Below are 93,568 nucleotides of genomic sequence, written 5' to 3' on the forward strand. Positions count from 1 at the left end.
CAGAAAAGATTACTCATGATGCCCCCACCTGTTTGGGAGCGTGAATCACGCCGACAGGACGGCATCAAGAAAATTAATGGGTCCTGACCCTAGGACCCTCGCCTTTTTTTGTTCCAGAGAAAGGATATTGAATGGATACACTTTGGATGCTGACCGGACGCTATCGGGGCCTTCCCCTGGTTCCGGTCGAACGTGTGGTGGAAGACTTCTTCCCCCACCTAAACCGAACTAATTTCTTGCGGAAGGTCACTGACGGTCACATCGCCCTGCCCTTGGTGAACGTCGAAGCTTCGCAGAAGTCAGCCAAGGCGATTCACCTCACCGATCTGGCGTCCTACTTGGACGCCAGACACGCAGAGGCGAAGCGCGACTTCGATCATTTTCACAACTAACGAAACCGACAGTATGACTAAATTGTATGATTTTAAAATTCATAATATACTAGATCTTTGTAAAAAATAGTATTTTCTACTTATCCGTCCAATCCATCATGGGTGCGACCGACAGGCGGGCATGATCCTGCAGCTTCATCTTCGAACACCTTCGCGAATGACCGCCCCGGGCGGCCCGGCGACACAGAGAAAGCAGGTCATATAATCGAACTTCGCCCCCGCGTGAACCGCAGGGGCGCAAAAGAAGACGGGGGCCGAAGCCCCCGTTTTCCGTATCAGCCGCCGAAATCGTCCAGCATGATATCCTCGCGGTCGACGCCAAGCTCGAGGAGCATGTTGATGACCGACTGGTTCATGATGGGGGGACCGCACATGTAGTATTCGCAATCCTCGGGGTTCGGGTGATCCTTGAGGTATTCCTCGTAGAGGACGTTGTGGATGAAGCCGGTGAAGCCCTTCCAGTCGTCCTCGGGCAGCGCGTCCGACAGCGCGACATGCCATTCGAAGTTCGGGAACTGGGCGGCCAGCTCGTCGAAATCCTCGACGAAGAACATCTCGCGCTTGGAACGTGCGCCGTACCAGAAGGTGATCTTGCGGTCGCGGTTCTCGAGGCGCTTGAGCTGGTCGAAGATGTGGCTGCGCATGGGCGCCATGCCCGCGCCGCCGCCGATGAAGACCATCTCCTTCTTGGTCTCGCGGGCGAAGAATTCGCCGAACGGACCCGAGATGGTGACCTTGTCGCCCGGCTTCAGGTTGAAGATGTAGGACGACATCTTGCCCGGCGGGATGCCCTGCGACCCCGGCGGGGGCGAGGCGACGCGGACGTTGAGCATGATGATGCCCTTCTCGTCCGGATAGTTCGCCATCGAATACGCGCGCTCGATCGGCTCGGCGACCTCGCTCTCGTATTGCCACAGGTTGAACTTGTCCCAGTCCTCGCGGTACTCGGCATCCACGTCGAAATCCTTGTAGGACAGCTTGTGGGCCGGGGCCTCGATCTGGATGTAGCCGCCCGCGCGGAACTTCACGTCCTCGCCCTCGGGCAGCTTCAGGACCAGCGCCTTGATGAAGGTCGCGACGTTGTCGTTGGAAATGACCTCGCATTCCCATTTCTTGACGCCGAACACCTCTTCGGGGACTTCGATCTGCATGTCCTGCTTGACCGCGACCTGGCAGGACAGGCGGTCGCCGCATGCGGCCTCGCGCTTGGTGATGTGGCTTTCCTCGGTCGGCAGGATCGACCCGCCGCCCTCGTGGACGCGCACGCGGCACTGCGCGCAGGTGCCGCCGCCGCCGCAGGCCGAGGGCACGAACAGCTTCTGTTCGGCCAGCGTCTGCAGCAGCTTGCCACCGGCGGGGACCGAGATGGTCTTCTCGCCGTTGATGGTGATGTTGACGTTGCCCGAGGACACCAGCCGCGACCGCGCGGCAAGGATGATCGTGACCAGCGCGATCACGATCAGGGTGAACAGGATGACGCCGAGGCTGAAGGTTTCCATGTCTTGCTGACCCCTTCCGCGTTCAGAGTTTCACGCCGCTGAAGGACATGAAGGCAAGCGCCATCAGACCCGCGGTGATGAAGGTGATGCCCAGGCCCTGCAGGCCGTCGGGGATGTCCGAATATTTCAGCTTCTCGCGCACGCCGGCCATCGCGGTGATCGCCAGTGCCCAGCCGAAGCCGGACGAGACGCCGTAGGTCACGCTTTCCGAGAAGTTGTAGCCGCGTTCGACCATGAACAGCGAACCGCCCAGGATGGCGCAGTTCACCGTGATCAGCGGCAGGAACACCCCGAGCGCGTTGTAGAGCGGCGGGAAGTACTTATCGAGAACCATCTCCAGGATCTGAACCAGCGCCGCGATGACGCCGATATAGGAGATCAGCCCGAGGAAGGTCAGGTCGATATCGGGGAAGCCCGCCCATGCCAGCGCGCCGGGCGCCAGCAGCTGGGTCAGGATCAGGTTGTTCGCCGGCACGGTGATCGCCTGCACGATCATAACCGACACGCCAAGACCGATCGCCGTCGAGATCTTCTTCGACACCGCGATGAAGGTGCACATGCCCAGGAAGAAGGACAGCGCGAGGTTCTCGACGAAGACCGCCTTGACGGCGAGAGAGATCAAACCCTCCATCAGTGGGCCTCCACGGTCTGGATCTTGTACTGGCGCTCTTCGACCTGGCCGGGTTTCCAGGCGCGGATGGCCCAGATCAGCAGGCCGATCACGAAGAAGGCCGAAGGCGGCAGCAGCAGCAGGCCGTTCGGGACGTACCAGCCGCCGTTGTTGACGGTTTCCATGATGGTGATGCCGAACAGCGACCCCGAGCCGAACAGCTCGCGGATGACGCCGACGGTCATCAGGATCAGGCCATAGCCCAGCCCGTTGCCGACGCCGTCGATGAAGCTGTCGATGGGCGGGTTCTTCATGGCGAAGGCCTCGGCGCGGCCCATCACGATGCAGTTCGTGATGATCAGGCCGACGAAGACCGACAGGGTCTTCGAGATCTCGAAGGCATAGGCCTTGAGGACCTGGTCGACCAGGATCACCAGCGACGCGATGATGACCATCTGCACGATGATCCGGATGGAACCCGGGATGTGGTTGCGCAGCATCGAGATGAACATCGACGAGAACGCCGTCACCAGCGTCACGGCGATGGCCATGACCAGCGCGACCTTCAGCGAGGAGGTGACCGCCAGCGCCGAACAGATGCCGAGGACCTGAAGCGTGATCGGGTTGTTGTCGATCAGCGGGTCCACGAGTTGCGATCTACGTGTCTGGGCCATCAGATCTCTCCTGCCTTGAGCCGTTCGAGGAAGGGACCGAAGGCTTCTTCGCCCATCCAGAAGCGTACCAGGTTGTCCACGCCGCGCGAGGTCAGGGTCGCCCCCGAAAGCGCGTCGATGTAATAGTCGCGGCCCGCCGCGGGCGGTGCCTTGTCCACGGTGATCTGCAGCGTGCCGTCCTCGTCACGCAGCTTCTTGCCGTTCCACAGCGCCTTCCAGCGGGGGTTGTCCACCTCGGCGCCCAGGCCCGGCGTCTCGCCGTGCTGATAGAACTGCAGGCCGAAGATGTCGTTGCCGTTCGCCTCGAGCGCGATGAAACCATAGAGCGTCGACCACAGGCCATAGCCCTCGATCGGCAGGATGACCTTGTCGATCCCGCCCGCATCGTCGCGCAGCAGATAGACCATCTGGTAGGCCAGCATCTGGCCGCCCAGGCCCGCCGGATCCTCGTCCAGCGCGCGGATCAGGGCCGGGTCCTCGGACGCGGCCAGATCGGTATAGGTCTCGATGTCGTAGCGGTCGGTGAACTCGCCCGTCTCCAGCTCGACCACATGCGGCTCGAACGCCTCGAAGGCCTGGGCCACGTCGGTGCCGGGCTCGTAGATGCCCGCCACCTCGAGGATGTTGATCTGCTTGTCGCGCTGGCTGTTGGCCTGCTGCACGGGGCGCAGGGTCACGGCCGCCGCCGACACGATCATCGAGGCGACGAGGCAGAGCGAGGTCGCGACCACCACGGTCTTGGTGATCGAATCCGCCGGAAGGTCGAGGAAGCGGCCGAGGGGGCCCTTCTTCTGGTTCTCGTCAGGCATTGCGCTTGGCCCTCCGTTTGATGTTGGCCTGCACGACGAAGTGGTCGATCAGCGGCGCGAAGACGTTCCCGAACAGGATCGCCAGCATCATGCCTTCCGGGAAGGCCGGGTTGATGACGCGGATCATCACGACCATGAAGCCGATCAGCGCGCCATAGATCCAGCGGCCCGCATTCGTGTGGCTGGCCGAGACCGGTTCGGTGACCATGAAGGCCAGACCGAAGGCATAGCCGCCGACGACCAGGTGCCAGTGCCAGGGCATGGCGAACATCGGGTTCGTGTCCGAACCGATGAAGTTCAGAAGCGTCGAGAATCCGATCATCCCCAGCAGGCAGCCCGCGATCAGGCGCCAGTTGGCGATGCGGGTGGCCAGCAGGAACGCCAGGCCGATCAGCGCCGCCAGCGTCGAGGTTTCCCCGATGCAGCCCTGGATCGTGCCGATGAAGGCGTCCATCCAGGTGATGCCGCGTTCGGGCAGCGCCTGGTAGCCGTCGGTCGCGCCGATGGCCAGCGCCGTCGCCCCCGAGAAGCCGTCGACCGGCGTCCAGATCGTGTCGCCCGACATCTGCGCGGGATAGGCGAAATACAGGAACGCCCGCCCGACCAGCGCCGGGTTGAGGAAGTTCTTGCCCGTGCCGCCGAAGACTTCCTTGCCGATCACGACGCCGAAGATGATGCCCAGTGCGACCTGCCACAGCGGCGCCGAGGCCGGAAGGATCAGCGCGTACAGCATCGAGGACACGAGGAAGCCCTCGTTGACCTCGTGGCCGCGCACGACCGCGAAGATCACCTCGAAGATGCCGCCCGCGATCAGCGTCACGATGTAGATGGGCAGGAAATACAGCAGCCCGTGCAGCATGTTGGCCAGCGGATTGGCCGGGTTGAACCCGATGCCCAGGGATTCGATGATCCAGGCGCGCCAGCCCGATGCGCCGTATTCGGCGATCGCCATGTTGGTCTGTAGGCCCGTATTGTACAGGCCGAACAGGATGCACGGGATCGTCGCGATGACCACGTAGGTCATGATCCGCTTCATGTCGATATACGAGCGGGCATGCGGCGCGACGGTCGTGACCGTCTTGGGCGTATAGATGAAGCTTTCGACCATCTCGTAGATGGGGAAGTACTTCTCGTACTTGCCGCCGCGGGTGAACTGCGGCTCGATCCGGTCGAAGAATGTGCGGAGACCCACGACCTAGCCCTCCTTCTCGATCTTGGTAAGGCTGTCGCGCAGGGCGATGCCATATTCGTATTTGGCCGGGCAGGCAAAGCCGCAGAGCCCGAGGTCTTCCTCGTCCAGCTCCAGCGCGCCGAGCGCCTGCGCCTGGTCGGTATCCATCACCAGCAGCGCGCGCAGAAGCTGCGTCGGCAGGAAGTCCTGCGGCATCAGCTTCTCGAACGTGCCGATCGGCACCATCGCGCGACGACCGCCATTCAGGTTCGACGTCAGCGGGAACAGCTTGTTCTTCAGCGCCGAACCCAGCACCGGCTGGAAGGCGTACTTGCTGAACATCGGGCGGATCCAGCCCATGGGGATCTGCTCGTGATCCTCCTTGATCAGCGTGATCTGGCGGGCATAGCGGCCCAGATAGGCCGTCGGCCCGTCACCCATGCGACCCGACAGGATCGACCCCGAGATGACGCGGACCGGCTGGTCCGTGGCCAGATCCTCGGCGCAGAGATCGGTCATCGAGGCCCCGGCCAGCGTGCGCACAAGGCGCGGACGCGCCGAGAGCGGGCCGCCGATGGCAACGACGCGGGTGCTGTCGATGCGCCCGGTTTCCAGCAGGCGGCCGATGGCGATCACGTCGTGATAGCCGATGGTCCAGACCGTGCGGCTGTTCGACGGCGCATCGAGGAAATGCATGTGCGTGCCTGCAAGGCCCGCCGGGTGGGGCCCGTCGAATCCCGCGACGACGACGCCGGGGATCTCGCCCTCGACGATTCGGTCCGAGGGACGCTGGCACAGATAGGTGTTCCCCTCGGTCAGCAGGGTGATCGCCTGCAGGCCGCGCCGAAATGCCGCAGCCCCGTCGGCGATGATCGTGGCCGCGTCGCCCGACAGCGGCTCGGTATCCATCGCGGTGACGAAGATCGCGGCGGGACGCGATTCGGGTTCGGGAACCTTGGAATAGGGACGCGTACGGAACGAGGTCCACAGCCCCGAGGCGCAGAGACGCTCGGCCAGACCCTCGGCGGTGTCGGCATTGCCGATACCCGAGAAGTCGACCGGCTCGGCCGCGCTGTCGTCGACCTCGATCTCGACACTGATCAGAACACGGCGCGCGCCGCGATTTATGGCCTTGATTCTGCCCGATACCGGCGCGGTGACCTGAACCTGGGGCGTGTCCTTGTGCGCCAGGATCGGCGCACCGGCGGCGACGATGTCGCCCTCCTGAACCGCGAGTCGAGGCTTCAGCCCGAGGTAGTCCTGCCCCAAGACGGCAACGGTGCGAACCGCTTGCGCGTTTTCGATTCCGCCCTCCGGAGCCCCCAGCACCGGGACATCGAGACCTTTTCTCAACGTATATTGCTGCACGTGGTTTCGTCCTGTCCTTTTCCCGGCAGCCTTATGCGCTTCATGGCCGCGTTATGGAAGTTCTTTACGGGGATTTTTCGACTTTAATGTTGTATCCGGGGCCAAAGATCGTCAGAACGCCCCCTGTCTCATGTCGAACATACGCCATCTTTCTGCGGAGATACCCCGTGACGACCGCCTTCAATCTTACTCGTCGTAGCTTCTTTGTCATGCCGATTGCCCTGGCAGCGTGCAAGAAGGGCTGGTCGGTTCTGGAAATGTCCGGCCTGACGATGGGCACCAGCTACAACATCGTGGCCGTGGATCACAGCCGCAACGTCGATCAGGCCGAACTCCAGGCCGCCATCGACAACAGCCTCGCGCTGGTCAATCGCCAGATGTCGAACTGGGATTCCGGTTCCGAGATCTCGATCTTCAACGCGGCCTCGACGCCGGGCAGCATGAAGGTCTCGGCCGATCTGGCCCATGTCATGCAGGCCGCGGCCGAGGTGAACGCCGCGACCGGCGGCAGCTTCGACGTCACCGTCGGCCCGCTGATCGACCTGTGGGGCTTCGGCGCGGGCCGGACCCGCAACGACATGCCCACCGATGCCGAGATCGCGCGCGCCATGGCATGCTGCGGCCAGTCCGACGCCCTGCGCGTCGAAGGCCAGCGCCTGCACAAGATGCGCCCCGAGGCCGAGGTCTACCTGTCGGCCATCGGCAAGGGTTACGGCGTCGACCGCGTCGCCAGCGTGATGTCCGATTTCGGCATCAAGGACTACATGGTCGAGATCGGCGGCGATCTCTATACCGCCGGGACCAATCCGGACGGCCAGGCATGGCGCGTGGGGATCGAGACACCCCAGAGCCATAACCGCGGCGTCCAGCAGGTCGTCGGCGTGTCCGGCATGGGCATGGCCACCTCGGGCGATTACCGCAACTTCTTCGACTACGAAGGCAAGCGCTACTCGCACATCATCGACGCGACCACCGGTCGCCCGGTCACCCACTCGACCGCGTCCGTCACCGTGATGACCGAGAACGCGATGCTGGCCGATGCCTGGGCGACCGCCCTGCTGGTGCTGGGCACCGAGCGTGGCCTGCAGATCGCAAATGATCGTGACATGGCGGCGCTGTTCATTGATCGCTCCGGCCAGTCGGGCGACAATGGCTTTGCAACCACGGCAAGCGACCGCTTCAAGGCGCTGGCCGTCTAAGAACAACGCCAGCCAGGGAAAGGAGGATCGCGATGTCGACCTTCATCCTCGCCTTCGGTCTTCTGCTGTTCGTCATGCTGGGGATGGCGCTTGGCGTCATCTTCAGCGGGCGGACCATCAAGGGCAGCTGCGGTGGCCTGAACGCCATCGCCGATGCCGATCACTGCCTTGTCTGCAAGCAGGAGATCGACCCCGACAGCCCGCTGCGCGAGCGGCTGAACTGCCCCCGCGCACGCAAGATGCTGGAAGACATGGGTCAGGAAGCTTCCTGACCCGCCTGCCTCACGCCGTCAGCGGCGTGAAACCCAGCACCAGCAGCGCGACCGCTGCGACCGTTCCGAACAACCACAACTTCCACGCCGGGCCTTCGGCTTTCCAGGTCCGGCGATAGGCGTATCCGGCAAGGCAGGCGATCACGAAGATGATCGTGGCGGTCACCGGTGTCAGCGTCATGTCGGGCAAGGCTTGGAACCTCCGAAACTTAATGCGTGTTTTGATAGGCTGATTGCATTAAGCTGAAGATGTATCAAGGGAGGGCCCAGCCGATGGTTGCGTCATACAAGCCTTACACCCGCGACGACGAAGGCCACGAGCCGACCCGAAGCCAGAGTGTCGATACCAACCTGTCGGCAGCCCAGGCGACCGTCCAGCACGTTCTGGACCAGAAGGGCACCGAGATCTTCTGGATCCAGCCCGACGACACCATCGCCACTGCCGTCACCGTGCTTCGCGACCGCAAGATCGGCGCCCTGCCCGTCCAGTCGCCTCAGGGCGAACTTGTGGGCATCCTGTCCGAACGCGACATCGTGCGCCGCCTGGCTGACACGCCCGGCCAGACCCTGCCCCAGAGCGTGGCCGACCTGATGACCGCCTCGCCCGAGACCTGCACCGCCGACGAGTCGCTGGTGAAGGTGCTTCGCCGCATGACCGACGGGCGGTTCCGCCACCTGCCGGTGGTCGATCATGGCAACATGATCGGGATGATCTCGATCGGGGATGTCGTGAACTATCGCCTTCAGGCGCTGGAATACGAGGCGCTTCAGATCAAGCAGCTGATCGTCGGCTGAATTCGGCACGAAGGGGGAATGGTGGGTGATGAGGGATTTGAACCCCCGACATCTTCGATGTGAACGAAGCGCTCTACCACTGAGCTAATCACCCGTGACGCGGCTTCTAGCGTCACCCGCCAGCCGTTGCAAGAGGCAGAAACGCCCGATCAGTTCTTTTCCTGTGCGGGCCTTCTCAGACGCAGGGTGATCACCTCGGCCCCGCGGGAATCGCGTTCCAGCGCGACCCGCCCCCGCCCGAGCGGCGGCACCGCCAGCGTGGACCCTGACGACAGGACATCCCCCAGTTGCGCCAGCGTGGCCTCGATGATGGGGCGGGCATCCCCGCGCTTGGCCCCCGTGGCGGCCAGCACCCTGTCGACGAAATCGCGCTTCTGCACCACCAGCGCAACATGGGGATCGGCAGCCCCCTTGCGCATCGGGTCCAGCATGTCTTCCCTTTCGGCCATTCCCGCCTCCTCGGAACAAGCATGGTTCCAGAGTAGCGAGAGAAGCCCTTGCGTCAATCTTTACGACGCAAGGGCTTGATTTTCGTCGGTCAGACCGCGCTTGTCTGGTTCACGCGCCGCGACAGCGCCTCGTGGCTCTCGACCCGCTCGGAATAGCGGTCGACAAGGTGGTCCTTGATGTCCCGCGTCAGGAGGGTGAAGCGGACCAGTTCTTCTATGACATCGACGATCCGGTCGTAATAGGGCGAGGGCTTCATGCGCCCCGCATCGTCGAACTCGTTCCACGCCTTGGCGACCGAGGACTGGTTCGGGATCGTCAGCAGCCGCATCCACCGCCCGAGGATCCGCATCTGGTTCACGGTGTTGAAGCTCTGGCTGCCGCCGCAGACCTGCATGACGGCCAGCGTCTTGCCCTGCGTCGGGCGCACGCCGCCAAGCGACAGCGGGATCCAGTCGATCTGGTTCTTCATGACGCCCGTCATCGCCCCGTGCCGTTCGGGCGAGGACCAGACCATGGCCTCGGACCAGGTCACCAGCTCGCGCAGCTCGGCCACCTTGGGGTGATCGTCGGCGGTCGCGTCGGCCATCGGCAGGTCGCGCGGATCGAAGAACCGCGTCTCGGCGCCAAGGGCGTTCAGGATGCGCGCGGCCTCCTCGGCCGACAGCCGGGAAAAGCTGCGTTCGCGCAACGAGCCATAGAGCAGCAGGACACGCGGCGCGTGGGTGCTGCGGGTCGCGGGAAACAGCGCCTCGGGATCGGGCGTGCGAAAGCTTGCGGGCGACAGGTTCGGCAGGTCAGTCAACGACTTCCCCCTTCTCGTTCAGGATCATCTGGCCGTCCTCCTTGAACAGCGGCCCCTCGGGGCGGCGGTCCAGCAGGGGCAGCACGGTTTCGGACGGACGGCACAGCCGCACCCCCGTGGCCGAGGCGACGATGGGCCGGTTCACAAGCACCGGATGCTCCAGCATCGCAGACAGGATCGTTTCGTCATCGACAGCTTCGTCCAGCAGGCCCAGCTCGGCTGCGGGCGATCTGGTGGTGCGCAGCGCCTCGCGCGGGGTCAGGCCGGCCGCGGCGAACAACGCCAGAAGCTGCGGGCGGGTCCAGCCCGTATCCAGATAGGGGATGACGACCGGATCCGCACCCGACGCCCGGATGATGGCCAGGACGTTGCGCGAGGTGCCGCAACCGGGATTGTGGTGAATGACTATCATTTCCGATCCCCCGTGAAGTTGTTGCGCGTCCGGTTTGCGAAGGCGACCAGCGTCAGCATGACCGGCACCTCGACCAGCACGCCGACGACCGTCGCCAGCGCCGCCCCCGAATTCAGCCCGAACAGGCTGATCGCGACAGCGACCGCCAGTTCGAAGAAGTTCGACGTCCCGATCATGGCGCAGGGGGCCGCGATCCGGTGCGGCACCCGCATCAGCCAGGCCGCCCCGTATCCAAGCGCGAAGATCAGATAGCTCTGGACCACGATCGGCACGGCGATCAGCAGGATCACCGTCGGGCGCGCCAGGATGACGCCACCCTGCAGCGCAAAGAGGATTGCCACCGTCACGACCAGCCCGATGATCGACCAGGGCTTGATGCGTTGGGAAAACGCCTCGATCGCCTGCTGGCTGCCCAACATCCGGCGCGTCAGCAGCCCGGCGGCCAGCGGCAGCACGACATAGAGGATCGTCGCCAGCACCAGCGTCTGCCAGGGCACCGAGATCTCGGTCGCGCCCAGCAGCAGCGCGACGATGGGCGCGAAGGCCACGACCATGATCAGGTCGTTCACCGAGACCTGCACCAGCGTATAGGTCGCATCGCCCCGCGTCAGCTGCGACCATACGAAGACCATCGCGGTGCAGGGTGCGGCGCCCAGCAGGATCAGGCCCGCGATATATTGCTGCGCATCCTCGGGGGCGATCCAGGGGGCAAAGACGTGATCGAAGAACAGCACGGCCAGCAGCGCCATGGTGAAGGGCTTGATCAGCCAGTTCACCGCCAGCGTGATCAGCAGCCCGCGCGGCTGTCGCGCGACCCCGGCGACCGCGCCGAAATCGACATTCACCATCATGGGATAGACCATCGCCCAGATCAGCACGGCGACGACCAGGTTGATCGATGCGATCTCGGCGCCCGCGATGGCGCCGACGACGCCCGGCGCCACGGCACCCAGGGCGATGCCCCCTGTCATCGCCAGCGCGACCCACAGGGTCAGCCAGCGTTCGAACGGTCCGAGGGCCCCGCCCTCGTGTGCAGTCATGTCGGTCATCGGCAGCATGGCCCTTCGGTCAAGGATGTCGTTCGGTCAGCACTCGCACGCGATCTGGTCCAGGATCGGCTGGCACAACTCTGCCCGTCCGCCGCAACAGTCGCGCAACAGGAAGCCCAGCAGCGCGGTCATCGTCGCCATCTCGGCGAAATAGCGGATCGAGCGGCCCTCGCGCGTCGAACGCACCAGCCCTGCATGGGACAGCAGCGTCAGGTTGTTCGACAGCGTGTTCGGGCGGATCTGCAGCGCCTGCGCGATCTCGCCCGCAGCCATCCCTTCGGGGCCCGCCTGCACGAGGCAGCGGAACACGTCCAGCCGGATGTCATGTGCCAGGGCCGAAAGGGTATCGAGGGCGCGATTCTTTTCCATATTTCATGTTTAATGGAAATAAAATGTAGCAACAACCTACGAAAAACGCCCGCCGGTGTTCCGGCGGGCGCTTCGATGGTCATTCGGCAGGCGATCAGTGGGCGACGGCGCCGCCCGATCCCTTGCCCTCGTTCTGGCGCGCAAGGCGGGCAGCCTCGGCGGCTTCCTCGGCGGCCTCGTCCCATTCGACGGCGACCGGCATGCGGACCAGCGCGTGGCGCAGGACGTCGCGGACATGGCTGACCGGGATGATGGTCAAGCCTTCCTTCACGTTCTCGGGGATTTCCACCAGGTCCTTGGCGTTATCCTCGGGGATCAGCACGGTCTTGATGCCGCCGCGCAATGCGGCCAGCAGCTTCTCCTTCAGGCCGCCGATCGCCAGCACGTTGCCGCGCAGCGTGACCTCGCCGGTCATGGCGACGTCCTTGCGGACTGGGATGCCCGTCATCACCGACACGACCGAGGTCACCATCGCGATGCCTGCCGACGGCCCGTCCTTGGGCGTCGCGCCTTCGGGAACGTGGACGTGAATGTCCCGCTTGTCGAATTCCGGCGGCTTGACCCCGATCTCGGGCGAGATCGAGCGCACGAAGCTGGAGGCCGCGTCGATCGATTCCTTCATCACGTCGCCAAGCTTGCCCGTGGTCTTCATCCGACCCTTGCCCGGCAGCTTCAGCGCCTCGATCTGCAGCAGGTCCCCCCCGACCGAGGTCCAGGCAAGGCCCGTCACCACGCCGACCTGATCCTCCTTCTCGGCCAGGCCATAGCGGAAGCGGCGGACGCCCAGATATTCCTCGGCCTTCTCGGGCGTGACCTCGACGGACTTGACCTGACCCTTCATGATCTCGGTCACGGCCTTGCGGGCCAGCTTCGCGATCTCGCGTTCAAGGGACCGGACGCCTGCCTCGCGGGTATAGTACCGGATGACATGGGTCAGCGCCTCGTCGGTGACGCTGAATTCGCCCTTGCGCAGGCCGTTGGCCTTGATCTGCTTGTCCAGCAGGTGACCGCGCGCGATCTCGCGCTTCTCGTCCTCGGTGTAACCCGACAGGCCGATCACCTCCATCCGGTCCAGAAGCGGCCCCGGCATGTTGTAGCTGTTGGCCGTGGTCACGAACATCACGTTCGACAGGTCGTATTCCACTTCCAGATAGTGGTCCACGAAGGTCGAGTTCTGTTCGGGGTCCAGCACCTCCAGCATCGCCGAAGCCGGATCGCCGCGGAAGTCCTGACCCATCTTGTCGATCTCGTCCAGCAGGATCAGCGGGTTCGTCGTCTTGGCCTTCTTCAGCGCCTGGATGATCTTGCCCGGCATCGAGCCGATATAGGTCCGGCGGTGGCCGCGGATCTCGGATTCGTCACGCACGCCGCCAAGGCTGATGCGGATGAATTCGCGCCCCGTCGCCTTGGCGATCGAGCGACCAAGCGAGGTCTTGCCCACGCCCGGAGGACCGACCAGCGTCAGGATCGGGCCCTTCAGCTTCTGGCTGCGCGCCTGCACGGCCAGGTATTCGACGATGCGCTCCTTGACCTTGTCCAGACCATAGTGATCGGCGTCCAGAATGGCCTCGGCCTTGCCCAGGTCCTTCTTGGTGCGCGACTTCACGCCCCAGGGCAGCGCCAGCAGCCAATCCAGATAGTTCCGGCTGACGGTCGCTTCCGCCGACATGGGCGACATGGATTTCAGCTTCTTCAGCTCGGCCTCGGCCTTTTCGCGGGCTTCCTTGCTGAACTTGGTCTTCTCGATCTTCTCTTCCAGCTCGTCCAGCTCGTTCTGGCCGTCCTCGCCGTCGCCAAGCTCCTTCTGAATGGCCTTCATCTGCTCATTCAGGTAGTACTCGCGCTGCGTCTTCTCCATCTGGGTCTTGACGCGGGACTTGATCTTCTTCTCGACCTGCAGGACCGACATCTCGCCCTGCATCTGGCCGAAGATCTTCTCCAGCCGCTCGGCGATGCTGAGCGTGTCCAGCAATTCCTGCTTGCGATCCAGATCGACGCCCAGATGGCCCGCGACCAGGTCGGCCAGCTTGCCCGGCTCGGTCGTCTCGGACACGGTGGACACGACCTCGTCGGGGATGTTCTTGCGCACCTTCACGTAACGCTCGAATTCCTCCGAGACGGTGCGGACCAGCGCGACCACGGTGGATTCGTCGCCAAGGCTCTCTTCCAGGGTCTCGGCGGTCGCCTCGAAATGTTCGGGATTCGGGACATAGCCGGTGATGGACACGCGCTCGCGCCCCTCGACCAGCACCTTCACGGTCCCGTCGGGCAGCTTCAGCAGCTGCAGAACGTTGGCCAGCACGCCCGTGCGATAGATGCCGTCCTCGGTCGGCTCATCGACCGAGGCGTCCTTCTGGGCCGCCAGCAGGATCGGGCTGTCCGATTCCATGACCGCTTCCAATGCGCGCACCGATTTGTCGCGCCCCACGAACAGCGGCACGATCATATGCGGGAACACGACGATGTCCCGAAGGGGCAGCACCGGGTAGGTCTGGGTGGTGAATTCCGTCATGTCAGTTCCTTTCTGCCCGAAGCCGTGGCCCCGTCATGGCAACGCACGGCCCCTGCTGGCAGTCAATCTAGGCCGCGCGGGGGGCGCGTTCAATGGGATGCCAAGAATCCGAGCTATCGTCCGATCAGCGCGGGATCACGATCTCGGCACGCAGGCCGCCCAGCCGCGGGCCGCGCCCAAGGCGCAGCTGGCCGCCATGCGCGCGCGCCACGTCGCCCGCGATGGCCAGCCCCAGCCCCGCCCCCTGCGCGCTGTTGCGGTTGCGCGCGGGGTCCAGTCGCGTGAAGGGGCGCATCGCGGTCTCGATGCTGTCCTCGGGGATGCCGGGGCCGTCATCCTCGACCCCGATGCGCAGGCTGCGCGGACCAAGCGCCACGTCCAGCTCGGCCCGCCTGCCATAGCGGACCGCGTTGCCGATGAGGTTCTCGATCGACCGGCGCAGCATGTCGGCGCGGAAGGTCGCAAGCCCCTCAGGGTCGCCCTCGAAGCTGCGCAGCTCGACCGCCTGCCCCGCCCTCTGGGCATCCGCGACGATGGCGTCGATGAACTCGGCCACCTGCGCGGGCCGGGGCGGGCTTTCCTGCGCGTCGTCGCGGGCATAGTCGAGGAACCCGTCCACCATGCGGTTCATCTCGGCGATGTCGGCCTCCATCGCGGCGATCTCGTCGGGTTCGGGCGGCAGGTCCGGCGACAGCACCGACAGGCCCAGCCGCAGCCGCGTCAGGGGCGTGCGCAGGTCGTGGCTGATGCCCGACATCATCAGCTTGCGCTGCTCGTTCTGCCGTTCCAGCCGGTTGCGCATGTCAAGGAAAGCCGTGCCCGCGCTGCGGATCTCGACCGCGCCCTGGGGGCGATAGGCGACCATGCGGCCCTTGCCGTATTCCTCGGCGGCATGGGCCAGCCTGCGGATCGGGCGCAGCTGGTTGCGCAGGAAGATCGTCGCGATCCCCGTCATCAGAAGCGAGGTGAAGATCATCAGCACCAGCAGCTGGTGCGGGTTGGACGCGCTGACCCGCCGGCGATCGAAGCCCAGCTGATAGGTCCCGAAGGTCCCCTCCAGCGCCACCTCGACCCGCTTGTCGTTGCTGGCCAGATCGACCGAGACGATGTTGGGCAGCCGCTCTCGCAGGACCTCGATCACGACCCGCCCCGAGAAGTCGTAGAAGAGGCGGCTGTCGCGGGGGGCGGGATCGACCGGCAGGCGCAGCGTCACGCCCAGGGGGTCCGCGACCGACCGCCCCGCCACGCGCGCGGCCTGCGGCTCGGTCATGTACTGCATGCGCGACGACACGAAGGCCACCTCTCGGGCCATGCTGTCGGTCATCTGCCGCGTCACGCCGTCGAAATGGCGCTGCAGGAACATCACGCTGACCACCAGCGTGACGACCACGACCGGCAGGAACAGGATCAGCGCGGCCCGCGCATAGAGCCCGCGCGGCAAAAAGGTCTTGAGCGGCTTGTCGGCTGCAATCGCCATTGGCACCCCCGGTTCGGCGCGGCTAGGCTAGCGCGATGGACCAGCCCGTGAAAGAGCCGCTGCGCATCCTTGCGCCAAACCCCTCGCCCCTGACCGGGCCGGGAACCACGACCTTCCTGATCGGGCGGGATCACGTCGCGGTCATCGACCCCGGCCCCGACGATCCCGACCATATCGAGGCGGTGGCCCGCGCGGGCCGCGACCGGATCGGGCACATCCTGGTGACGCATGCCCATCGCGACCACAGCGCGGGCGCGGCCCGGCTGGCGCGACTGACCGGGGCCGAGGTCCTGGCCTTCGGCACCGCGACCGAGGGACGCTCTCCCGTGATGCAGCGCCTTGCGGCGACCGGGCTTCTCAGCGGCGGCGAGGGGCTGGACGAGGACTTCGTTCCCGACCGTCGCCTGCGCGACGGAGAACAGGTCAGCACCCCCGACTGGACGCTGACCGCGCTGCACATGCCGGGCCACGCGGCGGGGCATCTGTGCTTCGCCTGGGGCGATACGGTCTTCTGCGGCGATCTGGTGATGGGCTGGTCGTCGACGCTGATCTCTCCGCCGGACGGCGATCTGGGCGATTATTTCCGCTCGCTCGACCGGCTGGGTCAGATGGGCGCGCGGCGCTTGCTGCCGACCCATGGCGACGCGATCGAGGCCCCTGCCCCGCGCCTGGCCGAGCTGGCCCGCCACCGCCGCCAACGCAGCCGCCAGATCATCGCGGCCCTGCGCGAGGGCGGCGATTCCGCCGAGGGCCTCGCGCGGCGCATCTACGACATTCCCGACCACCTTCTTCCCGCGGCCGAGCGCAACGTGCTGGCCCATCTGATCGCGCTGCACCATGTCGGAGCCGTTGAAACGCAAGGGGAAATCGCCCGCGACAGTTTTTTTGCGATGTCGTGAAAAAACTGTCGCGCCCCCTCTGGACAGCCCCGGCCACTATGGCTATACCCCGCCTCGTGTTCCGGCGTAGCTCAGCGGTAGAGCAGTTGACTGTTAATCAATTGGTCGTAGGTTCGATCCCTACCGCCGGAGCCAAAAAATCTAAATAAAATCAGAGGCATAGGCAGTAGGTCGCTTCAGGCGGACTCTCGCCTTTTGGTCTGAATCGCCACGGAGTCGCCACGGCGCCAAAATTCGCCGCTATCTGCGCAGATCACGCCTAAGCCAGAGTCAGGCGTGGTCCTTATGCCGCTAACGAGGCCATGACGTCGGTCAACAGCATCAAACCGGGATGCAGCGCGCCGATTGCGACGAAAAACTTGACGATTGCGTGGCACAAACACCATCTATAAAGAAACTATGCTAGGATGTGGGTAAGCTGTGGACAACTTCCCCACGAATTGGAGGACAACATGACTGCTAGTTCTGCCCCGACATCGGCGGCGGCTGTGGCCAACGCCTTCCTAGACCTTCAAGCCGCAGACGCTGGAAACTTCCCGCGCATCGACCAGATGAAGCTATACAAGCTTGTGTACTACGCGCAGGCTTGGTGGCTCGCCCAGAATGATTCTCCTCTTTTCGAGGAGGATCTATTCGCGTGGCCGTGGGGTCCCGTTGTCAAAGAGCTTTACGGTGACTTCAAGTCTGCCGGACGCGGCCCGATCACAGGCCAACGCGCGACAAGGCTTGTGAAGAACGGCCCAAATTTCTTCGATTTCCGAATGGCGGAACCCGCCAGGCCGGAGGGCGATGTAGCGAATTTCCTCAAAGAAATTTGGGAAGTTCACAAGCCCTATACCGGGATTGCACTGTCCAACGCGACCCACGCACCCAGGGAGCCTTGGACCATCATCAAAGACCTTCGCGGCGGCGACCTCTCGGACAAGCCGCTTATTCCCATCGAAGTTATTCGAGACGTTTTCAAGGCTAAGATTGACGGTGCAAGAACCAACTAAACACAAGCCGCCGGTTGTTTTACCACCGGCGGCAGTCAACTCTGAAGACCCTGACAAATATACCCAGACGGGGCCGCTATTCATTCCGAACGGCGCGCCGCATCAGGTTTTCCGGTTCTGCCGCTGGGGTATCGAGTATGGGACCGACGACAAAGGTCACGCCGCCTCCATCATCCTTTCCGTCTCTCTATTGCTTCTTCTACTATTCCTGTTTGGTGTTGGCGCATTCGCTGATCGCCCTTGGATTTCGGATGCTCTGAAGATTATTGGCACCGCATTTACATTCACTGCGGGTGTAGCCATCGGCAAAGGGTCCGAGGCGAGTAAGAAAAAGGATGAGTGATCCGCCGGAAATCAGGCGGGGTGATCAGGCCGGGACGATCAAGCGCAAGTCGCCCATGAAGCTCTCAAGTGTCTGAATATCCGCGCGGATGCTCGCAGGGAATTTTCCGATTAGCGGTTCGGGCACCACAAGCTGCACATTCGCCTGCGTCATTTCTCTGAACTGCGCCTCGGAAACGCCCTCCTGCAAGGTCAGGAGGTGCTTCACAGGAATCCGGTCTGCCTCGTTCATAACCTGCCGCCAGCGGTCGCGGCAGGTGGTCTTGGTGGCGAGCATCCGCAATCGGGCCGCCGGAAAGCTCGGGTCACGATAGGCCGCCTGCGATGGGAACAGGAAGTCCGGCCGCTTGCCCGGCTCCGATTGCGGCCCGTGCTCGAAATCTGCGCCCTCCCGGAACCGTTCTTCCAGCAGGATTTCCCGGGTGTGCAGTTCAAGCGAGCGCCCCGAGCGCGCCTTGCGCCGTTGAAGGACGGTCTGCGCGCGGGAAATAAAATCGTCCAGGGTGGTGAAGCCCACCTTGATCGCGGGAAGCTCTATCGCCTCCTCCACGCTGCGGAATATTTCAAACTCGCATTCGCGGCGGCGAAGAAGCCGCTTGTCGGGCGGGGTGCCGTGCTCCGGCCGAAGCTCCACCGTCTTGCGCACGATCTCGGCCCCGGTCGGAAACTGCGCCAGCCATGCAGGCGGAATCTCGGCCGGTTCAAGCCAGCAACTCGCGCGCCCGGCGGCATAGGGTGGAAACAGCCCGGGTTGTTCGGGGGACCACATGACGAAGCGCCCGGGCTCAATCGGCCCGAACCGCTCCTCGGCAATATCCTCCTCGGTCTCGTGGCGGCACACCCAGACATGGCAGCTTGTCGCGGCGCCGTTCTCGTCCAGCGGGAAGGCGAAGACCGCAAGCGCGCCCGTGCTTTCCGGGTCCAGAAGCGCCGAGGCACCGCCCCCGAAATTGGTCAACCGGGTTTCGTCGCGGCCGTTCGGTTTCCCCTCGTGGCGCTTCGAGTTGTAATAGATCACCCGCGCTTCCCGGGCGTCCATGTGGGAATCGACGGCAAGTTCAAAGCGGTGATCGGGGTTCTTCTCGTCCGTCCGGTTGATCATCGGGAAGATACGGAACAGGAAGTCTTTCGGGATATAGGGGCCTGCTTGATGCGCGCCGTTGGCGAGTGTGTCATTGCCCGAAAGGCGTTTCACGAAAAGGGCCACACCGGGCGCGCAGAAAACCCCGAGCCAATCCGTGAAATCAGAAACCGCCATTCGCCCCTCCCGCAATCGTTTCTTCTATCGGGCCATTGGCCAGCCAATCCGCCGCCCGGTCAAGCACCTCGTCCACAGGCAGCCGCTCCCGCCCCTTGAGGGCGCATTCCCAGATCGTCAGCACCCGCCACCCATCGGCCAGAAGGGCGGCCTCGGCGGCCTCGTCCCGGGCGCGGTTGCCCTCTATCTTCGCCTCCCAGAACTCGCGCCGCGTGGCGGGCAGCCGAAAGAGGTGGCAGCCGTGCCCGTGCCAGAAGCAACCGTGAATGAAGATCACCGCGCGGCGCCCGGGAAACACCAGATCGGGGGAACCGGGCAAGCGCCGGTCATGCAGCCTGTAGCGGAAGCCCCGAGCATGGAGCCCGCGCCGCAGGATCATTTCGGGCCGCGTGTCCTTGCCCCGGATTCCCGCCATCATCCGGGAGCGGGTCGCGGCGTCCACCACGTCAGCCAACGAGGGGCAACCTCCTTTGCAGGTGCTCTTGATCCTGCGCCGCCTCGGCCGCGATATAAGGCAGCATGTGCCGCGCCACCGCTTCGATTACCGGCACGGCCACCGAGTTGCCGAACTGCTTGTAAGCCTGCGTGTCGGAAACCGGGATGATAAACTTGGACTCGCCGGGCTTGTCGAACCCCATCAAGCGGGCGCACTCCCGGGGGGTCAGGCGGCGCGGGTTCTGCCCCTCACCCCGGTCAATCAGGATTTCCGAGCCGTCCTTGTAATAGCGAGCCGAGAGGGTGCGCGCCGCGTCTCCCCGGCCCACGAGCCCGAAGCCGAACCCGTTCCCGGCCGCCCGGTGCTTGGCCGCATAGTCTTGCAGATACCGCCAAAGGTGATCGGTCAGGGTGTATTTGTCGCTCACCCGGCCCTTGGCATCCGTATAGTGCTTGTCCGGCCCCTTCTCGGTGCCGTCTTCGGGGTGCAGAATCGTCCCGAGCTTCGGCCCTTTGAGCGGCGAAGGCACGTCCAGATCGTCAAAGGAGAAATCGCATTCCTCCCGGAACCCGGCAATCAGGATGCGTTCCCGGTGCTGGGGTACATAGCCCTTGGCATTGACCACGCGCGGCGTCGGGACGTGATAGCCGAGGTCGCGTAGGGTGCGCATGATCACCTCGAACGTGCGCCCCTTGTCGTGGTTCACAAGGTTCTTCACGTTCTCAAGCAGGAACGCCTTCGGCCGGTGCTCGGAAATGATCCGGGCCACATCGAAGAAAAGCGTCCCCTGCGTCTCGTCCGCGAAGCCGTGGGCACGGCCCAGCGCGTTCTTCTTGCTCACGCCCGCGATACTGAACGGCTGGCACGGGAAGCCCGCAAGCAGAAGGTCATGCTCGGGAATGTCCTTCGCCTCAGTCTTGGTAATGTCCCCTGAAATCTCGTGATCGTCATGGGGAAAGTTCGCCGCATAGGTCGTCTTGGCGAAGCGGTCCCATTCAGAGGTGAAGACGCACTTGCCGCCCAAGGGCTCGAACCCACGGCGAATCCCGCCAATGCCTGCGAACAGGTCAATGAACCGGAAGGCGGGCTTCTCGGGCTCGGTCGCGCCGCGCTTGTTCACGAGGTCTTCCAGCACCACGAGAGCCGCTTGCCGGGGCATGGCCTCGCCCCGCTCCCAACGGTAGAGGGTTGCAGGCGAATAGCCCATCAGGGGCGCCAGCGCCTCCACAGACAGGCCCGCGCGCTCGCGCAGCCTCGAAAAGTCGGAACGGGGTTCATCAAGCATTTGGGCGGTCCATCTGGGTCGATTTTTTTCATTCTTGCAACATTCGACACGCATAAACAAGAACAAAAGCGGAATTTCCGGTCGAAGACTGCGCGACCCAAGTAAACAATTGATTGTCGGTGCTTCGTGCGCTGGGCACGGGCGAGGCGGCAGCCCGATCGCGCTGCAAGTGGGGCAGTCCCAACCGGGCAAGCGTGTCACCTCGTCCCACTCGTTTACCTCGTCGCCCCAATCGTTGCCCGGCAAGGCGTCTATTGCAGAGTCGAGCGAGCGCACATCTCGGAGGACTCGCCCGTAAACACGGATCGGCCCGGGCATCAACCTGTCCGCAATCATGCGGCCGAACGTATTCACCGATACACCGACATAGGCGGCGGCCTCGGCGCGGTTGAGCATCCGGTGTGTCGGGAGTGGGAGAACTTTGGTGCGTTCGGTCATTCGGTCTGTTCTCCTCCCCAGGGTGACGATCAAGAGCCGGGCAATTCCACATGCCCGGGTTAGTGGAACATTACGGCGGCAGGGTGCCCAAGGTCGCTCGGGTCCTTCCGAGGGGGTGGGGATCGTCAGGGGGTTCGCGGAGCCCCGGTTCGCGAAGTTTTTTCGAAAGACATGAGTTTTAGCCAAGATTTTTTAGAATCGAGGGGAACCGGGTTTCTGATTCAAAATTTTCTGTGCAGCGGGAAAGACCGGGGCTCCGCGTTACCCGCATTCCCACCCGCCGGTAAGGACCCGTCACGGTAAAGCCGGGAATGCTGGGAAAGTCGGCAAGCCCTTGAGCAGCACCCGGACAGCCAGCCACGGTAGAGCGGCGGCCCAGCGCCTTGGGGTTAGTCCGGGTGATCCGGGTCAGCCCGGATCGGGACGCTTCACCCGGATCACACAAAAACCCTACATTTCAATGCCTTACATGCCCCCGATCCAAGTGATCCAAGTGATCCAAGTAAAAAGGCAAATCGTCTGAGGAATTCGTTTGCACAGAACACCCCCCCGGAGAACAGGGGCGTAGAGAAGCATAAATAAAAGATATCCAGAAAACGGCGGATCGCCCGGATCACCTGGATCACCCGAACAAAAACAATGGGTTACAGACATATTCACCCGGATCACTGCCCGGAGCACCCGGATCACCCCGAAGTAATAGCCGGAAGTTCGGGAACGGCAGTAAAGCCGGGAACGCTGGGAAAGCCGGTAAACCCCGCCTTGGACAATCCACCACGACAAACGGGGAACACCGCAGCCCGGGTTGCGCATCATATCAGTGCATCGGCTTCCGGGTCATCGTCCACCCCGGCGTCAGTATCACCCCACTGCACCCGAGCCCCAAGCCACCGCTCGAACTTCGCACGACAATCAGCCAGCGAAGGGAAGACAAACACACGCGCACCGGGCTTCCCATCAACGCGGGGCCGCCTTTCGGCCAGTTCGTCACCCAAGAGCCGCTTCAAATCTTTGGTGAAGACCGACTCGACAACGGGATCACCGCCAAACCGCCTTTCACGCAATGCAGCCTTATAGCTCGCCCTCACCGCCTCCTTTTTCACAGTGATCGGATCAGACCAATCCCCGAAATCCTCGAACTCGGCCGCATCCCCTTTTTCCAACACCTCGAACCACCAGAGTTCCACGCCCCGAAGCGAGGCGATTTTCTGATCCCGCAGGGCTTCGGTTTGCGGAACGTCGCGCACGTCGAACCCGGCAAGGTCAACCGAAAGGAGATATGCAAGAAACGCGGCGGGTCCGGCCCCTTCGATCTCATCATAAAGCGGGCCGAACCATCCGGCCTCGCGCTGATGAACGTCCGAAACGTCAAAGGCCGCATAGCGGCGCTCATCCTCCGAGGCCGGAACTGCCCATTCATCGTTGGTCGTCATCAACACGCGCAGAAAGGAGTCGACTTCGATCCGATCAACCCCCTTCCGTTCGATGGGCTGGGTGCGTGCGGTGATGAGCGCCTGAAGGGTGCCCTTCTTGCTCACGTCGCCCGACCAAAACGCCTCCTCGACGTGGACGAGGAGCGCAGTGGCGAAGGGAGCGTTGAACCGCCCGGTCAGGTCATCGGCCCGGATGATGTGGGCAACGTGCTTGCGGCCAATCATCCGCCCCATGATCTCGGCCAGCGTGTCCTTGCCCACTCCCTTGCCGCCACGCAGCACGAGGGCAACTCCGGGCTTCCGACCGGGGTTCTGCACGAGGTCCGCAAGCCACCCGATGACATACCGGAAATGCGCTTCGTTCCCCGCCGCGATCACATCCCGAACGTGCGCGACAATCCTCTCGCACGAGCCTTTCAGGTCAGGCTGCACGGCAAGGCCGGAGTAGAGATTGAGCGCACTCTTGGGGGCGCTGCCGCTCGGATCAAAGACAATACTGTGATAGGTGCGCCGCCCGGGGGAGGTGATCCAGTGCTTGGAAACCGGAACCATCGCCCCCTTGGCCCCGGCGGGCACCAGATCATTCGCGTAAAGGGCGTGCAGCCCTTCCACCGGCCCAAGTTCGATCTGGTCCCCCGTGAAATCCGCAATCCAAGTCTTGGCACCGTGGCGCACCACCGCGTGACGCTCGTTCATCCGCGCCGTCGCGCGGTCAACCTCGGGCTTCCTGACCTTGGACGCCGGAGCGGCCGTCGTCGCCCCAACAAGGTCTTCTATGCCTGCGAGTTCATTCGCCGGAATGCTGGTTTCAATATCGTCAAAGTCCGCCAGAGGATCACACCACGGCAGCGGCCGAGCCATGCCCGAATTGAGGCCATTGCTGATGTGGCGCTCAAGATCGCGGGAGGAATAGTCGGCCATATAGCCCACCTCATCTGCCGCTGCCGTCAACGCCTCCCGCGCCTGTTCTTCAGAAAGGACACTGCACGCAACATACCCTCCGAGGTGAACGGCTTGCCGATGAATTTCTCCGGTGCGAGAAAGGCCCTTCTCTGCGGCCTCGACAATCCGGGCCTTGGCCCAATCAAGCATCGTCAGGGCGTGGGCTACCGCGTCGGAAACCCCCGACTGGTCAACAGCTTCCTGCGGCGCCTCGGAAAGCATGGCGCTGGGCGGACGGCTCGGACCAATTGCCAGCGCATCCAAGTCGTCGGCCTCGTCTATGTACCGGGGTCCGTCAACGAGCAAAGTCCTCACCGTCGCTTCGCCTTCGACGGACCCGAAATAGAACCCCTGCGAGAGCCGAAAGGACTCGTCCGCCAAAACGCCTTGAAGAACACCATTCATCCGCGCTGCCATGTTAAACCGTATATCGGGCGGCAAGGGGCGGCTGAAAGGGAGCACAAGACGGAAGCGGTTGCCTTTGCCGGGCTTCAAGTGGCTCGGCGTAGTGTAGACCAAGGCCAGAACGCCAGCTTTGTGGAAAGCGTCCCGGGCGGTCTCCGGCGTGATCTCGCCTGCGTCATAGTCGCCCTCAATCCCGGACACTTCGAGCACGTTTGCGTCACAGCGATACGAATGCCCCGAAGGCGAAAGCGCGGTCGTATCACCGAAACGCGCCAGCTTCAGAAACGGCAGGAATCCTTTCGCCTCGGCCGAGGTTCCGGGGATGCGCGCGGCGAGTTCTTTCAGCGTTTCGACTTTCTCGACCTTTCGACCCCCCGTTTCGTCGGGAAAAATCGTGTAGCGGAGAGGCGCGTCCGCAGGCCGGAGACTCGACTCTTGATCGGGCGCGGCCCGAGAAGTATTCTTCATATGCATTCTGATTTTCCACACTTTTGCGCTCGGGCGGTCCCAACGCCCGGGCGTTTCACTTTTCTTTTTCGAGCGACAGGGAATAGCCACACAGGTGGCGGCCGGTGTGCTGATCGCGCCGGTGACGAAGCATCGAAGCCCGGCAATGTGCCGCGCGGTAGCTCGGTTTCCCCACAAGCAGTCCTTCGTCCGCGCCGTGGGTGTGGCGGATTCCACAGACTGGGCACGGCTCAACGAAAACGACAACATCGCCTTGCTGTTCGTGGTGCAACCGGACGGCGTAGGTGGGGAGTTCGGCGCGGGGTATCATTCACCATCCCCAGACTTTGCCGTGCAGAACGGCGATAGCCTCGGCTGCGCCATCGGAAACCGTCTCCGGTTCAAGCTGGTCGCTCAAGATCAAGTGCGATCTCGCCCGCACTCCTTCCTCAAGTTTCTGGACGAGGGTAAAATGCGCTTTGCCACGCGGTGCGACCGGAAAATTCGCTCTTGCATTGGCGGCAAGAGCGGCCGAACGCATGATCGCAACGGCAAGCGTTTCTCCCTTTTTCGGCACCGGCTGGTCGCGCGGATCAGGAAAGAACTCTCCCGGGATCATCCGGCGAATGCGGAAACTGCGGCCCGGGTGGGCATCAAACCAGTCGCGGTCCACTGCAAGGAGTTCTTCGGTCATCACGCGGCCCCGTGGCGAACGGTGCGGCCTTCCGCCCACTCCAAGACCGAGGGGACATGATACCGGACCGCACCACGGCCGAAGACGACATAAGGAGGGCCTTCAAGGTCCCGATAGTGCCGGTATTTTTCCAGCGAAGAGCGCGAGAGACCGAGAATCTTCGCGGCGTCATCGGTGCTGACATAAAGGGGAAGGGATTCGTTTTGCATTTCAGGCTCCGGGCAGGGATTTACCTGGACACCACAGCATGAACTTTCCGAATTACCTAACCAGTGCAAGCACTTGTATTATTGCTGCAAGCACTGAGAATTTTCAGCCCTCGAAATCCCGACTCATTTCGCTCCCGTCCTTGATCTCTTTGATCCACCTATAAACCGTGGCTTCGGAAGGGCGTTTCTGATCCTCCCTGTCACCGAACTCGTCAATCAAATAGCCAATAACTTCTTGCGGTCTTTTCCCTTTGGCAACCAGCCGCCGGACAATGGGGAAAAACTCTGCCCTCTTGGGGTCCTTGTCGCGCTTTGCCTTGCCACCGAGCGAGGCGACTTCTCTTGCGATCAGCGGGACGTGCGGCGTGTCAGCCGAGGCGTCCAGTGCCTCGGGGGGCAGGTATTTCCGGCATTCAGGATCACCCCGGGCTATCTTAAGCCACGGAATGGGCACCCCGCCCGCAACCGTCTTCGCAATCGCCTCCTTGGGGGGCATGGTAGTCAGGCGCAGCCCGCCAATATAACCGTGTTGCTCCTCGAGTCCGGCATTCAGTTGCCGCAGGTCATCGGGTTTGCGCGCACCGAACGGGACTCCGTAGAAATCATCTGCGCCGGGGAGGAAAGACATATCGGCGCCCCCGGTGTTGCGCCCCACCTCTGGATCATAGCCACACAGCACCGCCATCGCCTGCGAAGGCTTCCACGAACGCGCGGCCAGCCAATCCCGCAGCCGCCGCATCTTAGCCCGCTCCTTGGGCGGCAGGTGCGCAAGATCATCGTGGCCGCAGACCGCGCCCAGCGGGTGTTCCTGGGTCATGCCTGTTTCCCCCGTTTCCTGCCGTCAATCGGCACCACCTTCGCCCCCAAGCCGAGCGCGGCGGCTACCTCGTTTCCAATCAAATCAGCCGCACGGCGCTGCGGATCGGCGGCAAGGTGGGCGTAACGTTTCGTCGTGGCCGCCTGCGAATGTCCGAGCAAAGCGCCGATCTGGTGCAGACTTAGGCCCGCCCCGGCGCCCACGGCCGCGTTGGAGTGGCGCAGATCATGCAACCGCGTTCCTTCGATTCCGGCTTCACGGCAAACCGCGCGCCAAAGGCGATTCACGTCTGCACGGGGCTTCTCGTTCTCGGTCCCCGCCGAGGTGCTGGCGATCACATAACGCCCGATGCGCGGCAGCCCGTCCAGCAAGGCTAGCGCAGCCCCTCCCAGAACGATCACCTTGGCGCCCGTCTTCGAGTCGGGCAATCGGAGCATCCCCCGCCCGAAATCGACATGCGCCCATTGCAGGTCCAAGATTTCCCGAACCCGGGCGCCGGTCAGCAAAAGGAGCCGAATTGCCGCCACCGAATGCACGTCGAAATGGGCACGGCGGTTCTCGGGCGCAGTCAGGTGCTTCGCGCCCGGTGCTGCCTCGTTCACTTGCCACGGTAGCCCCTCGGTTTTCGCTAGGGTCAGAGCAGCGCCGAGGGCCTGCATTTCTTCCGAGGAAAGGAACCGTTCACGGCCCTTCTCCTTGAACGCCTCCACACCGGACGCCGGATTCTGCGATCCCTCGGGGAGAAGGCCGAGGTCAATGGCCCACGAGAACATTGCCTTGAGAACCGCCAGCGCCCGATTGGCGATGATCGGGCCGCCGCGAGTCTTCTGCGCGGCCGTCCGTTTCGCACCTGCCTTCTTGGCGCCCGTCGCTTTCCGGGCAATCGACCCGTGCAATTTCGCCACGTCGCTCCGGGTCAACGTAACAGCCTTCCGGGAGCCTATTGCGGGCAGAATGTGGGTATCGAGAACAGCGCGATACAGCTTCGCGGTCGCCTCCTTGCGCTTGGGCTCAACGTGCCGGGAAAGCCACTCGGCCGCGATCTCGGAAATGGTGTCAGCCGCCCGGGCCTCGGCGCGTTCGGCCGCAGGATCGGCACCGAGGCGCACCTTGGCGAGGAGGTCTTTCGCCATGTCGCGGGCCTGTTCCGGCGTGACGGTCTCAGGGTTGCCCAGCACAACGCGCTTCTTGGCCGTGCCGCGCCCCCCGGCGCCCGGGCGATATTCCAAAATCCACGAGCGCGAGCCCGAGGGGCGCACGAGGAGCCCGAAGCCTTTCAAGGCGTCATCGTAATAGGTGACGGGCTTCTTGGGCGTCTCGATTGCCGCGATGGTGCGGCGGGCGATCTTGATGACGGGCATTCCGGCCTCCGGGCTTCGGGTGGCGACTTGAGAGCGGAATCGCCACCGAGTCGCCACCGATCATTGAAACCACAAGATAGGCATTCCGGCCAAAAATACAATTATGAAAGCAAAACCAGTGTTTTATTGAAAGATTGTGAAACGGCATGAAAGCCTGTGAAACCGGATTTCTATAACTGTTAATTAATTGGTCGTAGGTTCGATCCCTACCGCCGGAGCCATAAACTAAAAAGTTAGGCAAATTCAGGGGCCTGACTGAAATATCCGGTCAGATCCCGTGGGTGCGACACTCTCTGCGACACAAGAGTCGCGAAAAGGTCGCACACATGGCCGCACCCGGCACCTACATCATTCGCAGAGGCGCGACTCTTGTCTTCCGCCGCCGCGTGCCCTCCTGCGTCACGATTCTCTATCGCAAATCGTTTTTCGCATTCTCACTTCGGACGCATCTGATCGCCGAGGGACGTCGGCGAGCCGCGATCGCAAGACGGTTCACCGACGACCTCATCGGACTGATAGAGGTGTGCGGAGCGGAAATGCGCGAAGAGCGGGACATGGAGGGCGTCATCGACGACCTCATGCGCTTCGAGGTGGAAGCGGTCGAGGCGCTGCGGGAGACCTGCGGCCCCCGGTCGGCAGAAGCCGTCGCCGCCGCCATCCAGGTTCATGAAGCTACACGCGACACGCTGCGCGCGGCCCTGATCTACAATGACTATGGTGCGGTGCATGCCCCCCTCGACCGGACACTGACTCGGCTCGGCCTCGCGATCGATCCACAGACGGACAGCTACCGGAGGCTCGCACGGCGATGCGCCAGGGCACTCGTCGAGGTCGCCGAAGAGAACATCCGGCGCGAAAACGGGGTCTATCGGAGCGACTTTAGAACCATCGGGCTCACCGCCGCCAACGCGCATTGTCATCTCTTCAATCCGCCACGTCAGGTCCCGCTACCACCACCCCCAGGTGCCCCAACTGTCACCACGAATAAAGTTGCGTCCTCGAACCCGGAACGCCCCCATGAGCCGCATCTCGCAAGCGCACCTGCGGCGCCGCGGGACGTCACCCCGGCATCGGGCAGGTCCCTCGACAGGGCTGTGCCGAAATCAAGTGTCGGCACAGGTCCCGCGGATGGCGTAACGGCTTCACGGCCGATTGTCCGACGTGCCGGCATCCCGGGCGATCCGTTTCATGTCGATATTTCTCAGCTGGACGAAAGCAGTCCTTTCTCCGACTGGTTCGCCGCCGCCATCACCGAGAAACGGGAGGAGAATCCCGGGTGGGTCACGAACAGCCTTGGAAATTGGAAATCGACTCGGAAGCTTCTCGTCGAGGCACTCGGCGACCTTCCGGTGTCCGAATACACCAACCGGATGATGCTCGAGTTTCGCTCGATCCTTCAAGCCACATCGCGCTGGCGGAAAACGAGATTGAGTTCTGCGGCCTAAACCGCGGGGAAGCCGAGCAAGCACTGGCGCGAGCACGCCTGGTCCGAATGAAGGTCGCCACCGTTTACCGGCATCTGCAAGCCATCCAGTTCGTCTTCCGTCTCGCTGCCGACTACAAGGCGGTGCCGCATGACCTGATGAGAAAAGTCCTGTGGACAACAAAGCAGCTCAAGAAGCTGAAAGCTGAGGAGAAGGACATGTCACGCCTTGCCTGGGGGGACAAACTCCCTGACCTGCTCGCGACGACCGCCTTCGTATCGCCCCAGGGAGGCGCGCCCCATGCCGTGTTCTGGCCAACGCTCATTTCAGCGCATGCGGGACTTCGGATGGAAGAGGTTTTGCAACTTAAAACTGCTGACTTCGACAAGATCGACGGGATACCGGTGATCCGCGTTCAGAACGGCGAGGGCCAGCATTTGAAATCGGAGGCGGCGGAGCGCATCATCCCGATCCATCGCAACTTGATCGAACTGGGCCTTTTGCAAATGGTGGAAGAGCGCCGAGCCAGTGGTCAGGAGTGGCTGTTTCCCAATATCGAGCGTTGCGCGGCCAAGGCGCGTTTGTCCGGCACGTTCACGAAGGTGTTCACGAACTACCGGATTACCGAAGGCGTCTACGACCCGCGCCGGGACTTTCATTCCCTGCGGACTAATTTCAACGTGATCCTGAAGCGCAAGAAATGCCCTCTCGAGATCCGAAAGCGGCTGTTGGGGCACGAACTCAACGACGTCACCGAGGATCATTACGATCCGGAAGGTTCGCCGATCGCGGAGTTCGATGAATGGGTCCAATCGATCGATATCGACATTTCTGGCATAACGTCACCCTACCGCAAGGAGCGTGCCGTCGTCGGCAACGTTGTCAGCTTTGCAACCAGCGGCGCCGCTTAGGGCCTCGAGGTCAATCGGCACGTTGGATTGGGTAGCATCAGGATGCGGTCGACACGCCGGCGGCGGTGATCCGACCGCAGGCTTGAGCCAGGCGGCCCTCAAGACGCGGCGCCATCGACTGGCGCCGCGCAGGGTCATTGCTCGATCAAAGCCGTGGTTTCTCGGAGCGCCCGCGACGCGCTGAGACAGGCGAGAACAGTATCGTGCAGGAGATCCAGTTCACTCACTGCCGCTTTCAACGGTGCCGTACCGGGTTCCGTGAATGTGCACTCGTATCCGCCCCGCACGTGATTCTCGTCACCATTCCAGTAGACATGGGTGCAGTCCTTTATCTGCCCGTCCAGCATTGTGATGAGCGTTTCGAGATCTCGTGCGAACGAGTCGTCGAAGATTTCGCCCCGGCTGATCGAGCGCGCAATCGCGTTCGGGAAAGCCCGTTTCGATGGCGCCACGTCCGGGATGACGGTCTCATAGAGCGCGGTCTTCACGACATCGCCTTGCATAAGCGCCGCGGTGACGAGGCCGGTGATCAGGTCCGGTGTCATTTCGATACCGTCGACGAGTGCAGCGAAGCGGGGAAGCGTGAGCGACCGGCTCATGCCGCTTCCCCTGCATGCGCGGAATCGCCCAGTTCCGCGCGATAGGCGTCGCGCGCGCCCGCGAGGCCGTCAGCGAGGAGACAAATCTCTTCAACGACGGGTTCGGCAGGATCGAGCGCCGCAAAGCAGATGGATTCGATCCGGCCCGGGTCCTGCACGTGCTCGAGCATGAGCAGGTCGACGAGGTCGTCGAGTGCACGCATCGTGCGCGCGCCAGAATGGCCGGGCTCGCACAGGCCGTCCAGCGCCGCCAGGGCGATGCGGACGCCCGGAGCCGCGCCGAGTAACGCAGCGGCGCAACCGAGCCCGTCAGCGTGCTCGGCGGCGAAAGCCCGCAGGTCGCGGAGGGCGGGGGTCCGCGCAAATTGCGGCGCATCCCAAACCCACGATCTTGCGATGGGCGGTTGACCTGCAACGACGGACAGGAACAAAACTGCCCCGAAGAAAAGGAATGCCCGCCAGCAGGACCCGGACCTATCGCGAACTTGCCCACGATCGCAACCTTGTGAATTCGGGATCGCCTATCCTGGCTCGAACAGCTCAGCCTCAAATCCTTCGTGGATGCCGGGCATGACACGCTTGTCTACTGTTATGACCTAATCCCGAACGCCCCGGTCGGGGTGACACTGCGCGATGCGCGCGAGATCTTTCCTGACGACGAGATCATCCGCCACCGTCGCACAGGAAGCCCCGCCATCCACGCGGACCTGTGGCGACTGCACCTGATGCAGCAGACGGATTTCATCTGGGTCGATGCGGACGTCCTTTGCGTCAAGCCCTTCGACTTTGCGAACCCCTACGTGTTCGGTTTGGAGAAGCCGAAACTGGTCTGCAACGCGATCATGCGGTTGCCGCAGGATTCGAAAACGCTCGAGGGGCTTCTGGATTTCGTCAAGGACCCCTATGCGATCGGTCCATGGCTGAAACAGGAGCAGCAGGACGAACTGCAGGCGGCCAAGGCGAGAGGCAAACCGGTCCATTTCGCCGACCAGGAATGGGGTCTTACCGGTCCGGGCGCACTGTCGCATTTCCTGCGCGAAACTGGCGAATGGTCGCATGCTCTCCCGCGCGAGGCGTTCTATCCGATCTCGTTCAAGGATCGGAACAAGATGATCATGTCCCGCTTCGACATCGAGAAGGACTTCCTGACACCCGATACCTATGCCGTCCACATGTGGGCACGGCGCATGAAGCCTCGCTTGGAAGAGGCCGAGCACAATCGTCCGCGGCGCGGCAGCTTCATGGAAAAGGCGCTAAGCCGCCACGGGATCGACCCGAAGGCAGCTCCCATCCCGCCGAAGAGGAAACCCGCAGCCACGTGATCGCGGCTGCGGGCTGGGGCGTCACAGGTCCTCGCGGCCCTTGCGGCCTGCGGTCTCGGCGGGGGTCAGGCGGTCGAAGCGGCCCTGACCCAGATGCACCCAGCTGCGGCCCGCGGTGGTGGCAAGGAACTCGTCACCCGCACCGGCGGCGCATTCTGCCTGGACAAAGCGGGCCATGACCCAGCCGCGCATCAGGACCAGGTACAGCGCGAAGCCCATCGGGAAGCCGATGACGAAGCTGTAATCCGACACCAGCGCCGCGATCGTGCCCGCCACGATCCAGGCAATCAGCCCTGCCGGGTTGAAGCCCGCGACATAGCGGAACTGCCCGTCGGCGCGATAGAGGTCCGGCACGTTCAGGCGACGGCGGCGCAGGACATAGTAATCCGCGATCATGATGCCGCCGATCCCCGACAGGAACGCCCCGCAATAGCTGAGGAACACGAACAGGTTGTCCAGCAGCGCCCAGGGGAAGCACAGCGTCCCCGCGATCCCGGCCAGCGCGACGGCCATCTTGTAGTTGATGACACGCGGCGCAAGGTTCACGAAGGTCAGCGCCGAGGGGATCAGGTTGGCCGAGTTGTTGGTCGACCACTGCGCCAGCACCACCAGCACCAGCAGGACGATCAGCGACAGACCCTGCCCCTCGCCCTGGATCACCTCGACCGGGTTCCAGTTGCCGGTCGCGATGAAGGACACGGCGCCCAGGCCCGCGATCAGCGCCTGCGTCACGGGCAGCGCGACCAGCTGGCCCAGCATGATCCCGCGATTGCGGCGGAAGAAGCTGCGGGCGCCCGGCTCGGTCCGCACGAAGCGGGTCAGGTTCGGGATGTCGATGGCCAGGGTGGACCAGAAGCCCAGGTTGGCGATGAACAGCACGACCAGCGTCATCTCGCCCGTGGCGTCGAAGTTCCAGATGTTGATCCCCTCGGTCTGGGCGATGCCTTCCAGCTTGAAATACATCCAGATCGAGATCGCGATGATCGCGGGCGCGGCAAGGGCGGCCAGACGCTCGACCGACTTGATGCCGGTGGCGGTGTTGATCACCTGCAGCAGCGCGAAGGCGACATACCAGACGGCCCAGTTGTCGAAGCCCAGAAAATACTGCCCGATCCCGTTCAGCGCCAGCGCCCCCAGATAGGTCTGGACCCCGAACCACGCGGCGGCCACGATGCCGCGCGTCATCGCGGGCAGATGCGTGCCGTGCAGGCCGAAGGGCGCGCGCAGATAGACGGCGAAGGACAGCCCGTGCTCGGTCCCGATATCGGCGCTGAGCACCATGATCGCGCCGATCAGCAGGTTGGCGGCGAAGATGGTCAGCATGACGGTGCCCAGGGGCACGCCCCCGCCGACGCCCGCCGCCCCGAGCGAATAGCCCGCGATGATCACCGCGATCCCCACGAACATCCAGGCATAGCCCAGCATCGAGATGGGCCTCTGGTTCAACTGGGTGGGCAGAATGGATTCCTCGATCAGCCCGTCGCGAACGGGCCCGGAACGCGCGATCGTTTCCGTGACAGCCATGAATTTCTCCTGTTGGTGCGGGGTGCAATGCCCCGTTCCCGCCCGCTGCGGCAAGCAGGAATTTTCAGTCCGTCACGCGGTGACGGACTGAAGCTGGCGCGCGGCCATCGCGGCCTCGCGGCCCTTGCGGACGAAATGTTCGCGGAAGAAACCCACATGTTCGGGGGTTTCCTGGAAGTGGTGCGGGGTCAGCGACACCGAAAGAACCGGCACGCCCGTCTCCAGCCCCGCCTGCATCAGCCCGTTGACGACGGCCTGCGCGACGAAGTCGTGGCGATAGATCCCGCCATCGACGACCAGCGCCGCGCAGATCACCGCGTCGTAGCGCCCCGTCGCGGCAAGGCGCTTGGCCGTCAGCGGCGTCTCGAACGCGCCGGGGACGTCGATCACGTCGATCTCGGCCCCCTCTCCGATCGCCTCGCGGAAGCCCGTCAGCGATTGTGACACGATGTCGGCATGCCAGTTCGCCTTGACGAAGGCATAGCGGGCGGGTGCTGCATTGGCGTCAAGCATTCTCGGGCTCCGTTGCGGTGGTGGTGAAGACGCGGTCGGCATAGATCAGCGGGCGGCCGCCATCCGCGACGCGGCAGCCGACGACATCCGCGATGAAGATCGTGTGGCTGCCGCTTTCGCAGGTCTCGGCGATCACGCAGTCGAAGCTGGCAATGGCGCCGTCCAGCGCCCATTGCCCGTTCTCGGTCCGCGACCAGGACCCGCGATCGAAGCGTTCCTCGCGCGGCAGCGCGCCGCCGAAGCCGGTCGCCACGTCCTCGGTGCGCTCGGGCAGGACGTTGACGCAGAAGCGACCGTTCCCCGTGACGAAGGGGTGCGACGACGACCCGCCGTTCAGGCAGACCAGCAGGCGCGGCGGCGTATCGGTGACCGAGCAGACGGCCGTGGCGGTGAACCCGGTGCGACCCGCGGACCCGTCCGAGGTGACGACCTTCACGGCTGCCGCCATGCGGGCCATCGCGTTGCGGAAATCTGCCTGCTCCATCACAGGACCTCGCAGCCTTCCGAGAAGGCCAGCCGCGGCAGGCGGTCCCAGACCTTCGACGGATCGCCATAGCCCAGGTTGATGACGAAGTTCACCTTCCACGTCCCGTCCGCGAAGAATTCGCCGTTCACGCCATCCGCATCGAAGCCCGACAGCGGACCCCCATCCAGCCCCAGGGCACGCGCCGCCAGCAGCAGGTATGCCGCCTGCAGCGTGCCGTTGCGGAACGCGGTCTCATGCGCAAGATCCGGGCTGGAGGTGAACCAGCTGCGCGCATCGCCATGCGGGAACAGCTGCGGCAGCTTCTCGTAGAACTCGGCATCGAAGGCGGCCAGCACGACCACGGGCGCGGTCATCGTCTTGTCGGTATTGCCGCGCGACAGGTGCGGGCGCAGCCGTTCCTTAGCCTCGGGGGTGGTCAGGAACACGAAGCGGCCCGGCTCGCAATTGGCCGAGGTCGGCCCGAGCGAGGCCATCTCCCACAGCTTCTCGAGGACCTCGGGGGCCACGGGGCGGTCCAGCCAGCCGTTCTGGCTGCGCGCGTCGTAGAAAAGCTGGTCCAGCGCCGCCTGGGTCAGCGGAGCCTTCAGTGTCGCGTTATCGGTCATCGGTGAGGAAACCTTTCAGATCTTGCTCGAAACGGTCTTGGACCGTGATGTTGAGGGCGTGCCCGCCCTGCGGATATTCGACGACCTGCGCCCCCGGGATCGACGCCGCCAGCCGGTGCGTCTGGGCCACGTCCACCAGCGCATCGTCGACCGAGGCCATCAGCAGCACGCGCGGCCCGTTCCGGGGCCAGTCCGGCAGCTCGAAGCCCCGCAACGCGTCGATGCGGGCGATCAGGTTGTCGCGCCCGGCGAAATGGGCGACGGCATGGGCGACATCATGTTCGATACGATCGGCATTCGCACTGATCCAGAACGGCGGATAGAGGAAATTCTGCTGGAGTGCCGCAAATGCAGGCAGACCCTGCCCGTCCAGCGCGGCGATGCGGATGTCGAAGCAGCGCGCGGTGTGGTGGTCGATCCGGCCCCAGGCGTTGATCGCGACCAGCCGGTCCAGCCTGCTGTCCGCGCGACAGGCAAGGTCGAAGCCCACCAGCCCGCCCAGCGCATGGCCCAGCAGGTCGAAGCGGTCCACCCCCGCCGCGTCGCAGACCTCCAGCACGTCGTCGGCCATGTCCGCGATGGTCGTGGGGCCCAGCGCCTCGGTATTCGCGCCGGTCCCCCGCTGATCGTACAGCAGCAGGTCGAAGCCCATCGCCTTCAGGGCATCCAGATGCGGCGTCCAATAGGCCGCAGCCCCCCCCAGCCCCGAACACAGGACCAGCGTGCGGGCGCCCTCGCGCCCGCATGCCTCCAGCCGGTACTTCATTCCGGCAGCACCGCGATGGTCGCGATCTCGACCAGGGCGTCGGGCTTGACCAGGCCGCACTGCACGCAGTACCGCGCGGGCTTGTCGCCGGGGAAATACTCGGCATAGACCTCGTTGACGGCGCCGTAATTCGCCCAGTCCGTGACGAAGATGTTGTTCATCACCACGTCGTCCATCGTGCCGCCGGCCTTCTCGACCACCGACTTGATGATCTCCAGCACGTGGCGGGTCTGGGCTGCCGCATCGCCCACATGGACGACGTTGTTCTCCTTGTCGAAGGGCAGCGTGCCGGACACGAAGACGGTGTTGCCGGCAAGGACGCCCGGCAGGAACGGGGCCAGCGGCTTGCCGCTTCCTTCGGGGATGATCGGGGTCTTAGGCATCGGTGCTCTCCTGTTGGGTTGCGGTGATCGCGCTGCAGTAATCGCCGGTCATGCCCACCCATCCGAAGAAGGTCGCGACATTGTAGACCGAGGCGTCGCGCACGTATTGCGGGCCAAGGTGATGCGTGGCGTCGTCCAGCATCAGACAGTGATATTCCAGGTGGAAGCCGTCGCGCAGCGTGCTCTCGACGCAGACATTCGTGGCGATGCCGCAGAAGACCAGGTTGCGGATGCCGCGCGAGCGCAGCGCGCTGTCCAGCCAGGTGTTGAAGAAGGCCGAGTAGCGCGGCTTGGGCACCAGAAGGTCGCCTTCCTGCGGCTGCAATTCGTCGATGATGTCGTAATCCCAGCCGCCCTTGGCCAGCAGCTGCCCCCACAATTCGGGGCGGCGGCGCATGGTCTTCATGGCGTTCGACTTGGCCAGGTTCGGGGATGCCGGACCCCCGGCCTCGGAATAGCCCTGGTCCCAGCCGTTCTGCAGGAAGACGACCTGCACGCCGGCCTCGCGGCTGGCCTTCACGGCCTTGCCGATATTGTCGATGCAGGACCGCGCGCCGGTCAGGTCGAAGCCCGCCAGGTCGACATAGCCGCCCTTGGTGGCATAGCCGTTCTGCATGTCGACGACGATCAGCGCGGTTTCGGACGGATTGAAGCTGACATTCTCGGGGGTTGCGGTGATCTCCATGCCGGTCCTCATGCGGTTTCCGCCAGCTTGACGGGGTTGCGGGATTTCATCAGCGGCTGGATGCGGGTGCCGAAATCGTCGACGCCCTTGACGAAATCGTCGAAGGTCAGCAGCACGCCGCCGGTGCCCGGCACCTCGGCCACCTCGTCCAGCATCCGGGCCACGGTCTCGTAGGATCCGACCAGCGTGCCCATGTTGATGTTCACGGCGGAAACCGGGTCCGACATCTGGCGGACATTGGTGTCCTTGCCCGATTTCGTGTCGCTTGCGGCCTGCAGGCCCAGCCATTCCAGCGCCTCCTGGTCGGCGCCTGCCTTGTAGTGTTCCCACTTGGCGCGGGCGGCCTCGTCGGTCTCGTCGGCGATGATCATGAACAGCGCATAGGTCTTGACGTCGCGGCCGGTCTTGGCGGTCGCCTCCATCAGGCGTTCGGGGTTCGCCTTGAAGGCCTGCGGCGTGTTCACGCCCTTGCCGAAGCAGAAGTTGTAATCCGCGTGCTTGGCCGAGAATTCCATCCCCGCATCGGACGACCCCGCGCAGATGATCTTCATGTCCGCCTGCGGCTGCGGCGACAGCTTGCAGTCGTTCATGGTGAAATGCTCGCCCTTCATGTCGCAGGACCCGGTTTCCCACAGGTCGCGCAGAACCTGGGCGTATTCCTCGAGATAGCCGTAGCGCGTGCCGAAGAACTCGTCGCCGGGCCACATGCCCATCTGTTCGTATTCGGGCTTCTGCCAGCCCGTGACCAGGTTCACCCCGAAGCGCCCGCCCGAGATGCTGTCGATGGTCGATGCCATGCGGGCCACGATGGCGGGGGGCATGACCAGCGTGGCGGCGGTCGCGAACAGCTTGATCTTCGACGTGGCCGCGGCCAGGCCCGCCATAAGCGTGAAGCTCTCGAGGTTGTGGTCCCAGAACTCGGTCTTGCCGCCGAAGCCGCGCAGCTTGATCATGGTCAGCACGAAATCCAGTCCGTGCTGTTCGGCCTTCTGGGTGATCTCCTTGTTCAACTCGAAGGTGGGCTTGTACTGCGGGGCATTCTCGGAAATGAGCCAGCCGTTGTTGCCGATGGGAAGGAAGATGCCGATTTCCATGTCACGTCTCCTGCTGTCCGTTTTTTTGACTGTTTGATAAAAAATTGCCTCGGCGCAAAAACCGCGTGCCGGAAATGACGCAGGATTCGTCGGCTGGCTGATATTTGTGCGCGCTGCCTGCGCATCGGTGCCGCATCTGGGGAATATCCGTGCAGACCCACGATCCCGTGATGGACCCGACGGCCCACCCGATCGGTTCGCTGCCCTGAAACCCGATCACCAAACGAAGGGGAATCGACATGAGCATCGAGAACAAGGTCGTCCTGATCACCGGCGCCAGCAGCGGCCTGGGCGAGGCTACCGCCCGTCACCTGGCCGAACGCGGCGCGAAGCTGGCGCTTGCCGCCCGTCGTCAGGACAAGCTGGAAACGATCGCCGAGGATCTGCGCGCCAAGGGCACCGAGGTCGAGGTCATCCAGACCGACGTGACCGATCGCGCCCAGGTCCAGACGATGGTGGACCGCACCGTCGAACGTTTCGGCCGCATGGATGTCATCGTCAACAATGCCGGCCTGATGGCCATCGCCCCCATGGACGAGGCGAAGGTCGATGAATGGGACAAGATGATCGACATCAACATCAAGGGTGTCCTCTATGGCATCGCGTCCGCGCTGCCCGTGTTCCGCAAGCAGCAGTCGGGGCATTTCATCAACCTGTCCTCGGTCGCGGGGATCAAGGTCTTCGCGCCTGGCGGCACCGTCTATTCCGGGACCAAATACGCGGTCCGCGCGATCACCGACGGCCTGCGCGCCGAGGTGGGCGGGAACATCCGCACGACCAGCATCGAACCCGGCGCCGTGGATTCGGAACTGAAATACGGCTCCAGCCACGAGGAAAGCTCGGAGGCGGTGCAGCAGTTCTACCAGCAGGCGATCCCGTCTGACAGCGTGGCCCGCGCCATCGCCTATGCGATCGAGCAGCCCGACGAGGTGGACATCAACGAGATCGTCCTGCGTCCGACCTCGCAGGAATTCTGATCGGCGGAAGGGCGCGGGGACAGGTTTCCCCCGCGCCACCCTAAGTTGACTATTCTGGTCGGAAACCTTACCAGACCCTCAGCCAGCGTCATGCAAGCCCTCTTTCCTATCCGGTTCATCCGCGAACCAACCCGAGGCTTACATGAGCATCCCGACCTTGGCCGAACGCACGGCCGCCCGCGTCAGTCTTGGCGCGCTGCTGGCCTGCCTTTACCGTGAAACCGATCTTGTGACCGCCGAGGGCACGACCGCTGTGCTTGGCGCATTGCGCGTGACCGATGGCATCGCACGCTGCGGTCCGGGGCCCGTGGGGCACTGCACGCTTGGCGGGCGCGGGATCGATACGGCCGAGGCGCTTGCCCTGTGCGTGCAGGCGATGCGCGAGCGTTGGCCCGGTCAGGCGGATCTGCTGGCCGACCGCACCCTTCGCAGCGCGGAACGCATGGCCCGCATCGTGGCGGGCCGGATGCATGCCACGCTTGCCGCCGATTTCCAAGGTGCCGAACAGGCGACATGGTTCGGCCACTGGATGCACCCCTGCCCCAAGGCCCTGACCGGGATGAGCCCCGCCGAAGAGGTCGCGATGACCCCCGACTGGCAGGGGCAACTGCGCCTGCACGCGCTGTCGGTCGAGGCGGACCGTCTCGAGGCCACGGACAGCGCCGTGATCCGCAAGCTTCCGGGCTTCGACCTTGACCCTGGCGCGGGGCGTGCGCTGCTGCCCGTGCATCCCTTGACATGGGACCGCCTGCGCGACACGCCTGCCGCGCAGGGCATCCGCGACCTGGGACCGGTGGGGCCGGAATGGATCGCGACATCCTCGGTCAGGACGCTGTGGCACCCGGACAGCCCGTGGCAGGTCAAGGTCTCGCTTCCGGTCACGATCACCAATTCGCAGCGGATCAACAAGCGGCACGAATTGCTGACGGGTCCGGTGATGGCACGCGCGATGGCGGGGCTGCCATCCTTCGGGCCGATGCGCATCGTCACCGACCCGCATTGGGCGACCCTGCGCGGCGACACCCCCGAAACCGGCTTCGAGCTGGTCCTCCGCCAGAACCCCTGGCGCGGCGATGCGGTGATGCAGGTCGCGGGTCTGTGCTCCGCGCCACTGCCGGGGCAGTCCTCGCTGCTGGCGCGGATGGTCGCGGGGCACGATCCGCGCGACTGGTTCGCGGCCTACCTGGATTGCGCGGTCGCACCGCTGCTGCGGATGTACGACCGGACCGGCATCGCGTTCGAGGCGCATCAGCAGAACGCCCTGCTGGACCTGACGCGCGGCCTGCCCATGCGCTGCGACTATCGCGACAACCAGGGCTTCTATGTCGTCCGCGACATGGCCACCCCCGAGATGCGCGCCATCCCGCAGCTGACCTATTCCCGCGCCGAGGCCGAGGACGCGCTGTCCTATACCCTGATCGTCAACCAGGTCTTCGGCGTGATCCACCGCATGGCCGCCGACGCCCTCATGCCCGAAAACGAAGCCCTGCGGATGCTGGCGCGGCACCTGACCCAACTGGCCGCCACCCTGCCCGGTCACGGCGCGCGCCTGATCGGACGCTGGCTGCGCGACGAGCACCTGCCCGCCAAGGGCAACCTGCTGACGCAGCTGGGCGGCGTGGACGAATTGCTGATCCCCGGCGAACGCGCACCGCAGGTCTGCGTCGTGAACCCCCTGCCCGCATTCGCCCCCCGAAAGGCCCTTGTCGATGTCGCCTGAAACCCGCGCCCTGCGCCAGACCGTCGAGGCCCTGGCCTTCGAGGGCATCCTGACACCCCTGCGCGGCGGCTGGCTGATCGGCGGCGTCGCGATCCGCGCGCCCCATCGCATCCAGGCCACGGGCCGGGTGCGGCTGACGGGCGATCCGCTGACAGATGGCGGCGCACCCCTGACGTTTGGGATCCTCGGGCGGGCATTGCGGGCGGCGGGTCATGACGCGACCGCGCTTCTGGACGGCGTGCGCCGCAGCGCGGCCTTCCTGCGGCAGGCGGGTGCCACGCCCCCGAACCGCCACCTGCTGCGCGGCCCCGCGCTGGAATCCGCGCTGATCGAGGGTCACCCCTATCACCCCTGCTTCAAGTCGCGCACGGGGTTCTCGGATGCCGACAACCTGGCCTTCGGCCCCGAGGGCGGCCGCACGATCCGGCCCCTGTGGCTGCAGGCGCGGGGCGCGATCCGGCACGGGACCGACGTGGCGCGCGGCTTTGCCCCGGCGGGCGCGATCCCGGTCCATCCCTGGCAATGGCAGCGCCTTCAGGCCGAGGTGGCGCCGATGATCGCGGATGGCAGCCTGTGCCTGCTGCCCCATGACGGCCCCGACATGCAGGCCACCGCATCGCTGCGCACGCTGGCGCCGCTGGACGGGGGCGACCATCTCAAGATGTCGCTGGCCGTCGGCGTCACCTCGTCGCTGCGCAACCTGCTGCCCTGGTCCGTGGCGGTCGCGCCCGCGATCTCGGACTGGCTGGCGGCGGTGGTGGCGTCGGATCCGGCGCTGGCGGACCTGTCGATCCTGCGCGAACACGGCGCGGTCATCATGCGCCCCGATGCGCTTGGCGGCAGGCTGGCCGCGATCCGGCGCGAGGCTCCGCCCGCGAATGCCGTGCCCGTCAGCGCGCTGTCGCTTGGCGACGGTGCGGGCGGGCTGCTGATCGACCCGTGGCTGCGCCAGCACGGCACGACGCCCTGGATCGCGCAGTTCCTGCGCCTGCTGCGCCCCGTCTGGCACCTGATGGGCCATCACGGCATCGGCCTCGAGGCGCATGGCCAGAACCTTGCCGTTGCGATCCATGACGGCTGGCCCGTCCGCCTGATCGCCCGCGACTTCAGCGAAAGCCTCGAATACGTCCCCGAGCTGCTGGCCCGCCCGGACCTTGCCCCCGACCTGGGCGCGATCGATCCGGCCTTCGACCTGGCCCCGCCCGGCGAATATCACCGCATGGGCCAGGCCACCGACCTGCGCGACCTGGTGATGGACTGCCTTGTCGTCCATGTCCTGTCCGAAATCGCAGACGCGCTGCACCGCACGGGCCGCCTGCCCGAGGACCGCTTCTGGTCCCTGACCCGCGCCGCGCTGCCCGCCCTTCCCGATCTTGCAAGCGATGCCGATCACATCCCCGCCGAATCCCTCGCCTCGCGGCTGCTGGGTCGGACGGCGGTGCATCCGGCCCCGAACCCTCTTGGAAAGAACCGCCCCATGACCGAAACGCGCTTTCGCCTGAACGACCGCCTGATCGACCCGTCCGAGGTCGAACTGCCCGACATGCTGGCGGGCCAGGACCCCGACCGCACGCGCATCGGCGTGCACCTGTCCGACAAGGCCCATGCCCTGACGGCGATCCTGCAACTGCGCCGCGCGGGCGCGTCCTGCCACCCGATCGCCGCCGACACCCCGCCCGCCGCCGCGCTGGTGCTGGCGCGGCAGTCGGGCTGCAACCGCATGGTGACCGACCAGGGCATCATCGTGCTGGACCAGGACGCGCCCCATGCGCCGGGCGGAGTGTTGATCCAGACCAGTTCGGGCACGACCGGCACGCCCAAGATCATCGCCCGCAGCTGGGCCCAGATCGCGACCGAGATCGACGCCTATATCCGCGCCTTCCCCGAGGCCGCCGGGATGACCCCCGTGATCGCGGCATCGGTGACCCACAGCTACGGGCTGATCGCGGGCGTGATGGTCGGACAGGCCCGCGGCCATGTGCCGGTGGTGATCGAGGGCGCGAACCCGCGCCGCATCCTGCGGGTGCTGACGGCGACGGACCGGCCCGTGCTCTATGCCGCGCCGCCGTTGCTGAACGTGCTGGCGCGCTTCGCGGGCGAGGGCGGGATCCACGCGGCCATGTCCTCGGGGACGGTGCTGCCGCGCCCGTGGTTCGATGCGCTGCGCCGCGCATGCCGGCACCTGTTCCAGCAATACGGCTGTTCCGAGGCCGGCTGCTGCGCCATCGCCGCCGACCCCCGCACCCCCGAGGACATGGGCGCCCCCCTGCCCCATCTGCGCATCGCGGCGGGGACCGACACCCCCGCGCCGGTCATCGTCACCGCGGATGGCCACGATATCGCGACGGGCGATCTGGGCGTGATCGACAGCCGCGGCCACCTGGTCTTCGCGGGCCGAGAGGCCGAGGTGATCGACGTCGCGGGCTTCAACATCCACCCCGCCGACATCGAGACCGCTGCCATGTCCTGCCCCGGCATCGACGACGCCGTGGCCTTTCCCATTCCCGATCCCGACACGAACCAGCGTCCCGCGCTGGCCTTCGCGGGCACCGCATCCGAGGACGCGCTGCGCGCCCATCTGGACCGCGCCCTGTCGCCCCGCCAGCGCCCCGTGCGCATCGTCCACCTGCCCGCCCTGCCGCGCGGCGCGAATGGCAAGATCGCCCGCCGCGACCTTGCGACCCGCCTGTCCGAGGAGGCCTGAATGACCGACCCCCGCCCCATCCCCACTCCCGAAACCGTCACGGAAACCCTGCGCGGCATCCTTGCCGGGCCGATGGCCTGTTCCCGCATGGACCGCTTCGCCCCCGAGGCGCGGCTGGGCCACGACCTGGGACTGGACAGCGTGCAGCTGATGACCCTGATGCTGCACCTGGAAGAGGCCGGCATCGAGATGGCCGAGGACACGTTCGACCGCGCCCCCGGCCTGACCATCCGCGCCCTGGCCGAGGCCCTGTCCGGCGCCACCCCCGCCGAGGAGGAGCCGATCGACATCAAGGTCCATTGCGTCGTCAGCTGCTTCTGCCAGGCGCTGAAGGATCGCGGCGGGATCGACCACCGCCCGCTGTATATCGGGTTGTGGGACGGGCAGGTCGTCACCGACGACCGGATGCGCCTGTCCTATCACGCCGATGATATCGACCACGACTTCTACTGTCGCTGGATGAAGCAACTGTTCGGGGTGACGGTCGAACGCTGGCACGACGATGCCGCGCCGAAACAGGCGAACCTGGAACGGCTGGACCGGCTGATCGCCGACTGGCGGCCCGGTCGCTATGTCATGCCGATGATCGACATGTTCCTGCTGCCGCAGCGGGACAACAAGTTCGCGCAGGATCCCTTTCCGCATTACGCCCTGATCGAGCCTTCTGACGACCCCTCGATCTGGCTGATGCGCGACCCCGATTTCCGGTGGGAGGGGCTGATCCCCGCCGCAGACCTGCGCCGCGCCTTCCTGCGCGACAGCGTGGCGGGCGGCTTCGCCTTCGACAACGCGGACGCCCATCCCGCATCGCGCGACGACATCGCGGCCATCTTCGACGCGACCTTCCGCGCGGACGACCTGCCCCTGCTGGACACCTTGGCCGCGATCATCGACGCCCATGCGACCCGCCTGCCCCGCGCCGACCTGGAGCCCGCGCTGCGCGAGCTGCCGGTCATCGCGATCCGCAAATACGCCTATGAGCACGCGCTGGCGATCTTCGGCGACATCGAGGGCGCGGGCCATGCCGCCTTCGAGGAATGCTGCGACCGGATCGCGGCGCTGCATGGCGGACTGAACACGCTGCACCGCCGCGCCGTGGCCTTCGCGCGCGGGGGCGAGGATCTGGACGCCCTGCACGGGATGCTGGGGGAACTGTCTGACCTGGAACGCGGCATCAAGGCGACCGTCGCCGAATGGCACGCCCGCTGGCTGGAGGGCGACGCATGAGAATCCACGCCTGTTCGGTGGCCTTCCGCCACCTCGACGTCACCGCATCCGAGCTGGCCCGATACGTCGCCCGCGAAGGGTTCGACGGGCTGGAGATATGGGCCCCCCACGCCCGCGCGCTGGCGCAGGAATGGGCCGCGCTGGACCGCCGCCCCCGCGTGCCGATGCTGGCGGGATACCTGCCCGTGGGCGATGCGGGCTTCGACGTGCTGGACGCGCGCGCGCTGGTCTCGCTGACCCGCGACTGGGGTGCGGACCGCCTGCGCCTGTTCGCGGGCGGCACCGACAGCGCGCTGGTCCGTCCCGATCACCGCGCCCGCATCATCCGCGACCTGCGCGCCTGCGCGGATATCGCCGCCGATCACGGCATCGACCTTGCGCTGGAAACGCATCCGCAGACGCTGGCCGACGGGCTTGGCCCCGTCACCGACCTTCTGGACGCGCTGGATCATCCGGCGGTGCGGATCAATTTCGACGTGCTGCATGTCTGGGAATCGGGTGCCGACCCGCTGGCGGCGCTGTGCACGCTTGGGGATGTGGTGGCGCATGCACATCTGAAGAACGTGACCTCGGCCAGGGAACTGACCGTGTTCCGCCCGGGCAACATCCACGATGCGAATGGCGACCGGCAGGGCATCTGCCCGCTGACGGAGGGCGCGGTCGATTACGCGGCGCTGCTGCCGCATCTGCGCGGCCTGGACGCCTCGCTCGAATGGTTCGGGCCGAAGCCCGCCGCGCGGATGGCGGCCGATCTGCGCCATGCGCGCCAGGCGCTGACAGTCCCCGCGTGACGAAAAAGGCCCGGCGTTTCGCCGGGCCTTCGCATTCTCAGAACTTCACGCTGGCCGAGAGCGAGATCGTGCGACCCGGCTCGGACTGGCCGAACACGTCGGAATAATCGCCGCCATAGCTCGCACGGTCGATATAGTCCTGGTCGAACAGGTTGCCGATCTCGGCGCGGAAGCTGACGTTCTCGTATTGCGCGGGGGCATATTCCGCGAAGACGTCCACGACGGTATACCCCTCGAGGTCGCTGGTCGCATCGAAGGCGCCGTCCTCGTCGAAGGCATGTTCGACGATGCCGCCGACCTGGATTTCAGGGGTGACGTCCTGCTTGACCTGCAGCGCCAGCATCCGGCCCGGGATCATGCCCAGATCGCGCAGATAGTAGGTCGTGGTGCCCGAACCGTCGATCTCGACCTCGGTGTCGGTATAGCGGATCGAGGCCGAACCGCCCTGCCATTCCTGCGAGACGAACAGGCGATAGCCCTCGGTCTTGGCATCGACGACCCCAAGGCCCTTGCGCGCGTTGTTCAGCTTGGTGCTGAACAGGTCGCCGCCGACGATGGTGCCGCCCTGTTCCCATGCGACGCCCAGCACGGCGTTCTGCGCACGACCCGGCTCCAGGTCGTCATAGGCGCCCGCAGCGGTGTTGTCGGTCCAGTATTCGTAGGCGGACCCGATCTGCGTGCCCCCGAAGACCGAGCTGTAGGCCCCCGAGAAGGACAGCGCATCGGTCGCGTGCCAGGTGACGCTTGCGTTGACGCTGGCGCCGTCGCTGTCGATCTGCTGGCCGTTCGCGCCGGTGAACTCGTTCCAGTCATAGCGCAGGCCCGCACCGAAATCGAAGCGGTCGATGCTGCCGCGCGCCTGGGTGAAGACGCCCGTGTTGCGGTTGTCCTCGCGGAAGCTGTTCATCTCGCCGCGGAACTGGCCTTCGTAATGGCCGGTGCGGTTCTGGATATCGACGCCGGTGGTGAATTCGATGCCGTTCCATTCGTTGACGTTCTGCGCCACCGCCGACACGGTCGAGGCCGTCCCGAGGTTGAAGTCCGGATCGCTCGTGTCATCGGTCGCCAGATCGAAGGTGTTCACCTCGTTTTCCGACTTGGACAGGCGGAACTCGGGGTTCCACGGACCGCCGTCATCGGCCTTCTTCAGGCTCAGCGTGCGGCTGGTCTGGATCAGCTCGTAGCGGCGGGGATCGTTGGTGCGACCCAGAATGCCGTCGATATTCGCGCGATAGGGGCGCAGCGCGTCGTCCTCGATCCGGGTCATGCCGAATTCCGCACGCCAGTCGCCCAGGTCCGCGCCCAGCTTGATCATGCCGCTGTCGAGATCCGCGCCCGTGTTGGCGACCTCGTTGCCGGCACCGTCCTCGTAGTCGTCACCGCTGTCGCGGCGCAGGTACAGAAGTGCGTCCACCGGCCCCTGCTTGCCATAGAGCGTCAGCGCGCCCGTGGCCGTGTTGCCGTTGTCCGAATAGCCCGTCGTGACCTTGCCGCCGAAGGTCTGGCCCGGCTCCAGCAGGTCGATGGCCGATTTCGTGGTATAGGCGAGGCTGCCCGCCAGCGCATAGGGGCCCGCATCCGCGCCCGCAACGCCCGGATCGACGCGGACGGCCTTCAGCAGGCCCGGATCGATCACGTTCGTGCCCGTGTGGTGGAACAGGCTGTTGTTCTGGGAAGCCCCGTCCACGGTGACGGCCAGCTGCTGCTGGTCGATGCCGTTGACGAAGACCTGCTCGGTCAGGGCGATGCCGCCACCCACCGACACGGCGGGCTCCTCGGCGAAGACGTCGTCCAGGCTGCCGGTCGCGACATCCTCGAGGCGTTCGGCCCCGATCTCGACGCGGCCAAGTGCGGCCTGTTCCTCGGCGGTCAAGACGATACCTTCCAGCATGACCGGTTCCTGGGCCAGGACGGTCAACGGGAAGCAGGCGCCACAGAGAAGCCCTGCGGCAAGGCGGCGCGATGCGGCCATGCAATCCTCCAACGGTTCAATTCGCAATGGCTGGCTGCGGAACGGACCGTCGGCTGGCTTCCGGGCTGGCGTTAGAGGAAAACCGCCCGTCCGCCAAGACGACAGGCGGAACGGGCGGCGATGCGTTGCGGAATTGGCGCAGTAGGTCGGCTCAGACGGCGATCATGTCGCGCCCGCGCAGCGCGGCCTGGGTACGGTTCGCGACCCCCAGCTTGCGGCACAGCGTCTTGACATACAGCTTGATCGTGACCTCCTTCAGGCCCAGATCCTCGGCGATGGCGCGGTTCGTCAGGCCGTGGCACAGATGCTCCAGCACCTCGATCTCGCGCGTGCTGAGGCCCAGATCGGTCGCGCGGCGTCGCGTCTCGTCGGCGGCATAGGGCATGAAGACCTGACCCGCGACGATGAACTGGATCGCGGCCTCCAGCGACTTGGCGGTCAGCGTCTTGGGCAGGAAGCCCCGCGCACCGGCCTCGATCACCTGCTGGGCGATCAGGGGCGTGGCCGATCCGGTGATGACCCCGACGGGGATGGGCGCCACGCGTTCGACCATGCGCCGCACGCTGTCCACGCCCTCCATCCCGGGCATGTTCAGGTCCAGCAGCACGATGTCGAAGGCATTGCCCGCGTCCAGCAGGCTCTCGGCCTCGGTCAGGCTGGCGCAGCCGGTCACGCGGTTCATGCGTTGCCCCAGCCAGGCCGAGATGGTGTCGCGGATCAGGGCGTGATCATCCGCCAGAAGGATCTTCATGGGGTTGCTCCCTCTTGGTTCTTCTACCTCGTCACCATCATAGCGGGCGGGACGCGGCAGACAGATCGCGCAAAGGGTGCAGCGGCATCTCGAAAGTATAGGGCCGCGATACCTTCGCATCGCGGCCCCGGTCATCGATCTCGGCGGTCGGCCTCAGGCCGTTCCGCGGATGGGATAGCCCTTCTTCAGGATGAACCCCAGGCCCTTCAGCAGGTCGTCCAGCGTCGGGCGCGCAAAGGGCACGTTCTGGAAATACAGCGAATAGATGCGGCCGTCGGGATAGGTGACCGCGATCCCCGGTTCCGCGAAGCGCGCGGGTTCGCTGTCCTGCGCCTTGTCGGAAATGAACAGCCCCCATTCGCGGGCCGAGGCCTCGGTCATGGCATGGGCCACGGGCAGGTCGCCCAGGTTCCATTCCGCCTGCTGGCGGGCAAAGCGGTCGTCGTCATCCATCGAGACGGCGGAGACATCGACGCCAAGCTCGCGGAACTCGGACTGGCGGGCGGCCAGGTCCTCGATCTGGGTCTTGCAGATCGGGCAATGGACGCCGCGATAGAAGAAGGTCACCGCCATCCTGGCATCGGCGCTTGCGGGGGCGTGGAAGGGCTGGCCCGTGGCGTCCTTGGCCTCGATCGCGGGGGCCTTGCTGCCGGGCATGGGGGTCTGATGGGTCATGTCGCCTCCTCTGGCTTGTGATCGGCGGACGGCTGGTAATGCCGCACCGCCGGGTGCAGGCTGCCCCCGATCGAAACACCGGAGGTCATGCCATGTCCGAACGCCCCGTCCTCGTCTTCGACGTGAACGAAACGCTGTTGGATCTTGAAACGCTGTCGCCCGTCTTCGACCGGATCTTCGGCGATCCGGCGATCATGCGGGACTGGTTCGCGCAGCTGGTGCTGTATTCCCAATCGCTGACGCTGGCCGGGATCGAGGGCGATTTCGCCCAGCTTGCGGGCGGCGTGCTGCGCATGATGGGCCGCATCCGCGGCACGGCCATCGTCGATGACGACGTGACCGCGCTGCGCCACGCCATCGCGAACATGCCCGCCCATCCCGACGCGACCGAGGCCCTGTCGCTGCTGCGCGACCGGGGGTTCCGGATGGTGACGCTGACGAACTCGCCGCCCTCGGACGGGCCGGATGCGCTGACCCGCGCGGGGCTGGCCGATTTCTTCGAGCACCGCTTCAGCGTCCAGCCCACGGGCCGCTTCAAGCCCGCGCCCGAAACCTATCGCATGGTGGCCGACCGCCTTGGCACGGATTGCAGCAGGCTGTGCCTTGTCGCCTGCCATGTCTGGGACACGTTGGGCATGCAGGCGCTTGGGGGATACGGCGCGCTGGTCACGCATGGCGCGAATGCCCCCCTGCCGGTCGAGGGCGTGCCCCAGCCCGACCCCGTGCGCCCTACGCTGACGCAACTGGCACAGGCCATCGCGGATCGCTGGCCGGGCTGATCGCAGGGTCCGGGGGTGGGTCATCATGGCCTTCGGGCGAAGCTGCTGCATTGATTTGAGAACGAGCGTTCTGCTAGGCTGGTTCCATGCAGACAACCTCCCCGAATGCCGGACGCCCGCGCCGGACCGATCCGGATGACGCGCTGGAATCCGCGATGCGGATCTTCTGGGCGCATGGCTATGAGGGGGCCTCGGTCGGGCGGCTGTCGCGGGGGATGGGCGTGCCGCGTGCGGGGATCTACCGCGATCACGGCTGCAAGCGCGGGCTGTTCCTCGCCTCGCTGGACCGATACGGCGCGACCCGCGTGCCGCCGCTGATGGCGGCCTTCGACGGCGACGCGCCACCGGCAAGGGCGCTGCGCGATTTCCTTGGCCGCGTGATCGAACTGGGCACGACCGATCCCGACACGCCCGGCTGCCTGATATCCTGCGTGCTGGCCGATGCCGCAGGCAGCGACGAGGCCTTCCGGACCGAATTCCGCAGGCGCCTGGACGCGATGGACCGCGCAATCGCTGACCGCCTGCGCGCGATGCCGCGCGATGCGCTGGCAGCCGCGCCGGATGCGCTGGCCCCGCTGGTCGGGGCGACGGCGCGCGGGCTGATGCTGCGCGCCCGTGCGGGCGATCCGGCGGCGGAACTTCTGCCCTTGGCGGCGACCGCATCGCGGATATGGTGTAACGATCCGGCTGTCCGGCACGAATAGCAGGCGATACCTGCAACAAGAGGAACGATCGCGCCCATGTCACGCCCCCTGATCTTCGCCGCCCTTGCCGTGGGCGTCATCGCCGCAGCCTTCCTCGTGCCGGGCGACCTGCTGACGCTGGACGGCATCCGCAGCCAGCTGGATCGCGTGCAGACGCTGCGCGAGACCAGCCCCGTCGCCGTCGTCGCGGGCTTCTTCCTGGCCTATGTCGCGGTCACCGCGCTGTCGCTGCCGCTGGCCGTGTGGCTGACGCTGGCCGCGGGCGCGCTGTTCGGCTTCTGGCAGGGGCTGGTGATCGTGTCCTTCGCCTCGACCATCGGGGCGTCCATCGCCTTTCTCGTGGCGCGGCACCTGCTGCGCGACTGGGTCCGCGCGCGCTTCGGCGACCGCCTGCGCCGGATCGAGGACGGGCTGGAGCGTGACGGCGCCTTCTACCTGTTTTCCCTGCGGCTGATTCCGGTCCTGCCCTTCGTGGCGGTCAACCTGCTGATGGCGCTGACGCCGATGCGCCTGCGCACCTTCGCGGGCGTCAGCCAGCTGGGCATGCTGGCGGGCACCGCCGTCTACGTCAACGCGGGCACGCAGCTTGCCAGCCTGGACAGCCTGTCGGGCATCGTCTCGCCGCGGATCCTCGCGTCCTTCGCGGCGCTGGCGGTCTTTCCCTGGATCGCCAAGGCCATCGTGGGCATCGTGCGCCGCCGCAAGCAGAACGGCCAGTGGACGAAACCGAAATCCTTCGACCGCAACCTGATCGTCATCGGCGGCGGCAGCGCGGGCCTCGTGACGGCCTATATCGCCGCCGCGACCAAGGCCAAGGTCACCCTGATCGAGGCGAACGAGATGGGCGGCGACTGCCTGAACACCGGCTGCGTGCCCTCGAAATCGCTGATCCGCAGCGCCGCCGTCGCGCGCACGATGCGCCGCGCCGATGGCTATGGTATCGCGCCCGTGGAACCGCAGGTCGATTTCCGCGCCGTGATGGAGCGCGTCCACGGTGCCATCGCCACCATCGCGCCCCATGACAGCGTCGAACGCTATGAAGGGCTGGGCGTCGAGGTCCTGCAGGGCCGCGGTCGCCTGACCGACCCCTGGACGGTCGAGATCGCGATGAACGACGGCTCGACCCGCAAGCTGACCTCGCGCGCGATCGTCATCGCGACGGGGGCCAGCCCGATCGTCCCGCCCGTTCCGGGCCTTCGCGAAGCGGGGGTGCTGACCTCGGACACGATGTGGGGCGCGCTGCGCGACCGCGACCGGGTGCCCGCGCGCATGGCCATCCTGGGCGGCGGACCCATCGGGACGGAACTGGCGCAGGCCTTCGGCCGCCTTGGCGCGCAGGTCTTCCAGGTCGAGATGTCCGACCGCATCCTGGGCCGAGAGGACCCCGAGGTGTCCGAGCTGGTGACCGCCGCGCTGCAGGATGACGGGATCGAGGTGCTGACCGGCCACAAGGCCGTCGGCGCGGGCCGTGACGATGACGGCCCCTGGCTGGAGGTCGAGGGCCCCGACGGCACCCGCACCCTGCGCGTGGACGAGATCGTCGCCGCCACGGGCCGCGCCGCCAACCTTAAGGGCATCGGCCTCGAGGAGCTGGGCATCGGCACGGATCGCACGGTGGACACGAACGAATACCTGCAGACGATCCATCCCAACATCCTGGCCGCGGGCGACGTGGCGGGCCCCTGGCAGTTCACCCATACCGCCAGCCACCAGGCGTACTATGCTGCGGTGAACGGGCTGTTCGGCGACATCCGCGCCTCGCGCGTGGACGACCGGGTGATCCCCTGGGCCACCTTCACCGACCCCGAGATCGCGCGCCTTGGCCTGTCGGAAACCGAGGCCCGCGACCAGGGAGTCCCCTACGAGGTCACGCGCTTCGACCTGTCGGGGTCCGACCGCGCCATCGCGGACGGCGCGACCAAGGGCTTCGTCAAGGTGCTGACCCGCAAGGGCAGCGACAAGATCATCGGTGCGACCATCGCGGGCGTCCATGCGGGCGACCTGATGGCGGAATTCGTGCTGGCGATGAAGCACGGGCTGGGCCTGTCCAAGATCCTGGGCACGATCCACATCTATCCCACCTTGGCCGAGGCGAACAAATCCGTCGCCGGTCAATGGCGCCGCGCCCATGTGAACCCGCGCCTGACCGACATCGCCCGCCGTTTCCACGACTGGAGGCGCGGATGATCGACGCCCTGATCCTGCCCGCGCAACGCAGCGCCTTGGCTCCGGCCGCGCGATACCTGTCCGCGCGGGGGATCGGGGCCGACCAGCTGACGGTGGCGGGCTTCGCCATCGGCTTTCTGGGCTTCGTGGCGCTGGCCTTCGGGTTCTGCCTGATCGGGCTGGCGCTGATCGTGGCGAACCGGCTGATGGACGGGCTGGACGGCGCGGTCGCGCGCATCCAGGGGCCGACCGACCGAGGCGCCTTCCTGGATATCGCGATGGACTTCCTGTTCTACGCGCTGGTCCCCTTGGGCTTCGCGATCCACGACCCGGCGGCGAACGCCCTGCCCGCCGCCCTGCTGATCGCGGCCTTCGTGGGGACGGGGTCGTCCTTCCTGGCCTTTGCCGCCATCGCCGCCAAGCGCGGGCAGGCCGCCGCCGCCTTTCCGTCCAAGGGCATCTACTATCTGGGCGGCCTGACCGAGGGGTTCGAGACGATCGCGCTGTTCGTGCTGATCTGCATCTTCCCGCAGGCCTTCCCCTTCCTTGCCGTGCTGTTCGCCGCCGCATGTGCCGTCACGACGGCCCTTCGCTGGCACCAAGGCTGGACCGCCTTCGCCCCCGACAACAGGAGCCGCTGATGCACCGTCGATCCCTTCTTGCCCTGGCCCTTGCGGCCCTTGCCACGCCCGCGATGGCGGATTGGACCGACACGCTGCAAGCCGCGCGCGGGCAGACCGTCTACTGGAACGCATGGGGCGGCGATCAGCGCACCAACGATTTCATCCGGTGGGTCGGCCAGCAGACCGAGGAACGCTTCGGGGTCGAGGTCGTGCACGTGAAGCTGACCGACACCGCCGAGGCCGTGACCCGCGTCCTGTCCGAGAAGTCGGCCGGCCGCACCGAGGGCGGCTCGGTCGATCTGATCTGGATCAACGGGCCGAACTTCCTGTCGATGAAGGAACAGGACCTGCTGCACGGTCCCTTCGCGGGCGACCTGCCGAACGCGCGCTTCCTGGACCTGTCCGAGGGCGCGCCCGCCGCGCTGGACTTCACCACCCCCGTCGACGGGATGGAGAGCGCGTGGCGCCTGGCCCGCTTCGTCTTCATCCGCGATGCCGACCGCGTGCCCGAACCGCCTGTCGACATGGCGGGCTTCGTCGATTGGGCCGCCGCCAATCCGGGCCGGATGACGCATCCCGACCCCGCGAACTTCATGGGCGCGACCTTCCTCAAGCAGGCGCTGCTGGAACTGGCCCCCGACCCGCGGGCGCTGAAGGCGCCGGTAACCGACGCGGCCTATGCCGCGCAGACCGCGCCGCTGTGGGACTGGTACGACGCGCTGCGCCCCAACCTGTGGCGCGGCGGCGAGGCGTTCCCCGAAAACGAATCCGTTCAGCAGCAGCTTCTGGCCGACGGAGAGATCGACATTGCCATGTCCTTCGACCCCGCCGCAGCCGCAGCCCAGGTCGAACAGGGCCTGCTGCCCGAAACCGCGCGGGTCTTCGTGCCGGATGCCGGGTCCATCGGCAATGTCAGCTTCGTCGCGATCCCCTTCAACGCCGCCAACCGCGAAGGGGCCGAGGTCGTGGCCGACTTCCTGCTGGCCCCCGAAACGCAGGCGAGGATGCAGAACATCGAGGTGCTCGGCTCGTTCTCGGTCCTCGATCCCGAACGGCTGGACGCCGAGGCGCAGGCCCGGTTCGAGGCCCTGCCCACCGCCCCTGCCCTGCCCACGCTGGCCGAGCTGGGCCCGACGCTGCCCGAACCGCATGCCAGCTGGATGACGCGCCTGACCGAAGACTGGGCGGATCGCCACACCAGATGAGCCTGGCCGCCCGGTTCCTTCCGGCGCTGATCCTGACCGCGATCCTGCTGCCCATCGGCGCGGGGTTGTGGCAGACGGCGCTTGCAGCCGCAGGCCACCTGCCCGCCATCGGCGCGCAGGGGCCGGACCTTGCCGCATGGGCGGCGCTGTGGGACCGGCCGGGTCTGGGCCGCGCGGTCTGGCTGTCGCTGTTCACCGGGATCGGCGCGACGCTGCTGTCCTTCCTGCTGGCGCTGGCATCCGCGATGGCGATCACCCGCAAGGGTCGGGGCGGCAGGCTGCTTGCGCCCCTTCTGGCCATGCCCCACGCGGCGCTGGCGATCGGGCTGGCCTTCGTCATGGCACCCTCGGGCTGGATCGCGCGGGCAGTCGCGCCCGTGCTTGGCTGGGACCGACCGCCGGACATCGCCAGCATCGGCGATCCGTTCGGCCTGTCGCTGATCGCGGGGCTGACGGTCAAGGAGTTCCCGTTCCTGCTGCTGATGATGCTGACCGCCTGCGCGCAGATCCCCCTGCGGCGCCACCTGCGCGCGGGTCGCGCGCTTGGCGCGTCCGAGGCACGGCTGTGGCTGGCGATCATCCTGCCGCAGATCTGGCCGCTGATGCGGCTGCCGGTTCTGGTGGTCCTGGCCTATTCGATGTCGGTCGTGGATGTCGCGCTGATCCTCGGGCCGTCGAACCCGCCCACGCTGGCCGTCCTGCTGGCGCGCGACTATGCCGATCCGGACCTGACGCGGCTCATGTCGGGATCGGCGGGCAGCCTGCTGCAACTGGCGCTGGTCGGCGCGGCGGCGGGGGCGGGCCTGCTGATCCGAAGGCCCGTCGCGCGACTGGGCGGGGCCTGGGTCCATGCCGGTGCGCCCGCGCCGGGGGCGGGCATCGCGCTGCGTGCCCTGCGCGGGGCCGCCTGCGTCGCGATGACGCTTGGCTTCGGCGCGATGGTGGCGCTTGTCATCTGGTCGCTTGCGTGGCGATGGGCATTCCCCGACCTGGTCCCGCAGGAATTGTCGCTGCGGATCTGGGCACGCTCGGTTCAGGGATGGGCCGCGCCGCTGGCGAACACGCTGATCATGGCGGGGGCCAGCACCGCGCTGGCCCTGCTGGCGGCCATCGCGTGGCTGGAATCCGAGACCCGCAGCAATCGCCGCCTGCCTTGGGCCGAGGCCGCGATATTCGTGCCGCTGCTGCTGCCGCAGATCGGCTTCCTGTTCGGGGTGAACACCGCCGCATTGCGGGCGGGCCTGTCGCCGGGGATGTGGCTGGTGATCTGGGGGCACGCGATCTTCGTCTTTCCCTATACGATGATCGCCCTCGCCGATCCGTGGCGGGCGGTCGATCCGCGCCATTTCCGCGCGGGCGCGGCGCTCGGGGCCGGTCCGTGGCGGCGGCTGTTCGCGCTGCGCCTGCCGATCCTGCTGCGCCCGATCCTGACCGCAGCCGCCATCGGCATCGCCGTATCCGTCGCGCAATACCTGCCGACGCTGTTCCTTGGCGCAGGTCGCACCCCCAGCCTGACGACCGAGGCCGTGACCCTTGCCGCTTCGTCCGACAGGCGGGTCACGGCGGTCGTGGCGACCATCCAGGCCGCGCTGCCGCTGATGGGCTTTGCGGCGGCATTCGTGATACCCGCGATCCTGCATCGCAACCGCCGCGACCTGAGAGGGGCCTGAGGGAATGTTAGAGCTGATCGACCTTGCCATCCGCCTGCCCGGTGGCCGCCCGCTGCTGGGGCCCATGTCGCTGCGGGTAGAGGCGGGACAGGTCCTGTCGGTGATGGGGCCGTCGGGCGTGGGCAAGTCCAGCCTGCTGGACGCCATCGGCGGTCACCTGGGCGCGGGCTTCGCCTTGCAGGGCCGCGTCCTGCTGGACGGGCGCGACCTGACGGGCCTTCCGGCCGAGCGGCGCAATATCGGAATGATTTTCCAGAACTCGGACCTTTTCCCGCATCTGAGCGTTGGGCAGAACCTCGGCTTCGGGATGCCGCGCCGCCATCGCGACCGACGCGCCCGGATCGAGTCCGCGCTGGTCGATGCGGGTCTGGGCGGAATGCATGACCGCGATCCGGCCACCCTGTCGGGCGGACAACGGGCGCGGGCCGCGCTGATGCGGGGGCTGCTGGCCGAACCCGCGGCGATCCTTCTGGACGAGCCGTTCTCGGCCCTCGATGCGCAGCTGCGCGACGAGATCCGCAGCTTCACCTTCGATCACCTGCGTGCTGCGGGCATCCCCGCGCTGATGGTCACCCATGATGCGCAGGATGCGACAAGCGCGGGCGGCCCCGTAATCGCACTGGGCTGAGGGCCGCCCGCAGGTTCACTTGCCCGGCTTACCGGGAGCACCCGATTCCGTGCCCGGCGTGTCGTTCACATTCGACATGGGCTGTTCGGTGGGCGTCTCGGATCCGGTTCCGGGGCGCATGATGCCGCCCTTCTCCTCGGCGGCCAGCTCGGCCTCGGCCTGTTCCCAATGTGCATGTTCATGGCCTTCGGGGCGACCGGCATCTTCCCAGATGCGATGGGCGCGGGCCTTGATCAGTTCTTCACGTTCCATTTCCATCCTTGCCTCCGTCGTCAGATGGCGATTTCGCCGGACCCGTCCTCGGTCAGGGCCAGCACGCTTTGCCAGGGCAGCGGGATGCGGCCCGTGACATTCCTTTCGCAGGCGACAGGCGCAGCCGCGCTGTCGATGCGAAGTGTCCATTCACCGGGGGGCAGCACGAATTCGGCGTCCTCTCCGGCATTCAGCACGATCAACACCCGGGCGCCGTCGGGGTTTCGACGCATCATGCCCAATGTCTGCAACCCCTCGTCGGCCCAGTCCGCATCGCCAAGCGGGCGACCCTCGGGGTGCAGCCATTCGACGACGGGCCTGCGGTCCTGCAGGTCCTGCCCCGCCATGGCAAAGCGGGGACGCGACAGGCCCGCATCGCGGCGGAAGGCAGTCAGCGCCGCCACGGCATCGGTCAGGTCGTCCCGCGCGGATGCCCAGTCCAGCCACGAGATGTCGTTGTCCTGGCAATAGGCGTTGTTGTTGCCGCCCTGCGAATTGCCGATCTCGTCGCCCGCAAGCAGCATGGGCACGCCCTGTGACAGCAGCACCGTCGCCAGGATCGCGCGGGCGCGACGGCTGCGGGCCTCGTCGATGGACGCGTCCCCGGTCGGGCCTTCGGCGCCCATGTTGTCGGACAGGTTGTGATCGTGCCCGTCGCGGCCATCCTCGCCATTGGCGTCGTTGTGCTTGTCGTTGAAGGACAGCGTGTCCCACAGGGTGAAGCCGTCATGGGCGGCGACGAAATTCACGCTGCTGGTGGCGGGGCGGTGGCTATGGTCGAACTGGACGGGCGATCCCGACAGGCGCTCGGCCATGGCGGGGACCAGCGCGGGGTCCCTGCGCCAGAAGGCGCGCGTGTCGTCGCGGAACTTGTCGTTCCATTCGCGGAAGGGCCAGGGATATCCCCCGACCTGGTATCCCCCCTCGCCGATATCCCACGGCTCGGCGATCAGCTTGATGCCCGACAGCACAGGATCCTGCCGCAGCGCGTTGAAGAACGAGCCGTGCCTCTCGAAGCCCTCGGCCTCGCGGCCCAGGGTGGATGCCAGGTCGAAGCGGAAGCCGTTTACATGCATCGCCTCGACCCAGTATCGCAGGCTGTCCATGACCATGCGCAGCACCATCGGATGCGCCACGTTCAGCGTGTTGCCCGTGCCGGTCGTGTCGAAGCTGTGGCGCGGATCGTCGGACAGCAGGTAATAGGACGCGTTGTCGATCCCGCGGAAGGACAGCGTCTGGCCCAGCTCGTTCCCCTCGCAGCTGTGGTTGTAGACCACGTCCAGGATCACCTCGATGCCGGCCTTGTGGAACCGGCGGATCGCCTCCTTCATCTCTCGGATCTGGCCGCTGCGAAGATAGGGGGCGTGCGGCGCGAAGAAGGACAGCGTGTTGTAGCCCCAGTAGTTCGACAGCCCCTTGTCAGCCAGGTGGCGGTCATTGGCGAAGGCATGGACGGGCAGCAGCTCGATCGCGGTGACGCCGATGCGCAGCAGGTGGTCGATCACCGCATCCGAGGCCAGCCCCGCGAAGGTGCCGCGCAGCGTCTCGGGCACGCCCGGATGCAGCTGCGTCAGGCCCTTCACATGCGCCTCGTAGATGACGGTATCGGTCCAATGCGTGCGCAGCGCGGCCTCGCTTTCCCAGTCGAAGTCGGTATCGGCCACCACGCCCTTGACCATGTAGGGCGCGCTGTCGCGTTCGTCGAAGGACAGGTCGTCCTGCCCGATGACATAGCCGTGCAGCGCGTCGTGCCATTCGATCCGGCCACGCAGCTCCTGCGCATAGGGGTCCAGCAGCAGCTTGTTCGGATTGAAGCGGTGCCCCTGTTCGGGCGCATAGGGCCCGTGCACGCGGTAACCATAGACCTGCCCCGGCCCCACACCGGGAAGGAAGCCGTGCCAGATCCCGCCCTCCATCTCGGGCAGCATCAGGCGGTGCAGCTCCTGGGTGCCGGTCCGGTCGAACAGGCACAGCTCGACCGCATCGGCATGTTCCGAGAACAGCGCGAAATTGGTGCCGTCGCCCAGATGCTGCGCCCCCAGCAGGTCGGGGCGCAGGACGCTTCGGTCAAAGGACGGGGTGTCGGTCGCGTCACGCATGGCGGCGCATCCCCCGCAGGACATGGGCCGGGCGCGGGCGCAGCGCATCGCGACGGCGCAGCATCGCGGGCGTGATCAGCAGCGTGTCGCCGGATTGACGGAACCAGCGGGCATCCTCGGACGGATCCTCGCCCGCGACCAGGTCGGCGGGAACATGGCAGCCGGGCGCCACGATGCAGCGGGTCAGGCGTGCATGGGGGTGAACGGTCGCGCCGGGCATCGCCACGCTGTCATTGCCCAGATACCAGTCCCCCACGGCCGAGGGGAACGGCAGGCGCGCGGGCGGATCGCGCAGGAAATCCAGCTGCGCAAGGCGCAGGGCCTGCAGCGTGCCCACGTCGCGCCAATAGCTGCGCCCGCCCCTGCCCGCGGGCAAGCGATAGGACATCGCCTCGGCCCGGTCCACCGCCAGCGGCACGAGGTCGTGCCCGAAATCGGTCGCGGTTCCGTCGCGCATTGCATCGGCCAGCCACGCCTTGTCGAAGACATAGATGCCCATCGACACCAGCGCCCGTCCCGGCTCGTCCGGGATCGAGGGCGGGAATTCGGGCTTCTCCAGGAAGGACAGGATGCGGCCCTGACGGTCGGCATGCATCACGCCGAAGCCCGATGCCTGCGCCTGGTCCACCACGTCGGCGGCCAGCGTCACCGCCGCCCCCGACGCGACATGCGCCTCGATCATGGGGCGATAGTCCATCTCGTAGACATGGTCGGCGGCAAGGACCAGGACATGGCTTGCGCCCGACGCCTCGATCGCGTCCCAGTTGCGCCGGACGGCATCGGCGGTCCCGGCATAGGCGCCGCGCCCGTCGGCGATGCTCAGCCCGTTCGGGGCGAAATGCGCCCCCCATCTTGCGGGCAGGTGGTCATGTAGCGTCGCGGGGGCGAACTGCGTCGCCACGATCATGCGCCCGATCCCCGAGCGCACGCAATTGGCCATCGTGAAATCGACGATCCGGTTGCGTCCCGCGAAGTGGATGGCGGGCTTCGCCTCGGTCGCGGTCAGGTCGGCAAGGCGCGTCCCCTTGCCGCCGGCCAGCAGGATGGTGGCCACGGAATATCCGGTCGCAGCCGGCATACGGTGCGTGATCGACACGGCGATGATCCTTGTCTGGATGGGACTTTGTCAAAAGCATGTCCGGCATCGGATTTGCCGGACATGCAAGAAACACGCCCGCGCCAAGGCCGTTCCGCGTGTTGCTGTTTATCAATCAGGGATTGCCGTCGCTGCCTTCCAGAAGGGCGACCACATCGCCCGATTGCCCCTGCCAGGACAGGAGCGCACGCCCCGGCGGCAGTTCGCGCCCGAAGAAGGCGGTCAGGCTGTCGCCCCCCGACCGGCGGATCATGCGCATGCCGCCCTCGTCGCGTTCCAGAAGCACATCCGCCTCGCGCAGGAAGCCCGCCCGGTCGCGGCGCAGATGCAGCAGCTCGCGCGTCCAGCGCGCCTTGACCGAACTGCTGCGGGCCAGCGCGTCCCAGTCGACCGAGTGCCGGTTGTCGGGATCGGTCAGGGCCAGCAGCTGCTCTTCGGTACCGCGATAGATGTCGGGAAAGCCCGGCGTCAGGACCTTCATCGCCAGCTGCATCAGGATCAGCGCCTCGGCGCGTTCGATCAGGCGGGTCAGCGCGGGCGGCGGGACGCGCCAGCTGTCCAGCACGGCCGAGGTCAGGGCCTTGGCGCGGCTCTCGGCATCCTCGTCGGGATTGGTCCAGAAGCTGCGCAGCTTCGCCTCTCTCATGGCCTTTTCCAGGTGGGCGCACAGTCGTGCATCCGCATCGGGTGCGCCGTGGATCGCCAGCGCCGACTGCACGCCATACCAGATCCGCCGCCCCGGAACCCCCCGCGCCTGCGGCAGCGCGGCGGCGGCATCGTGCAGCGCGGCGAAATCGTCGGGCAGATGGCTGATCGCGACCAGCCGGATGCGCGAATCCTCGGACCGCTTGGTGTCATGGGTCGAGGTCAGGTTCATCTCGGTCGCGGCACGGGCCTTCAGGAAGGCCGTCGCCTCGGCATCGGTGATCGTGGCCTCGTCCGGCTCGGCGCCGACCTCGTTCGCGGCAAGATAGCGGGTCCAGCGGAAGCCCGCGGTATCCTCCTGCGCCTTCGCCAGAAGCGCGCCCGACACCTGCTGGAAGCGCCGCGTGAAGGGGCCGTCCTGCCGCAGCAGGTCCGCCAGCGCATCGACCACCGCACGCGACCGCAGCCCCTGCCCCGCCCGTTCGGCGATGTCCGTCAGCAGTTCGGCATCGCCCGGCGCCATGCCCCCCGCCGCGACATAGGTGCGGTAGCGCGGCACGGCGACCAGAAGCGCGGTCACCGCCTCTCGCAGCCATTCAGGGCCGGGGGCGCCTTCGGGGCGCGCGCCCAGTGCATTGCGGGCCAGCGCGATCAGCTGGCGCCTTTCGGCGGCCAGCTCGTTGTCCAGGATCTCGTGCTTGGCGGCCATCAGCGAGGATGCGAAATCCTCGGTGATGAGGGTCGCACGGCGCCAATGCGCATCCAGCCGCGCAAGGCCCTTCGCATCGGTCAGCGCCCGCGCGAACAGGCGCGCGGATTCGTAGCCGGTCGTCCCCGCCACCGGCCACGAGGCGGGCAGCGTCTCGTGATCCACGAGGATCTTCTCGACCCAGATCGGCGTGTCGGGCAGCGCGCCGTGCAGCCGGTCCAGGTATCCTGCCGGATCGACCAGCCCGTCGATGTGATCGACGCGCAAGCCCTGCACCAGCCCCTTCCGCACCAGGTCGAGGATCAGCGAATGGGTCGCGTCGAACACCTCGGGACGTTCGACCCGCATCCCGATCAGGCCGGTGACGTTGAAGAAGCGGCGATGGGTGATGCTGTCGCGTTCGCGTTCGTAATGCACCAGCCGCCAGTGCTGGACGCGGTGCAGGTCGCGCAGGGATTGCGGGCGCGGTCCGGGGGCCAGCGGCAGGCGCAGCCCGCCCATGACCCATTCGTCGCCCTCGACCGTGAAATCGCCGCGTTCCAGCACGATCTCGAAGGGGTCGGGCAGGAACGGCAGGACAAGCGGCCCCGCATCCCAGTCGATGTCGAAGGCCGGCGCATGCATGCTGGACCGCCCGTGGCGCAGCACGTCGGCCAGCCAGGGATTCGCGGGCGAGAAGGCCGTATGGTTCGGCACGATGTCGATGATGATGCCCATGCCCGCATCGCGTGCGGCTGCGGCCAGCGCCTCGAATGCCGGGCGGCCGCCCAGCTCGGGCTCGATCGCGGTGGGGTCGGTCACGTCATAGCCGTGGGTGGACCCGGGCACCGCCGCGAAGATGGGCGAGAGATAGAGGTCCGACACCCCGAGGTCGCGCAGATAGGGCAGCAGCCCCTGCACGCGGGCGAAATCGACGCCGTTCCTCAGCTGGATGCGATAGGTCGCGTCGGGAATGTTCATGCGGGGTCCACCTTGACGGAAATGGCAAAGGGATCGCGGCCCATCAGGCCGATCCCGAACTGTGCGCCGGAAATGCCCTCGCCGCCCGGACGGCCCAGCGACAGCGCGATGCGCAGGCGACCCGCATCGAAGCGCCAGTCGGCCAGCAGGCTGGCATCGTCGCGCGCGACATCGACGGATCGCCGCGCGCTGCGGATCAGCGGCAGCAGATGGGTCGCGCGGAAATCCAGCGCGCGCCGGGTCAGGTCCTGCCATTCGCGCACCCGCGCATCGTCCGTCCAGTCGAGGCGCGAGGCGGCGAAGGTCTGCATCGACAGCGGGTCGGGCACGGTGTCGCCGTGGCGGGCGACCTCGGGGAACTCGGACGCGCGGCCCGTGCGGACGGCCTGCGCCAGATCGCCGGTGAAATCCGCGAAGAACAGGAAGGGCGTCGTCGCGCCGCGTTCCTCGCCCATGAAGACCATGGGGACATAAGGCGCACACAGCAGCAGCGCATAGGCGACCGCGACCCCCGCCGGGTCCGCGATTGACAGCAGGCGATCCCCGAAGGCGCGGTTCCCGACCTGGTCGTGCGTCTGGACCGAATTGACGAATGCGGTGACCGGCAGATGCCCGCAGGACGCGCCGCGCAGGCTGTCGCGCGGCGGGCGGGGCTGGCCTTCCTCGACATGGCCGCGACGCAGGGCCAGCGCCAGATCGCCCACGGGATCGACCGCGAAGGGCGCGTAATAGGCGTGATCCTCGGAGGTCAGGGCGACATGGACGGCGTGGTGGAAATCGTCGTTCCAGCTGGCGTCATAGCCGCCCTCCTCGCGCAGGGCGGGCTCGTTCCTTTCGTCCTCGGTGATCAGATGGACGGGGGCGATGCCGCGCAGGGTGGCGGCAAGGTCATGCAGGAAGTCGCGCGACCCCGGCCCCGCGATCTGGTGCACCGCATCCAGCCGCAGCCCGTCGATGGCGTATTCCGACACCCAGTGGCAGGCGCATTCCGTCCAGAAGCGGCGGACGGCCTCCTGCCCGAAATCGATCGCGGCGCCCCATGGCGTCATGCGGTCCGCGTCGAAGAACTCGGGCGTGATCGCGTGCAGATAGGCGCCATCCGGGCCGAAATGGTTCATCACCAAGTCCAGGATGACCGACAGCCCCGCCCGATGCGCGGCAGCGACCAGCGCGCGCAGATCGTCGGGGGTGCCATAGGCGGGATGGGGCGCGAAGGGCAGCACCCCGTCATAGCCCCAGCCCCGGTTCCCCGCCCATTGCCCCAGGGGCATCAGCTCGATCGCGGTGAAGCCCAGCCCGGCCAGCAGCTCCATCCTGGCGGCGGCGGCTGCAAGGCTGCCCTCGGGGGTGAACGTGCCGACATGCATCTCGTAGATGACCATCGAGGCCCAGTCCCGCGCGGGGCCGCGGGGCGCGGGGCGCGGGGCGATCAGCCGCGAGGGGGCATGGACATCGCCCGCCTGAAGGCGGCTGGCCGGGTCGGGAACGCATTGCCCGTCGACGCGGAACAGGTACTCCGCGCCCTCGGGGGCGGGATGCAGCAGGTCCCACCAGCCCTTGGCCTCGCGGCGCATCGGCAGGGCCTGCCCCTCCAGCATCAGATCGACCTGCGCCGCCCCGGGCGACCACAGGCCGAAGCGCCATTCGCCGCCTTCCGGGCGGGCGCCCCAACGCGGGGTCATGCGGGGCATCCCCGGCCTGCAAATTCCTGAAAACGCGGCAGATGCATGGAAATCCCCCTTCCAGTCGCTGCGACCTGCAAGGCAACATCGGCGCATCGCGGCGGTTCCCTTGACATAAGTGAACTCTGCAACCCCGAAGGGCCGTCGCACAATGGCGAAGTCCTGCGGGGTGGACAGCCGCACGCCGCCTGTCGCATTCAGGGCATGACATTGCCCGAAAGGACGCCCATGGCCCGCATCCTGCACATCTTCGCCCATCCCGGGCTGGCCTCGTCGCAGATCAACGCCGCCATGTGGCACGCGGCCGGCCGGGTCGAGGGGATCACCAGCGTCGATCTCTATGCCGAGAACCCGCGATACGAGATCGACGTGGCCGCGCAGCAGAACCGGCTGGAGGCGCATGACGTGCTGCTGCTGCAGTTCCCGATGTTCTGGTATTCCGCGCCGGCGCTGCTGAAGGAATGGATCGACCTGGTGCTGTCGCGCGGCTTCGCCTATGGCGCGGGCGGCGACAGGCTGGCCGGCCGGACGATGCAGCTTGCGGTGTCCACCTCGGCCCCGGCCGAGGCGTTCGGCCCGGACGGATACCAGAACTTTCCGCTGCGGACCTTCCTAACCCCGTTCGAGCAGACCGCCCGCTTGTGCGGCATGCGGTTCCTTGCGCCCTATGTCCGCCACGATGCGCTGCATGGCGACGGATCGGCCCATGCGCAGGGCTTTGCGCGGCTTCTGGCGGGGCTGCGCGACGGGCGGCTGGACATGGACCGCGCCCAGGCGGCGGATGCGCTGTTCCATGATACACTTCCCCTGAGAGAGGGCTGAGACCATGACGGAATTCCTGCTGCCCGCCTTCCTGTTCCTGATCGCCGGGGTGATCTCGGTTCCCATCGCGTCGCGGCTGGGGCTGGGATCGGTGCTTGGCTACCTAGTGGCGGGGATCGCGCTTGGACCCGTGCTGTCCGTGCTGGGCGTCGACGTGATCCAGGTCCAGCATTTCGCGGAGTTCGGCGTCGTCATGATGCTGTTCCTCGTGGGGCTGGAGCTGGAGCCGAAGCTGCTCTGGGCGATGCGGACGCGGCTTCTGGGACTGGGCGGGCTGCAGGTCGGGCTGACGGCTGCGCTGATCGCGGCTGCGGCATACGCGCTTGGATCCGCATGGCAGGTCGCGGTCGCGATCGGGCTGATCTTCGCGCTGTCCTCGACCGCGATCGTGCTGCAGACCCTGAACGAGAAGGGCCTGATGAAAAGCGATGGCGGGCAGGCCAGCTTCTCGGTGCTGCTGTTCCAGGACATCGCGGTCATCCCCATGCTGGCGCTGCTGCCGCTGCTGGCCACGCAGCATGTCACCCACGAGGGCGACGCCCATGGCGGCATGTCCCTGGTCGAGGGGCTGAACGGCTGGCAGACCGGGCTTGCGACGCTGGCGGCCATCGGGCTGGTCGTCGCGGGCGGCATGTACCTGACGCGCCCCGCCTTCCGCTTCATCGCGCATGCCAACCTGCGAGAGGTGTTCATCGCCGCCGCCCTGACCTTTGTCATCGGCATCGCGCTGCTGATGTCGCTGGTCGGCCTGTCGCCCGCGCTCGGGACCTTCCTGGCGGGTGTGGTGCTGGCCAACAGCGAATACCGCCACGAGCTGGAGAGCGATATCGACCCCTTCCGCGGCCTGCTGCTGGGGCTGTTCTTCATGACCGTCGGCGCGGGCATCGATTTCGGCCTTCTGGCGGCCGAGCCGCTGACCATCCTGGGGCTGACCCTGGGCGTGATCGCGCTGAAGGCGGGTGTGCTGCTGGCGCTTGGCTGGGCGTTCGGGGTGCGCGACGAACAGGGCTGGCTGTTCGGCATGTCGCTGGCGCAGGCCGGGGAATTCGGCTTCGTGCTGATCAGCTTCGCGACCGCGGGGGCGATCCTGCCCGACGACATCGCGCCGCGGCTGACGCTGATCGTCACGCTGTCGATGATGCTGACGCCGGGGCTGTTCATCCTGTATGACCGGGTCGTGCTGCCGCGATACCATGCGGCGGAACCCCGCGCGGCGGACGACATCGACAGGCAGGGGCGGATCATCATCGCGGGCCACGGCCGCTTCGGCGGGGTGGTCAACCGCATGCTTCTCAGCGCGGGCCACGAGACGACGGTGCTGGACCATTCCTCGAACCAGCTGGAGGTGCTGCGCGCCTTCGGCGTCCGCGCCTTCTATGGCGACGCGACGCGCCCCGACCTGCTGCATGCCGCCGGGATCGAGGATGCGCGCCTGCTGGTCGTGGCCATCGACGACCGGCACCGCGCGACGGAAATGGTGCGCCACGTGGTCAAGCACCACCCCCATATCCACGTCGTCGCGCGTGCGCTGGACCGGGGCCATGTCTACGAATTGTGGGGCGCGGGCTGCCGCGACATCATCCGCGACACCTTCGACAGCGCGGTCCGGGCGGGCCGCTCGACCCTCGAGGCGCTTGGGATGCACCCGTTCGAGGCCGAGCGCACGGCCCGCACCTTCGTCAACCAGAACCGCCGGTCGATGAGGGAACTGGCGGACCTGTACGATCCCGAGGTGCCCAACCACGAGAACGCGCCCTATCGCGACAGGGCGCGGGAACTGATGGACGAACAGGCCGAGGAGATGCGGAACCGCGGGCGCGGCGCCCATCACGAGGGGGCGGACGGCGCATGGGCCCGCCCCACCCTGCGCGACCAGGAGGCCGCGCGCCGCACGCGCGACTAGGACGCGGGCGGCTGGGCCTCAGGCGAAGCCGGCCTCCTTGGCGATGACGGCGGCCTGGGTGCGGTTCTTCGCGCCGATCTTGCGGCAGAGCGTGCGGACATGCAGCTTGACCGTGACCTCCTGCAACTCCAGCTCGCGCGCGATCTCCTTGTTGGCCTTGCCAAGGCACAGGCCCAGCAGCACCTCGCGCTCTCGCTGGCTCAGCTGGCGGACGAACTCGGTCTCGTTCTCCTCCTCGCCCTCGCCCAGGACGGATGCGGGCACGAAGGTCTCGCCCATGATCATGAAGCGGGCGGCGTTCACCAGCGACTTGGCCCCAAGCGATTTCGGGATGAAGCCCGCCGCGCCCAAGTCCACGGCCTCTTGCGCGATGCGGGCGGGGGCCGTCCCGCTGAGAAGCGCGACCGGCGCATCGCGCGAGATCTGGATCGCGCGCTTCAGCCCCTCGAGGCCGTTCATGCCGGGCATGGTGAAATCCAGAAGGATCAGGTCGAAGGGGCGCTCGGCCTCGATCGTCTTGGCGGCGGCCACGAAATCGGGGACGCAGACGACCTCGGCATTGCCTTCGGAGCGAAGATAGGCCGCGATGGTGTCGCGGACCATTTCATGGTCGTCGGCCAGAAGAATGCGCATCACGCCACCTTGCCGCAGGCTGCGACTGCTGGATGACCCGACCGGCGGGCTGCGAAAATACGTCGCGATTTCAAGTCGATCCCCCGATCATGGCCGATCCGTCGCAATCGCGCGGATCCTTGGCGTCAAAGCTTCGGCATATGCGATGCCGCTGTCAATAGAAAGCCCGGCAGGCATACAACCCAAAGGTTAATGATAACCCTTGGTATATCCGCGTAATCCGATGCACAGTTGATCGCGCGGGGCGTTTCGACAGAATTGGAGACGGTTCGCCGGATGTGACCGAATTCCCCCTTCGCCGACATCCGGCGGGCCGCGAAGCCCCTGCACACCGAACTGGCAGAGGACGCATGACCAAGCAGACCCCCCCCGGATTCGCCCGCCGCTACTGGACCCGCGCCCTGTGGATCGCGGCGCTGGTCGCCTGCCTTGCCCAGACCGCCATGCTGTCGCGCGAGGTGCAGCGCGGGCTGGACCGCCTGTCCACCGCCCCCATCGACGACGTGCGCTGGACCCTGTCCCAGACCGAGGTCGAGCTGCTGCGCATGCTGCTGGCGGTCAAGGAGGTCAGCACGCCGGGCGCGCGGGCATCGGTGGATGGCCTGCGCGAGGCCCGCCGCCGGTTCGACATCTTCTACAGCCGGGTGAACACGCTGGCGACCAGCGACCGCTTCGGGCGCTTCCGCCAATCCGAGACCGTGCAGGAGGCGCTCGGGCATGTGCGGGGCTTCCTCGACCGGACGGTTCCGGCGATGGACGGCACCGACGAGGTGCTGCGCGACAGCCTGCCCCGCATCGCGGACGAGGCCGAGGCCCTGATCCCCGACGTGCGTCAGCTGACGCTGGCGGGCATCCCGGTCTTCGCGCAATCGGCCGACCAGCGGCGCATGGACATCATGTCCACGCTGCAGCAGCTGGCGCTGACCGCGCTGGCGCTGGTCGTGCTGCTGGTCGCGTTCCTCGTGATCCTGTGGCGCCTGCAGCGCAAGGCCACCGCCCTTGCGTCCGAGCACGAGACGATGCGCAACCGCTTCGAGGCCGCCATCGCGTCATCGCTGGACGCGGTCTTCGTGACCGACACGCGCGGGCGCATCCTGGAATTCAACGGCGGCGCGGAACGCATCTTCGGCTTTGCCCGCGACGAGGTCCTGGGCCGAGAGATCGTGGACCTGACCATCCCCCCCGAGCGCCGCGAGGAACATCTTCGCCGCCTTGCCCATTACCGCGAGACTGGCCAGACCGAGGTCGTAGGCAAGGGCCGCCACCGCCTGGACCTGATGCGCAAGTCGGGCGAGGTCTTCCCCGCCGAGATCGCCGTCGCGGCCGCATTCTCGGACCGGCAGGAGGTCTTCGTGGCCTTTGCCCGCGACATCACCATCGAACAGGCCGCCGAACAGGAACTGCGCGACGCCCGCGACAGCGCCCGCGCCGGCGAAGAGGCCAAGACCAAGCTTCTGACCGTCATGAGCCACGAGATGCGCACGCCCCTGAACGGCATCCTGGGCTCGCTGGACCTGATGGACCGCGCGAACCTGACGGATCGCCAGAACCGCCTGCTGGGGGCGATCCGCGTCTCGGGGGAACTGCTGCTGTCGCATGTGAACAAGGTGCTGGAGCTGTCGCGGCTGGACAGCGAACACTCGCAGTCCCGCACCGAGGATTTCGACCTGTCCGCCCTGGTCGAAAGCGTCGCCGACAGCCTGCGCCCCGCCGCGCAGGATCGCGGCAACGAGGTGACGACCGCCTTCCTGCAGAACGCCGCGGGCCCCGTCTGCGGCGACAAGCGCGCCCTGCAGCAATGCCTGGTGAACCTGATCGGCAACGCGATCAAGTTCACCCGCGACGGCGAGATCTCGGTCGAGGTCGAGCGGATGGGCGATGCGGTCGAATTCCGCGTGGCCGATACGGGCCTCGGGATCCCCGACGACCAGCTGGAACGGATCTTCGACGAATTCGTCACCATCGACACCGATTATGCCCGCGAGAACCCGGGGACGGGCCTGGGCCTTCCGATCACGCGCAAGCTGGTCACGACCATGGGCGGCACGATCGAGGTCGACAGCCTCGAGGACGAGGGCAGCCTGTTCACCATCCGCCTGCCCCTGCCCGTCGCGGCCTCGGCCCCCACGGACGCGGATCCGCAGGCGCGGACCGCCTGCAAGGTGACCCCGAGGCATGTCCTCATCGTCGAGGACAATGCCGTGAACCGCATGATCCTGGAGCATATGCTGGACGAACTGGGCTGCACCCATGAAAGCGCCGATAACGGCGATGCGGGGATCGCGCTGGCAGCCAAGGGCGAATTCGACCTGCTGCTGCTGGATATCAGCATGCCCGGGAAGGACGGGCTGCAGACCCTTGCGGGGATCCGCGCGCTGGACAGCCAGCCTGCGTCCGCGCGCGCCATCGCCATCACCGCCCATGCCGGTCGCGAGGATCGCGAGCGCATCCTTGCGGTCTTCGACGACATCCTGATCAAGCCCATCAACCTTGCCCGCCTGACCGAGAAGCTGTCGCCCACCGCCGCGCCCGAACCCGAGGGCGACGTGGCGCAGGACTTCATCGCGCGCTTCGGCAGGGATGCCTTCGACGGCCACGTGGCCGACCTGCGATCCGAGATGGACGGCATGCTGGACCGCCTTGCCGATGCGCCCGCCCTGACCGAGGAGGACCGGCAGCAGGCGCACAAGATGGCGGGCACGGCGGCCGTGCTGGGTCAGGCACCCTTGCGCCAGGCCCTTCAGCGGCTGGAGACGCTGCCCGATGCGCGATGGCAGGGCGACGGCCCCGCGCTTCTGGCCGAACTGGGCCGAGAGATCCGCAGGATCAGCGCAGCGCAAGCCGCATGAGGCGCTCCTTGATGCGCGAATAGGGCGCATAGCGGGCCGCGACATCCATGCGCGACCCGCGCCGCAGGACCGGTTTCATATGGGTGAAGCACAGGAACCCCCTGTGCCCGCCATAGGCCCCCATGCCGCTGCCGCCCACGCCCCCGAAAGGCAGTTCCGGCACCGCCGCGAACATCATCAGGTCGTTGATCGCCACCATCCCCGCCGAGAAGCGGTCCAGCATCCGGTCCTGGAATTCGCGACCTTCGGAAAAGACATAGAGCGCGAGCGGCTTCTCGTGGCGGTTCAGCAGGCGGGCAAGGTCGTCCTCGTCCCGCCACTCGACGATGGGCAGCAGGGGGCCGAAGATCTCGTCGCGCATCAGGGCGCCGTCCTCGGGCGGGTCAAGCACGATGGTCGGTTCCAGGTACAGATCCTCGCGGTCGTGACGGCCGCCATGGACGATGCGCCCCTCGGACAGAAGGGCGTGCAGGCGGTCGAAATGCCGATGGTTCACGATGCGCCCGTAATCCTTGGACTTCTGCGGATCAGCGCCGTAGCCGCGCGTGAACTCGGCCTTCAACGCATCGACCAGCGCATCGCGGCAGCCCGCGCGGACCAGGACGTAATCGGCGTTGATGCAGATCTGGCCGGCATTCTGCGCCTTGGCCCAGACGATGCGGCGCGCGGCCAGCGCGATATCGGCATCGTCGTTCACGATGACCGGGCATTTCCCGCCCAGTTCCAGCGTCACGGGCGTCAGGTGCCGCGCGGCGGCCTGCATGACGATCCGCCCCACCGTCCCCCCGCCGGTATAGAGGATGTGATCGAAGCGGCATTCCAGCAGCGCACCCGTTTCCTCGGGGCCGCCCTGCACCACCGCGACGGCATCGGGGTCCAGGTATTCCGGCAGCAGCCGGGCAATGGCCGCGGCGCAGTTCGAGGACAGCTCGGACGGCTTGACCATCACGCAGTTCCCCGCCGCAAGCGCGCCCACCATCGGCTGCAGCGATTGCTGCCAGGGAAAGTTCCAGGACGCGATGCACAGCACCACCCCAAGCGGCTCGGGCTGCAACCAGGACCGCCCCGGCTGAACCGAGATGGGCGTCGGGACGCGCTGGCGGGCGGTCCAGCGGCGCAGGTTGCGCAGGGCGTGCTGCGTCTCCTTTCGCAGCAGCGCGATCTCGGCCATCCAGGATTCCAGCCGCCCCTTGCGCAGGTCGGCATGGATCGCGGCGATGATGTCGCCCTCGCGTTCCTTCAGCAGGCGCAGGATCGCCCGAAGCTGCGCGCGGCGCCAGTCCAGAGGCCGGGTGCGCCCGCCATCGAAGGTGGCCCGAAGCCGGGCCAGGTCGGCCTGCATCTGCGGGATCGGGGTGTACTGGCTGTCGGTCATGGCGGCCCTTCGTCCAAGCGTCGCGGCCACTCTAGCCCGCCTTGTCCCGAAGGCCATGCATGACGCTGCGCCCATGCACGCAGTCGAAAGGTGCTATTCGCTTCTGTGCGTTGTCCGGCAGGGCGGCCTGCATATATCACCCTGCGAAAGACGTTAGCGATAAACCTTCCCGCTGACCCGAGGATATGACCATGGCAATGTACCAGACCACCGCACCGGCAATCGCCCTTCCCCTGCCCCGCCGCCTGTTCGAACGTTTCGCCACCTGGCGCCGCCAGAGCGCAGTCTATCGCGCGACCATGGACGAGCTGAACAGCCTTGGCGATCGCGAACTGCTGGACCTGAACATGAGCCGCGCCGATTTCGACAAGATCGCACGCGACGCGGCCCTGAAGGCCTGATTCCGGTCCCGACGACCGGCGAAAAGCCCGGCCGCGCATCCGCGCGCCGGGCTTTCCCATGTCCGCAGGGTCGTTGACCCAGGGTCAGTTTCCGCGCGGACGCTGCGCCAGTTCCTGCGGCGTCAGAAAACCGTCCTTGTCCGCGTCCATGCGGCCAAAGCGTTCCTCGGGCGAGGGGCGGTCGCCGCGCCCGTCGCGCTGGCCGCGCTCGGCATGTTCGCCACGTTCACCACGTTCGGCGCGCTGCTTGCCGCCCTGTTCGAATTCGCGCTTGCTGATGCGATGATCGCCATTGGCGTCCAGCTGCTGCATGACCTGCGCGGGATCGGGCGCGCGGTCGCCGCGCTTCGAACCCTCGGCCTGGGCTGCCCCTGCGGCACCCAGAAGCATGATCGCGAACACGGCAAAGCTCTTTTTCGACATCGTATTGACCTTCTTGTTGTCGAACCCGATTCGTCGGGCACATCCCCTGTCTAGCCAGGCCGCCGGAAACACCCGCCCAACCGTGCGTTTCGGTTCGGTTGGGGTGAAATTCGCGCATCCGGTATTGATAATGAAAATTCATTATCATACATGAGCCGCACCGAAGGAAAGGATGCGCCATGCCCAGGACCACCCGTGACGAGACCCGCACAAGGCTGAACCATGCCGTCATCGCCGAGGCGGTGGAAAAGGGCCTGTCGCAGGTGAACGTGGCGGGCGTGGTCGCGCGTGCCGGCGTGTCCGCCGGGACCATCTATGTCCATTTCCGGAACAAGGACGACATGCTGCGGCAGGTCTACATGCAGACCAAGACCGAGTTCCACGACCGCATCATGCAGGCGCGCGACATCCCCGACAGCGCGGCCATGATCCGCCGCATGTGGGACGAGATGTTCGCCTTCGTCCGCGCAAGGCCGCAGGACATCCTGTTCCTGGAACAGGGGGCCACGGCACGCATCCTGACGCCCGAACAGCAGCGCGTCACCGAAGGCTTCGGCGCCGATATCGCGGCGCTGCTGCAGCGGGGCGTGCAGGACGGCACGCTGGCCGATCTGGACAGCGCGACCCTGTCGCTGCTGCTGACCGCGCCCGCCATGCAGCTTGCGCGCGGCGCTGTGCTGTCGGGGCGCGACATCGATCCCGAAACCGTCGGGCGCGTCTTCGACCGCGTCTGGCTGTCCATCGCACGCTGAGATTCCCGCCCGAACCAGGGGCCGGACCCGAACAGAAGGGAAGACGACATGAAGAAGACCATCCTGATCACCGGCACCTCGACCGGGCTTGGCATCTCGATCGCGGTCGAGGCCGCGAAGGCGGGCCACCACGTCTATGCCACCATGCGCAACACGGATCGCCGCGCCGCGCTGGATCAGGCCGCGGCCCAGGCCGGGGTCGAGCTGACCGTGCTGCCGCTGGACGTGCAGGACAGCGCCACGATCACCCCCGTCACCGACCGCATCATGCGCGATCACGGGCGCATCGACGTGCTGATCAACAATGCCGGGATGGGATACGCGCGCAGCCTGGAACAGGCGGACGAGGCCGACATCCAGCGCATCCTCGACATCAACTACACGGGCACCGCGCGCTGCATCAAGGCGGTCATGCCGCATATGCGCAAGGCCCGCGCGGGCCATGTCATCAACATCACCTCGGTCGGGGGGCTGGTGGGCCAGCCCTTCAACGAGGTCTATTGCGGTGCGAAATTCGCGGTCGAGGGGCTGACCGAAGCGATGGCCAGCTATGTCACGCCATCCTTCGGCATCAACTTCACCGCGGTCGAGCCGGGCGGCATCCGCAGCGAATTCGCCAACACCGTCCTGCGCCAGATCGAGGAAACCGGCGGCATGCTGGATGACGAGTACCTGCCCATCCTGCAGAAATATGTCAGCGGATCGCAGACGCGGATGGGCGAAGGGATCTACCAGACCCCGGACGAGGTGGCGGCCGTGGTCATGCGCGTGATGACCGACCCCGAACCGCCGATCCGCGTGCGCAGCTCGGACTGGGCCGAGGAGTTCACGCGGATCAAGACCGGCCTGGACCCCGACGGGACCAGGCAGCAGCAGATGGTCGTGAAGACCTTCCTGCTCTGACGCTCAGGCGCCGGCGGTCCATGCGTCGATGCCCGCCTGCGCGACCTCCTGGTCCTGCGCGGGCGTGCCCGACGACACGCCGATGCCGCCCACGACCTGCCCGTCATGCATGACGGGCAGACCGCCGCCGACCACCATCAGGCGCCCGCCGATCGACGAGTTGATGCCATAGGCGGGCGCGCCGGGCTGGCTGGCGCTGCCGTAATCATGGGTGGCCTTCTTGGCCGCCGCCGCGGTGAACGCCTTGTCGATCGCGATGGTGGTCGAGGTGACCTTGCCGCCCTCCATCCGCTCGAACGCGATCAGCTGGCCGGATTCGTCGGTGATGGCGATGCACATGGGCACGCCGATGCTGTCGGCATGGGCCGCGGCACCTGCGATCAGGGCGCGCGCGTCGGTCAGGTCCAGGCGGGTGATGGTCTTCATGCGGTTCTCCTTGGGGTGTTCGTATCGCTCAGCGCGGCGGGTCGCGGTCCGCCCGTCGCCCAGTCCAGCAGCTCGACCGTGTGGACGACGGGAATGCCCGTGCCCGATGCGATCTGCATCATGCAGCCGATATTGCCCGCGCTGATAACTTCGGGGGCGGTCTGCTGCAATGTCGCGACCTTGCGCGATTTCAGCTGGGCCGAGATCTCGGGCTGCATCAGGTTGTAGGTGCCCGCCGATCCGCAGCAGATATGGGCGTTGCGCGGTTCGACCACCTCGAAGCCCGCGGCGCGCAGAAGGTCCTTGGGTGCCGACCTGACCTGCTGGCCGTGCTGCAGCGAACAGGCCGCGTGATAGGCGACGCGCATGCCCGCGGCATGGCCCGCATCCTGCAACCCGATATCGGCCATCACCTCGGAGATGTCGCGCGCGATGGCGGCGACGCGGGCCGCATCCTCGGCCAGAGGATCGTTGCGGAACATGTGGCCGTAATCCTTGACCGTCGTCCCGCAGCCCGAGGTGTTGATGACGACGGCGTCCAGCCCCCCGGCGTCCATCTCGGCGGCGATGGCGCGGATATTGGCGGCGGCCATCGCGTGGCTCTGGTCGGTCTTGCCCATGTGATGGGTCAGCGCGCCGCAGCAGCCGATGCCCTTGGGGATCACCACCTCGCAGCCGTGGCGCTGCAGCAGGCGGATCGTCGCGTCGTTGATGTCGGTGTTCAGCGCCCTCTGCGCGCATCCCGTCAGCAGGGCCACCCGCCGCGTCCGCGCGGGGGTGGCCGCGAAGCTTTGGGGGCGGTCGTTCGGGCTGGGCGCGGGAATGCGGGCCGGGGCCATGTCCAGCATGGCCCGCAGCCGCGCGTCGGGCATCAGGCGCGCGAAGGGCCGCGCCAACCGGGCGCCCATCAGCGCCAGCCGGAAGCGCCCCGGATAGGGCAGGATCTTCGACAGCAGCCAGCGCAGCGCACGGTCGCCCAAGGGGCGGCGATAGTTCTGCTCGATATATTCGCGGGCGTGATCGACCAGGTGCATGTAATGGACCCCCGACGGGCAGGTCGTCATGCAGCTGAGACAGCTGAGACAGCGGTCCACGTGCTTGACCGTCTTGTCGTCCGGGACGCGCCCGTTCTCCAGCATGTCCTTGATCAGGTAGATCCGGCCGCGCGGGCTGTCCAACTCGTCGCCCAGCACCTTGTAGGTCGGGCAGGTCGCCGTGCAGAAACCGCAATGGACGCAGGACCGCAGGATCTCGTTCGAGCGGGCGGTGGCGGGGTCGGCCAGCTGGTCGGGCGTGAAGTTCGTCTGCATGTCAGTCCCCCATCAGGCCGGGGTTGAGGATGTTCGCCGGATCGAAGGTGCGCCGCAGCCGTTGGGAAAGCTCGGCCACGACGGGCGGTTCGGGGGGAAAGACCCTGCCCTGCCCGCGGACCAGCGTGGCAAGCCCGCCCGCCGCACGCACGGTCGAGGCATCCTTCGGTCCCGAATACCAGACCGCCGCCCCGCCCCAGTCGAGCGCGCACTGCCCGCCCAGCCGTTCGGCAATGGCAGGCCCCTCCGAGGGCTTGCACAGGATGCGCCAGACCGGATCGTCGCCCGTCAGGTGGGCCGCGTCGCGCAGGTCGCGCCACAGGGCGCGGCTGTCCGCATCCTCGATCGTGTCGATCCGGTCGCGGCCCAGCAGCGCGGTCAGCCGGTCGGTGCGATAGGCGACCTGCGCGGTCAGCCCCTCGACCCGCAGCCATGCGGTGCCGTCATGGAAGGCCGCGCCCGAGACCTCGAAGGGGGTGGACAGCGCGGTGGCGAAATCCTGCACCGCGCGGGCCGCATCGATGCCGCGGATGACCAGCGTGCGGCTGCTTTCGGCCATGGGCAGGACCTTCAGCGCGACCTCGGTCAGGATGCCCAGGGTGCCGTGCGATCCGGCAAGCAGCTTGCCCAGATCCATGCCGGTGACGTTCTTCATCACCCGCCCGCCATTCCTGAGGATGCGCCCCTGCCCGTCCACGAAGCGCACGCCCAGCAGGTGGTCGCGGCACGCCCCCGCCATGATGCGGCGCGGGCCGGACACGTTGGCCGCGACGATGCCGCCGATGGTGGGCTCGCCCGACAGGCCCGTCAGGCGGCGATGGTCCATCGGCTCGAACGCGAGGGCCTGGCCTTCGGCGGCCAGCATGGTCTCGATCTGCCGGACCGGGGTGCCCGCGCGGGCGATCAGGGTCAGCTCGCCCGGTTCATAGGTCACAACGCCGCTGATGGCAGACGTCGTCAGCGTATCGCCCGGCCCGTCGGGGCGCAGGCGGGTGCCGCCCCCGTTGATGCGCAGGGCGGTGGTGCGGCCGGTCAGGATCTCGGACAGCTCGGCCTCGGATGCGGGGGTCAGCACGGTGCTCATGCGCGGGCCGCCGCGCGGTCGCGATGGGGCTGGCTGACCTCCAGCGGAAAGACCTTGGCCGGGTTCAGCAGCCAGCCGGGGTCGAAGGCGTCCTTGATCTCCATCTGGATGGCCATGTCCTGCGGATCGTATTGCCGCGTCATCAGGTCCCGCTTCTCGATGCCCACGCCGTGTTCGCCGGTCAGGCAACCGCCCACCTCGACGCACAGCGCAAGGATGTCACGGCCGAAGGCCTCGGCCCGTTCCAGGTCGCCCGGCGTGTTGGCGTCGAACAGGATCAACGGGTGCATGTTGCCGTCGCCCGCGTGAAACACGTTCGCGACCTCCAACCCGTGTTCGACCGACAGTTCCCCGATGCGCTTGAGCGTGTGCGGCAGCTGCGACACCGGCACCGTTCCATCAAGGCACAGATAGTCGCCCAGCCGTCCCATCGCCCCGAAGGCCGATTTGCGGCCCTTCCAGATGGCGGCGGATTCGTCGGCATTGCGGCTGGTACGGAACTCGATCGGGTCCAGCTGATCCGCGATGGCGCGGATGCGGGCGATCTGGTCGGCGATCTCGTCCTCGGAGCCCTCGACCTCGACGATCAGCACGGCGGGACAGTCGGGATAGCCGGCCTTGGCGAAATCCTCGACCGCGCGCAGGCAGACCTCGTCCATGTATTCGATGGCGACGGGCAGCACGCCCGACCGGATGATGCGGGCCACGCATTCGCCCGCGATCTCCGGGCTGGCAAAGCCGATCAGCATGGGGCGCGCGCCTTCGGGGCGCGGCAGGATGCGCAGGGTCGCCTCGGTCACGATGGCCAGCTGGCCCTCGGACCCGCAGATCAGGCCCAGCATGTCCAGCCCCGGCGCCCCCGGCTGCGGGCCGCCCAGTTCGACGATCCGGCCATCGGCCAGGACCATGCGCACCCCCATCAGGTTGTTCGTGGTGACGCCGTATTTCAGGCAATGCGCCCCGCCCGAGTTCATCCCGATATTGCCCGCGATGGTGCAGGCCAGCTGGGACGAGGGATCGGGGGCATAGAAGAAGCCCGCAGGCTCCAGCTCGGCGCTGACGGACAGGTTCGTGACCCCGGTCTGCACGCGGATGAAGCGGTTGGCGGTGTCGATCTCCAGCACGTCGTTCAGGCGCATCGTGCCGATGACAACACTGTCGGCGGTGGGCAGCGCGCCCCCTGCCAGCGACGTGCCCGCGCCCCGCGGAACGACCGGCGCGCGGTGGTCGTGGCAGATGCGCATGGCGGTCGCCAGCTCCTCGGTCGTGCGCGGCAGGACCACGGCCAGCGGCGGACAGCGATAGGCCGTCAGCGCGTCGCATTCATAGGCCAGCGTCTCCTCGGGGTCCGAGATGACGGTATCGGCGGGCAGCGCACGCGCCAGGTCCGCGACGATGCGGTCCTTCTTCGCGATGATCGCCGCGTCCGGCTGGGGCATCGAAATCGAGGACATCCGACCTCTCCCTTGCTTGGTTGCGGACGGGGCACCGCGGCGCCCCGCCCCGTTATCCTAGCCGCCCATCAGCGGATCGCCGATACCCAGCACGTAGAAGCCGATGCACAGCATCAGCCCCGTCAGCGACAGGTAGTAGATCGTCGGCAGGATGGTGATGCGCAGCGTCGCGCCCTCGCGGCCCAGAAGGCCCACGGTGGCCGATGCGGCGACGACGTTGTGGATGGCGATCATGTTGCCTGCAGCCGCGCCGACCGACTGGCCCGCGACCATCAGCGCCGAGCTGAGCCCGAGCCCGTCCGCGACCGAGAACTGGAACTGGCTCAGCATCAGGTTGCTGACCGTGTTCGACCCGGCAAGGAACGCGCCGAGGCCGCCCACCGCCGGTGCGAAGAACGGATAGACCGCCCCCACCTGCGCCGAGACCCATTCCGCCACCACGACCGGCATGCTTTGCAGGTCGTTCGCGTTCACGCCCGAATTGATCATCACCCGCACCATCGGCACGGTGAAGATCAGCACGAAGCCCGCGCCCAGAAGCGTGCCGGTGCTTTCGCCCACGGCCTCGCGGAAGCCGCGGAAGGACATGCGGTGCAGCGCGACCGTCAGCAGGCAGACCATCACCAGGATCCCGCCCGGCGAATAGAGCGCCGAGAAATCGCCGTTGATGCCTTCCTCGCCCAGCATGCCCCGGAAGACGATGTTGGCCGATTTCAGCAGGTCGCCGAAGGGCGCCACCGTCCGGCTGAGGACCAGCACCACCGCCAGGATCACATAGGGCGCCCAGGCCAGCGCCAGCGGGATCTGCCGCCGCGCAAGGCTGTCGAGCTTGACCTCGACCGCGCCGAACCATTCGCGCGACCATTCCGATACCGGCGGAAAGTCCCAGGGCACGTTCGGCACCAGGAACCCGCGCTTGGCCGCCACCGTCATGATCGCAAGCCCCACGAGGCCCCCGATCAGGGACGGGAACTCGGCCCCCAGGAACACCGCCGCCAGGACATAGGGCACGGTCATCGCGAAGGCCGCCATGATGGCGAAGGGCGCGATCGCTAGGCCCTCGGACCAGGACCGGTTGCGCCCGAAGAAGCGCGTCATCACCGCCACCAGGAACAGCGGCAGCAGCGTGCCGCAGATCGCGTGCAGGATCGCCACCTCGGACGTGATGATGTGGAAGAACGACGCCCAGTCCGATCCGACGGCGGTCAGGTCGCCCGTGATGGTCGCCTGGTCCAGACCCGTCTGGACGCCCACGATCAGCGGTGTGCCGACGGCGCCGAAGGATACCGGCGTCGACTGGATCATCATCCCGAAGACCACCGCCGCCATCGCCGGAAAGCCCACGGCGACCATCAGCGGCGCCGCGACCGCGGCGGGCGTGCCGAAGCCCGACGCCCCCTCGATGAAGGATCCGAACAGCCAGGCGATCAGGATCACCTGCACGCGCCGGTCCGGGCTGATCGCGGTAAAGCCCGACCGGATCGTCGCGATCGCGCCCGAATGCTTCAGCGTGTTCAGCAGCAGCAGCGCGCCGAAGATGATCCACAGCAGCCCCGCGCTTTGCAGCAGGCCCTGCAGCGTCGAGGCGACGATGCGGTTCGTGCTGACCCCCCATGCCGAGATCGCGACGATCACGGCAATCGCATAGGTCAGCGGCATCACGTATTTCGCGGGCACGCGGAACCCGATCAGAAGCACCCCTGCCGTGATGATCGGCAGGAACGCCAGAAGCGCCAGTATTCCATCGGACATCAGGATCTCCCCCCTTCCTGAAAGGCGGGGGCCGCCACATCCCGCGACCCGCCCGCCATGGATCCGGCCCTCCCAGACCGGAATGAAGGTTTGGTAAAATCTGTTTACCGTGCATGTCAAGCGCGCAGCCATGACGCGTTGCGCCCGTGACGGTGGGTAAGCTATGCATCGGATGACCCAGAGCCATGAGCATTCCGATGGACGACAGCACCCCCGCCCGCCCGCCCAGGGCCGCCGACACGGCCGCGCAGCATATCGAGCGGCTGATCCTGGAAGGCACGCTGACGCCCGGCGAACAGCTGGCCCCGGAACGCGACCTGGCCGAAAGGCTGGGCGTGTCGCGCCCCACGCTGCGCGATGCGCTGAAGACGCTCGAGGATCGGGGCCTGCTGACCCGCCGCCCGCGCGGGGTCGAGGTGGCGCAGCTGGGCGCCTCGATCCGCGACCCGCTGATCGCGATGCTGGACCGGGGCGAGGTCGCGGACGACTATCTCGAATTCCGCGAGGTGGTCGAAAGCGAGGCCGCCGCCATGTCGGCCATCCGCGCGACCGATATCGACCGCCAGCGCCTGCGCGACTGCATCGACGCGATCCACCGCGCCCATGACGATGGCGACCCCGCCGCGGAATCCGAGGCCGATGCCGACATGCATGTCGCCGTCTACGAGGCCAGCCACAACCTCGTGCTGCTGCAGATCATGCGCGCGCTGTCAGGCAGCCTGCGCTCGGACGTGCTGCAGAACCGTCAGCGGCTGTTCACCATTCCGCAGGTCCGCGACATCCTGCGCGACCAGCACGTGGCCATCGCGACGGCCATCGTCGCAGGCGATGCCGACGCCGCCCGCAAGGCGGCGCAGGCCCATCTTCGATACCTGCGCCAGGCCCTGCGAGAGATCCGCGAGGCCGAGGCCAAGCTGGACCTGTCGCTGCGCCGGCTGAAGGGCGGAGGGCTGAGCGCCTCGCGCGGCCAGGGGCGCGGCTAGTCGCGCGGCAGGATCAGGATCGCCCTGAAATCGTTGACGTTCGTCAGCGTGGGTCCGGTCACGACCTGCCGATCCACCGCCGCGAAGAAGCTGTGGGCGTCGTTGCGATCCAATGCCGCGCGCATGTCGAGGCCCGCCATGCGCGCAAGCTGCGGCAGGTCGGGGCCGATGCAGGCGCCCGCCACCTCGGCGGCGCCATCGACGCCGTCTGTGTCGCAGGCCAGCACGTGGATCCCCTCGGTCCCGTCCAGTTCCAGCGCGGCGGCCAGAACGTATTCCGCGTTCGGACCGCCCACCCCGTCGCCGCGCCGCGTGACGGTGCATTCCCCGCCCGAGAGCAGCAGCACGGGCCCCTCGCCCCGCAGCGATTTCGCCATGCGGGCATGTTCGACGGCAAGGTCGCGGGCCTCGCCCTCGATCGCGTCGCCCAGGATGCGGACCTCGATCCCCGCCGCGCGCGCGATCCCTGCCGCCGCCTCCAACGAGGCAGATGGCGCGGCCACGATCCGGGTCTCGGCGCGGGCAAGGCGCGGATCGTCGGGGGCCACCACGCCGGTCGGGCGGTCCAAGGCGTCGCGCACCGATTGCGGCAGGTCCAGACCGAAACGCGCCACGATAGCACGCGCATCGGCGGCGGTGCCGGTCTCGCCCACGGTGGGGCCGGAGGCGATCTGGCCCGGATCGTCGCCCGGCACGTCCGAGATCAGCAGGCTGAGAAGCGCCGCAGGTGCGCAGGCCGCGGCCAGCTGCCCGCCCTTCACGCGGCTCAGATGCTTGCGGACCACGTTCATCTGGCCGATGGGCGCCCCCGATGCCAGAAGCGCGCGATTGACGGCCATCTTGTCGTCCAGGCTGACGCCCTCGGCCGGGGCCACCAGCAGCGACGACCCCCCGCCCGAGATCAGCGCGATCACCTGGTCGTCGGGGCCAAGGCCCGAGACCAGGTCCAGAAGCCGCGCGGTCGCGGCCTCGCCCGCCGCGTCGGGCACGGGATGCGCGGCCTCGACGATCTCGATGCCCTTGCAGGGGCGGGCATAGCCGTAGCGCGTGATGACCAGCCCCTCGCAGGGGCCGTAATGGGCCTCGACCGCCTCGGCCATGCGGGCGCTGGCCTTGCCCGCGCCGATCACGACCAGCCGCCCTGCGGGGCGTTCGGGCAGGTGATCGGCCAGCACCGCCATCGGGTCGGCCACCTCGACCGCGCGATGGAACAGGCCGGTCAGGAAATCGCGGGGGTTGAAGGGGGTTTCGGTCATGCGTCCTCGCTGTGGCGTGTCGGGAATCGGGTTGTCATCGCGGCGATCCGGGGGGCGTGCCCCTCATGTCAGGATCATGTCGGCGGTGCGGCTGTGGGCGCGCATGTCGCGCCCGTTCGGCAGGTCGTTCGCCTCGACCTTGCGCGTGATCTCGGAGTCGTCCAGCCCCTGCCCCTGCCAGCGGGCCTTCAGCCTGCGGGCCAGTTCGGCCTCGGGGACGTCCAGCATGACGGTCAGGTCGAAGGCGTCGCGCAGCCCGTCCCACGGGGCGCGGTCCAGCAGAAGATAGTTCCCCTCGACCAGGATCAGCCGCGCCTGCGGCCCGATGATGCGCGCCGATCCGCGCGACAGTTCGAGGTCGCGGTCGAAGACGGGCACGGCCACATCGCCTTGGTCGCCGCGCAGCCTGTCCAGCGTGGCGATCAGCCCGCCCACGTCGAAGGTGTCGGGCGCGCCCTTCCAGGGCCGCCTGCCCCGCGCATTCAGGATGGCGTCGTCATAGTGGAAGCCGTCCATCGGCAGGATCGCGACCGCGCCGGGATGGCGGGCCCCGATGGCCGCGGCAATCGCGTCCGAGGCCGTGCTCTTGCCCGAACCGGGCGCACCGGCGATGGCGACGAAGTGCCGCCCCGGCCGCGTCAGCATCGCGGCGCAGCGTTCGACGACGGGCGTGATGTCCATGGGCCTCCCCCCGATATGGCGATCCGTATCGGGGGGCAGCCTAGGCGTGACGCGCCGGACGCGCCAGAGGTCGCGGTCAGTCCCCCATCACCGAGGGCAGCCACAGCGACACCGCCGGGACATAGGTGACCAGGATCAGCGCCACGAAGATCGCCAGGTAGAAGGGCCAGATCGAGCGCATCGCCTGTTCCAACTTGATCCGCCCGACCGCGCAGCCCACGAACAGGCAGGTCCCGACCGGCGGGGTGCACAGGCCGATCCCCAGGTTGATCAGCAGCATGATCCCGAACTGGACCGGATCCATCCCCAGATCCTTGGCGATGGGCAGGAAGATCGGCGTGCAGATCAGGATCAGCGCGGCCATGTCCATGATCATGCCCAGCATTAGCAGGATGACGTTGATCATCAGCAGCACGATCAGCGGGTTCTCGGAAATCGACAGCAGCAGCCCGCTCAGCAGTTCGGGAACCTGGTACAGCGCCAGAAGATAGGCGAAGCTGCCCGCGAAGGCGATCAGCACCATCACCATCGCGGTCGTCCGGACCGCCCCCGTGACCGAGATCCAGAAGCCCTGCCAGTTCAGGCTGCGATAGTAGAGCGCCGTCAGGATCACCGCATAGATCGCGCCGAAGGCACCCGATTCCGTGACCGTGAACACCCCAGACAGCGTGCCGCCGACGATGATGACCGCCGTCATCAGGCCCGGCACCGCGTCCAGCGCGGCGCGCCCCACGACGCCCCAGCCGGGGAACGGCTCGGCCGGATAGTTGTGGCGCACGGACAGGATCCAGGCTGCGACCGCCAGCGACAGGCACATCAGGATGCCGGGGATGACACCCGCAAGGAACAGCTTGGACACGGATATGCCGCCGCCCGCCGCCACCGCGAAGATGATCATGTTATGGCTGGGCGGGATCACGATCCCCGCGATCGACGAGGTCACCGTCACGTTCACCGCGAAATCGGTGCGATAGCCGCGCTCTTTCATGACCGGCACCAGCAGCGACCCCAGCGCCGAGATGTCGGCCACCGCCGAACCCGAGATGCCCCCGAACAGCATGGACGAGAAGATGTTGACCATCGCCAGCCCGCCCTTGAGATGGCCGACCAGCGCGGATGCCAGCTTGACCAGCCGCCTTGCGATGCCGCCATGCAGCATGATCTCGCCCGCGAAGACGAAGAAGGGGATCGCCAGCAGCGAGAAGACCGAGATGCCCGCCGTCGCCCGCTGGAAGGTGATCAGCATGGGGAAGCCCTCGTACCAGAAGGCTGCTGCGGCGGCGATGCCCATGGCGAAGGCGACCGGCACCCCCGCGACGACGCCGAAGGCAAAGGCGCCCAGAAGGATGAGAAGACCCACGTTCAGTATTCCTTGATGAAATCGTCGGGCGACCAGCTGCGGAACCGCAGGATCCGCAGGATCGCGCGCAGCCCCGCGAACAGCGCCATCAGCCCCCCGAGCGACGTGATCGCCAGGGTCCGGAAGCTTTCGGGGATGTCCAGCATCGGCAGCCGGGTGTCCCAGCCGAAGCGCATCAGCGTGATGCCCGCGATCAGCATCACGATGCCGAAGATCGCAAGCGACAGGTCCACCGCGATGATCAGCCCCTTGCGGGCGGGCATGGGCAGGATGTCGCGGAACAGGGTCACGCCGATATGGCTGTCCTCCTGCACGCCCGCCGCCGCGCCCAGGAAGGCGACATAGCAGATCAGCAGCAGGGCCAGCTGCTCGACCCAGGTGGGGGTCGCGTTCAGCACATAGCGTCCGAAGACGAGCCAGCCGAAGGTCAGGATCAGCGTCACGAGGGCCAGGGCCGCGACCAGGATGCACAGCCTGCGCACCTGGACCAGCGCGCGCTCGATCCCGACGGGATTCGTCGTTTCATGGTTCATGGGGGACCGTCCGATAAGGGACCGGCGCGGGACTGCCCCGCGCCGGATGTCGTCATTCGGCGTTGCGGATCATGTCGACCAGTTCGGTCAGTTCGGGATTGTCCTGCAGGAACCCCTCGTAGACCGGGGTCATCGCCTCCTGGAACGGGGCCTTGTCGGCGACCTCGGTGATCTGGCCGCCCGCCGCGCGGACGGTTTCCAGGCTGGCCATCTCGCGCTCGTCCCACAGCTCTCGCTGCATCTGGGCGCTGGCGCGACCGGCCTCCATCACGATGTCCTGCTGCTCGGGGGTCAGCTTCTCCCAGGTCTTCAGGCTCATGCACAGGCATTCGGGAATGATCAGGTGCTCGGTCAGCGACAGGTTCTTCGCGACCTCGTGATGCGCCGTCGACTCGTAGCTGGGCGGGTTGTTCTCGGCCCCGTCCACGACGCCGGTCTTGATGGACTGGTAGACCTCGCCGAAAGCCATCGGCGTCGCGTTGCCGCCCATGGATTCGACCATGTCCACGAACAGGTCGTTGCTCATGACACGGATCTTCAGGCCCTGCACATCCTCGGGGGTCGCGATCGCCTTGTCGGCGGTATAGAAGGACCGCGCACCGGCGGTGTACCAGCCAAGCGGCACGATCCCCTTGGCCTTCATCCCCTCGCCGATGGCCTCGCCGACCTCGCCGTCCATCAGCTCGTACATCTTCGGCACGCTCGGGAAGATGAAGGGCAGCGACACGACGTTGGTTTCCGGCACCGCCTGGCCCATCGGCCCGAGGCTGAATTCGCCGAAGTCGATCGCGCCCAGGCGCACCTGCTCGATCGCGTCGGGCTGATCGCCCAGCACGCCGTTGTGGAACACCTTGCCGGTGATCTCGCCGCCGGTCTTCTCGGCCACCTCCTCGATGAAGGATTCCATCGCGATGGAGACGGGATATTCCTCGACATGGATGTTCCAGCCACGCAGTTCCAGCGCAAGCGCGGGACCGGCGGCCAACGCGACACCAAGCGCCGCAGCCGAGACAGCAAAAGCTCTGACAGTCATCTTCAACCTCCCCTTTGGATCGCCGCGACGCCCTCCTCCGGCGCCTTGTCGCGATCGGTCAGGGCAGGATGCTGGTAGACAAACTGGAATACAAGAAAATTCTAAAACGCCGTTTCATTTTCTGCCGTGTCAGCTTCGTCGGGCGCGAAATAGGCGCCGCTGGTCGCGTGGATCGTGCGGATCGTCTCGTCCAGGCGCGACAGGTGCACCATGCCTGCCCGGTCGGCGGCGCCGGCATCATGCGCCTTGATCGCATCCGCGATCGCCAGGTGATCGTCGATCAGCTGCTGCATCCGGTCCTGCTTCTCCAGGCTGAGCAGGCAGAGCCGGTCCACCTTCTGCTTCTCGGCGCGGATGACGTCGAAGGCATAGGGCCGCCTTGCGATGTCGCAGAGCAACTCGTGGAATTCATAATCGAGCCGCGCGAATCCGGCATGGTCGCGAACGGCCAGCGCGCGGCGCTGCATCGCGATATGGGCATCCAGCCTGCGGGCATCGGCATCGCCGGCATGCAGGGCCGCCTGACGCAGCACCGCCGATTCGACCGCCGCCCGGATGAAGCGCGACTTCTCGATCGAGCGCAGCGAGAAGCGCTTCACCTCGGTCGCGCGCTTGGGGCGGATGACGATCAGGTCCATGCCCTCCAGCCGGTTGAAGGCGTCGCGCACGGGCTGCCGCGAGACGCCGAACCGGTCCGCCACGTCCTGTTCCGAGATGCGCGTGCCCGGCAGCAGGCGCATCGACAGGATCTCGGCGCGCAACTGCCCGACGATCAGTTCGACGCTGCTCTTGCGGTCGCCCGGCTGGCTGGCTCGTGTCATGTGCTGCTCCCTCTTGCCCCGCGCTTATAGGCAGCTTCGCCGCGCACGGCCAGTCGGGCGGACGGGGCGAAACGGGGCGCGGATCGCGGATGCCGGTGTGCAGCGGCGTTGCCCCCGGACACCGGCACGGCCGGCGATGACACGGCCATGCAAATTCACGCGGATTCGCCTCTTGCCACCCCCGGACAGCTTACATATACGGGTCGGCGGAGACGTGGCCGAGTGGTCGAAGGCACACCCCTGCTAAGGGTGCAGGCCCGAAAGGGTCTCGAGGGTTCGAATCCCTTCGTCTCCGCCATCACCCTCTCCTAAAGCGCTATTTTGATTTATCTTTGATAGATCAGCGGCTTTTCTTTCCCCCATTACTTCCCCCAATAGGCGCTGGGTGCCAGGCGGGGCGCTGTCACCCATACCCCTGTTCGACGGGTCGTATCAGTGCGCATGAAGGGGCTGCACGGGTGCGTGACGCCGGGGGGCATCCTTTTTTATCGGGGGGCTACCTCGGTCCCTGCACGCGCAGCCTGACGGACCCGCCGCCTTCTCACGCGCCGATTTTACTTCGGACGATTGAAAGCCGCAGGGTCGCAGCGCGTCACGGGTCGATTGGCTCCAGAAGTTCCGGCCCGTCGTCCTCGATGCCGAAACGTGCGACCGGATGATGGGTCAGCCTTGCGCCTTCGCCCAGCGACACATCGTCCGATCCGCCAAGCCATGCCTCTCTTTCATCGGCATTCAGCATAACGGGCATGCGGTGATGCACGGCCTTCACGTCGTCGTTCGCGGCCCGCGTCATGACGGTGCAGGTCAGCAGATCCTGCCAGCGTGACGCCAGACCGGCGAACCACAGCGTCTCCTCGTTCCCGGCAGAGCGGATTAGGTGCGGCTGCTTCGCACCCTTGTCGCCCGTCCATTCGTAATAACCCCCGCCGGGAATGAGGCAGCGGCCATGCCTCCAGACCGCGCGGAAGGTTGGCTTGGTCTTGGCATCCTCGATCCGCGCGTTGAAGGTCGTCGCCTTCCAGTCCTTCAGGTCGCCACGGTGCCAGGACGGGACCAGCCACCATCGGGCGAACATGCCCACCAACGGCGTCTTGGCGACAACCAGCACGTCCTGCGTCGGCTTGATGTTGAACCGGCGCGGGAAGGGGTCGATCTTCAGTTCGGAATGTTCGACCTCGGTTCCGCGAAGATTCGGGTCGATGAAGCGTCCGCACATGCCGTTCCCCTCTCTCCAGTCCAACAACCGTCGCAGCCTGTGGCTTACATATATATTCTGCTCAGTTTCTGCGCCGCACGACATAAACAAACACGATCTAACGGCGCAGTAATTGAGCCACTTTCGACGTCGCAGCCGACCGAACAGGCAAAGGCGGCTCAATAGTTGCGCCACCCCTGTCAGTTTTTCAGCGGGGATTCTGGGTCTCTCTCCAGCGCATGAACCTCTTTGTCGCCGGCTTGCCGAAGCAGGTTTCCTCCTCCAGCGCATACTGACTCGCTTGCCCAATCCCTGATACCGTCAGGTGATGCGCAACCGTCATCTGCAGAAAGCCGCGCTCCTCCAACTCTCGGAAGTATGCGGCCACGGTATTCCGGCTGACGTTCAGCGCTTTCGCGGCGTCCCTGTGCGACAGATACAGTTTGCCATTGTTGGTGCCGTTGAACCGGCGCTTGACCTCGACATACAGCGCGCGGGGTCCGGGCTTCATCGTGGCCCATGCTTCGGATGACTGCATGTATTCCGTCAACTGGACGAAACGAGCGGATGCTCCGCGCTTGTGGCGCTTGTAGGGCTTAGAGGCCATCCGGCACCCCCTGACGGCGCTTCAGCCGTCCGCTGGCATGATGAAAGACCTCGCGACAGTCCACCTGCCGTCCGGTCAGAGCTGCCCAGCGCAGCGCCCACAGAATGGCGCTGTGCCGGTCGTCGGATTGAAAGACCATCCGCACACGCGTCCGGTCCTCGGTCATGTCATAGACCGCGTGGGTGAAGGCGGCGCGCACCCTTACGGTGCGCACCTCGACCCATCCGCGCGGCGCTTGCTGCCGCGCTGGGGTCAATCGCTATCCCTCCAGACAAGGTGGGCAATCATCGCCGCGCGTTGATTGGACAGGCCATAACGGCTGCGCAGATGCGCAATGCGACGGCCCCTCATTCCGTCACCTCGTTTACCGGCACGATGGCGGATTGCAGGACATAGCGTCCATGCGTTCCGCTGAACGGCCCGTCATGCTTCTCGTGCCTGGTCTCAATCTCCACGCCAGCTTGACGCAAATTGAAAACGTAGGCGGAAAGGCGCGGCCCGACGCATTCCAGCGTCGTGCAGCCCTGCTCTCCGACCCGCATCAGCCATTCCAGTGCCCAGCGGTCGCGCCCGCTGACGACAAGGCGCTTGCGCTGGGAACTGGACATGCAGATCCAGTAGGCCCGCTCGGGCCATTCACATGCTTTCGGCATGGCAATATTCACCTTTGGTGTTGATTGCCGAACGCGAAGGGTCTAGGGCTGAAGGTGTGGAGACTTCAGTTCAGAGACCGGTTTCCGGTTCGGCAATCGGTTTCTGGATTTTCAGCGTCGGCTTGCAAGCCAATCGCTGATTGCGCTTTCAGACCACCCTACGGCCTTTCCGGTCAGCTTGACCGGCTTGGGGAAATCTCCTTTCTGCATGAGATTATAGATGGTGCTGCGGCTTAGACCGGTTAGCTCCTCGATTGCCGGGCGTCGGTAGTATCGTTCGACCATAGCGTTCCTTGATGATTCGCCGCCGTCCGTGGCGATAACTATGTATCGTGGTTCCGGACCTGTGCGGCAATATACCTAGTGTCAGTTTTTGGGGCTTGACCGACAATCCGTCGCAGAACCCGCATAAACTCCAAATCTGTTGGCGAATCGTCTCGCTTAGAGACCCGGCATTCTTCCGACGTTCGTTAGCCAATCTGTCCAATTGAAACGACGACTGCGTGGGCCTCGATCAAATGCCGTGCCCACGCCTCCATCATCTTGCGCCGCTTCTCGAAAACATCGCTGCGTGCATAGGCCCGTTCGACTGCATCACCGGACAGGTGTGCCAGCGCGGCCTCGGCTACCTCGCGCGGAAAGGTCGTCCGCTCCTGCGCCCAAGTGCGGAAAGACGTGCGAAAGCCGTGCACGTCCGCCTCAAAGCCCAGTTCCTTGACCAGTTTAGAAAGCGTCATGTCCGACAGCGGGCGTCCCGGCTTCGTGCCGGGAAAGACAAGCCCGCTGCCGTCGCTCAGACTTTCGGCATTCTTCAACAGTTCGACCGCGCGCGGCGACAGGGGAACGCGGTGCGGTCGCTTCATCTTCATCCGCTCGGCTGGAACTTCCCAGACGGCGCGGTCCAGATCCATCTCATCCCAGCGCGCTTCTCGCGCCTCGCCAGAGCGCGCGGCGGTCAGGACCAGGAACTCCAGCGCCAGCTTGGTTGACAGCCCTGCGCGCGAAGCCTGAACGGCCCGTAGGCATCCAGCCACCTCGGCATAGGGCAGCGCCTTGCGATGCGTCTGGCGCTTGGGCGTTTTGGGCAAAGCCTGCCCGATATCCTGCGCGGGGTTGTCCTTGCGCCAGCCTTGCGCAATCGCCCATTTCATCACCGTGCCGATGCGCTGCCGAACCCTGCGCGCTGTTTCCGGCTTGCTGGTCCAGATCGGCATGAGCGCATGCAGAACGTCGGCGCTGGTCACGTCCTGCAGTTTCATTTTGCCCAAGCGGGGGAAGGCGTAGGTCTCCAGCGTGGTGATGAACTGCGCGCCGTGCTTGGCATTCCTCCAGGTCGGCAGGTGCAGCTGATGAACCTTGCGCGCGGCCTCCTCAAAGGTCAGGACGCCTTGTGCATCGCGCTTGGCCTGCAGCGGGTCTCCACCCTCGCGCGCCAGCTTGCGGTTCTCCAGCGCCTTGCTCCGCGCCTCTGCCAACGTAACCAGCGACGGCGACCCAAGACCCAATTCGGTGCGCTTGCTGCGAATGGTGATCCGCTGAACCCAGAACTGTGCGCCGTTGGCATCGACACGCAGGTAAAGCCCGTTGCCGTCAAAATACTTCCCCGGCAGCTTGGCGTTCCGAACGGCCTGCGCGGTCAGCGCCTTGCTCGGCCTGCGTCCTGCGTTCTCCATGCTTCCCCCATTCCTTCCCCCAAGAAGGTCGGGAACAAGCTAGAACGACACGGCATGCAGGGGAAGCGAATAAGCGTTTTTTCCCAGTATTTTCTGGACATACGGGACAACGGCAGAATGCGACGGACGATCCAGAGGCGGACTTCGTCTCCGCCACCCACCATTTTGGTTGATTGGCATACAGTGCTGTTCTACCCTCCAAGGTATTGAACTTATGCACCACCTCGCCTCGCTTCGATACTGATCGCCTTAATTCGCTTTTGCTCGGTGCTATTCAATCCGTGGTATGAAACGAGGTATAGGCATTGCCTACAGCACCGGTTGGCTGACGAGGAATCTCGTCCGCTCGCTTGGTCCGGGCCGTCATGGTGACGGCAATGGACTCTACCTAATCGTTGATCCTTCCGGCGCACGACGTTGGATCGTGCGCGTGATCGTGAAGGGACAACGCAATCGCATGGGCAAGCCCCTGCGCCCTGACTTCGGACTAGGCGGCACTGATGTCGTCACGCTTAACGTCGCCAGGGATCGAGCTCTCGAGTATCGCAGGCTTGCACGGCAAGGGCTGAACCCCAAGTTCAACCAAGATGTAGTGGTACCGTGCTTCGAAGAAGTCGCCCGCACCGTTCACGTCGAGCGGCTCCCCACTTGGAAGAACCCCAAGCATGCCCAGCAGTGGATCAATACGCTGGCTGAGTATACTTTCCCGAAGATTGGAGGATGCCGGTTTCGGAAATTGGGCAGCCCGAGGTCCTGCAGGTGTTGTCCCCTATCTGGACCGTCAAGCACGAGACCGCTCGGCGCGTGGCGCAGCGGATGAAAGCTGTTCTTGATGTAGCCCGCTCACGGGGTCACCGTGAAGGCGAGAACCCCGTTACGGTCGTATTGGACGGCCGTGTCCTGCCTCGCGTCAAGGCCAAGGTGAAGCATCATAAGGCTATGCACTGGCGCGAAGTGCCTTCCTTCTATGCTGCGGTTCTCCGCCAGCCAGGCATCGCGGCCAAGGCACTTGCGATGAGTTGTTTGACCGGCTGCCGCGCCAGTGAAGTCCTACAGGCCACCTGGGAGTAAGTTGACTTCGAGGAGCAGATCTGGACCATTCCAGAAGGAAGGACCAAGACCGGCACTGAGCATCGTGTTCCCCTGACCCAACAAAGGATTGCCACGGTGGAGCCGCTGACAGCTCTCCGCTCTCGGTGTGTCTTCGAGGGGCAGAAGCGCCATCAGCCGCTCTCCAACATGTCTATGCTCATGCTGTTAAGGCGTATGCAGACGGACAATGTCACGGTCCACGGCTTCCGCTCGACCTTTCGAGACTGGACTTCCGAAGAAGCCAATGTGCCACGCGAGATTGCGGAAATGAGCCTCGGGCACAAGGTCGGCGATGATGTTGAGCGCGCCTATGCCCGTTCAGACATTCTGGAAAAGCGCAGACAACTCATGGTCAGCTGGTGCAACTTCGTTTCGCAGGATGTGAAAGGCGTGTGCCATAACTAAAATCGCCGTCCCGACCGAAGACCTTTTCTACTGCACGCCTGAGTACGCCCGCGTGTACGCGATTGAGGCGCTTTTCGTGTCCAAGTCACGAGACGAAAGCTTCTACGATATATATTTTGCGCTTGTCCCTCACCACTTAGGGTCAGGACTCGTTCTCTCTCAAAGCCAGAAGATTACGGTCGCAGCGAGTGCTATTGCTGAGAAGAAGGTTTGCGGACAGCGATCACAGCGGGTCGCAACCCTCCTCCAGTCCTTGAGCCTGCCGAACACGATCTCGATCCTGTTGCGCCGCTTGTAGCGGCGCTTGTCGTATTTGACTGGGGTCTTGCGCTGCTTCCGACCGGGAATGCAGGGGCATATCCCTCTGTTTTGCAACGCTTCTCGGAACAAATCGGCATCATAGCCACGACCTCCGAGCAGCCACTTCACGTTGGGCAACCCGCTCACCAGGGCGCGCGCCCCGATGTAGTCGCTGACGGGTCCGGCAGTCAGGAACAGGTCGATGGGTCGGCATTCGCCATCGTCGCTCGGACCGATGGCGCGAGATGGCTCATCTGTCGCAGATCGCGTGCAGCGTCGTATTCATGCCGCCCTTGGTTCGGCCAATCAGACGCGCACGCCCCCCTTTTTGACGCCCAGGCTGGACGCCGTACGATGGGCCTTCAGATGAGTTGCGTCGATCATCACGGTCGTCTCTTCACCGTGCTCGGCCGCCAACCCCGCCATGATCCGGGCGAAGACACCCCTGTCGCTCCAACGCTTCCAGCGATTGTAGAGCGTCTTGTGCGGGCCGTATTCCCTTGGTGCATCGCGCCACCGCAAGCCATTGCGATTGATGAAGATAATCCCGCTCAAGACACGCCGGTCATCAACCCTGAGCTTGCCATGCGACTTGGGAAAGTAAGGCTCCAGACGCGCCATCTGCGCATCGCTCAACCAGAAAAGATCAGACATGTTCACCGCTCGTTTTCGAACGGTGAATCACGCTCGCGCAACCAGATCAATGGGTCCTGACCCTAG

General features: G+C 66.1%; 89 protein-coding genes, 3 tRNA genes and 2 pseudogenes. 33 read left to right on the forward strand and 61 right to left on the reverse strand.

Annotation, left to right across the window (positions count from 1 at the left end; genetic code table 11):
- Positions 1-131: 131 nt before the first annotated feature.
- Positions 132-392, forward strand: coding sequence for a pyocin activator PrtN family protein (locus F804_RS0110830; RefSeq protein WP_022707770.1), 261 nt, complete (start codon positions 132-134; stop codon positions 390-392).
- Between the two features lie 275 nt (positions 393-667).
- On the opposite strand, the gene nqrF is transcribed toward F804_RS0110830, so the two are convergent.
- From nqrF to F804_RS0110860, 6 genes are read right to left on the reverse strand one after another with little or no spacing between them, the layout of a single operon-like run.
- Entirely contained in the window at positions 668-1,891 is a 1,224-nt protein-coding gene (gene nqrF / locus F804_RS0110835; RefSeq protein WP_022707771.1) for an NADH:ubiquinone reductase (Na(+)-transporting) subunit F, read from the reverse strand.
- Positions 1,892-1,913: 22 nt separating this feature from the next.
- The gene (nqrE, locus tag F804_RS0110840) at positions 1,914-2,522 is read right to left on the reverse strand and encodes an NADH:ubiquinone reductase (Na(+)-transporting) subunit E (RefSeq protein WP_022707772.1); all 609 of its coding nucleotides are present in this window, start codon (positions 2,520-2,522) and stop codon (positions 1,914-1,916) included.
- The gene (locus F804_RS0110845) at positions 2,522-3,175 is read right to left on the reverse strand and encodes an NADH:ubiquinone reductase (Na(+)-transporting) subunit D (protein WP_022707773.1); all 654 of its coding nucleotides are present in this window, start codon (positions 3,173-3,175) and stop codon (positions 2,522-2,524) included. The genes nqrE and F804_RS0110845 overlap by 1 nt, the downstream gene beginning before the upstream one ends.
- Positions 3,175-3,984: a Na(+)-translocating NADH-quinone reductase subunit C gene (locus F804_RS0110850; RefSeq protein ID WP_022707774.1), complete on the reverse strand. Its 810-nt coding sequence runs from the start codon at positions 3,982-3,984 to the stop codon at positions 3,175-3,177. Before F804_RS0110850 ends, F804_RS0110845 begins: the two co-directional genes overlap by 1 nt.
- On the reverse strand, positions 3,977-5,176 hold the full coding sequence (locus tag F804_RS0110855; RefSeq protein WP_022707775.1) for an NADH:ubiquinone reductase (Na(+)-transporting) subunit B: 1,200 nt from the start codon (positions 5,174-5,176) through the stop codon (positions 3,977-3,979). Before F804_RS0110855 ends, F804_RS0110850 begins: the two co-directional genes overlap by 8 nt.
- Positions 5,177-5,179: 3 nt before the next feature.
- Positions 5,180-6,523, reverse strand: a complete 1,344-nt coding sequence (locus tag F804_RS0110860; protein WP_028725884.1) for a Na(+)-translocating NADH-quinone reductase subunit A — start codon at positions 6,521-6,523, stop codon at positions 5,180-5,182.
- A 209-nt stretch (positions 6,524-6,732) separates the two neighbouring features.
- Here F804_RS0110860 and F804_RS0110865 point away from each other — a divergent pair, with 209 nt between their 5' ends.
- Positions 6,733-7,722: an FAD:protein FMN transferase gene (locus tag F804_RS0110865; RefSeq protein ID WP_022707777.1), complete on the forward strand. Its 990-nt coding sequence runs from the start codon at positions 6,733-6,735 to the stop codon at positions 7,720-7,722.
- A gap of 32 nt (positions 7,723-7,754) precedes the next feature.
- A complete protein-coding gene (nqrM, locus tag F804_RS0110870; protein WP_022707778.1) occupies positions 7,755-7,994 on the forward strand; it encodes a (Na+)-NQR maturation NqrM in 240 nt (79 codons plus the stop codon).
- 10 nt (positions 7,995-8,004) lie between these two features.
- Here nqrM and F804_RS0110875 read toward each other — a convergent pair whose 3' ends face one another.
- Positions 8,005-8,175 (reverse strand): hypothetical protein, encoded by a 171-nt coding sequence (locus F804_RS0110875; RefSeq protein ID WP_425413873.1) that lies wholly within the window; start codon positions 8,173-8,175, stop codon positions 8,005-8,007.
- Positions 8,176-8,267: 92 nt separating this feature from the next.
- On the opposite strand from F804_RS0110875, the gene F804_RS0110880 reads away from it, so the two are divergent.
- Positions 8,268-8,789: a CBS domain-containing protein gene (locus F804_RS0110880; RefSeq protein WP_022707780.1), complete on the forward strand. Its 522-nt coding sequence runs from the start codon at positions 8,268-8,270 to the stop codon at positions 8,787-8,789.
- A 19-nt stretch (positions 8,790-8,808) separates the two neighbouring features.
- Here the strand turns inward: F804_RS0110880 and F804_RS0110885 are convergent.
- The 8 genes from F804_RS0110885 to F804_RS0110920 form a co-directional block, all read right to left on the reverse strand.
- A tRNA-Val gene (locus F804_RS0110885) sits at positions 8,809-8,883 on the reverse strand.
- 55 nt (positions 8,884-8,938) lie between these two features.
- The gene (locus F804_RS16275) at positions 8,939-9,238 is read right to left on the reverse strand and encodes a hypothetical protein (protein ID WP_022707781.1); all 300 of its coding nucleotides are present in this window, start codon (positions 9,236-9,238) and stop codon (positions 8,939-8,941) included.
- Positions 9,239-9,327: 89 nt separating this feature from the next.
- A complete protein-coding gene (gene arsH, locus F804_RS0110895) occupies positions 9,328-10,041 on the reverse strand; it encodes an arsenical resistance protein ArsH (protein ID WP_022707782.1) in 714 nt (237 codons plus the stop codon).
- Entirely contained in the window at positions 10,034-10,453 is a 420-nt protein-coding gene (locus F804_RS0110900; protein WP_022707783.1) for an arsenate reductase family protein, read from the reverse strand. Before F804_RS0110900 ends, arsH begins: the two co-directional genes overlap by 8 nt.
- On the reverse strand, positions 10,450-11,502 hold the full coding sequence (gene arsB, locus F804_RS0110905) for an ACR3 family arsenite efflux transporter (protein ID WP_028725886.1): 1,053 nt from the start codon (positions 11,500-11,502) through the stop codon (positions 10,450-10,452). Before arsB ends, F804_RS0110900 begins: the two co-directional genes overlap by 4 nt.
- 36 nt (positions 11,503-11,538) lie before the next feature.
- Positions 11,539-11,871 (reverse strand): ArsR/SmtB family transcription factor, encoded by a 333-nt coding sequence (locus F804_RS0110910; protein WP_022707785.1) that lies wholly within the window; start codon positions 11,869-11,871, stop codon positions 11,539-11,541.
- Between the two features lie 94 nt (positions 11,872-11,965).
- On the reverse strand, positions 11,966-14,383 hold the full coding sequence (gene lon / locus F804_RS0110915; RefSeq protein WP_022707786.1) for an endopeptidase La: 2,418 nt from the start codon (positions 14,381-14,383) through the stop codon (positions 11,966-11,968).
- A 124-nt stretch (positions 14,384-14,507) separates the two neighbouring features.
- Positions 14,508-15,860, reverse strand: a complete 1,353-nt coding sequence (locus tag F804_RS0110920) for an ATP-binding protein (RefSeq protein ID WP_022707787.1) — start codon at positions 15,858-15,860, stop codon at positions 14,508-14,510.
- 35 nt (positions 15,861-15,895) lie between these two features.
- Here F804_RS0110920 and F804_RS0110925 point away from each other — a divergent pair, with 35 nt between their 5' ends.
- The 4 genes from F804_RS0110925 to F804_RS17380 all read left to right on the forward strand — a co-directional run bounded on the left by F804_RS0110925 (position 15,896) and on the right by F804_RS17380 (position 18,097).
- Positions 15,896-16,759 (forward strand): MBL fold metallo-hydrolase, encoded by an 864-nt coding sequence (locus F804_RS0110925; RefSeq protein ID WP_022707788.1) that lies wholly within the window; start codon positions 15,896-15,898, stop codon positions 16,757-16,759.
- Positions 16,760-16,819: 60 nt separating this feature from the next.
- Positions 16,820-16,894 (forward strand) — tRNA-Asn (locus F804_RS0110930).
- A gap of 353 nt (positions 16,895-17,247) precedes the next feature.
- Entirely contained in the window at positions 17,248-17,754 is a 507-nt protein-coding gene (locus tag F804_RS16980; protein ID WP_211214621.1) for a Panacea domain-containing protein, read from the forward strand.
- A complete protein-coding gene (locus tag F804_RS17380) occupies positions 17,732-18,097 on the forward strand; it encodes a hypothetical protein (RefSeq protein WP_156845234.1) in 366 nt (121 codons plus the stop codon). The genes F804_RS16980 and F804_RS17380 overlap by 23 nt, the downstream gene beginning before the upstream one ends.
- 24 nt (positions 18,098-18,121) lie before the next feature.
- On the opposite strand, the gene F804_RS17195 is transcribed toward F804_RS17380, so the two are convergent.
- The 7 genes from F804_RS17195 to F804_RS0110980 form a co-directional block, all read right to left on the reverse strand.
- Positions 18,122-19,354, reverse strand: a complete 1,233-nt coding sequence (locus F804_RS17195) for a type II restriction endonuclease (RefSeq protein ID WP_022707790.1) — start codon at positions 19,352-19,354, stop codon at positions 18,122-18,124.
- Entirely contained in the window at positions 19,341-19,799 is a 459-nt protein-coding gene (locus tag F804_RS0110950; RefSeq protein ID WP_425413874.1) for a very short patch repair endonuclease, read from the reverse strand. Before F804_RS0110950 ends, F804_RS17195 begins: the two co-directional genes overlap by 14 nt.
- Position 19,800: 1 nt before the next feature.
- Positions 19,801-21,513, reverse strand: coding sequence for a DNA (cytosine-5-)-methyltransferase (gene dcm, locus F804_RS0110955; protein WP_281166823.1), 1,713 nt, complete (start codon positions 21,511-21,513; stop codon positions 19,801-19,803).
- Between the two features lie 812 nt (positions 21,514-22,325).
- Entirely contained in the window at positions 22,326-24,767 is a 2,442-nt protein-coding gene (locus F804_RS16985) for a primase-helicase family protein (RefSeq protein ID WP_051142365.1), read from the reverse strand.
- A 304-nt stretch (positions 24,768-25,071) separates the two neighbouring features.
- Positions 25,072-25,434 (reverse strand): hypothetical protein, encoded by a 363-nt coding sequence (locus F804_RS17385; protein ID WP_156845235.1) that lies wholly within the window; start codon positions 25,432-25,434, stop codon positions 25,072-25,074.
- 312 nt (positions 25,435-25,746) lie between these two features.
- A complete protein-coding gene (locus F804_RS0110975) occupies positions 25,747-26,460 on the reverse strand; it encodes a cytochrome c-type biogenesis protein (RefSeq protein ID WP_022707796.1) in 714 nt (237 codons plus the stop codon).
- Positions 26,457-27,821: a site-specific integrase gene (locus tag F804_RS0110980; protein WP_022707797.1), complete on the reverse strand. Its 1,365-nt coding sequence runs from the start codon at positions 27,819-27,821 to the stop codon at positions 26,457-26,459. The genes F804_RS0110975 and F804_RS0110980 overlap by 4 nt, the downstream gene beginning before the upstream one ends.
- 326 nt (positions 27,822-28,147) lie before the next feature.
- On the opposite strand from F804_RS0110980, the gene F804_RS17390 reads away from it, so the two are divergent.
- Both F804_RS17390 and F804_RS16990 read left to right on the forward strand, forming a co-directional pair.
- Positions 28,148-29,266, forward strand: coding sequence for a DUF6538 domain-containing protein (locus tag F804_RS17390; RefSeq protein WP_022707798.1), 1,119 nt, complete (start codon positions 28,148-28,150; stop codon positions 29,264-29,266).
- Between the two features lie 47 nt (positions 29,267-29,313).
- Positions 29,314-30,156, forward strand: a complete 843-nt coding sequence (locus tag F804_RS16990) for a site-specific integrase (protein WP_022707799.1) — start codon at positions 29,314-29,316, stop codon at positions 30,154-30,156.
- A gap of 134 nt (positions 30,157-30,290) precedes the next feature.
- Here F804_RS16990 and F804_RS0110995 read toward each other — a convergent pair whose 3' ends face one another.
- Together F804_RS0110995 and F804_RS17395 are read right to left on the reverse strand one after the other, a co-directional pair.
- Entirely contained in the window at positions 30,291-30,755 is a 465-nt protein-coding gene (locus F804_RS0110995; protein ID WP_022707800.1) for a hypothetical protein, read from the reverse strand.
- Entirely contained in the window at positions 30,752-31,186 is a 435-nt protein-coding gene (locus F804_RS17395; protein ID WP_156845236.1) for a hypothetical protein, read from the reverse strand. Before F804_RS17395 ends, F804_RS0110995 begins: the two co-directional genes overlap by 4 nt.
- 189 nt (positions 31,187-31,375) lie before the next feature.
- On the opposite strand from F804_RS17395, the gene F804_RS16305 reads away from it, so the two are divergent.
- The gene (locus F804_RS16305; protein WP_022707802.1) at positions 31,376-32,077 is read left to right on the forward strand and encodes a hypothetical protein; all 702 of its coding nucleotides are present in this window, start codon (positions 31,376-31,378) and stop codon (positions 32,075-32,077) included.
- Between the two features lie 21 nt (positions 32,078-32,098).
- Here the strand turns inward: F804_RS16305 and F804_RS0111010 are convergent, their stop codons facing one another.
- The 8 genes from F804_RS0111010 to rutA form a co-directional block, all read right to left on the reverse strand.
- Positions 32,099-33,601 (reverse strand): NCS1 family transporter, encoded by a 1,503-nt coding sequence (locus F804_RS0111010; protein WP_022707803.1) that lies wholly within the window; start codon positions 33,599-33,601, stop codon positions 32,099-32,101.
- A 72-nt stretch (positions 33,602-33,673) separates the two neighbouring features.
- On the reverse strand, positions 33,674-34,114 hold the full coding sequence (locus F804_RS0111015) for a 6,7-dimethyl-8-ribityllumazine synthase (RefSeq protein ID WP_022707804.1): 441 nt from the start codon (positions 34,112-34,114) through the stop codon (positions 33,674-33,676).
- The gene (locus tag F804_RS0111020; protein WP_022707805.1) at positions 34,107-34,598 is read right to left on the reverse strand and encodes a flavin reductase; all 492 of its coding nucleotides are present in this window, start codon (positions 34,596-34,598) and stop codon (positions 34,107-34,109) included. The genes F804_RS0111015 and F804_RS0111020 overlap by 8 nt, the downstream gene beginning before the upstream one ends.
- The gene (locus F804_RS0111025; protein WP_022707806.1) at positions 34,598-35,206 is read right to left on the reverse strand and encodes a malonic semialdehyde reductase; all 609 of its coding nucleotides are present in this window, start codon (positions 35,204-35,206) and stop codon (positions 34,598-34,600) included. Before F804_RS0111025 ends, F804_RS0111020 begins: the two co-directional genes overlap by 1 nt.
- A complete protein-coding gene (gene rutD, locus F804_RS0111030; RefSeq protein WP_022707807.1) occupies positions 35,196-35,972 on the reverse strand; it encodes a pyrimidine utilization protein D in 777 nt (258 codons plus the stop codon). The genes F804_RS0111025 and rutD overlap by 11 nt, the downstream gene beginning before the upstream one ends.
- Positions 35,969-36,355, reverse strand: coding sequence for a pyrimidine utilization protein C (gene rutC / locus F804_RS0111035; RefSeq protein ID WP_022707808.1), 387 nt, complete (start codon positions 36,353-36,355; stop codon positions 35,969-35,971). The genes rutD and rutC overlap by 4 nt, the downstream gene beginning before the upstream one ends.
- A complete protein-coding gene (locus tag F804_RS16310) occupies positions 36,348-37,040 on the reverse strand; it encodes an isochorismatase family protein (protein ID WP_022707809.1) in 693 nt (230 codons plus the stop codon). The genes rutC and F804_RS16310 overlap by 8 nt, the downstream gene beginning before the upstream one ends.
- A gap of 8 nt (positions 37,041-37,048) precedes the next feature.
- Positions 37,049-38,134: a pyrimidine utilization protein A gene (rutA, locus tag F804_RS0111045; RefSeq protein ID WP_022707810.1), complete on the reverse strand. Its 1,086-nt coding sequence runs from the start codon at positions 38,132-38,134 to the stop codon at positions 37,049-37,051.
- A gap of 239 nt (positions 38,135-38,373) precedes the next feature.
- Between rutA and F804_RS0111050 the strand changes: the two genes are divergently transcribed.
- The 5 genes from F804_RS0111050 to F804_RS16325 all read left to right on the forward strand — a co-directional run bounded on the left by F804_RS0111050 (position 38,374) and on the right by F804_RS16325 (position 45,553).
- A complete protein-coding gene (locus F804_RS0111050) occupies positions 38,374-39,111 on the forward strand; it encodes an SDR family oxidoreductase (protein ID WP_022707811.1) in 738 nt (245 codons plus the stop codon).
- Positions 39,112-39,253: 142 nt separating this feature from the next.
- Entirely contained in the window at positions 39,254-40,831 is a 1,578-nt protein-coding gene (locus tag F804_RS16315; RefSeq protein ID WP_022707812.1) for an IucA/IucC family protein, read from the forward strand.
- Entirely contained in the window at positions 40,821-43,535 is a 2,715-nt protein-coding gene (locus tag F804_RS0111060) for an IucA/IucC family protein (protein ID WP_040595987.1), read from the forward strand. Before F804_RS16315 ends, F804_RS0111060 begins: the two co-directional genes overlap by 11 nt.
- Positions 43,536-44,762, forward strand: a complete 1,227-nt coding sequence (locus tag F804_RS16320) for a DUF6005 family protein (protein WP_022707814.1) — start codon at positions 43,536-43,538, stop codon at positions 44,760-44,762.
- Positions 44,759-45,553, forward strand: a complete 795-nt coding sequence (locus F804_RS16325) for a sugar phosphate isomerase/epimerase family protein (protein ID WP_022707815.1) — start codon at positions 44,759-44,761, stop codon at positions 45,551-45,553. The genes F804_RS16320 and F804_RS16325 overlap by 4 nt, the downstream gene beginning before the upstream one ends.
- 37 nt (positions 45,554-45,590) lie before the next feature.
- Here the strand turns inward: F804_RS16325 and F804_RS0111075 are convergent, their stop codons facing one another.
- The 3 genes from F804_RS0111075 to F804_RS0111085 form a co-directional block, all read right to left on the reverse strand.
- Positions 45,591-47,525, reverse strand: coding sequence for a TonB-dependent receptor domain-containing protein (locus tag F804_RS0111075; protein ID WP_022707816.1), 1,935 nt, complete (start codon positions 47,523-47,525; stop codon positions 45,591-45,593).
- Between the two features lie 151 nt (positions 47,526-47,676).
- Positions 47,677-48,276 (reverse strand): response regulator transcription factor, encoded by a 600-nt coding sequence (locus F804_RS0111080; RefSeq protein ID WP_022707817.1) that lies wholly within the window; start codon positions 48,274-48,276, stop codon positions 47,677-47,679.
- 153 nt (positions 48,277-48,429) lie between these two features.
- Positions 48,430-48,951, reverse strand: a complete 522-nt coding sequence (locus F804_RS0111085; RefSeq protein WP_022707818.1) for a redoxin domain-containing protein — start codon at positions 48,949-48,951, stop codon at positions 48,430-48,432.
- Between the two features lie 92 nt (positions 48,952-49,043).
- Between F804_RS0111085 and F804_RS0111090 the strand changes: the two genes are divergently transcribed.
- The 7 genes from F804_RS0111090 to F804_RS0111120 all read left to right on the forward strand — a co-directional run bounded on the left by F804_RS0111090 (position 49,044) and on the right by F804_RS0111120 (position 56,726).
- Positions 49,044-49,730, forward strand: a complete 687-nt coding sequence (locus F804_RS0111090) for a haloacid dehalogenase type II (RefSeq protein WP_022707819.1) — start codon at positions 49,044-49,046, stop codon at positions 49,728-49,730.
- An 86-nt stretch (positions 49,731-49,816) separates the two neighbouring features.
- The gene (locus F804_RS16995; protein WP_022707820.1) at positions 49,817-50,434 is read left to right on the forward strand and encodes a TetR/AcrR family transcriptional regulator; all 618 of its coding nucleotides are present in this window, start codon (positions 49,817-49,819) and stop codon (positions 50,432-50,434) included.
- A 36-nt stretch (positions 50,435-50,470) separates the two neighbouring features.
- On the forward strand, positions 50,471-52,621 hold the full coding sequence (locus tag F804_RS0111100; RefSeq protein ID WP_022707821.1) for an FAD-dependent oxidoreductase: 2,151 nt from the start codon (positions 50,471-50,473) through the stop codon (positions 52,619-52,621).
- Positions 52,618-53,241: a CDP-alcohol phosphatidyltransferase family protein gene (locus F804_RS0111105; protein WP_022707822.1), complete on the forward strand. Its 624-nt coding sequence runs from the start codon at positions 52,618-52,620 to the stop codon at positions 53,239-53,241. The genes F804_RS0111100 and F804_RS0111105 overlap by 4 nt, the downstream gene beginning before the upstream one ends.
- The gene (locus F804_RS0111110; RefSeq protein ID WP_022707823.1) at positions 53,241-54,428 is read left to right on the forward strand and encodes an ABC transporter substrate-binding protein; all 1,188 of its coding nucleotides are present in this window, start codon (positions 53,241-53,243) and stop codon (positions 54,426-54,428) included. Before F804_RS0111105 ends, F804_RS0111110 begins: the two co-directional genes overlap by 1 nt.
- Positions 54,425-56,098 (forward strand): ABC transporter permease, encoded by a 1,674-nt coding sequence (locus F804_RS0111115; RefSeq protein WP_022707824.1) that lies wholly within the window; start codon positions 54,425-54,427, stop codon positions 56,096-56,098. Before F804_RS0111110 ends, F804_RS0111115 begins: the two co-directional genes overlap by 4 nt.
- Before the next feature lie 4 nt (positions 56,099-56,102).
- Positions 56,103-56,726 (forward strand): ATP-binding cassette domain-containing protein, encoded by a 624-nt coding sequence (locus F804_RS0111120; RefSeq protein WP_022707825.1) that lies wholly within the window; start codon positions 56,103-56,105, stop codon positions 56,724-56,726.
- Positions 56,727-56,741: 15 nt separating this feature from the next.
- Here the strand turns inward: F804_RS0111120 and F804_RS16335 are convergent, their stop codons facing one another.
- The 5 genes from F804_RS16335 to treZ all read right to left on the reverse strand — a co-directional run bounded on the left by F804_RS16335 (position 56,742) and on the right by treZ (position 64,169).
- The gene (locus tag F804_RS16335; protein ID WP_211214622.1) at positions 56,742-56,978 is read right to left on the reverse strand and encodes a DUF2934 domain-containing protein; all 237 of its coding nucleotides are present in this window, start codon (positions 56,976-56,978) and stop codon (positions 56,742-56,744) included.
- Between the two features lie 20 nt (positions 56,979-56,998).
- Positions 56,999-59,077 carry a glycogen debranching protein GlgX gene (glgX, locus tag F804_RS0111130; protein WP_028725892.1) on the reverse strand — a complete coding sequence of 693 codons (2,079 nt, stop codon included), beginning with the start codon at positions 59,075-59,077 and terminating at the stop codon, positions 56,999-57,001.
- Positions 59,070-60,173: a sugar phosphate nucleotidyltransferase gene (locus F804_RS16340; protein WP_245540351.1), complete on the reverse strand. Its 1,104-nt coding sequence runs from the start codon at positions 60,171-60,173 to the stop codon at positions 59,070-59,072. Before F804_RS16340 ends, glgX begins: the two co-directional genes overlap by 8 nt.
- A 115-nt stretch (positions 60,174-60,288) precedes the next feature.
- The gene (gene treY, locus F804_RS16345; RefSeq protein WP_022707829.1) at positions 60,289-62,487 is read right to left on the reverse strand and encodes a malto-oligosyltrehalose synthase; all 2,199 of its coding nucleotides are present in this window, start codon (positions 62,485-62,487) and stop codon (positions 60,289-60,291) included.
- Positions 62,484-64,169, reverse strand: coding sequence for a malto-oligosyltrehalose trehalohydrolase (gene treZ, locus F804_RS0111145; RefSeq protein WP_051142367.1), 1,686 nt, complete (start codon positions 64,167-64,169; stop codon positions 62,484-62,486). The genes treY and treZ overlap by 4 nt, the downstream gene beginning before the upstream one ends.
- A 228-nt stretch (positions 64,170-64,397) precedes the next feature.
- Between treZ and F804_RS0111150 the strand changes: the two genes are divergently transcribed.
- Both F804_RS0111150 and F804_RS0111155 read left to right on the forward strand, forming a co-directional pair.
- Entirely contained in the window at positions 64,398-64,991 is a 594-nt protein-coding gene (locus F804_RS0111150) for an NAD(P)H-dependent oxidoreductase (protein WP_022707831.1), read from the forward strand.
- Between the two features lie 4 nt (positions 64,992-64,995).
- Complete coding sequence (locus tag F804_RS0111155; protein WP_022707832.1) at positions 64,996-66,894, forward strand: monovalent cation:proton antiporter-2 (CPA2) family protein; 1,899 nt, start codon at positions 64,996-64,998, stop codon at positions 66,892-66,894.
- Positions 66,895-66,912: 18 nt separating this feature from the next.
- Here F804_RS0111155 and F804_RS0111160 read toward each other — a convergent pair whose 3' ends face one another.
- A complete protein-coding gene (locus F804_RS0111160) occupies positions 66,913-67,527 on the reverse strand; it encodes a response regulator transcription factor (RefSeq protein WP_022707833.1) in 615 nt (204 codons plus the stop codon).
- 350 nt (positions 67,528-67,877) lie between these two features.
- Between F804_RS0111160 and F804_RS16350 the strand changes: the two genes are divergently transcribed.
- Positions 67,878-70,376, forward strand: coding sequence for a hybrid sensor histidine kinase/response regulator (locus F804_RS16350; RefSeq protein ID WP_022707834.1), 2,499 nt, complete (start codon positions 67,878-67,880; stop codon positions 70,374-70,376).
- On the opposite strand, the gene F804_RS0111170 is transcribed toward F804_RS16350, so the two are convergent.
- On the reverse strand, positions 70,354-71,751 hold the full coding sequence (locus F804_RS0111170; protein WP_022707835.1) for an aldehyde dehydrogenase family protein: 1,398 nt from the start codon (positions 71,749-71,751) through the stop codon (positions 70,354-70,356). The two genes, F804_RS16350 and F804_RS0111170, sit on opposite strands and share 23 nt — an antisense overlap.
- Before the next feature lie 191 nt (positions 71,752-71,942).
- Here F804_RS0111170 and F804_RS16355 point away from each other — a divergent pair, with 191 nt between their 5' ends.
- Positions 71,943-72,152: a YjiS-like domain-containing protein gene (locus tag F804_RS16355; protein WP_169447691.1), complete on the forward strand. Its 210-nt coding sequence runs from the start codon at positions 71,943-71,945 to the stop codon at positions 72,150-72,152.
- Positions 72,153-72,236: 84 nt separating this feature from the next.
- Here F804_RS16355 and F804_RS0111180 read toward each other — a convergent pair whose 3' ends face one another.
- Positions 72,237-72,575 carry an EF-hand domain-containing protein gene (locus F804_RS0111180; protein ID WP_022707837.1) on the reverse strand — a complete coding sequence of 113 codons (339 nt, stop codon included), beginning with the start codon at positions 72,573-72,575 and terminating at the stop codon, positions 72,237-72,239.
- A gap of 179 nt (positions 72,576-72,754) precedes the next feature.
- On the opposite strand from F804_RS0111180, the gene F804_RS0111185 reads away from it, so the two are divergent.
- On the forward strand, positions 72,755-73,327 hold the full coding sequence (locus tag F804_RS0111185) for a TetR/AcrR family transcriptional regulator (RefSeq protein WP_022707838.1): 573 nt from the start codon (positions 72,755-72,757) through the stop codon (positions 73,325-73,327).
- A gap of 48 nt (positions 73,328-73,375) precedes the next feature.
- Complete coding sequence (locus F804_RS0111190) at positions 73,376-74,230, forward strand: SDR family oxidoreductase (RefSeq protein WP_022707839.1); 855 nt, start codon at positions 73,376-73,378, stop codon at positions 74,228-74,230.
- A 3-nt stretch (positions 74,231-74,233) separates the two neighbouring features.
- Here the strand turns inward: F804_RS0111190 and F804_RS0111195 are convergent, their stop codons facing one another.
- The 5 genes from F804_RS0111195 to F804_RS0111215 are packed head-to-tail and all read right to left on the reverse strand — an operon-like array spanning position 74,234 to position 80,256.
- Entirely contained in the window at positions 74,234-74,656 is a 423-nt protein-coding gene (locus F804_RS0111195; protein ID WP_022707840.1) for a GlcG/HbpS family heme-binding protein, read from the reverse strand.
- Positions 74,653-75,966, reverse strand: coding sequence for a glycolate oxidase subunit GlcF (glcF, locus tag F804_RS0111200; protein WP_022707841.1), 1,314 nt, complete (start codon positions 75,964-75,966; stop codon positions 74,653-74,655). Before glcF ends, F804_RS0111195 begins: the two co-directional genes overlap by 4 nt.
- A 1-nt stretch (position 75,967) precedes the next feature.
- Positions 75,968-77,050, reverse strand: coding sequence for an FAD-binding protein (locus F804_RS0111205; protein WP_028725895.1), 1,083 nt, complete (start codon positions 77,048-77,050; stop codon positions 75,968-75,970).
- A complete protein-coding gene (locus F804_RS0111210) occupies positions 77,047-78,504 on the reverse strand; it encodes an FAD-binding oxidoreductase (RefSeq protein ID WP_022707843.1) in 1,458 nt (485 codons plus the stop codon). Before F804_RS0111210 ends, F804_RS0111205 begins: the two co-directional genes overlap by 4 nt.
- A gap of 57 nt (positions 78,505-78,561) precedes the next feature.
- Entirely contained in the window at positions 78,562-80,256 is a 1,695-nt protein-coding gene (locus F804_RS0111215; RefSeq protein WP_022707844.1) for an L-lactate permease, read from the reverse strand.
- 185 nt (positions 80,257-80,441) lie between these two features.
- Here F804_RS0111215 and F804_RS0111220 point away from each other — a divergent pair, with 185 nt between their 5' ends.
- Positions 80,442-81,239 carry an FCD domain-containing protein gene (locus F804_RS0111220; RefSeq protein WP_245540352.1) on the forward strand — a complete coding sequence of 266 codons (798 nt, stop codon included), beginning with the start codon at positions 80,442-80,444 and terminating at the stop codon, positions 81,237-81,239.
- On the opposite strand, the gene F804_RS0111225 is transcribed toward F804_RS0111220, so the two are convergent.
- From F804_RS0111225 to F804_RS0111250, 6 genes are all read right to left on the reverse strand, one after another.
- Positions 81,236-82,495 carry a glycerate kinase type-2 family protein gene (locus F804_RS0111225; RefSeq protein ID WP_022707846.1) on the reverse strand — a complete coding sequence of 420 codons (1,260 nt, stop codon included), beginning with the start codon at positions 82,493-82,495 and terminating at the stop codon, positions 81,236-81,238. The genes F804_RS0111220 and F804_RS0111225 overlap by 4 nt on opposite strands.
- A 63-nt stretch (positions 82,496-82,558) precedes the next feature.
- Positions 82,559-83,176: a nucleoside/nucleotide kinase family protein gene (locus F804_RS0111230; RefSeq protein WP_022707847.1), complete on the reverse strand. Its 618-nt coding sequence runs from the start codon at positions 83,174-83,176 to the stop codon at positions 82,559-82,561.
- A gap of 76 nt (positions 83,177-83,252) precedes the next feature.
- Complete coding sequence (locus F804_RS0111235) at positions 83,253-84,536, reverse strand: TRAP transporter large permease (RefSeq protein WP_022707848.1); 1,284 nt, start codon at positions 84,534-84,536, stop codon at positions 83,253-83,255.
- Positions 84,537-84,538: 2 nt separating this feature from the next.
- Positions 84,539-85,069, reverse strand: coding sequence for a TRAP transporter small permease (locus tag F804_RS16360; protein WP_022707849.1), 531 nt, complete (start codon positions 85,067-85,069; stop codon positions 84,539-84,541).
- Positions 85,070-85,121: 52 nt separating this feature from the next.
- Positions 85,122-86,102, reverse strand: coding sequence for a TRAP transporter substrate-binding protein (locus F804_RS0111245; RefSeq protein ID WP_022707850.1), 981 nt, complete (start codon positions 86,100-86,102; stop codon positions 85,122-85,124).
- A gap of 101 nt (positions 86,103-86,203) precedes the next feature.
- Positions 86,204-86,923 carry a GntR family transcriptional regulator gene (locus F804_RS0111250; protein ID WP_022707851.1) on the reverse strand — a complete coding sequence of 240 codons (720 nt, stop codon included), beginning with the start codon at positions 86,921-86,923 and terminating at the stop codon, positions 86,204-86,206.
- Positions 86,924-87,131: 208 nt separating this feature from the next.
- On the opposite strand from F804_RS0111250, the gene F804_RS0111255 reads away from it, so the two are divergent.
- Positions 87,132-87,221 (forward strand) — tRNA-Ser (locus F804_RS0111255).
- Positions 87,222-87,515: 294 nt separating this feature from the next.
- Here F804_RS0111255 and F804_RS0111260 read toward each other — a convergent pair.
- From F804_RS0111260 to F804_RS0111285, 6 genes are all read right to left on the reverse strand, one after another.
- Positions 87,516-88,139 (reverse strand): SOS response-associated peptidase, encoded by a 624-nt coding sequence (locus F804_RS0111260; protein ID WP_022707852.1) that lies wholly within the window; start codon positions 88,137-88,139, stop codon positions 87,516-87,518.
- A gap of 187 nt (positions 88,140-88,326) precedes the next feature.
- Entirely contained in the window at positions 88,327-88,656 is a 330-nt protein-coding gene (locus tag F804_RS0111265; RefSeq protein ID WP_245540353.1) for a winged helix-turn-helix transcriptional regulator, read from the reverse strand.
- A gap of 58 nt (positions 88,657-88,714) precedes the next feature.
- Positions 88,715-88,981 carry a hypothetical protein gene (locus F804_RS16365; RefSeq protein WP_022707854.1) on the reverse strand — a complete coding sequence of 89 codons (267 nt, stop codon included), beginning with the start codon at positions 88,979-88,981 and terminating at the stop codon, positions 88,715-88,717.
- Between the two features lie 91 nt (positions 88,982-89,072).
- Positions 89,073-89,390, reverse strand: coding sequence for a winged helix domain-containing protein (locus F804_RS16370; protein ID WP_211214623.1), 318 nt, complete (start codon positions 89,388-89,390; stop codon positions 89,073-89,075).
- 99 nt (positions 89,391-89,489) lie between these two features.
- Complete coding sequence (locus F804_RS17200) at positions 89,490-89,663, reverse strand: helix-turn-helix transcriptional regulator (RefSeq protein WP_028725899.1); 174 nt, start codon at positions 89,661-89,663, stop codon at positions 89,490-89,492.
- Between the two features lie 185 nt (positions 89,664-89,848).
- Complete coding sequence (locus F804_RS0111285; protein WP_022707856.1) at positions 89,849-91,051, reverse strand: tyrosine-type recombinase/integrase; 1,203 nt, start codon at positions 91,049-91,051, stop codon at positions 89,849-89,851.
- Between the two features lie 286 nt (positions 91,052-91,337).
- Between F804_RS0111285 and F804_RS17680 the strand changes: the two are divergent.
- Positions 91,338-92,122, forward strand: a pseudogene (locus tag F804_RS17680) (tyrosine-type recombinase/integrase).
- A 27-nt stretch (positions 92,123-92,149) separates the two neighbouring features.
- Positions 92,150-92,548: a tyrosine-type recombinase/integrase gene (locus F804_RS17690; RefSeq protein ID WP_245540357.1), complete on the forward strand. Its 399-nt coding sequence runs from the start codon at positions 92,150-92,152 to the stop codon at positions 92,546-92,548.
- Positions 92,549-92,707: 159 nt separating this feature from the next.
- On the opposite strand, the pseudogene F804_RS17205 reads toward F804_RS17690, so the two are convergent.
- A pseudogene (locus F804_RS17205) lies at positions 92,708-93,502 on the reverse strand (IS5 family transposase).
- Between the last annotated feature and the right edge of the window lie 66 nt (positions 93,503-93,568).

It is taken from the genome of Paracoccus zeaxanthinifaciens ATCC 21588 (assembly GCF_000420145.1).
Lineage (GTDB): Bacteria > Pseudomonadota > Alphaproteobacteria > Rhodobacterales > Rhodobacteraceae > Paracoccus > Paracoccus zeaxanthinifaciens.

Coding starts and splice junctions, on each gene's coding strand:
- lon (WP_022707786.1), bottom strand. CDS start 14,383: ATGACGGAATTCACCACCCAGACCTACCCGGTGCTGCCCCTTCGGGAC.
- F804_RS0110975 (WP_022707796.1), bottom strand. CDS start 26,460: ATGACCCAGGAACACCCGCTGGGCGCGGTCTGCGGCCACGATGATCTT.
- F804_RS16315 (WP_022707812.1), top strand. CDS start 39,254: ATGAGCATCCCGACCTTGGCCGAACGCACGGCCGCCCGCGTCAGTCTT.
- arsB (WP_028725886.1), bottom strand. CDS start 11,502: ATGACCGACATGACTGCACACGAGGGCGGGGCCCTCGGACCGTTCGAA.
- F804_RS16995 (WP_022707820.1), top strand. CDS start 49,817: ATGCAGACAACCTCCCCGAATGCCGGACGCCCGCGCCGGACCGATCCG.
- F804_RS0111215 (WP_022707844.1), bottom strand. CDS start 80,256: ATGTCCGATGGAATACTGGCGCTTCTGGCGTTCCTGCCGATCATCACG.
- F804_RS0110980 (WP_022707797.1), bottom strand. CDS start 27,821: ATGCCCGTCATCAAGATCGCCCGCCGCACCATCGCGGCAATCGAGACG.
- F804_RS0111100 (WP_022707821.1), top strand. CDS start 50,471: ATGTCACGCCCCCTGATCTTCGCCGCCCTTGCCGTGGGCGTCATCGCC.
- rutD (WP_022707807.1), bottom strand. CDS start 35,972: ATGAAGTACCGGCTGGAGGCATGCGGGCGCGAGGGCGCCCGCACGCTG.
- F804_RS0110900 (WP_022707783.1), bottom strand. CDS start 10,453: ATGATAGTCATTCACCACAATCCCGGTTGCGGCACCTCGCGCAACGTC.
- F804_RS0110920 (WP_022707787.1), bottom strand. CDS start 15,860: ATGGCGATTGCAGCCGACAAGCCGCTCAAGACCTTTTTGCCGCGCGGG.
- F804_RS0111160 (WP_022707833.1), bottom strand. CDS start 67,527: ATGCGCATTCTTCTGGCCGACGACCATGAAATGGTCCGCGACACCATC.
- F804_RS0111110 (WP_022707823.1), top strand. CDS start 53,241: ATGCACCGTCGATCCCTTCTTGCCCTGGCCCTTGCGGCCCTTGCCACG.
- F804_RS0111195 (WP_022707840.1), bottom strand. CDS start 74,656: ATGAAGACCATCACCCGCCTGGACCTGACCGACGCGCGCGCCCTGATC.
- rutA (WP_022707810.1), bottom strand. CDS start 38,134: ATGGAAATCGGCATCTTCCTTCCCATCGGCAACAACGGCTGGCTCATT.
- F804_RS0111220 (WP_245540352.1), top strand. CDS start 80,442: ATGAGCATTCCGATGGACGACAGCACCCCCGCCCGCCCGCCCAGGGCC.
- F804_RS0110925 (WP_022707788.1), top strand. CDS start 15,896: ATGGACCAGCCCGTGAAAGAGCCGCTGCGCATCCTTGCGCCAAACCCC.
- F804_RS0111170 (WP_022707835.1), bottom strand. CDS start 71,751: ATGACCGACAGCCAGTACACCCCGATCCCGCAGATGCAGGCCGACCTG.
- F804_RS0111180 (WP_022707837.1), bottom strand. CDS start 72,575: ATGTCGAAAAAGAGCTTTGCCGTGTTCGCGATCATGCTTCTGGGTGCC.
- nqrF (WP_022707771.1), bottom strand. CDS start 1,891: ATGGAAACCTTCAGCCTCGGCGTCATCCTGTTCACCCTGATCGTGATC.
- F804_RS0111115 (WP_022707824.1), top strand. CDS start 54,425: ATGAGCCTGGCCGCCCGGTTCCTTCCGGCGCTGATCCTGACCGCGATC.
- nqrM (WP_022707778.1), top strand. CDS start 7,755: ATGTCGACCTTCATCCTCGCCTTCGGTCTTCTGCTGTTCGTCATGCTG.
- F804_RS0111190 (WP_022707839.1), top strand. CDS start 73,376: ATGAAGAAGACCATCCTGATCACCGGCACCTCGACCGGGCTTGGCATC.
- F804_RS0111230 (WP_022707847.1), bottom strand. CDS start 83,176: ATGGACATCACGCCCGTCGTCGAACGCTGCGCCGCGATGCTGACGCGG.
- F804_RS16320 (WP_022707814.1), top strand. CDS start 43,536: ATGACCGACCCCCGCCCCATCCCCACTCCCGAAACCGTCACGGAAACC.
- F804_RS17195 (WP_022707790.1), bottom strand. CDS start 19,354: ATGGCGGTTTCTGATTTCACGGATTGGCTCGGGGTTTTCTGCGCGCCC.
- F804_RS0110850 (WP_022707774.1), bottom strand. CDS start 3,984: ATGCCTGACGAGAACCAGAAGAAGGGCCCCCTCGGCCGCTTCCTCGAC.
- F804_RS0110880 (WP_022707780.1), top strand. CDS start 8,268: ATGGTTGCGTCATACAAGCCTTACACCCGCGACGACGAAGGCCACGAG.
- F804_RS17200 (WP_028725899.1), bottom strand. CDS start 89,663: ATGGTCGAACGATACTACCGACGCCCGGCAATCGAGGAGCTAACCGGT.
- F804_RS0110830 (WP_022707770.1), top strand. CDS start 132: ATGGATACACTTTGGATGCTGACCGGACGCTATCGGGGCCTTCCCCTG.
- F804_RS0111150 (WP_022707831.1), top strand. CDS start 64,398: ATGGCCCGCATCCTGCACATCTTCGCCCATCCCGGGCTGGCCTCGTCG.
- F804_RS0111260 (WP_022707852.1), bottom strand. CDS start 88,139: ATGTGCGGACGCTTCATCGACCCGAATCTTCGCGGAACCGAGGTCGAA.
- F804_RS0111105 (WP_022707822.1), top strand. CDS start 52,618: ATGATCGACGCCCTGATCCTGCCCGCGCAACGCAGCGCCTTGGCTCCG.
- F804_RS0111250 (WP_022707851.1), bottom strand. CDS start 86,923: ATGACACGAGCCAGCCAGCCGGGCGACCGCAAGAGCAGCGTCGAACTG.
- F804_RS0111075 (WP_022707816.1), bottom strand. CDS start 47,525: ATGGCCGCATCGCGCCGCCTTGCCGCAGGGCTTCTCTGTGGCGCCTGC.
- treZ (WP_051142367.1), bottom strand. CDS start 64,169: ATGACCCCGCGTTGGGGCGCCCGCCCGGAAGGCGGCGAATGGCGCTTC.
- F804_RS0111285 (WP_022707856.1), bottom strand. CDS start 91,051: ATGGAGAACGCAGGACGCAGGCCGAGCAAGGCGCTGACCGCGCAGGCC.
- F804_RS16355 (WP_169447691.1), top strand. CDS start 71,943: ATGGCAATGTACCAGACCACCGCACCGGCAATCGCCCTTCCCCTGCCC.
- F804_RS0110875 (WP_425413873.1), bottom strand. CDS start 8,175: ATGACGCTGACACCGGTGACCGCCACGATCATCTTCGTGATCGCCTGC.
- F804_RS0111245 (WP_022707850.1), bottom strand. CDS start 86,102: ATGACTGTCAGAGCTTTTGCTGTCTCGGCTGCGGCGCTTGGTGTCGCG.
- F804_RS0111085 (WP_022707818.1), bottom strand. CDS start 48,951: ATGACCCATCAGACCCCCATGCCCGGCAGCAAGGCCCCCGCGATCGAG.
- F804_RS0111225 (WP_022707846.1), bottom strand. CDS start 82,495: ATGACCGAAACCCCCTTCAACCCCCGCGATTTCCTGACCGGCCTGTTC.
- F804_RS0111060 (WP_040595987.1), top strand. CDS start 40,821: ATGTCGCCTGAAACCCGCGCCCTGCGCCAGACCGTCGAGGCCCTGGCC.
- F804_RS16275 (WP_022707781.1), bottom strand. CDS start 9,238: ATGGCCGAAAGGGAAGACATGCTGGACCCGATGCGCAAGGGGGCTGCC.
- F804_RS0111090 (WP_022707819.1), top strand. CDS start 49,044: ATGTCCGAACGCCCCGTCCTCGTCTTCGACGTGAACGAAACGCTGTTG.
- F804_RS0111185 (WP_022707838.1), top strand. CDS start 72,755: ATGCCCAGGACCACCCGTGACGAGACCCGCACAAGGCTGAACCATGCC.
- F804_RS16335 (WP_211214622.1), bottom strand. CDS start 56,978: ATGGAACGTGAAGAACTGATCAAGGCCCGCGCCCATCGCATCTGGGAA.
- F804_RS0110995 (WP_022707800.1), bottom strand. CDS start 30,755: ATGAGCCGGTCGCTCACGCTTCCCCGCTTCGCTGCACTCGTCGACGGT.
- F804_RS17385 (WP_156845235.1), bottom strand. CDS start 25,434: ATGACCGAAGAACTCCTTGCAGTGGACCGCGACTGGTTTGATGCCCAC.
- F804_RS16990 (WP_022707799.1), top strand. CDS start 29,314: ATGAAGGTCGCCACCGTTTACCGGCATCTGCAAGCCATCCAGTTCGTC.
- F804_RS0110845 (WP_022707773.1), bottom strand. CDS start 3,175: ATGGCCCAGACACGTAGATCGCAACTCGTGGACCCGCTGATCGACAAC.
- F804_RS0110865 (WP_022707777.1), top strand. CDS start 6,733: ATGCCGATTGCCCTGGCAGCGTGCAAGAAGGGCTGGTCGGTTCTGGAA.
- F804_RS17390 (WP_022707798.1), top strand. CDS start 28,148: ATGGCCGCACCCGGCACCTACATCATTCGCAGAGGCGCGACTCTTGTC.
- F804_RS0111210 (WP_022707843.1), bottom strand. CDS start 78,504: ATGTCCTCGATTTCGATGCCCCAGCCGGACGCGGCGATCATCGCGAAG.
- F804_RS0111120 (WP_022707825.1), top strand. CDS start 56,103: ATGTTAGAGCTGATCGACCTTGCCATCCGCCTGCCCGGTGGCCGCCCG.
- F804_RS0111025 (WP_022707806.1), bottom strand. CDS start 35,206: ATGACCGATAACGCGACACTGAAGGCTCCGCTGACCCAGGCGGCGCTG.
- F804_RS0111080 (WP_022707817.1), bottom strand. CDS start 48,276: ATGAAGATCCTTCTGGCGGATGATCACGCCCTGATCCGCGACACCATC.
- F804_RS16350 (WP_022707834.1), top strand. CDS start 67,878: ATGACCAAGCAGACCCCCCCCGGATTCGCCCGCCGCTACTGGACCCGC.
- nqrE (WP_022707772.1), bottom strand. CDS start 2,522: ATGGAGGGTTTGATCTCTCTCGCCGTCAAGGCGGTCTTCGTCGAGAAC.
- F804_RS0111205 (WP_028725895.1), bottom strand. CDS start 77,050: ATGAGCACCGTGCTGACCCCCGCATCCGAGGCCGAGCTGTCCGAGATC.
- glcF (WP_022707841.1), bottom strand. CDS start 75,966: ATGCAGACGAACTTCACGCCCGACCAGCTGGCCGACCCCGCCACCGCC.
- F804_RS0111155 (WP_022707832.1), top strand. CDS start 64,996: ATGACGGAATTCCTGCTGCCCGCCTTCCTGTTCCTGATCGCCGGGGTG.
- F804_RS16325 (WP_022707815.1), top strand. CDS start 44,759: ATGAGAATCCACGCCTGTTCGGTGGCCTTCCGCCACCTCGACGTCACC.
- F804_RS16310 (WP_022707809.1), bottom strand. CDS start 37,040: ATGGAGATCACCGCAACCCCCGAGAATGTCAGCTTCAATCCGTCCGAA.
- F804_RS0111050 (WP_022707811.1), top strand. CDS start 38,374: ATGAGCATCGAGAACAAGGTCGTCCTGATCACCGGCGCCAGCAGCGGC.
- dcm (WP_281166823.1), bottom strand. CDS start 21,513: ATGACCGAACGCACCAAAGTTCTCCCACTCCCGACACACCGGATGCTC.
- F804_RS16985 (WP_051142365.1), bottom strand. CDS start 24,767: ATGCATATGAAGAATACTTCTCGGGCCGCGCCCGATCAAGAGTCGAGT.
- F804_RS0111020 (WP_022707805.1), bottom strand. CDS start 34,598: ATGGAGCAGGCAGATTTCCGCAACGCGATGGCCCGCATGGCGGCAGCC.
- F804_RS0110910 (WP_022707785.1), bottom strand. CDS start 11,871: ATGGAAAAGAATCGCGCCCTCGATACCCTTTCGGCCCTGGCACATGAC.
- F804_RS16360 (WP_022707849.1), bottom strand. CDS start 85,069: ATGAACCATGAAACGACGAATCCCGTCGGGATCGAGCGCGCGCTGGTC.
- F804_RS0111265 (WP_245540353.1), bottom strand. CDS start 88,656: ATGCAGTCATCCGAAGCATGGGCCACGATGAAGCCCGGACCCCGCGCG.
- rutC (WP_022707808.1), bottom strand. CDS start 36,355: ATGCCTAAGACCCCGATCATCCCCGAAGGAAGCGGCAAGCCGCTGGCC.
- glgX (WP_028725892.1), bottom strand. CDS start 59,077: ATGCGTGACGCGACCGACACCCCGTCCTTTGACCGAAGCGTCCTGCGC.
- treY (WP_022707829.1), bottom strand. CDS start 62,487: ATGAACATTCCCGACGCGACCTATCGCATCCAGCTGAGGAACGGCGTC.
- F804_RS0111015 (WP_022707804.1), bottom strand. CDS start 34,114: ATGCTTGACGCCAATGCAGCACCCGCCCGCTATGCCTTCGTCAAGGCG.
- F804_RS0111010 (WP_022707803.1), bottom strand. CDS start 33,601: ATGGCTGTCACGGAAACGATCGCGCGTTCCGGGCCCGTTCGCGACGGG.